Origin of the sequence: uncultured Nonlabens sp. (assembly GCF_947495285.1) — a bacterium.
GTDB lineage: Bacteria > Bacteroidota > Bacteroidia > Flavobacteriales > Flavobacteriaceae > Nonlabens.
In genome coordinates, this window is record NZ_CANLXZ010000005.1 from 1 (window position 1) to 115,343 (window position 115,343).

Genomic DNA, 115,343 nt, shown 5'->3' on the forward strand with positions numbered 1-115,343 from the left:
TGATATCTAAATATGCTGTTCTTCCCATACATAAATATACAAAAAATAAATGACATTATATAACTATATTGGTATTACCATTGCTTTGCTCTCCCGTTTTATGGCAATATGTCTCTTGATAATCCATATTCTCCCACTTATTCCATTCATAATAAGCCTCTTTAGACATAGGTTGAGTAGGATTAAAATATAACTTTTCTCCAGTTCTAATGCAGTAGCCATATTCTTGATCATTGTTATCTTCTTCAATAATTTGATCGCTCTCTTCCTATGCTAACTGCTTTCTCCTTCTTTCTAAATTAAAGGCTGGGCTTTTGACGCTCATATTTTCTATTCCTTCAAATTCAGATATGGACACCTTTTTATAATCTCTATCAGTAACACTAAATTCATCAGTAATATCATGCAAAATTTTAGACCCATTAAAATCTTTTGCCAATCCAAAGAGCTTCTTCTTAAATATTGGTCTTTGGATAAAAAGACAATGTGATTCCTGAATAATTTTTTCAAATGAATTGTAACAGTCTAGAAAAGATTCATTGTTTCCTATCATTGCTTTTTTTAAATGAACTCCTGCCTCGACGTTATTTATGGCAGAATAATCATATAAGTTCATTGATGTAATCACTGCTTCTGAATAATTCATATAACATTTTGCATGAAGGTTAGGTTCATACAAAATCGAGATATTTGTATGTGATTTAAAATAATCTAAGTCCTCTCTTGATATGCTACGATAAATATTGTCTTCATTCTTTCCTATTAACAATCTTACATGCACATCATGATCCTCAATTGCTTTATCAAGAACTTTTTTATAATGGTCATCTAATTTAATAAAAGGAGATACAATGGTAATCTCCTTTTTTGCTCTATAGAAAACATCTTCTATTAAATCATTTAATTTGTCTCCCGTATAGAAGTCACTCATAATTCTATTCCTATCTATTCCTTTTAAAATTCTCTGCCTGATCTAATATTTCTTTGTAAACTTCATTACGTTCTATCGGCGGATATCCATTCTCATCTAAGAGGATTATAATTCCTGCAAAAAGTGATGCTTGTATAGCTGTATTGTTTTTCCAGTCCGGAAAGTCCGTTTCTTTATCGACAAGATTTTTCACTTTTTTAGCTAGTTCAATAAGTTGATCTTCTGGATAACTGAAATCATATTTTACACAAAGTGATTTTAAAATATCATAAAAAGCTTTTTCTTGAAAACTGATTCCTAGGTCATCGCCAGAATCAAACTCTTCTTTTACTTTCCAAATCAAATCTGTTACCTCTTGACTAAAATCTTTGTAAGTCTCAGCTTCCCATTTATCTGCTTCACGCTCGTTATAACGTTTTACCAGCCCTTCCATTTTTTTACTGAAATCTACACCAGCTACCTTGTTATTCTTCTTCAACTCACCTATAGCTTTTTTAAGAAGTTGTTGTAATAATTTGATTTTGGTATTGGGCAGTTTTATTTTATCAATTTTTGCCATATAATCTTCATCAAAGAGATCATATTCTACGGCATCTTCTTCTCCTATTTTAAAAATCTCGGTAACTCCATCACTTTCTAGTGCTTCTTTAATCATGTCACGTACTTTTGCATTCATTTGGGCGGTATCAGGAGCGTCTCCTTTAGTGAGTTTAAAAACAATACTTCTTACAGCTAGATAATAATGTACTTGATCTCTTTCTAACTGTTTAATATTTTCACTACCAGAACAGATATCATAAGACGCTTTTAAACGTTTTACCATATCCATAAAACGCTTCTCATGTGGTTCTTCTTGCATCACAAATTCAGACGCCATCTTGAGATTGAGCAACTGCTGCATTGCGATTCCTATAAAATATGGCGTACTATCAAACTTATGAAACATACGATTCAGTAAATCCAGCATGTCACGCATTACTCCTACTGACTTCTCCACCTCTTCCATGTTCTCCTCTTCGCCTTCTCCATATTTTTTTAAGGCGATATTCATGCGCTTTTTAATACCTATATAATCGACTATTAATCCCTTTTTCTTGCCAGCAAATTTTCTGTTAACTCGAGAAATAGTCTGTATAAGATTGTGTTCTTGTAATGGTTTATCAATATAAATTGTGTCTAAAAATGGCACGTCAAAACCTGTTAGCCACATGTCTACCACAATGGCTATTTTAAAATTAGATTTTCCATTTTTAAACTGTCTATCCAGCTCTTTACGATAATCTTTTGTGCCTAGCATATCATAAAGCTTCTTATCGTCGTCCTTATTTCTGGTCATGATCAGCTTCACACGTTGCATAGGTTTGATTACCTTCATTTCCTGTTCAGAAAGTTCTACTCCTTCTTCAGCAACCTTAACCTCTGCCCATTCTGGACGCAGTAAAATCAAATGTTTATAAAGTTCGTACGCTATTTCACGACTGCTACTCACAAACATTGCTTTACCTTTTACCGTAGCACCTTCATTCACTCTAGTTTCATAATGCTTTACAAAATCCTCTGCAATAGCTTTTAAACGATCTGGATCGCCTAGAATAGCATTCATACTAGCGCTTTGCTCCTTACTGCGCTCTACTTGATAAGTATTTGCTCCAGCTTCTTCTACCTCATTATAGTATTGCTCTATTTCTTTGAGCTTGCTGTTTTTAAGGTTCACTAGTGCTGCTCTACCTTCATAAACTAATCGTACCGTGATTTCATCTCGTACAGATTCTGTCATGGTATAGATATCTACCACTTTTCCAAAAACATCTAGTGTAGCATCAATAGGTGTTCCTGTAAAACCTACATAAGTAGCTTGAGGTAGAGATTTATGCAAGTAATGAGCAAATCCATAACTTTTCTTCACTCCTTTTTCAGTGACCTTAATTTTTTGATCTAGATTGGTCTGACTCCTATGTGCTTCATCACTAATACAAATCACATTATTTCTATCAGTTAGTACTTTGGTATCTTCTGTGAATTTGTGAATGGTAGTCAAATAAACACCACCACTTTCTATACCTTGCAATCGCTCTCTTAAATCTTTACGACTTGTGACGCTTATGATATTTTCATCACCTAAAAAGGCCTTAGCATTAGTAAAGCTCTCTGATAATTGATCATCTAGATCTGTGCGATCTGTTATAAGAATGATTGTAGGATTATTAAAGTAGACACTCTTCATTAATAACCTAGCTAAATATAACATAGTAAAACTCTTACCACATCCTGTAGCGCCAAAATAAGTACCACCTTTACCATTACCATCTGGTCGTTGTGCTAACTTAACCTGATTGTACAAAGCTCTTGCAGCATAGTATTGTGGATAGCGACATACTATCTTCATGTCCTTTTTACTGCTATCTGGCATGTAGATAAAGTTGCGCACAATATCACGTACTCTATTCTTGTGCAACATTCCTTGTACTAGAGTAAACATGCTATCTATTCCATCCACATCTGCAGCGAGACCAGATACACGACGCCAGGAATAATAAAAATCATAAGAGGCATAAAAAGAACCTGCTTTATTATTTACTCCATCACTTATCACACAAAAGGCATTGTATTTAAAAAGAGAAGGAATATCACGACCGTATCGTTCGTTTATTTGTTTATAGGCATTATGAATGGTGCAATCTTCTTTTATCGCTGTCTTAAATTCAAAAACCACAAGCGGTAATCCATTCACATAAAGAATCCCATCAGGTATGCGGCCTTCTGGATGGTTTTCTACTATTTTCATTTGTGTGACAAAACGGTAAATGTTCTTGTCTTTATTGGTATAAGCTGTATCAGGTTCTGGCTCTGCAACAACATGATCTACGCTCATACTATTTACTTGTTCTTCTAGACCAGAATAATCTATTAGATAAGCATGAAAGTCCTTTTGAGTATAATCCTCACGTTCTAGTATAAAACCATCACGCAATCGCTGCATGATTTTTTTATTCGTTTCATAGAGGTCAGACGCTGGTAATTTCTTCAAATCTTGAATAATGACTTGAATCTCTGCTTCTGTTATTCCTTTATCTGCATATTTACTAGCTAGATAGTTTTTTAAATCATCTTCTATGAGTACATCTTCTGTAGACCTGTTCAGATGTTCTCCATAAGTATGAGGATAACCTTCCTGAACAAGTAACTCTGTAAATGTTTCTTCTAACTGTGCTTCTGTAAATTTTTGCATGTACTTACTTTTTGTTTCGCTTTCGCGAAAGCTTAATCAAATGATTTATAGTGTTTCGTAATAGGCTCTTATTTTCAAAGCCATCATCTTCCTGCGTTCTACTAAGAAATCCTTGAAATTCTCATGTGTGTAGTTCACTAATTCTTTTGGAATATCGTTTGCCATCAAGTTTTCTTCAAGAATTGCTTGACTGTCTATCGTTGAGATTTTAATTTCTTTATTATCGATTTCTTTTTTCACCAAATCTAGATACACATTAGGTGGCATTTTCCCTACTTTAATATTTGTCGCTTGTTCTGTATAAACATAGTTAGCTACTTGATTATACTGACGCAATATGAAACCGTTATCAGATAAGTATTTCTTAGGGAAAATGTGATGCAAGTCTCCACGCTGTTCTATCAGGCTACTTATTTTCATGCTTTTAGAAAGAAATGCCACGCTTTGTGCATTACATTGTGCTGCGAGATACACGTTGTAAGCATTATTATTGACACTCGTACTTTCTAAATCTGAGATGATCCCAAAATCCCAAAAACCATCTCCTAAATGTGTTCGCTCCATTTGAGATAGGTATTCTTGAATTCCTTTTTCATTGATTTGTTTGATATCTTCATCAATAGTTGATTCTGAAGAGCCAGAATAACGACCTATTAACAAGGACATCACTAACCATTTCTTTACATAAAACTGCGTCTCATTTTCGCCCATTCCTTCATTGCGCAATTTTAAATACAAGGCATAAGAAAAGTTCAAGGCATTTTTTGATGCAATTAACTTGTTACTTATAAATCCAGCAGACTTTACGATCATTAAGAATCTCTGGTAGTAACTTTTGTTTACCACATCTAGCAGTCCATCACTTAGCTTTTTATAACTCTGCTCTGCGATTTCACTTTCATACGTACGTAATTCAAAATTCCTACCTGAAAGTAAGGCTACTAAATCACTAAATTTTCCACGGCTGAATCTATTGGTAAATGCTACACGCAATACATCCATGTAATTAGGTACGTACAAATCATCATGACCTTGTGCCATCCATGATAAAGCTTTGTAATAATCACTTGAGACAAATTCTTTGTCGTTATCAAGTATGTGTTTATTAAAGTCTTTATCTACGATCAAACGACAGAAATAATCAACGAGCTTGCGCAGCTTATTACCACCATACTGCCCATCTGATGCGATTTTAGACATGACAAAGTCTGCATTGCTTAATACGACACCTTTTTGATTGATACGTATAAAAATCTCTGTTACCGTATCAATGTCAAGCGTGCTGTCTAGTTCTATAATACCAACTTGCTTATTCTTAATGCGTTTTAAGTTCTCTATGCGATCTTCTACCAGATCTTCATTCGCTTCAGGATTTAATTCTAAGTACTTTCTTATGGCTTTTGTGATAGAAATCTCATCATTGACAATAGGATTGATATTATTGATCCATTCTGGACTTTTTTCATAAGCTTTGTTCAATACCTCAAAACGCTCTGATAGCGGATTAAAAGCAATGCGTATAGAAATTTCTTTATAGTTTTTATTCAATACACGTTGGCCTACTATAGCCGCTGTTAATGCCGTTATACGTTGCTGTCCATCAATTAATACTTTTTTACCAGCTGAGAGCTCTCCATTTTTAAGCTTCACGTCTGGATTGCGCCAGGTGATGATATAACCTACTGGATAGCCTTGATATAAAGAGTCTATAAGGTCACGTACCTTTTTAGGTTTCCATACAAAGGGACGTTGTATCTCTGGAATTGCGATCTCACCAGACTTGATCCAGCTTAATAAAGTATCTACAGGTTGTTGATGTACGGAGTATTTTGCCATTATTTTATAATTTTATTCTTCTTTTAAATTTTAAAAATCACTGGCTTTTGTAGCATCAGGAACCCAATATAAAAATTGTTCAGCTAGTTGTCTAAAGGAATTGCTATCTCTATCACTATAGCTTTCTAAATTTTTGGGTTTTTCAATATCTTCAAAAACTTCATTTATCTTAACCCATATTAATCTACGGTTTACCAAATCGGTTATTGCCTTATAATTTTCTTTACGTATCATTCCTCTTATTTCACCGTTCCAAAAATTGACAAATAACTTTAAAAAATGACCTATTTGCTCCTCTGTATTAAGTCTCTGGCTTAAATAATCATAAAATTCATCCTTCTCAGAGTTTCGCCAGTATTGATGAAAGTAATAAGGATTTGAACTCAATAACTCAAAATAAGCTTGTTCTTCAAAACTTATAATTCTAATTTTAATTATTTCAAAGCATTTTGCTGCCTCATCTTCACTAATACTACTGGCTATCAATGAACCAATAGATAAAGATGTATTTAGGTTTGTATTTATACAAAGTCTTTTTAAAATCTCGAGGTGTTTCTTATGATCTGTTGTAATTCCAGCAACTAGCTCTGGAGTAATGGCTTCAATACTTATATTCATATCACCATCCAAAGCGCAATCTTCTTTATAATGTTCAAGAAAATTCAATAAGGCTACAGGAACAACTCCAATTTCATTTGGTTGTCTCATTGATTCGATGAGCATTCTTAGAATTCGAATATCATCTGCTTTTTCTTTGAGTTTATCAAAAGTCAACACAGCAGCTTCCATTTGATTCTCATTAATTGATAATATCAATTGATTTAACCATAAAAACGAAACTTTCCGCTCTGTATGATAAGAGAAATACTTTTCGTAATGATCTGCATGAGAAATACGCTTTTCTCTATTTATTTTAGTTTCAGGCTCTTGTTTAGCATTAGAAAGATAAGCTGTCGTCCCTCTATTGTCGACTGGAAATAGCATGTTTATAATTCTTTTATCTGCATCGAATCGTTTCATTAATTTATCTCGATTTGTATCTCCAGCAGAGGTTAGGTCATTTCGATTATTAAGAATAACTCTATTTTCAAAAAAGAGATTAGTTCGTAATGATAACCCATAGTCTTTTAGCTCTTTATACAATCTGAAGTTTTTTATTTTAATATATTCTATCCAAAATAAATCATGAACATTCACCTCATCACCGATAGCAAACAAACTGTAAGTAAATGAATTAGTAACTCTTATAGCTTCTCGAGGATTATTGAATTCAACTAAATGTAAACTTTGAAGTAATTGGTTCTTTTCAGCTAAATCGACAAACTGATATTGATCAAAGGTTTTGTTTAAAAGTTTCACTAAAAACTCTTTTCTATCAATGTCCTCAATAAGTGGAAGTGAAATCGGCACATTAATGATTTTTTCTAAAAACTTTTTACCATCTTCCTTATCATTTCCATATCGTTGATAAATTGATTTTGAAATCATTTCACTGTCAAGACATACTACAAACACCACATGGTTGAAGTCCGCAGTTAGTTTAATCATCTTTAATATCGTAAATAATTCATCCTTATCAAGTCTGTCCAAATCATCTATAAAAACTACCAATTTTATATCTGATTCTTCCAAAAGCTTATTAATATTTTCTTTTAAATCAATAAGTCCTTCATCTGCTTTGATTAATTCCCCACCTATTTCTCTCAAAATTTTCTCAGGCTCTACACTAACACCTATCGATGCAATTTCACTCAATCCAATTTTTCCAGAAATCTTTACAGACTTTAAATATTTAGAATATTTCAAAATCCCTTTCCCTATTTTCTTAGCATTTGTTTCTGAACGATAAAATGATTTTTTCATTTCATTGAGAAAATCAAATAACATTTCATCTGTTCCAGAATACATCCATGGATTGTAGCGCATTTTGATGATGCGTCTATCAGTATTTCCTTTTGAAAACATCTCGAGATGTTTAAATACCATATTACTAAATGTAGACTTACCACTTCCCCATTCTCCATCAATACCAATTACAATACTTTCTGATGTATTAGAAAGTCCTCTTATGATATTTTGAACTTTTTGAGCATAAGGTTTGAAGTTTAATAGATCTTCTTTAGCTGGTTGAAATGAAGTATTTAATCTCGGTATTGACATTATAAAGTATTATTTGCTTATTTCGTTATTCAAAAAATCATTCATCACTCTAGTAATAAATTCATTTTGATTTTCTGTTTTGGCTGTTCTCACTAAAATACTGCCAGCTGTATGTTGGTTTGCAAAGTGAGCATGAGTTACTTTACTTACGGTTAGAATGATAATGCCAGAATCATTGTCTTCGTTAAATTCAATGATTCCATTTAATGGATTTTGTAATTCTCGAAAAAATGTAGTGTCTGTAGTATTTTCACTTTGATCATCTGCAATTATCAGTAATAAGTAAGTCTGGTTAAACCCTAATTTCCGATAACCTTTTAATTGTTTCCAAGCTTTTTTGATATTCCTGCGTTTATTCCATTTAGAAATTATTCCATTTTGGTTGACGTGTTTGATCCACTTGCATTCAATTCCAATCACATTATCAGGCTCTTGAAAAGCTATTATATCAATATCACCAGGTTTAGTTTTACTATGTTTTTCTAAGATTGGCTCTTTTACTTCCGTTGTAAAATAGACAGGCATGGTTTTATCTTTAAACAAATCTTCAAAAACCATTTCATGATGATTCAGTTTTATTATTTTTTCTAAAACATTACCTTCATCTAACCCATTAAAAAAATCACTTTCGACAGGTAGGTGATCTGATTGAGTTAAGGAATAAGTTGTCGAGCCATCAGGATTTACAGTTTTATTCTCCTCGCTTAATAAAGATGCTATTCGAATCCTTTTTCTTCCACCAAGAGTCACTTCACGACATTCATGTATTATTTTATCGCCTGGTTGAAGACCATCTTTCTGTAAATAAACTTTTTTAAGTTCCATAAATTTTTTCTTACCACAAATTCAAAACCACAAACCCCAACAAAGTCAAAACGGTAGTCAAGATCAATCCCAAATAAATAACAGCTCTTTTACGTTCTTGTTTCTTCTCAAATTTGTTAGCCTTTTTTTGTTGCTTTTCTCTTTCCTCTTGAGTTTTAAAAGGCATGTTTTGATATAGCGTAATCCATTTTACTTGTAAAATACTTTCGCATCGCAATACGTACAGATTCACAAAAGCAAGAACGAGCAAGAATAATGTTGAACCTAATAAAAATCCAGTTCCTATGTTAAATTCACCAGCCGACTTATACAATTCATAATTTGCATACAACCCAAAACCTGTAAATACTAAACTTACCACATCATAGCGACGTGTGCTGTACTTAAGGTTATCCATAAATAAGCTTTTCAATTCTTCTGTTTCTCTTAAACGGTATTCATATTCATCCATTTCTATACTTTTTAATTCACTAACTCTTTCCCATCCACTACCGTTGCCATTTTTGAGAGGAGTAAATCACTTAATTCACGATGTTTAATGTTCTCTATTTGCGCATTTAAAATATTTGAATAAATAGGTTCCAATAAGTGATTAAACTTCTGTTTTACATTTAGTGATGGTTTTAAAATCATTGTACTTTCAAAATCTTTTGTGACCAAGGCACTAAAAACCGCACCTACGGCTTGTCTTTTCAAATTATCAATTGCAAATTTCGCTGATTGATGGCCATAATATTGTAAATTATCTTTGTCAATAAAAGCATAACAGCTCTGATTCATCGCCATGTCTCTACCAGATATTGAAATAGCTCCTACTGTTCCTCTCGCTGTTATGAAAATGGTGTTTTGATTATATAATTTGCTGCTACAGTTTTCTAATCCTTCCTCTGTCAAATATTTTTCTGTATTTATTGTAAAGAAAGATTTGCCTACATCTTTAGGTGTAAAAAACGGTATTGAACCGTTCCAAAAATCAGGATTTGTTGTTTTAGGAGTTCCACCACCGTTTATATTTAGTTCATCCAAAAAACTTACCACTTCCCATCCCAAAGGAATCTCCATATCCAATTCCTCATTATACACCATAGCGCCACCGCTGGATTTGTACCCTAGCCTCTCCTCAGTCCTCTCCAGCGGAGAGGAAGTAATCGTGCTAGAATTGGCATATTTTACTGGAAACTGAAAGTCCACAAACCAGTGTTTATACAACGCCTGCGCAGTTTCTTCTAGTGCGGTGTTGAGCTGTTCATTAATGCGTATGCGGTCTTGTACGGCATTATAATCAGCTACTATTTCTTGTTGCTTTTCTAGGGATGGAACTGGTAATTCTACTTCAGACATTTCATCATAATCAAAAAACTCATGCGCTGATCCGTGCGATCTAAATCTAGCATATCGATCAAAAGCTGGCCTCTTAAACCACATCTCTAGATATTCAGAATTCAATAAAGTTTCATCCTTAATTTTGAAAATTCGATAAGATGGGGAAACAACACAATCTTCTCCTTTTCGTCTAGCTATCGAAATTTTCTCGCCATTTCTAGTTGTAGCTCTATTAAAGGCAAACTCATTAGTTCTAACTATTCGATAGGTTTCTAATTTAATACCTACCGTATTTGTTTTAGCTTTTTGAAAATGCTTATTATTACTAATACCTTGCAATAGTGTAATTTCATTTTCTGAATTTTTTGGCCCAGTTTCTACGATTAAATCACCTAAACGACTATAATTAGATTCCATAGCCTAATTTTTTAAAAACTGCTATTAGTGCGCTATCATTCTGCTCTTTTTCTTGCATCAGTGACTTAACGGTAATTTGCAATTCTTCCATTTTAACATGGTAATCGATTTGTTCATCACGGTTCACGAATTCTATGTATTTGCTAGGAACAAGTGAGAAATCTTTCTTTGCAATCTCCTCATTGGTTACACTGGCACAAAACTCTGGTACGTCTTTATAGTCGCCATCGACTTGTTGCCAGTTGTGATAGGCATTGGTAATTTCAGTAATATTCTCATCACTAAACTGGATGAACTTTTTTTCAAACGGAATACCTCGCTGTCTCAGGTCTAGGAATAGAACTTCACTTTCGCGAAAGCGGTATTTTCTTTCTACATCGCCTATAGTACGAGTATGTGCTTTTTTATTTTTATTAATGATCCAAAGCGAAACACTTATATCTGTGGTGTAAAACATCTTTCCTGGCAAGATCACAATCGCTTCTACCAGATTATTCTCTATAAGTTTTTTACGTATTTTATATTCCTCGCCGCCACCACTTAGTGCACCGTTTGCGAGTATAAAACCAGCGACTCCTTGATCAGAGAGTTTTGCGACCATGTTAAGAATCCACGCATAGTTTGCATTAGACTTAGGTGGTGTTTCATAGCCTTGCCATCTGGGATCGTCTGTGAGTTCATTTGCGGCGCGCCAGTCCTTTTGATTAAAAGGTGGATTTGCCATAATATAGTCGGCCTTGAGATCAGGATGCTGGTCTCGTGCAAAAGTGTCTGCCGCTACAGCGCCTAGATTACCGGCTATACCACGTATGGCGAGGTTCATTTTGGCCAATTTATAGGTCGTGTTGGTATACTCCTGACCGTAAATAGAGATATTTTTCTTGTTACCGTTGTGGTTTTCTATAAACTTAATGGACTGTACAAACATACCACCAGAGCCACAGGCAGGATCATAGATAATCCCTTCATAGGGTTCTATCATCTCTGCAATGAGATTTACAATACTCTTAGGCGTGTAGAATTCTCCTTTTCCTTTTCCCTCGGCTAGTGCAAACTTGCTCAAGAAATATTCATAGACGCGTCCTACAATATCAGTCGCCTCATCTTTTTGCGTGTCTATTTTATTAATGGTATCGAGTAAGGCACCTAGCTTGCTTTTATCTAGTTGGAGTCTCGAGAAATAATTATCTGGCAGCGCACCTTTAAGACTTGGGTTTGCTTTTTCAATCTGGTGTAAAGCGGTATCTATTTTAATAGCAATATCATCTTGCTTTGCATTATCGATAATAAAACTCCATCTCGAACTCGGTTCTAGAAAAAAGACATTCTTCTCGTTATAAAAAGCTGCCATTTCTAGGTACTTTTCTTTCCCTTCTTCTATGAGTTCTGCACGACGTACTTCAAATTTATCGCTGGCAAATTTGAGGAATATGAGTCCTAGTACGACATGTTTATATTCGGCACTTTCTACGCTACCACGCAGTTTGTTTGCGCTTTGCCATAGGGCTTCTTCTATAGATTTTTCTTTCTCTTGTTTCTTTTTGGCCATTTGGGGTTATGGATATTATTGTTACCGCTTTCGCGAAAGCGAAACACTTAAAATTAAAAACCCTAAAACGCACTTATCCAGTATTATAGGAGTAAGTATGTTTTAGGGGACTGTGAAGATAAGAATTTATAGTATAAATCCTTTTCTGTAGATCTATAAAACGTAAACTTGCAGGAGGTGTTGTGATTAGAAATATACCATGGTTTTTAAACTCTTGTTTTTTAAAGAGTTTAAAATTTAAATATCTGGTTGTTGTTTTGTTTTACACAACACTCCATCTTTCTTAGGTATTAAAATCCTATCTGTGTAGCGGTCGCTACCATCTGTTACACTGCATAGACTTAATGAAATACCTTCTATTGCTACATAGTGTGCCGTAACGCGGTATTTGAAAGCGTCTTTTATAGTCGTCACTATATGTGTTGCGGGCTTTAGTAATGGTAATTAAAGGTTTTTTTACCATCTATAGTATGGTTTTCTAGGTTTTTGTGAATGGTAAAAAGGTTATAAAATGACTGGTTTCTATGGTATCACCAGGGTACTGGTTATTTAAAAAATAACGCCGTCGCTTCTCTAAATATAAGCGTTATATGTATCTATAACTCTACCTTCATGATCTCCAGCGGTGTTCTATTTAATTGGGTTGACGTTTTTTTTTCGTGGTTCTTAATAGAGATGATTCCATGTTCCCTTTTTATCCATGCTATCTAATTATTAAGTCATCTCGCCGTGCTATTTATCTCTTCTAGAGCGATAGGTAAACTCCATACTCGATAAACGGTATACTTTTTTCTATCTCAATTTTATGGATGGCCTACTGCTAGTTTACAAGTAATCACATAAAACATAACGGTTTAAAGAGCAAAAAAACATATTATGTATTCCTCAACCCTACTGATGACTCTTTATTTTACAACAGATTTTAAATTATTCAGTTCGTAAGTTTATGAACTAACATTACCTTTGTATGGTAACTTAACAGTACTTAAAATTTGAAATTAGGGGATTTTATATTTAGAACCTATAAGTTACTATTTAAAATCGGTGGTTTGAATAAAAGTAAGTTCTTAGGAGCTTCTTTTTTCTTACCACTTTTTATTTTTATAACACTTCTTCTAGCGGTTATTTAATGGTCTAGATAGATCTTTACAACTGCCTAAATAAAATAGCGATCTACCTTATTTAAAACCGTAACAGCTTTCTAGTTGTTTTATGGAAAAGAAATTAAGCAATTCCTTATTGTACTTAATGAGTATTTCTACCGGTCTAGTAGGTGTAAATCTTTATTATAATCAGCCTTTACTGCACAAGACATCTATAGAGTTAGATACAAGCCAGGCGTCGATAAGTAAGGTTGCGCTAGCGACGCAACTAGGCTATGCCGCTGGACTTTTCTTTATCATACCGTTAGGTTATAAAATACCTAATAAGCAAATTTTTAAATTTGACCTTGCTTTAATGATTCTTTCCTTAATCGCGGCTTCTGTTTCTAGTACACTGATTCTGTTAATTATAAGTAGTTTTTTTATAGGTTTTTCTAGTGCGCTACCTCAGCTGCTTGTACTTGGGGTATCGCCTTATCCATACGTATTACCGTGGTGCATCTTACATTTAGAAAAAAAATGTTGTAGTAAATTGCTTTATGATTAAGTTATAAGATTGAAAAATAGATGGATTAGGTATTCGCTTTTGCGAAAGCGGAACAAAAAACAGCCACTTACTTTAATGCTTTAAAAGATATAGTTCTTAAGGATTGAGCACGCTACTTGCCCAACTAGATGTATCTTAGCTTTTTTTAGAATAAAACGATTTTAATGTCAGAGCAAACTGAACAAGAATTACTCATTGAAAAATTAGGAATAAGTTTTCAAGATCTATTGAACCTATCTCCTCTAGCCTCGCGCATATATGCATTACTTATGTTATGCTCTTATGACGGTCTTACCTTTGAAGAAATAAGGATAATAATCAAAGCGAGTAAAAGCTCTATATCTGTAAACATCAACGTATTAACACAATTAAATTACATTACTTACCAGACTAAACTCGGTGATAGAAAACGCTACTTTAAACTGGCTCGATATTCCTCTATTAATTCATTAAATGCATACCATGTATCGATAGAAAAAGAAATTAAAATATTAAGTGAGGTAAACGCATTTAATAAAAGATACCATCCTGCAAAATTTAATAATGAAGAATCTCTAGGGATTATATATCAAGAATACCTTAAAGAAAAGCAGCAATTAGTAAAAAAAACAGCCGATAAAATAACTCGTTTTTTAGAAAATGAAAATTAAAGTCTTGTTTTAAACAGTTCTATCGTTACTACATAAATATGGAAGAGTTTATCATCACCTATAAATCTCAAATGATCTGGATACTATCTGTTATAGGTACAGTTGCCCTATTATATTTTTTAACCCAATTTTTATACCGCTGGTTACTAAAAAAAGAACGGGAACGTTTTCCAGGAGAGAAGCCTACTTCTATTAACCTGGTTAGGGTTATACTTAATGCCCTGTGGATCGTTCTAGGCGTTATTTCTATAGGTTTTGTTTTTGTAGATAAAGAAGATAATGACGCTATGGTCGCTGGTTTTAAACTAGCTCTTTACCTAGGACTTTTATCTGTCGCCACTATAGCCGTTGCAGCGACAGTGAACATGTGGTTTCTAGGTACGATAAGAAAAAAAATAAGACTTAATGAAGACCCTACCAGCTATAAATTTTTCAGGTATCTGGTGGTAATCATGATCTATTTTACTGGTACGCTCTTTGGTTTACTTGCCTTTCCTTCTTTAAGAGGTGTGGCACAAACAGCTCTAGGTGGTGCTGGTATTCTAGCACTGGTCGCTGGTATCGCATCACAAGAGGCACTCTCTAACCTTATAGGCGGTATTTTTATAATCTCTTTTAAACCTTTTAAAATAGGTGACATAATTAAGGTTACCGACACCATGGTAGGTACGGTTACCGATATTACTTTGAGGCACACCGTAATACGCAATTTTGAAAATAAAATGATCGTTATTCCTAACGCGATAATTAATAAAGAAAAGCTAATCAATTATGATCTAGGTGAGCACAAATGCTGTGAACATATAGAGATGGGAATTTCTTATGATAGTGATGTGCATGTTGCCAAAACTATTATGAGAGAAGTATGTGAGAACCACCCATTGAGCATCGATAACCGTACACAAGAACAAATTAAAGATAAGGTCCCTATGGTAAAAACCGCCATGACTAGAATTAATGATTCTACCTTAACTATAAGAGCCTGGACCTGGTGCAGCAATTTTCAAGATTCCTTTGACTTAAGATGTGATGTAAATGAAACGATTAAAGAAAAATTTGACGCAGCCGGTATAGACCTAGCCTACCCTACTCGTACAGTTATCTTAAATGATAGTGAATTAAGGATTAAAAATAATAACGTAGATGAACATAAAGATAAGTAGGAATTAGGCCGTGATTTTTAGGGATTTGAATAGAGTACAAATTATAAAAAAAAGAATATTTACCAGCCCAGCGACTATACTGTTATCTATCAAAAATATTTTCTAGATTCCGCTTTCTCCATAAAGACCACCAGAAACAGTTCTCAATCACTTAACCTCGCTTAAGAAAAACCTACCGATTTTATTATGAGGAGGCTGCACTTAACATACTTGAATTGAACTAATTAATGCAACTATAAGCAGAGTCATTATTTTAAATATATAGCAGTATAAGGAAGAGATTAAAAACACCTGGTTTTAATCCCTATCTCTGTGATAACCGCGCACTGGTTCCATACTCCTGCTGCTCAACGTATAATAAATGTGGTGGTACTTCTGTTATAAAATCTTAATCTAGCTCCTTAAAAGACCGTAATAATACCATGGCCTAAGCCCATAAAATTATAGTTTAAAAACAGCCTTCTAGAGAAACACATGACCCACTAAAATTTTACCGTTATCCAGATAATAGTACCTATACTGCCGGGCATTTTATCTCTAATAAACTTTTAAACCGCAATTACCTGAAAGATACCAGCAGTTAATAACGCAACTCGCTTACCTGTATGTGTACTCACTAAAAGAAGAATTACTTTTAGAAGACCATTTTATAGAAAACGAGATGTAGCATGTATTCTCTTATCATTATTTTTACGGTAGAAGGTCGGTACATTTTACCTAAAAAGAATAAATGTATTTGGTTATTTTCTCGCTTTCGCGAAAGCGGAATAACAACAAACTTTTAACTATTATTCTTTTCTCTTATTCTCTTATATAATTTAAATAGAAGCATTAAAATAACTGCAAAAACGAGAAGACCAACAAGTCCATATACCCAGTTTACCGCACTTTTTAAAATTACTAAAAAAACGACTGCAAACAGTATTAATGTCGCACCTTCATTATAAATACGCATACCATTTGAGGTCCATTTTACCACATCGTTTTGTAGTTCTTTCTGTATAAAATGAGATTTAATGTGATAGATAATAAGCAATACTACAAAACCTAATTTTACTTGCATCCAGGGTTGTTCTAAATAAACAGGTCTTAAAAAAAGTAAATAAACTGCAAAACTAATGGCTAGAATAGCGCTGGGCCAGGTTATGATAAACCACAACCTGCTGGTCATTATTTTTAATTGTTTGAGTAAAATACTTTTTTCAGGTTCTGGCATTGCTTGTGCTTCTATCTGATACACAAATAATCGCGGTATGTAGAACAAGCCAGCAAACCAGGTAATTACAAAGATGAGGTGCAATGACTTTATATAATCGTATTCCATAAACTAGGTTAAATGAGGCAAATTTAGGGTATTCATGAGTAAATCTAAGGCAGCTGTGCGGTTATTACGTGCCTGGTCAACACATTATTTGATCCTAATAAACAATCTAAAAATTAAAGATGAAAATTTAAATGTGACTTATAAACGGTTATATTGCGGCTGTAAAATTAATTTATGGAATTCGGTACAGAGACATTAGATTTAGTAGGTTATGCAGCGAGTGCTGTGGTATTAATCTCATTTTTTATGAAAAGCATAAAAACATTACGTATTGTGAATTCATTAGGTTGTGCGATATTTATACTTTATGGTTTTTTATTTGACAGCGTTAACCTTCCTATTATCATCACTAATTTAGGTATTTTACTAGTGAATGGATATTATTTATTTATTAAGAAGAACGACGAGATAACAGAAGTAAAAGAGTAAGAGAGTAAAATTATATGAAAATAGGTATTGCACTTTCTGGAGGTGGTGTAAGAGGTATCGCCCATGCTGGTGTGATAAAAGCACTGCAGGAGCATGATATTACTGTCCATCATGTAACTGGTACGAGTGCTGGTGCACTGGTCGGTGCTTTATATGCCATGGGAATAGATGTAGATCATATTTTTAATTTCTTTGAGCAGTCTAATCTTTTTCACCCTAGAAAATTTGCTTTCAGACAGGCAGGATTTATTAACTCTTCTGTATTTATAGAGAATTTATCTCCATACATTCCAGAGAACAATTTTAAATGCCTTAAAACACCATTATCAGTTACTGCCACAGACCTGAATACAGGTAAGCTTAAAGTATTTAAAGAAGGTGAATTATATAAAGCGATTCTAGCCAGTGCTGCTTTTCCTGGTATTTTTACACCTATAGAAATAGATGGTAATCTCTATGTGGATGGTGGCGTTATCAATAATTTTCCCATCGATTTATTAGACGATTGTGATCTTAAAATAGGAAGTTATGTAAATAAAGTAGATCAAAAGAGTCGTAAATTAAAGCACTCTTATGACGTGGCTAGTAGAGCTTATGCGATTAATCAATACCATCAAGACAAAATAAAATTCACACAGTGCGATCTTCTTATAGAACCAGATGAACTAGGTAACTATGGCTTATTTAATTTTAAAGCGTTGCGAGAAATATTTGAGATAGGTTATAAAACTGCCTCTCGAGAACTAGAAAAAACAGATGTATTTGATTCATAAAAAAGCGTCTTTTACGTGATGTAAAAGACGCTTTTTAATATCAAAACAAAGTAGTATTCTATTTATAAAAAATCTACTGCTCCTGTAGCAACGTTGTACATTGCGCCTACTATTTTTATATCACCATCATCTTCCATTTCTTTAAGAACGGGACTCTCTTTACGTATTCTATTTATAGTAAGTTCTACATTTTTTGTAGAAACGGCATCTACAAATTTTAGATTCTTAGAATTACGTTCTTCTTCTTCCTTAGGTTCTTTTACGGCATATACTGCTGGCTCTATCTTTTCTATTAACTTAGTAAGATTGCCCAGCCTCGCATGATCGCAAGCTCCTTTAATCGCCCCACAGCTGGTATGTCCTAGAACGACTATTAATTTAGTACCGGCTAGTTTTGAAGCAAATTCCATACTTCCTAGAATGTCTTCATTTACAAAGTTACCTGCTATGCGTACACTAAAAATGTCTCCTAGACCTTGATCAAATACAAGCTCTGCAGACACTCTAGAATCGATACAACTTAATATAGTAGCAAAGGGAAATTGTCCCTCACTAGTATCATTAACTTGTTGTAACAAGTTGCGATTTGCTTTTAAATTATTTTGAAATCTCTCGTTACCTTCAGATAAAAACTGGACTGCTTTTTCTGGTGTCATGGTAGCTTGAGATTCTTTAGTATGTGCTTTCATCTTTTTATCTTTTAAATTTATCTTGAATAGGTCTTAATTTGAAAAACTCTAAGAAACTATCTGGATTCTCAATAATACCTCTTTCAGATATCAATTTAATGTTTATTTTTCGGTTTTTTGCCTTTTCTTTAAAGTCGTCCAGGATTTCTATAACATCATGGTCTAGATAATTAGTTTTTCTAACATCTAATTCTAGAAATGTATTTTGGGGTAAGTTATCTAACTCTTTTAAAATAGTTGCTTTATTAAAGAAAGTAACCTCTTCTGCAAGGACCATTTTCACTTCATTTCTACCATCTTCATTACTTTGTGTAGCATGAAGAAAGTGAGAGTTTTGAAAACTCTGATAAAGAGTGACTATAATTCCTATCGCAAGACCAACTCCTACGCCTAATAAGAAATTAAAATACAACAATACTACGGTAACAATAAATGGTATAAACTGTCTCCAACCGGCTTTCCACATGTGTTTAAATGTTACTGGCTTTGCTAGCTTGTATCCTACTACTAAGAGTATGGCCGCAAGAACAGACAAAGGTATTTTATTCATTAAAGTCGGAATCAAAATTACTGATGCCAGTAACAAGAAACCGTGTAAAATAGCACTCATCTTTGTTCTACCACCAGATTGAATATTTGCACTACTTCTAACAATAACTTGTGTTATAGGTAAACCACCGACTAGACCAGAGAGTATGTTACCAGTTCCTTGTGCTATCAACTCTCTATTAGTAGGTGTTACTCTCTTACGCGGATCTAATTTATCAGTCGCCTCAACACATAATAAGGTTTCTAATGATGCAACCAGTGCTATAGTAAAACCTACAATAATTACATCTACTCGTCCAGCCTGAGAAAAATCTGGAAATGTAAACTGCCCTACAAAAGAATCAAAATCTTCTGGCACAGGAACTTTTACTAAATGATCTGTAGATATACTCCAGAAACCAGCATCTCTAGTTATTACGTAATACACGATACCTATTACTACAGCCACTAGAGGTCCTTGAATGATCTCAAATATCTTTGACTTACCATTCAATACGTTATTCCAAAGTAATAGTATCGCTAGACCTATTAAGCCTACAAGGGTTGCTCCTGGACTTATGTACTCACCGATATTTATGATTTCGCTGAAAGTAGTCTCACCATCTACTTGAATAAAATCCCAACCACCCATAGGATTCTTATCTAGACCGAAGAAATGAGGTATTTGTTTTGATATAATAATAACTCCTATTCCTACTAACATCCCTTTAATAACAGAAGATGGAAAGTAATAACCTATGATTCCTGCCTTTAATAACCCTAAAGCGATCTGTATCAATCCACTTATAACTACTGCAACCAAGAAAATCTCGAACCCTCCATTTTCTAGACCACCAAAATCTTTGATCGCAATAGCAACTATAGCGGCTAGTCCAGCAGCTGGACCACTGACTCCTATATTAGAGCCACTTATAGAACCTACTACTACTCCACCTATAATACCAGCTATGAGTCCTGCAAATGGTGGCGCACCACTGGCTAGTGCTATACCTAGACATAAAGGTAAAGCTACAAAAAAGACCACGACACTTGCTGGGATATCGTTTTTAAAATTTTTAAAAGGATTTGAATATTGCATAATACTTGTATTGTCCCTCATAAATATAGGAACTTTTAAAATGGATTAAACTGTAAAACAGATTCATTGATAAATATAAAATTTAAGAGATGATCTTTACGCAGGTTATGCGATCATCCCTTTGGGCGGTGGCCTATGTATTTCTTGAGAATAACTTTCCATTACTAACTCTAATAGATTATTTAAAACGATTTGATTCAGGACCTCATCATTAAAACCTATGAAATGGAAATCATTAAATACTTTAAGGCTTTGAGCATCTTTTTTAAAACTCTCCTCTGCGTCAATATCGCTGTCTACATCTGTATCGATATGGGTAATACTACTATCCATTTTTACAAACAGTTCTACCACAGGCTGGCTCAAAATCAAAGCATTTATCATTATCATGCACGCAAACATGAAAAAATTAAATCTCTTTTTAAGTATAGACATATATTATTTACAGGCACCTGTTGTATAGACCAGGGTAATGCTGCTCTTGACCTATATTTAATAACGTTAAGTTTTTTAACATATTCTTGCTAAAATACCAAAAAAAAAGTCACTCCGTTAGAAGTGACTTTTAAATATTACTATGTAAGTCTTAGTTAGACGGCATAGGGATACCTAATTCTCTGGCTACATCCTGACTTATGTTAGTTTCTTCTGTTGCAAAAGCGATAGAGTTAATGTCTACTATTACTTTATAACCTTTGTCAAGAGCTACTTTTTTAATAGCCTCATTTAACTTAACGGTAAGTGGAGTAATTAACTTGTTTTGTTTCTCGCCTAGTCTTTGCTCTGCGATTCTTTTACTGTTAACTAGCTCGCTCTCGATAGCAGCTGCTTGTGTCTTGTACACTTCTACTTCTTTATTAAAAGTAGCCTCATCTGTTGCTGTTTTAGAAAGCTCTTGTACTTTTTGTTGCAATTCTGCCATTCTAGTTCTGGCATTATTTTCTGCTTTTACATCATCTGCTTTTATAGACTCTGCATATTTAGTGATTTCTTGTTGTGCTGTTTGAAATTCTGGCATAGATTGAAGAAGAGCCTCAGATGCTACATAACCAGTTTGTGCCATTGCTGTTCCAGCGGCTAAAAATAATACTAAAAGTAATTTTTTCATTTTATTTAAATTAAGGTGTGCAAGATAGTTAAGTCCTCTTACACTTTTGGACATATTCTACCATCACTTTTCAACTATTAGACCACTTTTAGGTCTTTTAGTGTTAATTAGTGTTATGGTTGTTGAGGTTCCGCTTTCGCGAAAGCGAACTTATCATAAGAATCACTTTTTTATTCCAGCAACAAATTGACAAACCAGCTTAACGTTTTACTGCAAAGAATCCCTTTTTTAACAAGGTATTTCCATTATACGTATATTCAAAACTATACCAATAACTAGAAGAAGGCAACGCGTTATTGTTATAAGTAGCGTCCCAACCTAGGCCGTCGATGGAAAGTTGCTTGAGTAATTTACCGTACCTATCAAAAATATAGATATTACTAAATTGAACGGACGGTTCAAAAACCTCTATTTGCCAGTAATCGTGATAGCCATCATTATTAGGTGTCATGTAATCTGGCACATGAAACAACTCTACCTCTGGTTCTGGGATAATTACATCTTCTGTTATTACCAGATTAAAACTAACCTGATCCCTACAGCCTGACGCATTTACGTCATAGGCATAAATTGTAACTGGATAACTAACAAACTCTATTATGTCTATTACATCACCAGCATTATAAGCTGTTCCTAAACCGTCTGGCTGTGTAAAGAACATCTCATTACCGCTCAAATGAACACCTGTAATAGGAGGAAATGTAAATGTGGTGGTGCTATTTTGATTATCTATTACATCTATAACTGGCACATCGATTACATTAATTGTTATGGTAGAAGTTGCCGTATTATTAGTCGTTAATCCACTATCTGCCACGGTGCATTCATAAGTGGTATTTACTAATGGCGTTACCGTTAATGTATTACTTGTAGATAAAACGGCTGTTGTGCCTTGCTCTACCCATTGATAAGTGTACGTTCCTTGCGCCATAGCAGGATTAGGTGTGGCAGTTAAATTTGTTATTTCTCCGACACAAAAATCATTTGCGGTAGCGTTTATAGAAACCGTTAATGGTAAAGGGATATCAAAGTTGAGTAAAAAACTTTCTTGATCCTCACATGCACCGTTAGTGTCATACATATAAAGTGTCACCGGTAGCAATGTGAAATCTGACGCATTAACAATATCACCTGCATCATATGCAGTTCCCATACCATTAGGTTGTGTATAATAACGTTGCGCAGCGGTTAATCCTGTTCCATTAATAACTGGGAAAGTAAATGTAGATGTCGCAGTCTGATCAGTAATAGCTGTTATATCTACAGGTGTCAAGACATTAAAATCTGTCATATCAAATCCCATATCTGCACCGTTTTCTACACCAGAGTCATTTACAGTTAGCGCTACCGTGGTATCTACTGTTGCCGTAAAAACTATAGAATCTGTGTTAGGGTAAACCGTGTTTTGGTAATCGGTCCAGTTATAAGTGTACGTTCCATATGCTATTGCAGGAGCAGCTGTGGCTGTTAAAGTTACCGTTTCTCCAGCACAAATATCTTGTATACCGCCCGGCGTTATTGTTAATTGTACGTTTACAAATTCTAGATCAAACTGTCCTGTTATTTCACAACCGTTAGTCTCATCTCCATAAATGTATAAAGTGACCGGATTAGTTATAAAATCAAATTCAGTAACTATGTCTCCTATATTATATTGTGTTCCTGTTCCATTAGGACCTGTATAATAGGCACTGTTAGCTGGCACGTTAGTACCGGTAATTCCAGGTAGTGTGTAGTTAGAGTTTGCATAAATATTACCTAGCGGCATCCATGACGACGTAGAATCTACATTTATAGTAATCACATCTACAGCAAAGTTATCTGGTGGTGCAATACCACTATCTGTTATCGTACATTCATAAACAGTAGTCGTATTAATGTTTATAGGTAATGTGCTGTTAGTTCCTATAATGGTAGTACTACCTTGCTCTCGCCATTCATAAGAATAAGTTCCTAATGCTACAGCAGGATCTGCATTTGCGGTTAAAGTCGTAGTAGCCTGACTGCAGTAAGAAGTAGGGTCAGGACTCATGCGAGTGGTATCGATAATTTCTACATTGATAGGGCAAAGTATGTCTGATGTAACCTCTGCAGCCCCAAAAATATCTGAAGGCAAAAAGTTAGTGCAGTTATTTGTGGTATTACCGTTAGAAACGTCCACAAATTTAGTGGTACGTCCACCAGTGGCAACTAGTTCTATGGTAGGCGCAGCAGAGCATGGATTTGCTGTTATTATAGTCACTACACCAAAAACACTTCCAAAACCATTACTAGCCATACTACCTACTAAGAAAGATGCACTTGGGTTTGCTACATTAACCTGTACCAACTCACTATTTGCCGCACTTAAATAAAGATCTCCATTAAAGTAGGTTAAATCTCCTGCGCTATTGAAACCTGTTGCTCCTAAATTAGTAGCGGTAAGTGCGGCTACATCAATTCTAAAAAGTTCTCCTTGGCCATTTTTATTCACTCCTAGTAAAACACCATTTTGCTCTTTTACCAGCGAGTCTACCCTAAAGCTACCACTATGTCCTATGATGGTAAGACTACCTAATAAGGTAAAATTACCTGTATTAAGATCTATTAAATACAACTCTGTATCATATATTCCATAAAGAGTAGTAGCGCTATCACCTTGCGCTATGTCAAACATGGACTGACTATTTGTAGCTACTACCGTAGAACTACAAGAACTTAAATCTGCAAGAACCACATTTCCATTTCTCAAACACAAATAGGCCGTGTTTACCGCTTGTGCATTTACAAATGTTGCACTTAAAATTATGAAACAAAAAAATAATAGCTTCTTCAAATTTGTTTTTTTTGCAAAAATAAGATTTTCAGATGCTTAAATAAGTAGACACCTACATTAAGAAATTGTTACCAGCGTTGTGACGCTAGTTTAAAGATCAAAACACTTATGTTTAAAAAGAGCTTTAAATACAATTATTTTTTACGACGTCTATTTGCTCCTTTATCACCGCGCGTTTTAGGTTTTTTATATTTTGCTGCTATGATACGGCGGTAACTACCACCTTCATTAGTCTTAGAATTCTTCTCACTTTTTTCATGAAAAGCTGCTCCACGTTCCTCTTCTATTACTTTATGAGGGTTAAAAATCTCACGTACTACAGGTTTCTCTTCTGGTGTTTTTTGTTTTGAAATCTCAACTTCTTCAGGAAATTCTAATTCAGGAATTTTATAACTCATCAATTCCTCTATATTCTCCTTATCTTCTTTTTCTTTTTCTGTGTAGAATAAGATAGATCTACCCTTTTCTTCAGCACGACCTGTTCTACCTATACGGTGCATATAATTTTCAGGAAATGCAGGCACATTTAAGTTAATAACGTGCGATATTTTATCTAGATCTAGTCCGCGCGCCATAACGTCTGTAGAAACTAGAATACGACTCTCACCACTATCAAAGAGTTCAATAGAACGCAATCTGTAATTTTGTGTCTTATTAGAGTGTATTACAGATATTTCACCACCATAATGAGGACTAAGCACTTCTTGTAATCTATCTGCACTTTTCTTATTCCCTACAAAGACCAGTACTTTGTGAAACTTTTCCTTATCACTGACTAAGTGCATGAGTAGATTTGCTTTTGTGTAAAAATTTTCTACGGCATAAGCGGTCTGTTCTATATTCTCTAAACGTGTACCAGAGACAGCAATAGAAATCTTTTCAGGATTATAGAAATATTCCTTAATAAAACCTTCTATCTGGTCTGTCATCGTTGCAGAGAACATAATATTCTGACGCCTCTTAGGTAAGTGATCAAAGATATTAGTAAGTTGAAATCTAAAACCTAGATCCAGCATTACATCTACCTCATCTATTACTACCTTTTTACAGTTCTTTAAATTTACCGTTTGACTTATAATAAGATCATACAGTCTACCAGGTGTAGCAACTAGAATATCCACACCGTCGGCATATGCTTTTTTCTGTGTATTGATATTAGTCCCTCCATAAATCCCTAACACACGTAAGTTAAGATACTTTGAATATTGATTTATATTTTCAGTTACCTGTACTACCAGCTCTCTAGTAGGTACAAGAACTAATACTCTAGGGTCATTAACTTGAGCATATTTAAGTTCATGAAGTAATGGCAACATGTAACCTAGCGTTTTACCAGTACCTGTTTGCGCGATACCGATCATGTCTCGACCTGAAAGAATAACTGGAAAAGCCTCTTCTTGAATAGGCGTCATGGTCTCAAAACCTAATTCTTCTAATCCATTAATTAATGGTGTTTTAAGATTCAGATCTACAAAGGATTTCATACTGGTAATTTTTTTGCAAAGGTAGTTTATTAGGTTGAAGACAGCAGTATGAGAAACAGAGTTCCGTTTTTACATCATTTAAAAGGAGTCTGGTAATGTGTTTTATCTTCATTTAAAGAGAATGATACTAGAATAACTTTGAAGTACATAATAGGTAATAATATCCTACTTAAAGTATCTTTGCATCATGCATTTAAGAAACATACATAGATACGGTTACGACTTTAAAAAACTAACCGAATCACACCCAGAACTAGAACAACATATAATTGAAAGCCCTACGGGAGCAGCAACTATAGATTTTAGTGACGCTAGGGCCATACTAGAATTCAACACCGCTTTATTAAAACATCATTATAAAATTAAATACTGGAAACTACCAGAACAATCTTTGTATCCACCTATTCCAGGTCGTGCAGACTATATACACCACATAGCTGACCTTCTTGAAAAAGGAGATAGGACTGGTCTAGACATAGGCTGTGGCGCTAGTGCCATTTACCCTATTTTAGGTAATGCCATTTATGATTGGAATATGGTAGGTTGTGATGTAGATGACAACAGTATAGGATTTGCAAAAAAGAATACTTTAAAAAATGACGCCATAGAAATACGTCATCAAATTGATAAAGGAAATATCTTTAAAGGTGTCATTCTAGATGGAGAAAACTATGATTTCACGATGTGTAATCCACCTTTTTACACTAGTGAAGAAGAAGCCATAAAAGCAAATATAACTAAACAAAGAAAACTAGGTACACGAGAAGAGATACGCAACTTTGGCGGTCACTCTCACGAGCTTTGGTGCAATGGTGGTGAAGCACTTTTTATAAAGCGTATGATTAAAGAATCTGTAGCTTTTAAAAATCAGGTAGGATGGTTTACGTGTTTGCTTTCGCAAAAGCAAAACCTCATAAAACCCCTTAAACAACTTAAAAAACTCAAAGCAGACGTAAGAGTTGTAGAAATGACTACCGGTAAAAAAGAATCTCGCTTTGTTGCATGGAGATTTAAAAACTAAGAAATCCCCTTTTTAAAAATTTACTGAAGAAAATAAATGGACGATAAAACTATTCAGAATTTAAGAGAAGCACTCGAATTCTCTCCAGATAATATCCCATTAAGATTACACCTGGCCGAGTCGCTACGACTAGCTAACATGCTAGAAGAAGCTGAAGAAGAGTATGAAATTATTTTACAGTACAAGGCAGAGCCTAAGGCTAGAATAGGCCTCGCCCTTATTTCTTATAAACAGAAAAATTATTCTAAGGCCATCGTTATCTTAGAAAGCCTGATTCAAGAAGGCAATAAAGATCTAGATACTCATTTATTCTATACACGTGCATTAGTGAGGTCTAATGACACACAACAAGCAGTAGATGCATATCAAGATTTATTGAAATTCCATCCCGATTTTAGTGATGACGAGTTAGATAAACAATTAAGAATGCCATCTACAGCCGAAAATAATTATGAAGAAGATGACGCGTACGATGATGAGTACGACGATGGGTTTAATGAAGCAAGCGTCTTTATAGAAAAACCAGAAATAAGTTTTAAGGATGTAGGCGGTATGGAAAATGTAAAGCGCGAGATCGATTTAAAGATCGTACAGCCTTTATTACATCCAGAAATTTATAAAGCCTATGGTAAAAAAATAGGTGGTGGTATTTTACTTTACGGACCTCCAGGATGTGGTAAAACTTATATTGCCAAAGCTACCGCAGGCCAGATCAACGCAAAATTTATATCCTTAAGCCTTAATGACATTTTAGACATGTGGATAGGTAATTCTGAAAAAAACCTACACCGCATTTTTGAAGTAGCTAGAAATAATACGCCTTGTGTTTTATTTATTGATGAAATAGATGCTCTAGGTGCTAGTCGCAGTGACATGAAACAAAGCGCTGGTAAAAATTTAATCAACCAGTTTTTACAAGAGCTAGATGGAATATCAAATGATAATGAAGGTCTACTTATTTTAGGAGCGACTAACATGCCGTGGCATCTAGATACCGCTTTCAGACGTCCAGGAAGATTCGACCGCATACTTTTTGTACCGCCACCAGATGCTCCAGCACGAGAGGCTATTTTTGATCTTAAACTAGAAGAAAAACCTACTAAAGATATAGACACTAAAGCGCTCGCAAAAAAAGCTCCAGAATACTCTGGCGCAGACATAGAAGCGGTGATAGACATCGCAATAGAGAACAAACTAGAAGATGCTATAAAATTAGGAGCACCACAACCACTGGTCACAAAAGATCTTTTAAAATCTCTTAAACAGCATAAACCTAGTACAAAGGAATGGTTTACTACTGCAAAGAACTTTGCTGTTTATGCAAATGAATCTGGGCTTTATGACGACATACTGACTTATTTGAAGATTAAAAAGTAATGATAGAAGCCTTATATGAAAGAGCCTATTTACTTTTCCAGCAAAGACGCTATCCACAGGCAGAGCAGTTACTTAACCAGGCACTGACTCAAGATCCTAATAGTATTTCCTGCCTGCATCTACTGGCCGAAGTAAATCTAGCCCTAGACGACCCTAAAAAAGCAAATCATTTTATAGACATAGCTATAGGATTATCGCCATCTACCGATTTATTATACGCTACTAAGGCACGAATAATGCTAGACGTAGAACGTTATGATGAGGCAGAGGAATTACTAAAAAAAGCGATAAGTTTAAATCCTCAAGAGCCACAAAATTATGCGATGCTGGCTCATATATCGCTTTCGCGAAAGCGGTATAAAGAAGCAGAGCAACTAGCTGAAAAATCTTTATCTCTAGATCCAGCTAACTTGCTTGCCCTTAATGTAAAAAGTACCGCACAATTAAAACAAAATAAAAAAGCAGAGTCTGAAGAAACCTTAAAAGGGGCGCTGGGAGAAAATCCAGAGGATTCTTATACCCACACAAATTACGGCTGGAATAAGCTAGAAATGGGACAGCATAAAGATGCGCTGGAGCACTTTAAAGAAGCACTACGCTATGACCCAAATAATTCTTATGCTCAATCGGGAATGATGCAGGCATTACAGGCTAAGTATTTTGTGTATCGATGGTTTTTAAAATACCAGTTCTGGATAGGTAATATGGCTGCAAAGTATCAATGGTATTTTATCATAGGCTTTTATGCAGGGACTAGATTGTTGAGATATGTAGCAGACTCAGTACCTGCACTAGAGCCTTTTCTATCTCCTATTGTAATACTGCTAGCTCTAGTTGCTTTGAGCACATGGATTATAGGCCCTATTTCTAAATTACTTTTCAGCTTTAATAAATATGCAAAGTTCTTGTTAGGTAAGAAAGAAAAGCAGGCTGTGATTTTTACTGGTATTTGTGTATTGATTTCACTCAGTGGTGTTGCGGCTTATTTAACACTAGAAGACGGCAGGTTTTTAATGGTTGCTATAGCAGGACTTATATTAATGATTCCATGGAGCATGTTTTATATGGAGACTAAACCTAAATATATGATGCCACTCGCTGCCGGTATCATGACTATTATCGCTTCTATTGCATTATTTATAAGCTTTACTACTGGTAATGTGGACAACCCTTTTGTCATCGGTTTTTTAATAAGTTTCTTTGCTTTCCAGTGGTTTGCAAATGCTGTAAGTATTAAAAGAAGTAATATATAAAGCTCTATAAAATTAAGAAAGAATAGGAAATATCGATACATGATATTCTCACTGTTCTTTTTTAATTAGAAAATATGCTATAAAGTAGATTTAATACGAAAGGTATAAAAATCATCACGACTACTTTTCAAATTATGTATTATGTTTAAAATATTTAAAAAGAAAACAGAGTTAGAAAAACTGCAATCTGAGTATGAAAAACTCATGAAAGATTACCACTCGCTTTCTAAATCAGATCGCGCGGCGAGCGATAAGGCTTATGCAGAGGCTGACGAGATTCTCAAAAAAATGGACGCGTTACAGTAATCTAAAAACGCTGAGGAATCATCTTATCATTAAAAAACATGAATTATAACAAATGTTATGAGCTGTTTTATGATCCTAAAGACCTTTTTATAGTAAAGTAATATACATTCTACCCTTATAATCATTTGACTACTTGAGTTTTAAATAAAGAAAAAGCTTCTTATTAATTCATAATAAATTAATAAGAAGCCCTACTATATTAGAAACATAAACTCGTTTTATTTTACATTTGTTCAGGGACTTCTATTCCCATAAGATGACAGGCGCTTTTTACGACAACTGCTGTTTTAAAACATAATAACAAACGGAATTGCTTCATGTGTGCATTATTTTCTTCTACTATCTTAGGTACGTTTTGATAGAAAGAATTGAATTCTTTTACTAGTTCATACACATAATTTGCAATTAAAGCTGGACTGTATTTATCTGCTGCAGTTTGTATCATGTTAGGATATTGCTGTAATGACATAATCACTGCCGTATCCTTATCTGTCAACTCTAAATTTGTGGCAGTCATTAATTTGTTATGATCAAATCCTGACTTCTTTAATATCGACTTAATACGAGCATGTGTATATTGAATAAAAGGACCTGTATTGCCTTGAAAGTCTACCGATTCTGCCGGATCAAACATCATGTTTTTCTTAGGATCTACTTTTAACATAAAGTATTTTAAAGCCCCTAAGCCTATCATATTATACAGACGTTCTTTCTCATCTTCAGAAAGACCTTCTAATTTTCCTTGCTCTTGTGCAATGGTTTTTGCAGTTGAGGTCATTTCTTCCATCAACTCGTCAGCATCTACCACAGTACCTTCACGAGATTTCATTTTACCAGAAGGAAGCTCTACCATACCATAACTTAAGTGGTATAAATTCTCTGCCCAGTTAAAACCTAGTTTCTTAAGTATTAAGAAAAGTACTTTAAAGTGATAATCTTGTTCATTACCTACGGTATACACCATAGAATTAATGTTATGATCTTTTACTCTCTGGATAGCTGTTCCTATATCTTGAGTCATGTAAACTGCAGTTCCATTACTACGTAGAACTATTTTTCTATCTAATCCATCTTCTGTAAGATCTATCCATACAGAACCATCAGGATCTTTTTCAAAAACACCTTTATCAAGGCCTTGTTGTACGACATCTTTACCTAGCAAGTACGTATTACTTTCATAATACAAACTATCAAAGTTTACTCCTAGATTTCTATAGGTAGTTTCAAAACCGTCATATACCCATCCATTCATCTTTTCCCACAGCGCGACTACACCAGCATCGCCTTTCTCCCATTTTTGAAGCATTTCTTGAGCTGCTAGAATAGATGGAGCTTCTTTCTTTGCCTCTTCTTCGGTTTTACCTTGAGCGATAAGAGTTGCTATTTCCTTTTTATATTCTTGATCAAATTTTACATAGTAGTTACCTACTAATTTATCTCCTTTTAAGCCTGTAGATTCTGGAGTCTCGCCTTCTCCATATTGCTTCCACGCTAGCATGGATTTACAGATATGAATCCCTCGATCGTTTATAATTTGCGTCTTATTTACTGTGCGTCCTGTGGCCTCTATAATATTTGCTACAGAAAATCCTAATAAATTATTTCTAACATGCCCTAGGTGAAGCGGTTTATTTGTGTTAGGAGAACTGTATTCTACCATAACACCAGGTTGGGTAGTGTCTTGACTTTTTATACCGTAATTCTTATCACTAAGAATACGGTTAAAGTCTTTTAAGAACGCGGTTGCAGCTACTGTTATGTTTAAAAAACCTTTTATGACTTCTATATCGGTGACTAAATCTGTATGCTCTTTAAGATACTCCCCTATTTGCTGTCCTATCGCTGCTGGATTACCTTTAATATGACGTAACATAGGAAATACCATGATGGTAAAGTCTCCGTTTTGATCCTTTCGCGTAAGCGTAATTTCTACATTATCTAATTCTATAGAAAAAATTGATTTTACAGCTTCTTTTGATGCGTTCTCCAGTTGTTGAAAAAGTGTCATAATAAAAATTTAAGCCCGCAAAGATAAGGATTATGAAAGGCTTAGGGTATTACTACTACTAAGAATGTAACTTTACGATATGCTACATAATGTCTCTTACAATAATCCTAAAATAGAACGCGCTATTTCTAGCGAGGTAGGTGCTATTCTCTCTTTAAAAGAAAGGTGGAAATTAAAAGGATCTGGTTCTCCTAAGCTTTTAATTACAGCCTGCAGTATACAAATTCATAATCTATTAGTACTAGATAATAACATCAATTCTTGCAACATCGAATTGAGAAAAAATGGTGTCATTTTAAGATTTAGATCTTTATTAGAAACCTATGCCCTGCCTATTCCCTATTATAAACTGGTTATTTATAAAGGAAAAGCCCAGGAGTACAGCATACATAGGGATAACTATTTTATTAAAGTAAAGGCAGATCATAAGAAAATTCATAAGTTTTTTGAAAAACTAGCCCAATTAAAAACTGATCAAGGATTTGAATACATAGATGATTTATAATAAGCGTATTTTTAAGTAAAAACTGTAACGTATCGCATGAAGGAGACACTAACGCTTTAAATAAAAAAATCAATCGCATGATTCTCAGTTTAAAGAATGTTTCTAAAACATATAGTAATGGTGTAAAAGCACTAGATAATGTAACGATAGATATCAAGGCTGGTATGTTCGGTTTACTAGGTCCTAACGGTGCTGGTAAGTCTTCTTTAATGAGAACCATTGCTACCTTACAATCTCCAGATTCTGGAAGTGTGCATCTCGATGGACTAGATATATTAAATAATAAAATTGAATTTAGAAAAACACTGGGTTATTTACCACAAGAATTTGGTGTGTATCCTAAAATGAGTGCTCATGATTTGCTGCATTACTTTGCAACTCTTAAAGGTGTTTCTAGCAAATCAGATAGAAGACTTATCGTAGAAAAAGCGCTAGAAATCACTAATCTTACTGAGGTACAACACAAGCACGTAGCTGGATATTCTGGCGGTATGAAACAACGTTTTGGAATCGCTCAATTACTACTTAACGACCCTAAGTTAATTATTGTAGATGAACCTACAGCTGGACTGGACCCTGCAGAAAGAAGACGCTTTTTAAATGTTCTTAGAGAAATAGGAACTAATCATATTGTTATTTTCTCCACTCACATTGTGGATGACGTTAAAGAGCTTTGTACCGACATGGCGATTCTTAATGGTGGTAAAATACTCGCTCAATCAACTCCTAAAGAAATGGTTGCAGCATTAAATGGTAAGGTGTTTACTAGATCTATTGAAAGAGAAGAATTAGAGCGTTATGAATCTGAATACAATGTTATTTCTACTAGTTTTAATGAAAATAGTGATTTAATGATACGTGTTTTCAGTAAAGATTTATTGGATTCCGCTTTCGCGAAAGCGAGCCCAACACTAGAAGATGTATACTTTACTACATTGCGCCAAGATCAAGGTGTAACTGAACTTTCAAATGCATAATAATGTTTAGTACGATTTATTTACACGAGATAAAGACCTGGTTTAAGAAACCAGCTCCTTATATATTTGCTGCTATTTTATGGATTCTTGCATTGTTATTAAGTGCTCTTGCATCAGGAGTATTTGATTTTACAGGTGCAACTGTAGTTTCTACTGCCAAAGTAAATAGTGCTCTTTCTATCTATGGTATGCTAGGTATATTCATGATACTTCTTTATTTCTTATTACCTACATTAATAGGAGGAACGTTACAACGAGATTATCGAAATAATATGCATAATGTTTTGTATAGTTATCCAATTACTAAAGTCAGTTATCTAGCATCAAAATTTTTAGCTGGGTTTACGATTACTTTAATTATTGTTTTAGGCTGTATTGTATTTATTACTATAGGTTTTTATTTACCTGGTGCAAACGAGGAAAACTTAGGACCTTTCAAATTGATTAATTACCTACAACCATTCTTAGTTTACACCATCCCTAATACATTCTTTTACAGCGCTATTATTTTTGCGATCACTGCCTTTTTCAGAAATTTAAATGCTGCATTTATTTTTGTATTGATCTTATTCATTGTCCAAATTGCAACTGGAATAGCTGGTCAAGAAATGGAAGACACTACCTGGTTACAATTACTAGAACCTACTGGAGACACGGCTCTTGCAGAAACCATCAAATATTGGACTCCAGATGAGCAAAGTAATCAATTGATACCTATTAAAGGAAATATATTGTATAATAGATTGATATGGTTAACTATATCTCTTATCGTTTTTATAAGTACTATTTTTAGGTTTAATTTCTCTCAAAACCCTTCAAGTATTTCATTAAGGAAACCTAAGAAAAAGAGAATGACCAAAAGCAACTTTGGAGTAATTCAAAGAGTTGAAATGCCTAGGGTAAAAAGGGATTTCAGCTATACAAACCAGCTTAAATCTTTATGGACTATGGCTTTTACTGATTTTAAATATATCGTAAAAAGTTGGCCGTTTATCATCATTACTTTGTTTGCATTTCTATTTGCATTTTTAAGTATGATAGAAATTAACAGCGTTTTTGGAACATCTTCTTTACCTAAAACATGGAGTATGCTATCAAATGCTTCTGGATCATTTAGAGTTTTTGGTGTGATTCTTATCGCTCTTTATGGAGGTTTTTTGATGAATAGAGCAAGACTTGCTCATATGGGACAGATACTAGATGTAACACCAGTAAGCAATACTTCTATGTTGATCTCAAAGGCTTTAGCTTTATTTTTAATGATTGCATTGTATCAATCTTTTATAATGCTTACCGGTATGACGGTTCAAACGGCAAGAGGTTTTTATGAATATGAAATAGGGCTTTACCTAAAGGACTTATTCTTAGTTGGGATTTGGTGGTTCATTCCTTGGATAGGATTATCACTTATTGTTCATACGCTCATTAAAAATAGATGGGTAGGATTTATTCTTTTACTATTTGCACTCCTATTTATACCATTAATTTTGGATGGAATAGGTATAGAACAAGCACAATTTAAATTTAATCAAGGCGGTAGCAGTTTAAGCGCCAGCGACATGAATGGTTATGGTTTTATCAATAAATTTATCGCTTACAGAGTCTATTGGATATTCTTAGGTATTGCAAGTATCGTAACCGCAATTACTTTGTACAGAAGAGGTGTAGGTGTAAAAGCTGTAGAACGCTTATACATAGCTAAAAAAAGATTTAAACCTGCAATGTTAGGTGTATTATTTATATCTCTAATAGGATTCTTTACCACAGGTACTATGATCTGGAGGTCTAATAATGTGGAACGCGAGATCACTTCATCGAAAGAAAGAGAACAATTAAGAGTCAACTATGAAAAAGACCTTTCTCAATATTTAGACATACCTCAACCTAGAATAATTTCAGTGAAAGCAAATGTTGACATCTATCCTTACGATGGGGATTACAATGCCAAAGCGGTAATGACTATGGTTAACAAATCTAGTGTAGCAATCGACAGTTTACATGTTAATAGTGCTATGGATAGTCTTGTTAATATTCAATTAAGCCGTGAAGCAGATATCGTTTATGAGAATAAAGATTATGATTATACCATCTATAAATTTCAAGAAGCGCTGCAACCCAATGACACATTAATTTTTACGGTTGATAAGCATAATAGAAAAACTTCTTTGCTTAACAACTTCTCTCCTATCGTTCAAAATGGTACATTCCTTAACAGCGGTATTTTCCCTACCTTAGGATATAGCGATGGTTTTGAAATAAGAAATACCAAATTACGTGAGAAATACGACCTACCTCCTAAGGACAGACTGCCATCTCCATTAGCTCCTGGAGCAACAAATAATAATTATATAGGTGGAAATAGCGACTGGATAGACTTTGAAGCAACCGTAAGCACGAGTAATGATCAAATAGCCATTGCACCTGGTTACCTCACTAAAGAATGGGAAGAAAATGATCGCAAATACTTTCATTATAAAATGGATAGTAAAATACTTAACTTTTATAACTTCATGAGTGGTAAATATGATGTATTAAGAGATGAACATGATGGTGTAAAACTTGAAATTTACTATCATCCAGATCATGATTATAATATTAATAGAATGATGAGTGGTCTTAAAGATGGTCTAGATTACTATAATGATAATTATACACCATACCAGCATAGACAAGCACGTATCATTGAGTTCCCGAGAACTGGTGGTGGATTTGCACAAGCTTTTCCTAACACAATACCTTTTAGTGAAGCCATAGGTTTCATTGCAGATGTTGATGAGGATGACCAAAACGGTGTCGATGTTCCTTATAGTGTTACTGCTCACGAGCTTGCGCATCAATGGTGGGCGCATCAAGTTATAGGTGCTAAAGCAAAAGGAATGACTCTACTTTCTGAAAGTCTATCAGAATACAGTTCTTTAAAAGTGTTGGAAACAGGAAGTGGTAAAACCCAAATGCGTAAATTCTTGAAGAACGCTATGGATCGATATTTACTAGGTAGAACAGTAGAATCTATAGGTGAGAATCCGTTGATGTTTAATGAAAATCAACAGTACATTCATTATCAAAAAGGATCTCTCGTGTTGTATGCGATGAGTGATTATCTAGGTGAAAAGAAATTCAATGATGTAATAAAAAGATTTGCAAAGAAATATCAATTCAAAGAAGCTCCTTATCCTACGTCTATAGAATTTGTGGAAAGTATAAGAGCTGTAACACCAGACTCATTGCAGTATCTAGTTACCGATATGTTTGAAACCATAACCTTATATGATAATAAAGTTAAAAAAGCTACTTACACAGAACTTCCTGATGGTAGATATCTTGTCAACATAAATGCTTTGACAAGTAAATACAGATCTGATAAAAAAGGTAAATCTGTTTACAAAAACATCGCAGGTGACAGCATTTCATTTACTCCTGAAGGAAAGAAAAGAGCCATAAAATCGTTACCACTTGCTGATTATATAGAGGTAGGAGTTTTTGGAGAAGAAGACAAAGAAACAGGAGAAGAAAGGGTGCTCTACCTTAAAAAGGTTAAGATCTCTGAGATTTCTAATTCCTTTGACATTGTTGTAGACTCAAAACCTATTGAAGCAGGAATTGATCCTTTCAATATTCTGATTGATAGAAACAGTGATGATAATCGCATGTTGTTGAGCAAATCTGACAATAAAAAAGAAGAATAAAATACTTTTACAATAGTCTTAAAACGCCATCCTTACCAGATGGCGTTTTTGTTTTAACAAACTATTTCCCGCAGTACCTACTTAGTGTAGTATCTTTAAGACATGAAAATATTACTTACAGGTGCAAATGGTTATATAGGAGTTCGTTTATTATATGAGCTTCTTAAAGCAGATCATGAAGTGATTTGTGCTGTGCGCAATGCCACTAGATTATCTGTCCCACAGGAGATACTTGATCAAATTGAAGTTATAGAACTAGATTTTCTTAAGATAGAATTAAATCAAAATTTACCTCAAAATATTGATGCTGCTTTTTATTTGATTCACTCTATGACATCAAGTACAGAGGATTTTGATCAACTAGAAGCACAAAGCGCACAAAACTTTGTGAAACTAATTAGAAAAACAGAATGTAAACAAGTTATTTATCTCTCTGGCATAGTAAACGAGGATAAATTGAGTAAGCATTTGCTTTCGCGAAAGCGAGTTGAAGACATACTATATACAGGAGATTATCATCTCACGGTATTAAGAGCTGGAATAATTGTGGGTAGTGGTAGTTCTTCTTTTGAAATAGTAAGAGATCTCTGTGAAAAATTACCGGTCATGATTACTCCTAAATGGGTGAATACTAAAACGCACCCTATAGCCATACGTAATGTGATGAGCTTTTTAATAGGTGTGTTAGGTAGAGAAGATTGTTATGGTAAAAGTTTTGATATAGGTGGTAAGAGTATTTTAACCTACAAGGAAATGATGCAAGGTTATGCTAAAAACAGAAACTTAAAGCTAGCCATAATTACAGTACCTGTGATGACACCTAAATTGAGTAGTTACTGGCTATACTTTGTAACCAGTACGAGTTATAAACTTGCTCAAAATCTAGTAAACAGCATGGCTATAGAAGTGATCGCATCTAAGAACGATCTTGCTCAAAAGCTAGGAATAGAATTATACGATTATCAAGAGGCACTTACTATGGCATTTGCAAAAATAGAGCAAAATCAGGTAGTAAGCAGCTGGAAAGATTCTATGGTGAGCGGTAGGTTTAAATACAGTCTCAATAAATATAAACAAGTACCTAGTTATGGATGTCTTAAGGATGCTCAAAAACTAGCTACTAGAGATGCTGATGCAGCGCTGGAGAGAATATGGTCTATAGGTGGTAAAAACGGTTACTATTATGCCACATTTTTATGGAAAATAAGAGGCTACATAGATAAGCTTTTAGGTGGTGTAGGCTTGCGACGTGGCCGTACTAATTCTACAACTATTTATGCTGGAGATGCCTTAGATTTTTGGCGTGTTCTTGTTGCAGATCGGGAAGGGAAAAGATTGTTACTCTTTGCTGAAATGCGTGTCCCAGGAGAAGCCTGGTTAGAATTTGAAATCGATGAGAATAATGTCGTACATCAAACAGCAACCTTTAGACCCAAAGGTATATGGGGTAGACTGTATTGGTTCTCTATGTTACCTTTTCACTATTTTATTTTTGCTGGTATGTTGAGGCATATTGCAACTGGGAAATAGATGCTTCTTAAAATCTCAAATCTAAATGTTGATTGTTAAAAATCAAAGTCCGGTTCATAATCAAAACTAGAACTCGTTATGATATTATCAAAAACATTATAGCTATCGTCCATAAAAATTTCTAACCAACTATAATCATCTAAAATCTCATTTTTCATTGAAGAAGTGTTAGATTCTAATCTTGAATAGTTTTTAAGTAGAGAAAAGTCCATATGCTCTAATAAAAATACATTACTTCCTAACTCTTGGACCATGTCATATACTCGTGATTTATTGTTTATTAAATCGTCTTTAATAGTAGTATCTATTTCATTTAAACGATTTTTCAACTGTTTACCTCTTGTCTTGCCATTAACCTTGCGATAAACATAACTAAAAATATAAAAGAAGTAATTAAGATTGAAATATGGAGATAAATCACCACTTTTTATAACCTTAGTAGAGAAATCATACCTAGAATGAATATTTGAATAGACTGTTCTTAAAAACGATATCAAAATAAAATAAGAATCTTCATTTACTTTATCTATAAAGTAAGATTCAAAGGTGTTAGGCTTATAACTTGAGAAGTTTACTCCAGTTTCAACAACCGTATAGACTCTGTAATATTTATCTCTAGGGTTTAACTTTTTCTCTTCTTTCTTTACAGTTAAAACCTGTTTATGCATTAAATCAAAAAGAGCCGCCTTCATTAAAGAAAGAAGTGAAGGATTAGATTCTATCAATAAAAGTGTTGACGCAGGGTTTAGACCTTTGAATATTGAATCTTTCACTTTCATAGTTTAAAGTATTATCAATTTATAGATACGGACTTATGTCCATATCTATAAATTGAGTGTAATTAAACCCTCGGCAAAAACACCTCAGCCATCATACATCTTACTGAGCCGCCACCTAATGTCTCAATAGTAGAAATAGATGGATGTAAAATCTCATTGTATTTTTCTAATTTTTCTATTTGCACAGCAGTTAACGAGTTATAAGCCTGGTCACTCATGACTAGAATGCGCTCACCTTTATTATTATGTACTTGCATCATATTACCAGCAAAGGCATTTACTTGAGCTTCGGTAATCTTTATTACTTCTTTGCCATCTTCTTTAAGATGATTAAGAACGTTTTTAGCTTCTTTCTTATCATCAATGGAGTCTAAGCAAATTACTGCATAATCTTCTCCTAGAGCCATCATTACGTTAGTATGATAAATAGATAGACGCTCTTCTCCTACTGTTTGATAAGCTTTAAAGATAACAGGTGTGTATTCAAAATCTTCACAAAACTCGATCATGAGTTCTTCGTCTGCTCGAGCAGATAAACTACAGTATGCCTTGCGATTTACACGATCTAATAATAAACTACCAGTTCCTTCTAGAAAGATACCTTCGTCTTCAGCACTGGTGTAATCTATAACGCTACTGATCTGGAAACCTTCTGCCTCCATTAATTCCATCGCGTCTGGTCTTCTCTCTCTACGTCTATTCTCGGCAAACATAGGGTATAATGCTACATCACCATTCTCATGAGTAGAAATCCAGTTATTAGGAAATATAGAATCTGGAGTATCAAATTCTATGCGATCTTGTACTATTAATACATGAATTCCTTTTTCTTGTAATGCTATTACAAAAGCGTCAAATTCATCTTGGGCTTTCTTGTTTTGATCAATGATCTTTACGCCTTCATCTTGATAGTAATTATTTATGGAAGTTTCTTCATTTAAACGAAACTGTATAGGGCGCACCATAAATATGGTATCAGTAATTTGTCTCATTAATCTCTAATTAAGGGTAAGGTAGAACATCTTAAAAGACCTTCTTGTTTTGATATTTCTGCATATGGCACTTCTTCTACAGTGATACCATGACTGCGCAACCATGTATTTAATCGAGTAAAATTCTTTTCTGATACTACCACGTCTGGAGCGATAGAAAAGATATTTGAATTCATGTTATACATTTCTTCTTGAGAGATTTCAAAACAGTTCTCACGTCCAAAGAAATCTATTAAATACTGGTATTCTTCTTCTTGTAAAAATCCATTCTTATGTATAATACATTTATCATTTCCTACTGGCTGGAAACAACAATCTAAGTGAAGTGCATTATTATAAGGATCTAGATTATCTTTTCTTAAATTAAAAGAGATTACTTTCTTATTAGGAAATGTTTCTTTTAACCATTCTACTCCTTCCACGTTAGTACGAGCAATTATATAATCTGCATAGTCCTCACCACGATAGGTACCTACAAAGATATGATCGTTATATAGCATGACATCACCACCTTCTATATGCACCTCTTTTGGAGGTCTTACTACATTATCAGGATTAATTAGGTCTATAACGTATTGTATAGCCTCTATTTCTTCTTCACGATCTGGGAGAATGTTTGCTTTTACAAAAACATTATCGATTACAAAACCTATATCACGTGTAAAAATCTGGTTACAGTCTTCTATTAGTTCTGGTCTAAATGTCTTTACATTATATTTTTCAAAAACAGCAGCGACTGCTTCCATCTCTAGTATCATGTCTTCATTCTTAGGGTAATTCCCTTCTAGAATATGCTTTCTAGACTTTGGGTCATAAGCATCTTCTAGGTCTGGCACTGGGCCATTACTTCTAGCTGTACCTAAAATTACCGACCTTAACTTTGAAGTCTCGTTGTTAACATGAAGATTAATTTTTTCCATAATGCGAATTTAATAATTATCTCTAGTCTTTTCTAATAACACAACAAGGCTTTTATTAACTCCTTAAATTATAATGAGTTTTAAATCAATTTATAAAATGCTTAAAATTTAAAAAACTCCCAAAAGTAATTACTTATGGGAGTTTTAAACATCTTATTTAAAGGAGATTATCGATCAGATACTTCTTTAAATGATCTTAAGTTTTCACCAGTATATACCTGACGTGGTCTACCGATAGGTTCTTTATTTTCTCTCATTTCTTTCCATTGAGCGATCCACCCTGGAAGACGTCCTAATGCAAACATTACTGTAAACATTTCAACAGGAATTCCCATAGCACGGTAAATGATACCAGAATAGAAGTCTACGTTAGGATATAACTTACGATCTATAAAGTAAGGATCGTTAAGAGCTTCTTGCTCTAGACCTTTGGCTATGGCTAAAATAGGATCTTCTACACCTAAAGCTTCAAGAACATCGTCTGCGGCTACTTTTATGATCTTAGCACGTGGATCAAAGTTTTTATAAACTCTGTGTCCGAATCCCATTAAACGGAATGGATCTTCTTTATCTTTAGCCTTGGCCATGTACTTTTTAGTATCTCCACCATCTTCTTTGATTGCTTCTAGCATTTCAAGAACTGCCTGGTTAGCACCACCATGAAGTGGTCCCCAAAGTGCAGATATACCAGCACTTAAACTAGCAAAAAGACCTGCATGCGAGGAACCTACTATACGCACCGTACTTGTAGAACAGTTTTGCTCATGGTCAGCATGAAGGATTAATAATTTATCTAGTGCATTAGATACAATAGGATCTACTTTATATTCAGAGTTAGGTTTTTTAAACATCATTTTAAGGATGTTATCTACATAACCTAAACCGTCATCACCATAATCAAGTGGCTGTCCTGTACGTTTTCTCAAAGCCCATGCTACTAGAACTGGGAATTTACCCATAATATTCACGATAGCCTTGTACATATCTTCTTCACTATCTACATTTACTGAAGATGGGTTAAATGCAATAAGTGCACTTGTTAAAGAAGAAAGCACTCCCATAGGGTGAGCCGTTTTAGGAAAACCGTCTAAAATTTTCTTTACGTCTTCATCCACATGTGATTGTGCTTTAATGTCGTTGTGAAACTTCTCTAATTGAGCAGTTGTAGGCAACTCACCAAAAATTAATAAATAGGCAACTTCAAGGAAATCAGCTTTATCTGCAAGGTCTTCTATAGAGTAACCTCTATATCTAAGGATTCCTTCTTCACCATTTAAGAATGTTATCGCACTAGTACAACTACCGGTATTTTTATAACCTGGATCGATAGTGGTAAGCCCACCTGTTGCACCTCTAAGTGTTTTTATGTCTATTGCCTTTTCATCTTCTGAGCCAGTAATAACAGGAAACTCGTATTTCTTGCCTTCAAACTCTAATATCGCCTTGTCTGCCATTTTTATTTTTGGATTTTCTGTCTACGAAAATACGTCACAACCTTTAATTTTCATACAATATAGAAGTGAAGTTTAATTATTTAATAAATATTTAATCTTTATTATACCTATTTAGGGTAATGTCTTAGAATATTCTACAAATATGGAATTTTTTAAATTGAATTACGCTTTCGCGAAAGCGAAACTATAACCATTTTAAAAACAAAACGACGACCAAAAAAGGCCGCCGTAATGCAATTTGTAGTCCCAAAAACTAACAAAATTTATTTTACTATAAGTTGTATCGTAACAGCATCTCTATCTGTTTCTACTTTTAAGATATACATTCCAGTACTTAAAATGGTTGATGGTTTTATCGATTGAGAACCATTGAAGTCATTTGTATGAGTATAAATACTTTGACCTAAAGTATTATACAATGTCATAGTCACTTCTTTACCAGTTAAATAATTACTATTTACTTGAAAAGAGTTATCTATTACTGGATTAGGAAACACGTCTAGGTCGTTTTCTAATAATGACTGCTCGAGTGATAGTATCGATGCCTCATACTCTATCCTAAATCTATCGCTACTACTAGCTGCGTTTACACTAAAGTTAACAGCGTTTACACCGTTTTGTAATACTGTGCGTGTTCCTATTTCATTATCTACTAGAATAGCTATTACACCACTGTTTAAATTAAGGTCTAATTCCATCACATAGTTATTTATTCTATAATTAGAAATATGTAGTGGTGTTATATCTCCTGCCTGTGGATGTTGTGTTTTTTCTACACTTAGAATATCACCATCATTTGATATAGCAAGTGTTTCATCTAAGTTGTTAAACTTTAATGCATCACTGTTATCTACCTGGTCGTTATATGAATTATTAAAACGCATCACAGCTTGATCTAAAATAGTCCTAGTTGCAGCGTCTTTTAAACCGATGATTATGTTATTATCTAATTCATAAGCTCCAAAAACTTGAGTCAGAGGCTGGCTAACTGCTTTTTGAGATTCTTTAAATGTTAAAGCACTAACACCGCTAGTAGACACAAATAGGGACTGTCCTGGTTGCAAGAACTTATTTGCTGTACTCGAAAAAGGTACAGCATCACCATTTTCAGTTCCTAAATCTACTGTAGCATAACCGCCACGTACATTTAAATTAGGATCCCAAACATAAACAAAGTTTGCGTTCACACCACTAGTTGTTGCATCTAATAAGACGCTTTTAAAATCTACGACTGCCTGGTATGGGTTTGCTATCATTGCAAACTCTCCATTACTAGTTGCATAAGATGCCGCATAATCTCCTGTATGTAATACACCACTAGATCTTAGTGTAGTATTAGAAGGTGTTGCTGCATTATTTGTTAAATCTGTATTACGATCACCTCTTACTAACATTCTCATAGGTGTACCTATAACTAATTGTTCTATGTTAGTATTAGGAACTGCGTTCCATAAAAAATTGTCATTATCAAATGTAAATAGAGAATAAGCTCCTGTAGAGGTAACATCAAAACCGTTTGCAGCGCTAGGTCCTGTAATATGCGTACCTAATCCTGTTGCAACATTTCCATCCTCTTGCCAGTTTTCTCTTATACTCGCGGTAGAGTTTACTGAAGAACTAAGGAATCTAAAAGCTCGTTTTGCTGGTATGTAACGCTCTACTTTTACACTACCGTTAATAGTTGCTAGACTAGCATTATCTAGTTGACCTGTTGCGGTTGCATTACTCTTAAATACAATATTATTATTGGCATTTATAACAGATGACTGAGGTCTTAAGACATTATAAATATTTGTAACAGCATCAAAGGTCACTCCAGCTGTGTTGTTAACCTCTAGAATATCTAAGTCCATAGATCCAGTACCAGTTACTGTCTGACTAGATGCTCCACTTATTTCTAGAACACCATCTGTTGCATCTACTAGACCATCTACAGTCAGATTTCCTTTTAAAGCAAGTGTTGCATTAATATCTAGCGTACTCATAGCACCTGATATTTCCATATTATTAATTACTGAATGAACTGCAATAGGCGCTACTCCACTTAATACTAGAGCATCTAAATCTCCTGTTTCTGCATGAGGAGCAAAAGGTGACCATGCACCTGCATCATATACAAGGGTAGGATCTTCTATGGCTATAGTAAATACATCACCTAATAGGATAGTTTCTGAATTACCTAAAATTGTATATTCAAATGAGTCTTCACTCACCAGCTCTATAGAGTCATGTACATATTGAATATTACTACTATCTATATCTCCTTGAGTAAATGAATCTCCTACGTTAAGATCTACACCGTTTAATTGAATCTGTCCATAATCTACATCGTTAGTTACTACATAAGTAAGGTTTGCATTAGTAAATCCTGTTTGAACCGATCTTAATAATGTATTATCGATGATGCTAGTTGCATTAAAAGCACTTGTTAATCCTAAGTTTCTATTATTATCTATATCATTTACATATTGTAATCTACCACAAACGGTAACTGAAAACTCATTGAATGTCCCACCTGTACCAGCAGTTCTATCTGTAGCTAGTAATGTCCACTCTCCAAGAGCACTGGCATTATTAAATCTTGTAAATGCCTGCCCTGGTCTTTGATTACCTATTAAAGCACCTGTATAACCAGGATTACAACCAAAATTTTGTGTTCCTTGATCACTAACGGTAAGATCAAAATTTACACCAGCAGCACACTCACGATTATACACCTCTGCAAATCTTCCTGTAGGAGCGCTTAATTGCATTTTAATATGACCTGTATCTCCATGAGTAGCTCTCATATAAAAGCTGAGATTAGTTACTTGAATATCATCAGTAACGATTACTTTGGCAGCAACTGCATTTACACTAGTATTCCATACGTTTTGGTTTGAAGCATTTTGAGCCGTGTTCTCATAGGTCTCGTTATCATAAGTAATACAAACATCTTGTGCCGTTTGAAAAGAACTTATAGAATTAACAGTTCCTGCGATACAATCACTAGAAGGCGTTACTTTCCAATAATAGATTTTCCCTGCTTCTAATCCAGTAGGCTGGTATGAATTCACAAAAGAAACCATCCCAGATTCTGCAATTGTAGAAAAACTAGGACTTTCTGATATTTCAATAAAATAATTAGAAGCACTAGCTAGATCCTCCCATTCTAATAATGGGTTTGCTACTTGATTTCCTGCACCATTTACCGGTGCTATTTGAATAACATCTCCTATACTATTATCAAATAATTTAAAAGTAAAATCTTTGACTATAGTTGCTGTAGAAGATTGTGCCTCTACAATAAAATCGTACTGATTTGCATCTACCGCAGATGTTCCTGAAATAACAACATCTACCATAGCATCTACACTAGTAGTGTTAGGATTAAAGCTTGCTGTTAATCCTGCTGGTAAACCTACTGCGCTAAATGTAACCGTTTCATTAAAACCAGGCGCAGCGTTGTATTGAAAAGAAGTTGTACCGTTTCCAGGTTTACAAACTGAAAAATCTTCTGTTACTGCGGTTAATTCAAAAGTTCCTTCTTTTATTTTAAAATTCCCATTATTTACATTGTAAAAGTAATTCCCAACAGCTTCCACAATAATTCTAGCAGTAGTCGTTTTTGTTCCAATAGGTATAGTCACATCTCTAGAACCTGTATTACTAACATTACTTGCTAGAATGAAGGGAAATGTATACCCACCATCTAATGATAATTTTACATTTACTTGCTCGGCTAATAGAGGCTGGTTAGTATTTGCAACGTCCCATGTTACGGTTCTCACTTCTCCTTCATGCCATATATCTGTTTCCCCAGGAGTGTTTACAACAAAAGGTCCTGCAGCTGTGTTGGGTTTCACAACAACTTCTGCCTGATCTGTCTGACCACCATTAATATTATTATCATAAATAGTAGAAACAAATGTCATTTCTCTTGTTGCAGTAGAAAGTGTTTCCCATATATCGTCAACTCCATTCAATACTTCTTCCTGATTAGGAAAGTATCTTGTAGGATTAGTAGTAGCAAACTTTGACCTGAACATAGGTCCTCTAGTACTAGAACCTATAGGTGGTTGAGTAGCACCAGTATTAGCAGCTGCACCAGTATCTAACTGATCCCAACGATACGTATAAATTTCTCCTGTATCAGGCGCTTGAGAAGAAATTGCTGTTAATTTAAATGGAGTACCTATAGGCATAAATTTCTCTGCTAAATCTTGCGCATTTGGAGCTGTAGGATTATTAGATGCTAAGGACAGCTCATTATCACAAGTATCTGACGCAATAGTAGAATGCATTTGTTGCAAACTTCTTGCATGAAAATAGGCATCAGAATTATCTTGAACATTAGGAGCACAAATCCCAGCATATCCCATTATAGTAGAAGCACTTCCAGTTTCATAAGGCTGAGAAGAAGGACTTAATCCAAAACAGCCATTATAAAAAGTATGACTTGCACCAAATTGATGGCCTAGCTCATGTGCAACATAATCAATGTCAAAAGGATCAAACTCTGGAGTAACTATTCCGGTAACACCTCTAGCTTTAGAACTTGTTCTACCACCACATCGTATAGCACTCGCTAGACCACCACCGCCGGTTGAGAACACATGCCCTACATCATATAAAGCCGCTCCAGCAGATCTAGCCGTATCATTTGTTCCACCACCGAAAACTTCATTTATATTATTAGTATTTATACCTATTTGCTGACTAGGACTATAATTATCATAAGGATCATTATTAGGGTCAGTGTAGATAATACTTCCATTATTACCTACTAGCGAAAATCTAATAGACATTTCTTTTTCAAAAATAGAATTTACCCTAGTTATGGTAGTAACTATTCCGGCAATCGCGTCATCCACCGAACCTCCATTACCTGCATCTCCATCATCATGGTAAGCAGTATATTCTGCAGTAGCTGCTACTGCTAATCTATACGTTCTGAATGCTCTATCTCTAAAAGTCTTAATATCCACATCTACGTGAGATTTACTTAAAAGATCTAAATTACCTTCTACGACCTCGCACGCAAAATTATCATCACTAGCACGGTTAAGATCTTTTCTATTATAGATCATAATAGACTCGGGAGATACTTTAGAATATGGATCCATATAAAGAATCTTCTCTCCAGTTATTAAACCATGAAAACCTTTAGGTGTTATGGTAAAATATATTTTATTTAAAAGGTTTGTTTTACTTTGACCTACATAAGACTGAATCTGTGGGTATTGAGCATGGAGCTCTTTAGAAACAGTACCAGAAGTGTAGACATTAAATGTTTCAAATTTATCATTACCTAGTGGGAAGTCTACTTCTATAGCTGTGCCTCCATCAAATCTATCGACTGCTCCATCTAACTTGATAGAAAGTGCCTCTACATTAATGTCAAAAATATCAAACTTATTAGGTTGTATAGGTCTTAATTCTTTGGAGACTTTACCTATAATAGACATATCCGGACTTTTCCAAATAGTTTGTGAATAGGTTAAGAACGGTAAGTGAATTAAGAATGCAAAAAATAAAATTTTGTTCATTTGTTATGAATTTTTGGGTTATTAAATATCCAACATTTTACCTTGATATTCACCATTTCATCAATAAAACAAATTTTTTACAGGGTTTTAACGCGCTTTATCGATCAAAAGACTTTAAAAACAAATATTTGTCAATAAAAAAACCACCTATATTCTAGGTGGCTTGTGTTTTTCCGCTTTCGCGAAAGCGGAAAATATCTATTAATTTAAAACTGAAAAGCTTTTCTACCTGGATAATAAGCAGCGTCACCTAACTCTTCTTCTATACGGATGAGCTGGTTATACTTTGCCATACGGTCTGAACGTGAAGCAGAACCAGTTTTAATCTGTCCCGTAGATAAGGCTACAGCAAGGTCTGCAATAGTATTATCTTCAGTCTCTCCGCTACGGTGTGACATTACAGATGTATATCCTGCTTTGTGAGCCATAGTAACAGCTGCAATAGTTTCTGTAAGTGTACCGATTTGATTTACTTTAATTAAAATAGAGTTTGCAATATCATTTTCGATACCTCTAGAAAGTCTTTCTACATTTGTTACAAATAAATCATCACCTACCAGCTGTACTTTATGACCTGCTTTTTCTGTCAGAAACTTCCAACCATCCCAGTCGTTTTCATCCATCCCATCTTCTATGGAAATAATAGGATATTTATCTGCTAAATCAGCAAGGTAACTAGCCTGTTCTTCTGATGTTCTAATAACCCCAGAGTCACCTTCAAACTTAGTGTAATCATACTTATCGTCTACAAAAAACTCTGCTGCAGCACAATCAAGTGCAATCATCACTTGAGTTCCTGGCTCATAACCTGCATTTTTAATGGCTAATAAAATAGTATCCAAAGCATCTTCAGTCCCATCTAATTTAGGAGCAAAACCACCTTCATCTCCTACGGCAGTGCTTAAACCTCTATCTTTGAGGACCTTCTTTAAATGATGGAATATCTCCGTACCCATTTGCAGAGCATGAGAAAAACTCTCAGCTTCTACCGGCATTACCATAAATTCTTGAAACGCAATAGGAGCATCACTATGCGATCCACCATTAATAATATTCATCATAGGAACAGGAAGAGTACTTGCACTCATACCACCTATATATTTATATAAAGGCTGGTTAAGCTCACTAGCGGCGGCCTTTGCACAAGCTAACGAAACACCTAATATGGCATTTGCACCTAGATTTGCCTTATTAGGCGTACCGTCTAATTCTATCATTAATTGATCAATGTATGCCTGTTCAAATACTGAGGTTCCTAAAAGCTCTTCACCAATGATGGTGTTCACATTTTTAACTGCTTTACTTACACCTTTACCCATATAAGCCTTACCTCCATCACGCAATTCTACAGCTTCATGCTCACCAGTAGAAGCGCCAGATGGTACTGCTGCTCTACCCATAATTCCATTTGATGTAACCACATCTACCTCTACAGTAGGATTACCTCGTGAATCAAAGATTTGTCTTGCGTGAACTTCTATTATTGTACTCATATTGTTACTTCTTTTGTTGAATTAATAAGATTTATAAATTTATCAAATAAATAAGTAGCGTCATTAGGGCCAGGGCCCGCTTCTGGATGATATTGCACAGAAAAACAAGGTTTACTATTGTGCTTTATACCTGCCACAGTATTATCATTAAGATGGTAATGTGTGATTAAAATATCTGAATTATTTTCTGTATGTTCTCTATTAATAGCAAAACCATGATTCTGAGAAGTGATTTCTCCTTTACCTGTTTCAACATTCATCACAGGATGATTAATACCACGATGACCGTTATGCATTTTAAAAGTGGAAATACCATTAGCAAGAGCAATAACTTGATGACCTAAACAAATACCGAATAAGGGCTTCTCTTCCTTTAATATTTCCTTAGCCGTAAGAATAGCCTGAGTTAAAGGTTCTGGATCTCCTGGTCCGTTAGATAAGAAATAACCATCTGGGTGAAAAGATTTCATTTCTTCATAAGTAGAATTAAAAGGAAAAACTTTTATGTAAGCTCCACGACTCGCTAAGTTTTGTAATATATTTTTTTTAATTCCTAGATCTAAAGCTGAAATTCGAATTTCAGCATTTTCATTTCCGTAAAAATAAGGTTCTCTACAAGAAACTTTAGAAGCTAACTCTAAACCTTTCATAGACGGAACAGAGGAAAGTTGCTTTTTAAGTTTTGATAAATCATCTATTTCGGAAGAAATAATAGCATTTTGAGCACCATTATCTCTAATGTAAGAAACCAACGCTCGAGTATCCACGTCTGATAAAATAACTAGATCTTTCTTCTCTAAATAAGACAACAGATCGCCTTGAGCCGATTCTCTCGAAAAGACGTCAGAGAAGTTTTTACATATAAGGCCCGCGATTTTAACAGAATCTGACTCCTCGTCCACATCGCTAACGCCGTAATTACCTATGTGCGCATTTGTTGTAACCATGATTTGCCCGAAATAAGAAGGATCTGTAAAGATCTCCTGATAACCGGTAGTACCAGTATTAAAACAAATTTCTCCGGTGGACGTTCCACCTTTACCTACCGCCTTACCGTGAAAAATGGTTCCATCTTCCAGCAAAATAATGGCGTCTTTTTTCTCTAAATATCCCATAGTGAGTTTAATTTCAAAAATAATCTAAAAAAAATGCAAAAAAAAAGGATCAATGAAATAATCATTGATCCTTTTACTATATAATGTAAAGAAATTTATTCTTCTTCATTTGACTTTGTATCAGCAACAGGTGCAACAGAAGATGATTTACTTCTTCTTCTACGACGCGTAGATGTTTTCTTAGCACCAGCTTCTATCTTATAAAGTTCATTATAATCAACAAGCTCAATCATAGCCATGTCTGCGTTATCACCAAGTCTATTACCTAATTTGATAATTCTAGTATAACCACCTGGACGGTCACCTATCTTTGCAGCTACATCTCTAAAAAGCTCCGTTACCGCATCCTTACTTCTAAGTTTTGCAAATACCAACCTTCTATTATGAGTTGTATCTTGTTTAGACTTTGTAATCAATGGCTCTACGAACTGTTTTAGAGCTTTAGCCTTTGCCACAGTAGTATTAATACGTTTATGCTCAATAAGAGAGCAACTCATATTTGATAACAACGCCTTACGGTGAGCTGTCTTTCTACTTAAATGGTTTACTTTTTTTCCGTGTCTCATTTTGTATTATATTCTTGAACTAGGATAAGCCTAGTCACGGTCTAATTTATATTTTGCTAGATCCATACCAAAGTTTAAACCCTTGACATTTACTAATTCTTCCAACTCAGTTAATGACTTCTTACCAAAGTTTCTGAATTTCATTAAATCATTCTTGTTGAAAGAAACAAGATCACCTAATGTATCTACTTCAGCAGCTTTCAAACAATTTAATGCTCTTACCGAAAGCTCCATGTCTACTAACTTAGTTTTAAGCAACTGACGCATGTGAAGACTTTCTTCATCATAAGTTTCAGTTTGAGCTATTTCATCTGCCTCTAACGTAATTCTCTCATCAGAAAACAACATAAAGTGATGAATCAAAGTCTTAGCCGCTTCAGTTAACGCATGCTTTGGATGAATACTACCATCTGTAATAATTTCAAAAACTAACTTTTCAAAATCAGTTTTTTGTTCTACACGGTAGTTTTCAATGCTATACTTTACATTCTTAATAGGCGTAAAGATAGAATCTATTGCTATAGTACCAATTGCAGCATTTACGTTTTTGTTTTCTTCTGCAGGAACATAACCACGACCTTTTTCAATAGTAAGTTCTAAATTAAGACTAACACTGCTTTCAGTGTTACAAATAACCATGTCCGGATTCAATACTTGAAATCCTGAAATATGCTTTTGTAAATCTCCAGCAGTGAACTGGTTCTTACCTGAAAAAGATACATTAACAACTTCACTATCCACTTCGTCAATTTGTCTTCTAAAACGAACCTGTTTAAAATTAAGGATGATTTCAGTAACATCTTCAACTACACCTTCGATTGTTGAAAACTCATGATCTACACCTTCAATACGAATTGAAGTTATTGCAAAACCCTGTAAAGAAGATAAAAGTACTCTTCTAAGTGCATTACCAACGGTAAGTCCATAACCTGGTTCTAGCGGTCTGAATTCGAATTTTCCTTCGAAATCAGTAGAATCAATCATGATTACTTTATCCGGCTTTTGGAAATTTAATATTGCCATAAGATTACTTAATGAATTGGTTATTATTTAGAGTACAATTCTACTATCAGCTGCTCCTTAACATTTTCAGGAATCTGAACACGTTCTGGAACGCTAACAAAAGTACCTGATAAGGAGGATTTATTGAAAGTTAAAAAATCATAAACGCGATCATTACTTGATAAAGAATCATCAATGACAGCTAAAGATTTAGACTTTTCGCGAACCGCCACAACATCACCTGGCTTTAATTGAAAAGAAGGAATATTAACCAATTGACCGTTAACCGTCATATGTCTGTGAGAAACAAGCTGTCTAGCACCTCTTCTAGTTCTAGCGATACCCATACGGTAAACAACATTATCTAACCTTGACTCACAAAGTTGAAGCAATACTTCACCAGTAATACCAGTACTACGAACAGCCTTATCAAACATAAGTCTAAATTGCTTTTCTAAAATACCATAAGTATATTTAGCTTTTTGCTTTTCTTTGAGCTGAACAGCGTATTCAGACTCTTTACCACGGCGCCTTGCGTTACCGTGCATTCCTGGAGGATAGTTTTTCTTCTCCAAAGCTTTACTAGGGCCAAAAATTGGTTCTCTAAATCTACGAGCTATTTTTGCCTTAGGACCTCTATATCTTGCCATTATTATAAATTTTGTGAGAGATGTATCTTGAATTCAGGTCTATATCCTTCAATGATCTTATAATCCCTCGATATTAAAATTAAATTAAACTCTTCTTCTTTTCGGAGGACGACAACCGTTGTGTGGTAATGGAGTAACATCAATAATTTCAGTTACCTCTATACCAGCGTTGTGTATGGAACGTACCGCGCTTTCACGACCATTACCAGGACCCTTTACATACGCTTTTACTTTACGTAATCCTGCTTCGTGAGCAACTTTTGAACAATCTTCAGCTGCAAGTTGTGCAGCATAAGGAGTATTCTTTTTTGAACCACGAAAACCCATTTTTCCAGCTGATGACCAGGAGATCACTTCACCCTTTTTATTAGTTAAGGATATCAATATATTATTGAAAGAAGATGAAATGTGAACTTCACCAACACTATCCACTATAACTTTACGTTTTTTAGCTACCGCTTTAGACTTTGCCATATCAGTTACTTATTATTTAGTTGCTTTCTTTTTATTAGCAACAGTCTTACGTTTTCCTTTACGTGTACGAGAATTATTCTTTGTGCGCTGTCCTCTCAATGGAAGACCAGATCTATGACGAATACCTCTATAACATCCTATATCCATAAGACGCTTTATATTCAGCTGCGTTTCAGATCTCAATTCACCTTCAATGGTAAACTCTCCTATAGCAGCACGAATCTTACTAATCTCATCATCGTTCCAATCGTTAACCTTTTTGTCAACACCCACACCAGTAGACATAAGAACTTCTTTAGCACGATTTCTACCTACACCGTAAATGTAAGTTAATGCAATCTCTCCACGTTTATTTTTAGGTACATCTACCCCTGCAATTCTAGCCATAGCTTACCCTTGTCTTTGTTTAAATTTAGGATTCTTTTTGTTAATGACGTATAATCTGCCTTTACGACGAACTATCTTACAGTCAGCACTTCTCTTTTTAATTGACGCTCTTACTTTCATTTTAGTATCTATAAGTTATCCTTGCTTTCGAGAGATCGTAAGGACTCATTTCTAATTTTACTTTATCACCAGGTAATAATTTGATATAGTGCATACGCATCTTACCTGAAATGTGCGCAGTCACCACGTGACCATTTTCTAATTCAACTCTGAACATTGCATTAGAAAGTGCTTCTATAATAGAACCATCTTGTTCTATCGCTGATTGTTTTGCCATTACGCTACTGCTTTTCTATTCTTACCTGTCTTAATCAAGCCATCATAATGACGATTCAGAAGGTAAGAGTTAATTTGTTGCATCGTATCTATCGCCACACCTACCATAATCAACAACGATGTACCACCATAAAACAATGCCCAAGATTGAGTAACACCGATCAATGATATAATAGCTGGAAAGATAGCTATCGCAGCTAAAAACAATGAACCAGGCAAAGTGATTTGAGACATAATGCGGTCTAAATATTCAGAAGTTTCCGTACCAGGTCTAATTCCTGGTATGAAACCGCTATTTCTTTTCAAATCATCAGCCATCTTATTAGTAGGTACAGTTATCGCGGTGTAAAAATAAGTAAAAACTATGATTAATAAGGCAAAAGTTAAATTATACCAGAAACCAAAAATATCGCCAAAAGCAACACCAATAGACTTAGCCCAAGAAGCCTCCATCTGACCAATAGCCGAAGGGACAAACATAATAGCCTGGGCAAAAATTATCGGCATAACGCCAGAAGCATTAAGTTTAAGTGGAATATACTGTCGAGAACCAAAAACATTCTTCTCATAACCGCCAGTTGCTGATCTTCTAGCATATTGAACAGGTATCTTTCTAACACCCATTACAAGCATTATACATGCAGCAATAACAACTAACCAAATTATAACTTCCACTATAATCAAGAACCATCCACCTACTCCATCTACTCTCGAACCTATTTCTTGAATAAAAGCTTGAGGCAATGTAGCAATAATACCGACCATGATCAATAACGAAATACCGTTACCAATACCTTTATCCGTTATTTTTTCACCAAGCCACATAGCAAAAACACATCCAGTAACTAAAATTATAGTACTTATAACTAAAAATAAAGTTTGCTGATCCTGCATCATAAATGCTGATTCAGGAACACCCAAAGAACCAAGAGACAACATATAGCTAGGAGCCTGAATTAAACAAATACCGATAGTTAACCATCTAGTTATCTGATTAATCTTTCTTCTACCAGATTCACCTTCTTTTTGAAGTTTCTGTAAATAAGGAATAGCTATTCCCATTAGCTGAACGACAATACTAGCCGATATATAAGGCATGATACCTAATGCAAAAACTGAAGCTTTAGCAAATGCACCACCTGTAAAAGCGTTCAGGATTCCACCAATACCATCCTTAAAATTTGAAGCCAAACCTACTAATTGAGTAGAATCAACACCAGGTAAGGTAATCTGTGCACCAAATCTAAAAACAAGAAGTAAACTAAAGGTCATTAAAATACGATCCCTTAACTCTTGTATACGCCAAACATTCTTTAAATTTTCAATTAACTTCATTTAGTAAAATTAAACTGTTTGTGTCTTTCCACCTACTGCTTCAATAGCAGACTTTGCAGTAGAAGTAAATTTATGTGCAGTAATATTAACTGAAGCTTTCAATTCCCCACGACCAAGTACTTTTACTAAATCATTTTTAGAAACTAACCTCTCCGCTATCAAATCTTCAATAGTGATAGTGTCCGAGAATCTACCTGCATCATGATAGGCCTGAATAACGTCTAAATTAACTCCAGCATATTCTTTACGATTGATGTTTGTGAATCCAAACTTAGGAACACGACGTTGAAGAGGCATTTGACCACCCTCAAATCCTACCTTCTTAGAGTAACCTGAGCGAGACTTAGCCCCTTTGTGACCACGAGTTGCAGTACCACCTTTACCAGATCCCTGACCACGACCAATAATTTTGGAAGATCGTTTCACAGAACCTTCAGCTGGTTTTAAATTATGTAATCCCATTATAAATATTTTTATGCTTCTTCTACAGAAACCAAATGTTGAACTTTTGCAATCATTCCTTGTATCACCGAATTATCTTCATGTTCTACAACTTGATTCATCTTTCTTAAACCAAGGGACTCAAGAGTCCTCTTTTGTCTAGCAGTCCTGTTGATAGCACTACGTATTTTTTTTACTTTTAACTTAGCCATAATAGAAATTATCCGTTAAATACCTTATCCATTGAAATTCCTCTTTGCTTCGCAACTGTCTCCGCACTTCTCAACTGTAACAAGGCATCAAATGTAGCTTTAACAACATTGTGAGGATTAGAAGAACCTTGATTTTTACTAAGTACATCATGAACACCTACAGCCTCAAGAACTGCTCGAATAGCGCCACCGGCAATTACACCAGTACCAGTTGATGCAGGCATCAATAAAACCCTAGCACCACCAAATTTACCTTTTTGTTCGTGAGGAATTGTCCCCTTTAATAGCGGTATACGTACTAAATTCTTTTTAGCATCTTCAACAGATTTAGAAATAGCTTCGGCAACCTCCTTAGATTTTCCTAAACCATGACCAACAACTCCATTTTCGTCTCCTACAACAACAATTGCAGAAAATCCAAATGCACGACCACCTTTAGTTACTTTAGTAACACGTTGAACACCTACTAAACGATCCTTGAGCTCAAGTCCACCTGGCTTAACCGTTTCTACGTTTTTATATTTTTGGTACATTATATTAAATGTTTCAAATTAAAATTTAAGACCACCTTCACGAGCACCTTCTGCAAGTGAAAGTACACGTCCATGGTACAAATATCCACCACGATCAAAAGAAACAGATTCAATACCAGCAGCTTTAGCCTTAGCGGCTACTGCAATACCTACTTCTTTAGCAACCTCCACTTTTCCAGCGGTCGATTTTAATTCACGTGATGAAGCTGATGCGATGGTCACTCCATCCACATCATTAATTACTTGAGCATAAATCTCCTTATTGCTTCTAAAAACAGATAATCTTGGACGCGCTGCGGAACCAATAACTGTTTTACGAATACGTTTACGAATCTTTATCCTTCTTGCTGACTTTGAAAATGCCATAATATCTTTAAATTATGCTGATTTACCAGCTTTTCTTCTAATAATTTCTCCAACGAACTTAACACCTTTACCCTTATATGGCTCTGGCGGGCGGAAACCACGAATTTTTGCAGCTACCTGACCTACCAATTGTTTGTCAAAAGATGTAAGCTTAACACGAGGGTTCTTACCCTTTTCTGAAACCGTTTCTACAGTAACCTCAGAAGCTATATTCAAAACAATATTATGAGAAAAACCTAAAGACAAATCTAATTTTTGCCCTTGATTTGATGCTCTATAACCAACACCAACCAATTCTAATTCCTTAGACCAACCGGTTGACACACCATGAATCATATTACTTATTAATGATCTATATAAACCATGCTTAGCTCTATGATCTTTAGCGTCAGAAGGCCTTGTTACAACTACATCCTCTGCACCGACCTCAATAGACACATCTGAAAAAGGTTGAACTAATTTTCCTAACTTTCCTTCAACAATTATTTCGTTGTTTTCAACTCTTACTGTTACACCAGCAGGTATAGTTACTGGATTTTTTCCTATTCTAGACATAGCTGTATATTAATAAACGTAACAAAGAACTTCACCTCCTACGTTTTCTGAACGAGCCTGCTTGTCAGTCATAACACCCTTAGAAGTGGAAATGATTGCAATTCCAAGACCATTAAGAACACGTGGTAAATCATTAGCCCCAGAATACTTACGTAAACCTGGCTTTGATAAGCGTTGTAAATCTTTAATTACTGATTCTTTTGTATCTCTATCGTATTTTAAAGCGATTTTGATATTTTGTTGAGTTGAATTATCCTCAAATTTATAACTTAAAATATAACCTTGATCAAATAATATTTTAGTAATCTCCTTTTTCAATTTTGAAGCTGGGACATCCACTACTCTGTGATTTGCTCTTACAGCATTTCTAATTCTTGTTAGATAATCTGCGATTGGATCTGTATTCATAAATATATCTTTAAGCGATTACCAACTAGCTTTTTTAACGCCTGGGATTAAACCTTGATTTGCCATTTGTCTGAACATTACACGAGAAATACCGAATTGTCTCATATACCCCTTAGGTCTTCCAGTTAATTTACAACGATTGTGTAATCTAACAGGAGATGCATTTTTAGGTAACTTTTGTAACTCTTCATAGTTTCCAGCTTCCTTTAGTGCCTTTCTCTTAGCAGAATACTTATCCACTAATGCTTGACGCTTGCGCTCACGCGCTTTCATTGATTCTTTTGCCATCTCTTATTAGTTCTTTTTAAATGGTAAACCTAATTCCGTAAGTAATGATTTTGCCTCTTTATCAGTGTTAGCACTAGTAACGAAGGTTATATCCATTCCTGAAATTTTATTAACCTTATCTATGTTAATCTCTGGAAAAATAATCTGTTCAGTTATACCTAAGTTATAATTCCCTCTACCATCAAAACCATCAGCTTTGATGCCTTGAAAATCTCTAACTCTAGGTAATGCAACCGTCACAAAACGATCCAAAAATTCATACATACGTTCGCCACGTAAAGTAACCTTTACACCGATAGGCATACCTTTACGTAATTTAAATGCCGCAACATCTTTTTTAGATAATGTAGCAACCGCCTTTTGTCCGGTAATAGTTGTTAGCTCTTCTAAAGCATAATCGATAAGTTTTTTATCTGCTACTGCAGCACCAACACCACGACTTAATACTATCTTCTGGAGCTTTGGAATCTCCATTACATTTTTGTAAGCAAATTCCTTCTGTAAAACATCAGCAATACGCTCCTTATATTCTCCTTTTAATCTTGGTAAATATGACATGATTATATTACTTCTTTAGTTGTTTTTGCAAAACGAACGTTCTTACCATCCTTAGATTCATATCCAACTCTAGTATTCTTACCATTCTTATCTATTAAAGAAAGATTAGAAACGTGTAAAGCCGCTTCTTTCTCCTTTATACCTCCTTGTGGGTTAGTAGCGCTTGGTTTTTCATGCTTTGAAACCATGTTAACACCCTCTACGATAGCTCTATTCTTCTGAATAAAAACTCTTAAGACTTTACCTTCAGCACCTTTATGCTCACCAGCAGTTACCCTAACTGTATCTCCGGTTTTAATTTTTAATTTTGCCATAATAATTATTATAGTACTTCTGGAGCAAGTGAAACAATTTTCATGAACTGTTTGTCACGTAATTCACGTGCAACCGGTCCAAAAACACGAGTTCCTCTCATGTCCGATGTTGGATTTAACAAAACACAGGCATTGTCGTCAAAACGGATATAAGAACCATCTGGTCTTCTTACCTCCTTTTTAGTACGAACTACTACAGCAGTAGAAACAGCACCTTTTTTTATATTACCATTAGGAGTTGATTCTTTTACAGAAACAACAATTTTATCACCTACCGAAGCATATCTTCTTTTAGTACCACCAAGAACACGTATACAAAGAACTTCCTTTGCACCTGTATTATCAGCGACTCTTAATCTGGATTCCTGTTGTACCATTACTTAGCTCTTTCTATTATTTCTACTAATCTCCAATTTTTAGACTTACTCAAAGGACGAGTTTCCATAATACGTACCGTATCCCCTTCATTGCAGTCATTGTTTTCGTCGTGAGCAACATATTTCTTTGTTTTCAAAACGAATTTACCATACATAGGATGCTTCTGTCTTTTAACTTCAGCAACGACAATACTTTTGTCCATTTTGTTGCTCTTTACAACACCTACACGTTCTTTTCTTAAATTTCTAGTCTCCATTATCGTACTATTTATTGTTTATAGCAGTCTTAATTCTCGCAATAGTCTTACGCAACTTTGTAATCTGTGAAGGATTATCCAATGGCGACATACTATGAGTCCTCTTCAAATCTCCGTAGGCAACCTGTGATTCTACAAGTTTATCCTTTAACTCTTCTTGAGAGTATCCTTTTACTTCTGATTGTTTCATAACTCAAATCTATTCTTGATAATCGCGAGCGACTATGAATTTAGTTTTAACTGGTAATTTTTGAGCAGCAAGCCTTAACGCTTCTTGTGCAACTGCTTGAGGAACACCAGAGATTTCAAAAAGAATTCTACCTGGTTTCACAACCGCAGCCCAATACTCAACATTACCCTTACCTTTACCCATACGAACCTCGAGTGGTTTTTTAGTAATAGGCTTATCTGGAAATATTTTAATCCATAAAGAACCCTCTCTTTTCATAAATCTAGTCGCCGCTATACGCGCCGCTTCAATTTGTCTTGAGTTAATGAAATTAGAATCTAAAGATTTAATTCCAAAAGTCCCATAGGCTAGTTGGTTACCGCGTCCTGAATCACCTTTCATGCGACCCTTCTGCTGTTTTCTAAACTTTGTTTTTCTAGGTTGTAACATTTCTAGCTATTATTATTTTCTACGACGACGGTTGCCTCCACGATTGTTTGCACCACCACCTTTATTACCTTGTTGTTTCTTTGCTAATCCTGCCAAAGGAGATAAATCTCTTTTACCATATACCTCACCTTTCATAATCCATACCTTAACCCCTATTCTACCATATGTAGTATGTGATTCTACTAAAGCATAATCTATGTCGGCACGGAAAGTAGACAGAGGAATACGACCATCTTTATAAGATTCAGAACGAGCCATCTCTGCACCATTCAACCTACCTGAAATCTGTACCTTAATACCTTCAGAGTTCATTCTCATAGCAGCTGCGATAGCCATTTTAATAGCACGTCTATAAGAAATTCTATTCTCAATTTGTCTAGCTATACTAGAACCAACTAAATGCGCATCTAACTCAGGTCTCTTAATTTCATGAATGTTGATTTGAACATCCTTTCCAGATATTTTTTTCAACTCTTCCTTTAAACGATCTACCTCAGTACCACCCTTACCTATAATAATTCCAGGTCTAGCAGTGGTTATTGTTACCGTAACTAATTTTAAAGTACGTTCTATAATAATACGTGAAACGCTAGCCTTAGATAAACGAGCATGAATATACTTACGTATCTTATCATCTTCTGCAAGCTTATCGCCATAGTCATTTCCACCGTACCAATTAGATTCCCATCCTCTGATGATACCTAAACGATTTCCTATTGGATTTGTTTTCTGTCCCATACCTTTACTAGTTAACCTCTTTATTATTAGCCTGACCTAACACAAGAGTAACGTGGTTTGATCTTTTTCTTATTCTATGCGCTCTACCCTGAGGGGCTGGACGCAATCTTTTCAACATAGCACCACCATCAACTCTAATCTCTTTGATAAAAAGTCCTGCTTCTGCTACATCAGCATCCTCATTCTTAGCTTGCCAATTTGCAATAGCACTAAGAACAAGTTTATCTAATCTTCTTGCCGCTTCTTTCGAAGAAAACTTAAGGATATTTAAAGCATCCTCAACCTTCTTACCTCTAATAATATCAGCAACCAGTCTCATTTTTCTCGGTGAGGTAGGACAATTGTTTAATTTAGCAAACGCAATCTTACTTCTCTCTTCCTTTAGCCTTTCAGCCATTTGTCTTTTACGAACTCCCATAGCTTAGATTATTTTTTACCCTTGTTCTTAGCACCACCATGACCTCTATAAGATCTAGTAGGTGAAAATTCACCAAGTTTATGTCCTACCATGTTTTCAGTAACGTAAACAGGTATGAATTGACGTCCATTATGAACAGCAATTGTCTGACCAACAAAGTCTGGTGTGATCATAGAAGCACGAGACCATGTTTTTATTACAGTTTTTTTACCAGACTCAACATTTTGAGCCACCTTAGATTCAAGTTTATGAAATACGTAAGGTCCTTTTTTAAGTGAACGAGCCATAATTTATTTCTTTCTACGTTCTATTATATATTGAGTACTAGCTTTATTCTTGTCACGTGTACGATATCCTTTTGCAGGTATACCATTACGAGACCTTGGATGACCTCCTGAAGATTTACCTTCACCACCACCCATTGGGTGATCAACTGGATTCATCACAACAGGCCTAGTTCTAGGTCTTCTACCCAACCATCTCGATCTACCAGCTTTACCACCAACAACTAGTTGATGATCACTGTTAGACACAGCACCGATAGTAGCTAGACACTCCTGTAAAATCAATCTAGTTTCACCAGAAGGCATCTTAACAGTCGCATACTTTCCATCTCTCGCCATTAACTGAGCAAAAGAACCAGCACTACGAGCTATAACAGCCCCTTGACCAGGACGCAACTCTATACAACTAATGATTGAACCTAGAGGGATTTGAGACAATTTCATAGCGTTACCAACATCTGGCGTTGCAGATTCGCCAGAAACTATATTCTGACCAACTTTCATCCCATTCTGCGCTATAACATAACGCTTTTCACCATCTTGATAATTAACTAAAGCTATAAAAGCGGTACGATTCGGATCATACTCTATAGAAGCTACAGTCGCTGGAACACCATGACGATCTCTTTTAAAATCAATGATACGGTAGCGCCTTTTATGACCACCACCAATGTAACGCATAGTCATACGACCACTAGCATTACGACCACCTGAACGTTTTTTCGGAGCGAGTAAACTCTTCTCCGGCTTATCAGTTGTGATAGCGTCGTAGCCATTCACAACTCTAAATCGCTGTCCAGGAGTTACAGGTTTTAATTTTCTTACTGACATTATTGTCTTTTAATTATAGATTACTATAAAGATCAATGGTTTCACCATCTTTAAGTTGTACAAATGCTTTCTTACGAGCACTAGTTTTACCAACTTGAATCCCTGATTTAGTATATTTAGTATTACGATCAATACGAGTGTTCATAGTTCTAACTTTAAGAACAGTAACACCATACGTCGTCTCAACTTCTTTCTTTATTTGCACTTTATTAGCCTTAGAGGAAACCTCAAAACCATAACGATTTAGAAGCTCACTATCTCTAGTTGCCTTCTCGGTGATAATCGGTTTAATTAGAATGCTCATAGCTTATTTACTTAAATTTTCTTCTATTCCTTCTAACGAACTCTCCAAAAGAACAACCTTAGTTGCATTCAGGATTTTGTAAGTACTTAATTCTGAGCTAAGTACAACATCAGAACCCTTCAAATTTCGCGAAGACAAATATACATTATTATTTGATTCTCCCAAGACAATTAGAGATTTTTTATCCTCAAGACCTAAACCTTCTAAAACCTCGACAAAATCTTTAGTTCTTGGAGCATCTAAATTAAAATTCTCAACGATTAAAAGTGAACCTTCCGACATCTTTTGACTAAGCACACTTTTACGTGCCAATCTCTTCTGTCCTTTATTCAACTTGAATGAATAACTACGAGGTACAGGTCCAAAAATACGACCACCACCTCTAAACACCGGAGACTTAATAGAACCAGCACGAGCTGTACCTGTTCCTTTTTGCTTTTTAATCTTACGTGTACTACCAGCAATCTCTGCACGTTGCTTAGCTTTGTGCGTACCTTGACGTTGATTAGCAAGATATTGCTTTACATCAAGATAAATAGCGTGTTCACTAGGCTCAATACCGAAAATCTCTTCAGATAATTCTACCTGACGTCCAGTTTCTTTTCCTTTAATATCTAATACTGCTACCTTCATTATTTCTGTACGATTACATAAGAGTTTTTATGACCAGGCACACAACCTTTAACCACAAGAAGATTCTTGTCAGCAACAACCTTTAAAACTCTTAAATTTTGAACTTTTACTTTTTCATTCCCCATCTGTCCAGCCATGCGCATTCCCTTGAATACACGAGCAGGATAAGACGCAGCTCCTATAGAACCAGGAGCTCTCAAACGGTTATGTTGACCATGTGTAGCCTGACCAACACCACCAAAACCGTGACGTTTAACAACACCTTGAAAACCTTTACCTTTAGAGGTACCAGAAACATCAACAAATTCACCTTCAGTGAACATATCAACAGTAATTGAATCTCCTAATTTGTATTCCTCATCAAAACTTTTGAATTCGGCAACTTTTCTTTTGACAGCAGTTCCTGCTTTCTTAAAGTGCCCTTGAGCAGCTTTAGAAGCATTCTTGTCTGATTTGTCATCGAAACCTAATTGCAAAGCAGAGTAACCATCTACCTCCTCAGTTCTGACTTGGGTAACCACGCAAGGACCTAATTCTATAATGGTACAAGGTAAATTTTTACCATTCTCATCATAAATACTAGTCATTCCGACTTTTTTTCCTATTAACCCAGACATATTTATATTAATTAATAATTGTTATATATATTTTTAAAAAGAGTTCCGCCTTAAAAAGACGGAACCAAATATTGATTTAATAAATTAAAGTAATTACACTTTAATTTCAACTTCAACACCACTAGGAAGCTCCAGCTTCATAAGCGCATCAATAGTTTTAGAAGAAGAGCTGTATATGTCTAATAGCCTCTTATAAGAACTAAGTTGAAATTGCTCACGTGATTTTTTATTTACGTGAGGAGATCTTAATACAGTAAAAATCTTTTTGTGTGTAGGAAGTGGGATAGGCCCAGTTACAACAGCACCAGTGCTTTTTACAGTTTTAACGATTTTTTCAGCAGATTTATCTACCAGATTATAATCGTATGATTTGAGTTTAATTCTGATTTTTTGACTCATCGTTTGAAATATTAATTGTTACCTTTTGTTGCTGCTATTACCTCTTCACTAATGTTAGAAGGTGTTTCAGCATAGTGAGAGAATTCCATTGTAGATGTAGCGCGTCCTGAAGAAAGAGTACGTAAAGTTGTTACATAACCAAACATTTCAGAAAGAGGAACATCAGCTTTTACAACTTTTGCACCGTTACGGTCACCCATATCATTCACTTGACCACGACGTCGGTTAAGGTCACCAACTATATCACCCATATTTTCTTCAGGAGTGATAACTTCAAGTTTCATCATAGGTTCTAGTATTACAGCACCAGCAGATTTTGCTGAAGCCTTATAACCCATTCTTGCAGCTAATTCAAAAGAAAGAGCATCAGAATCTACAGGGTGGAAAGAACCATCTGTAAGAGTAACTTTCATACTATCCATTTCAAATCCAGCAAGAGGACCAGCCTTCATAGCCTCACGGAAACCTTTTTCAATCGCAGGTATAAATTCCTTAGGAACATTACCACCTTTAATTTTATTTACAAACTGAAGACCTTCTTCTACTTTACCTTCTTCATTTTCTTCAGCAGGCTCAATAGTAAATACAATATCTCCAAATTTACCACGACCACCAGACTGCTTCTTATAAGTTTCTCTATGATCAGCAGATCTTGTAATAGCTTCTTTGTACTCCACTTGAGGAGCACCTTGATTAAGCTCTACTTTAAATTCGCGACGCATACGGTCTACAATAATATCAAGATGAAGCTCACCCATACCAGATATAATAGTCTGACCAGAAGCTTCGTCAGTTCTAACCTGGAAAGTAGGATCCTCCTCAGCTAATTTTGCCAAAGCCATACCCATTTTATCCACATCAGCCTTAGTTTTAGGCTCAACTGCAATACCTATTACTGGATCTGGGAAATCCATAGATTCAAGGACAATAGGGTGCTTTTCATCAGACATTGTATCACCTGTCTTAATGTCTTTAAAACCTACTGCTGCACCTATATCACCAGCTTCTATATAATCAATAGCATTTTGCTTATTAGAATGCATTTGATAGATACGAGAAATACGTTCTTTTTTTCCAGAACGATTATTCAATATATAAGAACCAGCATCTAAACGACCTGAGTAAGCACGGAAAAACGCTAGACGACCCACAAAAGGATCTGTTGCAATTTTAAATGCAAGAGCAGCAAAAGGCTCCTTTACACTAGGCTTACGTAATTCCTGCTCTTCAGTATCAGGATTAGTTCCGACGATACCCTCCTTATCTGTAGGAGAAGGCAAATAACGACAAACAGCGTCCAGTAAAAACTGGACACCTTTATTCTTAAAGGCAGATCCACAGATCATAGGTATGATAGACATATCCATAACAGCAGCACGAAGAGCAGCATGCACTTCATCCTCTGAGATAGAATCTTCATCCTCCATGAACTTCTCAAGAAGGTTTTCATCATAAGCAGCAACCTCTTCGATTAGCAACCCACGATATTTCCTCGCCTCCTCTTTCATGTCTTCAGGAATATCAATAACATCAAAAGTAGAACCTTGAGTAGCATCATGCCATACTATCGCACGATTTTTTACAAGATCAACAACACCTTTGAATTCATCCTCGTCACCTATGTTTAATACAATTGGCACCGCATTAGACTTTAACATATCCTTTACTTGCTGACAAACAGCAAGAAAATTAGAACCTTGACGATCCATCTTATTTACAAAACCTATACGAGGCACCTTGTAATTATCTGCTAATCTCCAGTTAGTCTCTGATTGTGGTTCAACACCATCTACAGCACTAAACAAGAAAACCAATCCATCTAATACACGTAAAGATCTGTTAACCTCTACAGTAAAATCAACGTGACCTGGTGTGTCGATAATATTAAAGTGATAATCTTTTGTCTGAGGAGTAGTTTGAGCGTTTTCTAATGGAAATTTCCATGTACAAGTAGTAGCAGCAGACGTAATAGTAATACCACGTTCTTGCTCCTGCTCCATCCAGTCCATAGTAGCAGCACCATCATGCACCTCACCTATCTTATGAGAGACTCCTGTATAGTATAAGATACGCTCAGTAGTAGTTGTCTTTCCTGCATCAATGTGAGCAGCAATACCTATATTTCTAGTAAATTTTAAATCTCTTGACATTTCTTAGAATCTAAAGTGTGAGAATGCTTTATTTGCTTCAGCCATTTTGTGAGTATCTACCTTTTTCTTAACAGCAGCACCTTCTTCCTTAGCCGCAGCAAGGATTTCAGAAGCTAATCTTACAGAAAAAGATTTTTCGTTACGCTTGCGCGAGTAACTTATCAACCACTTCATTGCTGTAGATATTTTTCTATCCGGTCTGATTTGCATTGGAATTTGAAACGTAGCACCACCAACACGGCGTGAACGCACTTCAACGTGAGGCATAACGTTTGACAACGCTTCTTTCCACACTTCCAAAGAAGTTTTCTCTTCATCTTGATTTTTCTCTTCTACAATATCCATTGCATCATAGAAAAGTTTAAAAGCTGTCGACTTTTTTCCGTGTAACATCATCATGTTAACAAAACGTGTCACTAGCTGGTCGTTAAAACGTGGATCCGGAAGGATAGGACGTTTCTTGGCCTGTCTTTTTCTCATTTCTTCTTGTTGAAATTGTTAATTAAAAAATTCTAACAGAGTATTGTTGGAATTCTTAAAAATTGATTTACTTCTTTGGGCGTTTTGCTCCGTACTTAGATCTACGTTGTGTACGGTCTGCAACACCAGCGGTGTCCAGTGCCCCACGCACGATATGATATCTAACACCTGGCAAATCTTTTACCCTTCCACCTCTAACCAATACTATCGAGTGCTCTTGTAGATTATGTCCTTCTCCTGGGATGTAGGCATTTACTTCCTTACCGTTAGTAAGTCTAACCCTTGCTACCTTTCTCATTGCTGAGTTAGGCTTCTTAGGTGTAGTTGTGTAAACACGCGTACATACTCCACGACGTTGAGGACAAGAATCTAAAGCAGCCGATTTACTCTTCTTGGTTATTTTGGCTCTTCCTTTACGTACTAATTGTGAAATCGTTGGCATATTGTTTTACGCTAATAAATTAATTCCCTTTTTTAAGAGTCGGCAAAGGTATGAATAAAAAAGAGTTATTCAAACCTCAGTTTCAAATATTTAGAATATCTTTTCAAAACACATAAGAAACAAGAATAAAAAACCGTTTACAAGGTGCCTAAACAACCTACTGTTAATGAAAATCAAAACCTATACTGTCCTTATTATATATATACTAGCATGCCCTTTAGTGTTTTCACAAAATAAAGAAATCCTAATACACTATAAAAACAGCATAACTAAGCAAAGTGATTCCACAAAAATACTATCTATAAACAGACACACTGACCTACCCAAAATAACAGACAGCATAAAATCAGAATTAATAAATCAAGGGTATTTGAATATGCTTATTTCAAAACCACAGAAACCCTTAAAAACGAAAAAGACAATAATTATCACCTTAAATCATAAATACACACATATAAAATCTATTCTCCAGATTAAAAACAAACGAGATAGCTTGATTATGAATTCGCTTTCGCGAAAGCGAGAACAAATAACAGCCATTAAAGAACAAAGGCAATTTATTAAAGAATACAATGAGCAATTAAAAAAAGCAGGCTACCCATTTAGCGAAGTGAAATATGCAGATATAAAAATTGGGACTAATGACACCATACTTGCAAATTTAGATATTAAAATCACTCAAAAACGTTACATCGACCATATCGTACTAAAAGGATACTCTAAATTTCCTAAAGCACTTATAACAGCGTTTACGAACAAAAAAAGAATCTATAACAGCAATACGATTAAAGAATTAGACGAAATTATAAAAACTATCCCCTATGCTAAACAAATTAAAAGCAGCGAAGTGCTGTTTAAAAAAGACAGTACCCATATTTACATGTACCTAAAAAAAATAAAAACGAACACAGCACAAGGCTTAATAGGGTTTAACAACAAAGCAAATGGCAAACTAGAATTAAATGGATATATAGACCTGAAATTACAAAATAATCTAAATCGCGCTGAAACCTTTACTTTACAATACAGAAATGATAACGGAGAACAAAGCAATCTACAAACCAGCATCAACCTACCTTACATATGGAAAACACCGGTAGGCATAAATACCACGCTAAACATTCAGAGAAGAGATAGCACCTACCAAAGAACATCTTTTACAACCGGACTATTTTACAAACCCAACTGGAAAAGCAATATTGGATTAAATTATACATCTACAACGTCTACCGCAACTGTTACGGCCGCAAATCTGGAAAGCTACATTAAAAACGGAGTGGAGCTAACCTCTAGCTATCAAAAAAATGCGACTGACCCATTGATGCCAGAAAACCTCTTTATACAAGCAAATATCGGGATAACAAGAAGAGACGGACTACAAATAAGTGAAAAACAAATAAATCTAAACACAACGTTTATAAAGTTATGGCATTTATCACAGAAAAGTAAATTTTTAACTCATATATCTAGCTATTATTTAAATTCAAAAAACATACAATTTAACGAACTTTATCAATTCGGAGGACTGAGAAGCATACGAGGTTTTAACCAAAACAGCATAGACAGCTCCTTCTTTACAACACTAGCAACAGACTATAGATATCGATTAAATGAACAAATTTACCTCCACACTATTCTAGACATAGGCATATTTGAGAATTTTAACAATAAAACTCTTAATAATCTATACAGTTTTGGAGGCGGTATCGCAATTTTAACATCTGCTGGAATATTAAATATAAGTGTAGCAAACGGTAGATTTAAAGAGTCTAAAGTAAACATAACCAATACTATAGCTCACATAAACTTAAGGATAAAATTTTAACATGTTAACTTAATGTTACTAACATCTTAATAAATATAATAAATAGGACGCATAAAAGTTGTTTTATAAGCTTCTTTTTTTGATTTTTGGAGCTGGCTAATTCAAATAAATCTAAACATGAAAACAAAATTAAATGGAATTTTGACGCTTTTACTAGCGTTAGTTGTGCAAGTAGCTTTTGCCCAGCAAACTGTTACCGGAAAGGTAACTGATGCCGATGGTGGACTACTAGGAGCGGTTGTATCAGTAAAAGGAGGCAGCGCTAACGCGACTACTGACTTTGATGGAAACTATACGATCCTAGCTGGACCAGAGGACACGCTTACGTTTACTTACTCGGGATATGAAACAGTTTCTTTACTTGTTGGAAATCAAACAGTTATCAACACAACGATGCAAGCAAGTCTAGACACAGTTGTGTTAATAGGGTATAGAAATTCTACTAAACCTAGAAGTAACATTGCATCTACCACAGTAGATAGCAAAGAAATAGTAGATAGGCCCAACGCCTCTGTAATACAACGACTACAAGGTCAAGTTTCAGGATTAACAGTGCAAACAAGCACGGGACAACCTGGAGCAAACTCTCTAATTCAATTAAGAGGTATTAGTTCTATTAACGGAAACACAGAGCCTCTTATTTTAGTAGATGGTGTACCGGTTGATGAAGATGCTTTCGCTACTTTTAACCCTAATGATGTTGAAAACATGACCGTATTAAAAGATGCAGCAGGAACTGCTATATATGGTAACAGGGGTGCAAATGGTGTGATACTTATAACGACCAAAAGAGGGGAATTTGACAGCCCATTATCTGTAAGCTATACTGGTACGACATCATTCACTGAATTCATAGATACAGATTACAACTTATATGACTCTAGAGGTTTATTATCCCTAGAAAACAGAAGAGGTGCTGGATTTGGTAATACTTTAACTGAAGCAGAAATAGCTGCTTACGATATTCAAACAGATTGGAATGATGTATTTTTCAGAACAGGAGTTAATCAATCTCATAATTTATCGCTATCTTCTGGAGGAAAAAAATCTAGACAATTTACTTCTATAAATTACACAAGGCAAGAAGGAACACTTCTAGCGACCGACTTACAGAGGTTTAATATAAGAACTAACATATCTGGTAAATCAGATAATGATAGATTTACGTACAGCACTACAGCTTCTTTAGGTTATTCTCAAAGTAATTCTCAAACTGAGACTCAAAACAATAGAAACGGATTGTTTTTCTTTAGTTCTATATTAGGTGCAAATAGAGGTTTGCCATATGTAGATATCAATGAATATTCACCAGAACTCTTAACTGGTATTAGCGCCTTTACAGCGCGAAATGCTCCTTTTGTGACATTTGACAACATACAATTCAATAGAAACAGAGAAGATGAATTAAAATTAATATTAGGTGGTAATTTTGAGTATAAACTTAATAAAGACTTTACACTAGCATATAACATGGGTGCAGATTATGGCCAAACGGTGGGATTAAGAGTCGTTGATCCAAGATCAGCACTAGCGAGAATTAGAGCTTCTTTCATTAGTCCTACAGCAGTTGAAGGTTCACAAAGAGAAGAATACCTACGTGACTTTAGGTTTAACTCTAATTTAAGTTTGAGATTCAAAAGGTCTTATGGTGAAAAGGACCAACATACTGTTATAGCAAATGGATATGTAGAATATGTAAAAGGACATTACAAAGATTTTAGATATGTACAAACTGGTCTCAACCCAAGAACCTTTAGCCCAGGCAACAATGGCGGAGCTTTTATAGGTGATACAGCAAACGATGATAACAACGTGCCATTTGTAACTTCTAATAAAGCAAGTACTGGACTATTCTCTTATTTTGGAGAATTTGATTATGATTATGATGACAAGTATGGATTTCAGGCTACGCTAAGAAGAGATGCATCTTCCCGATTTACAGCTGACAATGCTTGGGGTACATTCTACTCTGTTGCTGGAAGATGGAACTTACATCAAGAAGCTTTCTTATCTGAAGTAAACTGGTTAAACACCTTGAAATTGAGAGCATCATATGGGACAACTGGTAACGACCGTATTAATGAACTAGATGGTATAGGTGGATACTATGGAGCACTAAACAGTACTAGAACTTTATTCAATACAGAGCAAAGTTATAACGACCAACAAACATTTACAAGAGATCAAATAGGAAATGAGGATTTAAGATGGGAAACCATTAAGACAGTCAACATCGGTATTGATTTTGAAATGTTTGATAACAGATTACGTGGGGCAATAGATGCATACGAAAGAAAAACAGAAGATTTATTCTTTAGTAGATCTACTTCTTTAATTACTGGAGTATCGCAAATAGATGCTAACCTAGGAGATATTTCTAACACAGGAATTGAACTAACTGCATCCTACGATTTATTCAGAGCTAACAATAGTGATGAAGTAAATCTAAGAATCTTTGGAAATATTGCATATAACAGAAATCAGGCGGATTTTATAGATTTACCTGACGGTTTAAGAGATGATATAAATGACGGAACAGTTATCCAAGAGGGACAAAGAATTAATGAGTTCTTTGTAGTACCTTACAGAGGTGTAAATCCTGCTACCGGTAACTTACTATACGAAGATATTAATGGGGAATTAACTGAGAATCCTACACTTGAAGACAGAAGACTTACTGGAACTAGCTCAATTCCTGATTTCTTTGGAGGATTTGGTTTCAACGCTTCTTATAAAAATTTCTTTCTAGAAACACAGTTTAGTTACATGACAGGATTACAAAGATTTGACAATAACTTATTCAACTACTTAAACCCAGCAGAAATAGGTCAATTACAATTATCTAGCGATCTAGACCGAGCATGGACTATAGATAATCGTGTAACTGATATCCCTTCATTAGACGCAAATAATATAAGCCCAGGTGTAAGCAGTGACAGATTCTTAGTAGATTCTGACTTCTTAAGATTACGTTTCTTACAAATAGGTTACAATTTTAACCAAGAGATGTTAGACAGAACATTCTTAAAATCGGCGAGAGTATATGCTAATGGAGAAAATCTTGCTACATGGACAGGATGGTTAGGTAGTGATCCAGAAAGTTCAAGATCGGTGGAAGAAAACAGATTCCCAACTCCACGTATTATTTCAGTTGGACTTGATTTAACATTTTAAAAAAAAAGCGATGAAAAAAATAATATTAACAATTACAGCAGCTGCTTTTCTATTGTACAGCTGTGAGGACGCCCAAGAAATCGTTCAACCTAGTGAATTTAACTTTGCTGCAGCTTTTCAAAACATAGACGATTTAAAGACCTCTACCATTGCGGTATATGGCGCTGCAGATAATCAAGATGAGATCCAATTCACTTCACATTTCACAGATGAATGTGCACTAGGAAACTCAGCTGCATCTGGATCAGCAGCAGCTAGACTACAATTAAATGTAGGTGATTTTTTTGCTGAAGAAATATGGGCTAATAATTATTTAACTATTCTAAATGCAAATATTGTTTTATTAGGATCTAATGAAATTACTCCAGCAGATGCAACAGAGCAAGCTTTATTTGATGAATCGATAGGAGAAGCTTATGCTTTAAGAGCATATGCACACCTAAAACTATTAGCATACTTTGGTGAAGATTTATCAGACAGAAACTCTGCGGGAATAATTAATGTTGATTTTGTTCCATCCATTGAGGACGTTTTACCACGTAATACTGTTGGTGAAAGCATAGATTTTATTAATGATGATCTTGATGAAGCAGAACGTTTATTAACCAATGCAGGAACAGGGTACTCTCCGATTTTTGTATCAGTAGACTTTGTGAGAGCTCTTAGAGCTAGAGCAAATGCATATGTAGGTAACTACGGTGCGGCGGTAACGGCAGCAAACAATGTTTTATCAAATTTTTCTCTACCTACGGCTGCAGATAGTGACTCCTATGGAAATCTTTGGGAAGATGTTTATACCTTAACTTCAACAAACCAAGAAGTTATATTCAGATTCAATGCAACTGAAAATAACGGTAATAGTATAGGTCAGATTTACAATACAAACGCAAGTACAGCTGCTGGAGCACCTCTTTATGAGATGAGTCGCAATCTTTTTAATCAATTAGAGTTAAACGAAGCAAACTTTGGTGATATAAGAAGACAAATTTATATCGACCCTACTTCTATTATAGCAGCAGACTACCCTTCAACTACAGATCCTAGAGAAGACGATCTACTAGTTGTAGATAAGTATCCTGGTGATGTTTCTATACCTAGTTTAGTAGGTGGTTATACTAATGACCAAAAAGTGATTAGAACTGTAGAAATGCACTTTATTCTTGCTGAAGCAGCTATAGTAAATGGTGATTTAATGGAAGCAGCAGCTCAAATCAAAACTATAAGAGATGCAAGATATACTATTCAACAGCCTGCACCAGTTTATAGTAGTGCAATTGACGCATGGCAAGATGTCCTAGCAGAGCGTAAAATAGAGTTATTTGCAGAAGGTCACAGATACATAGATATTAAACGTTTAGGAAGCCTTGCTAATACTGGATATGATAGAAATGAGACTGACTGTTCTTTTGTACAAGGTAATGAATGTGATCTTTCATTTAGTGACTTTAGAGCTAGAGCACTTCCTATCCCAGCTGAAGAAATTAGAGCTAATGCTGGTATCCAACAAAACCCTGGTTACTAATTAAAACAAAAACAAAATGAAAAACTATTTTAAAATATTAGGAATTAGCTTGGCAGCAATTTTGATATCTTGTGACCCTGATTCACAAGAGCAGTTTGATAATGTGAACGGACAGACTGCTGTAGCATTTGCTCAAACAAGTATTGAAACATCAGTACCAACAGAAGGAAAAACAATTACCTTGCCCGTAACTGTTACTACTATTTCTACAGAGAGCAGAAGTTTCAACGTCTCTGTTTCTGAAGCTGATGATGCAAATGCAATCACTTTAGGAAATGTGGTAATACCTGCTAATACTTATGAAGGAACTATTGATATCAGTATAGATTTTGATCAAATAGGTGGAAATGATGGTGACGTAAGAACCGCATTAATACAAATTACTCCTTCTGAAGGTGCAACAGCATATAATGAAATAGCTACAGTATCATATTTCCGTGAAATTGTATGTAACGACGTAATACTTACTATCAATACAGATAGTTTTGCATCAGAAACTGGATTTCAAATTCTAGATGATATGCAAAACGTAGTGTATGAATTAGTTGCAGGCCAGTTAGCAGATGGTGTTCAAACAGTTACAGAAGATATTTTCTTAGAAGATGGTTGCTATACTGCAGTTATCACTGATACATTTGGTGATGGTCAAGTAGACCAAAATGTAACTGGAGATTTTACAATTACTTGTTCCATTATTACTTATGCCACAGGTGGTGGTGCATTCGGCCCAAGGCAAGAAGTACCTTTCTGTGTGAATCAATAATTATTGATACACTTTATTATTTTAGAAACCCAAGCTTAAGGCTTGGGTTTTTTTATGCAATAAACTCAAATAATTACTACTACCTTTGCAGCATGGAAAAGACTACATACATTTACGGGATAAGAGCAATTATAGAAGCCATAGAGAGTAATAAAGAAATCTCTAAACTATACCTTCTTAAAGAAGCTGACGGTGTTCTCATGCACCAGCTGCAAAACACCGCACGTAAAAACAACATTACCGTATCCTATGTCCCGTCTGAAAAACTAGATCACCTCTCAAAGGGTGGCAATCATCAAGGTGCCGCTGCAAGTATATCACCAGTTGACTTTCATGATTTAGAAACCTTATTAGAAGGAACAGATATGGCTAGTAAACCATTGTTCTTATTATTAGATGGAGTAACAGATGTTAGAAATTTTGGCGCCATTATACGCACAGCAGCGTGTACTGGAGTAAACGCGATTATAGTATCAGAAAAAGGAAGCGCACCTGTAAATGCAGCTACCGTAAAAACAAGTGCTGGTGCGGTATTTAATATGCCTATTTGTAAGGTAAACCATATAAAAGATGCGGTATTTTTATTACAAGCCTATGGAGTAAAAACTGCTGGAGCAAATGAGAAAACTACAGATTTAATTTATGATGTGGATCTTAACATACCACTGGCCATAGTAATGGGTAGTGAAGACAGAGGTATAAATCCTTCTACCTTAAAAGTTCTAGATCACGTAGTAAAATTACCTATGCAAGGAGACATAGCCTCATTAAACGTATCTGTAGCATGCGGTGCCATGTTATATGAAGTAGTAAGACAGAAGCTATAAGCGTGCAGCCCTACTCTTCTTCTTGAGAGATGTCAATGAAGTTTCCGTTTTCATCAAAATGACGCATAAAAGGATCTTCATCTTCATTATAATGTTCTAACTCCCACAAATACTTTTTCTTTTGTGGGAGTTTATTTTTTGTAAAAATTGCAAGGACTATTCCAGAGATGGCTCCACTCATATGACCTTCCCAAGAGATGCCTTGCTCTATAGGTAAAACATACCACACCATACTTCCATAGAAAAAAGCGACTAAAAAACTTAATGCCAACAGTTTATAATGTCCCGTAAACAATCCCTTAAAAAACAAAAAAGCTGTTAACATATATACCACTCCACTCGCACCTATATGATAAGATGGTCTACCTATTAACCAGGTAAGAATACCGGTTAAAAGAAGTCCTATTATCAAAACAAATAAGCTAATTCTTCTATAGAAAAAGAACAAAGCTGTTATAAGTACAAGACTAGGTAAAGAATTGCTCCATAAATGTTTAAGACCTGAATGAATAAACGGACCGAATAGAATACCTTGCAATCCCGAGACCACTTGTGGTTGTATACCATATCTGTTAAACCGAAAGTTAAATTTAATTTCTAACCAATACACCGTCCACATAATAAGCACAAATAGTAATGCCGGAAATACGGTTACTATGTCAAATTTAAAATAATCAGAATCTTCCATTAAAACAAATCTATCAATATAGAAGCCAAATCTCAATCTACCAACAATGTCATGACATAAAGGACAAAACTATTGTTAATCCAATTGTATGCACAGGATAGAAACTTTAAATTAGCCCCATGCAAAACACACCTCTAGCAGAACGTATACGTCCTACTAATCTTAATCAATACCTAAGCCAGCAACATCTAGTAGGTGATAAAGGAACTTTAAGGCAACACATTATCAATGGGACGACACCTTCATTAATTTTATGGGGTCCACCAGGTACTGGAAAAACTACGCTTGCACAGATTATAGCTGCAGAGAGTAAACGACCATTTTATATACTAAGCGCTATAAATAGTGGTGTAAAGGATATAAGAGAGGTAATAGAAAAGGCAAAGAATTCTGGTGGGCTTTTTACCGCAAAAAACCCAATATTATTCATAGACGAGATACACCGTTTCAGTAAATCGCAGCAAGACTCCTTATTAGGTGCTGTAGAAAAGGGTTGGGTTACACTTATAGGTGCTACCACAGAAAACCCAAGTTTTGAAGTCATACCGGCGCTTTTATCTCGCTGTCAGGTTTATGTTTTAGACGCTTTCGCGAAAGCGGACTTAGAAAATCTACTAACCAGAGCTATAAAAATCGATGACGTATTATCAAAAAAAAATATCAAAATAGCACAAACCGATGCTTTGATAAGAATAAGCGGTGGCGATGCCAGAAAGCTGCTTAATGTTTTTGAATTAGTAATTAATGCACAAACTGAGGATACTATTATAATCACTAATAAAATGGTACTGTCCCAAGTACAGGCTAATCCTGCTAGGTATGACAAAACTGGTGAGCAACATTATGATATCATAAGTGCTTTTATAAAATCTATAAGAGGCAGCGATCCTAACGCAGCTGTTTACTGGCTAGCGAGAATGATAGAAGGTGGAGAGGATTTAAAATTTATAGCGCGCAGGATGCTTATTCTATCGTCTGAAGATATAGGTAATGCAAATCCTACTGCCTTAATCATGGCAAATAACACTTTTCAGGCAGTATCTACCATAGGTTATCCAGAATCACGTATTATATTGAGTCAGTGTGCCATTTATCTAGCCACCTCACTGAAAAGCAATGCGAGTTACATGGCGATAGGAAACGCTCAACGTGCCGTAAAAGAAACTGGCGATTTATCTGTACCATTAGGACTGAGAAACGCACCCACAAAACTTATGAAGGAATTAGGTTATGGTGAAGAATATAAATATGCACATGACCATCCAGGTAATTTTGCCACTTATGATTTTCTACCTACTGCGATAAGCAAAACAAAATTCTATGAACCTGGCAATAACCCTAGGGAACAATCACAAAGAGATTTTTTACAAAAACGCTGGAAAGATCATTATGATTACAACAGTAAAGAATAAATATCTTTAAGGTGATGTACTACTACTTCTCCTTCTTTTATTTCTTCATTTGTAACATGAAACCATATAGTAGGAAGACCGATATTTTGAGCTCCTTTAATATCTGCTTCTAGACTGTCACCTATCATAATGCTGTTTTCTATCGTGGCGCCGGCCATTTCTAGTGCTTTATGAAAGATTTGTGGCGCTGGTTTTTTTACTCCTGCTGTCTCGCCGGTAAGAACCACCTTAAAATATTTAGATAATCCAGAATTCTTTATTTTATCTTGTTGTACACCATTAAATCCATTAGTGATTACATGCAATTGATACTTATCATACAAGGCATCTAAAAGTTCTATACAACCGTCAAATAAATGATTATGATGGGGCAGGTATTTTATATATAAATCTGCAAAGAGATGTATTTGCGCATCTTTTAATGGATAATCACACGCATCAAAAGCGGTTTTAAGCCGTTGAAAACGTAAATCTTCTTTAGAGATTTTGTTTTCCCTAAACATGCGCCAAAACTGTAAATTAAGTGGCTCATAAATACTTATGAATTTATCTAAATTTAGATCAATATGATGCTCTTTAAAAATTTGCTTATAGGTTAATTTACTATTGAGATTAAAATCCCAAAGGGTATGATCTAGATCAAAAAAAACGTGTTCTATATTATGAAACTTCATTATCGTATATATATTCTAATGTGGTAGTCGCGTGAGTTTTTAATCCTTTCTCAAATTGTGCGTAATTAAACATAACAATAAAATGCCCTGACACTTCTTCTACCCTACGTTTTAATTGTTGGACTACTTGCTTTTGTCCATTGAGCATATTACCAGAAATACTTTTATAATGCAAAGCATATGGGTATATTAAAAGAGGAGTTTGCACTTCATAATCTAAATCATAGAAGTAAAAAGGATGACTGGTACTAGCTCTAAAACCAGGCATAGATTCATACCCCATGCTATAATCTTCTAGTTTTTCTATGTCTACTAACTGTTTATAATGACCAGGTGTTGCAATTTTAGAGTATGCTGCCATAGTTTTGTGCAAAGATCTGTTAGATATTTCTTCAAACTTCCTGCCTTGTTGTAACACCTCCTTATCCTTACAATAAAATGAAAATCGCAAACCTATATCTAGATAATCACCTATTTGTTTAATAGCCTCGCGGTACTTTCTAGAGGTATAATTAATACCATTATCGACGCGGTTATAGCTGCCTAAATGAAAAAAGAAAATCATGTTATGTGCTGCATTAGTAGATTTCTTACCGTATTTCCATTTCTTTCTTATAGTCGCGATTAACTCTTCATAGTTTTTAAAAGGATCTACCTTAAAACCAGTGAGTACTAAAATCTGTTTAAAAAAGGGTCTTATTTTAAATTTTCTAAAGTGATTATAAAGCATCAAATAATTTTCAAGAGCTCCTCTACCTCGATATTTAAAAAAAGAAGACACCTCTATGGCAACAGTGGTCTTAAGTTTCTGTTTTCTTGTTAATGAGACGTCAAAGTTTCTATTCAATATATCTAGAAGTTTTCTTACCCATAAATCAACTAATGGAATAAGAATAAAACAACCTTGCACAGCTGCACTTTCCTTAGCACTATACCTACCTAAATCGTCCTTTACTTGTGGTAAATACTCTTCGTATCGAGTAATTAAATAAAACGCAGCTGAAAATATATCAAAAGGAACATCACTTCTTACTGGTGCTTTAAAAAATATGGGCAACTCGTCCCATTTATAGAACTCGATCTCGTGATCATCTATACCGGTTTCATCTAGTAGGCCTTGAGACCATATAAAAAGCTCATCTCCTAGTGGTTTAACTCCATAACTTAATTTCACACCAGAGTGACTTACAAATTCACTTACCTGTGATGTGAATTTAAATTCTTGCATCATCATTCTACGGAAAATATGCTTAAAAATATACTCCTTTCTAGGTGTTATGTGAGAACAGTAGACTAATATCATTACATCAGGCCTTCGTCTGCAAAACTATAAAAGCCCTGCTGTGTTATAATTAAATGATCTAAAACTTTAATATCTAATAACTTACCTGCTTCTACCAGTTTCATAGTAAGGGCTTTATCTTGATGACTAGGTTTTAAATTACCACTAGGGTGATTATGAGACAACACCATAGCGACAGCACCTGCTTCTATGGCTTTTTTAAAAACTAGCCTTGTGTCTACTAGAGTACCAGTTATACCACCTATACTTACGTTTTTTTTCTCTAAAACTTTATGACTATTATCTAACAGTAAGATCCAGAATTCTTCATGTGGTAATTCACCTAAGATAGGCTGCAATATTTTAAAAGCGTCGTTACTGGATGTAATCTTAGGTAATTTTATAGGCATTTCCATAGCACGACGTTTACCTAATTCCATAGCGGCTGCGATGGTAATGGCCTTAGCCTCACCTATTCCCTTATACTTCATAAGTTCTTTAAGGCTTTTTTTACCTAAGATATCTAATGAGTTTTGAGCATCATTAACTATTATGCGACTTAATTCTACGGCACTCATTTTACGTGTACCGCTACCTATTAAAATAGCAATTAACTCTGCCTCAGAAAGTGATGAACTACCTTTATGTAATAATTTTTCTCGAGGCCTATCGTTGAGCGACCAGTCTTTAATAGAAAAATGAACTTTTTCTTCTTCCATGAAATAAAGATAGAACTTATCTCACAAAAACTGGCTCGTTTTCTTTAAGGGTTTCTTGCTCAGAGTATTTATAATCATCCATTGCAAATGACTGAATACCTTTTAAGGTATCGATCTTATTTTCTACTAGATATCTTGCCATTGTACCTCTAGCTCTTTTTGCAAAGAAAGATATGATTTTTAATTTACCGTTTTTAAAGTCCTTAAAAACAGGAGAAATTAAAGTACCCTGCTGTTGTTTTTTATCTATAGCCTTAAAGTACTCATTACTAGCTAGATTAACTAATAACTCTCCTTCTTTAATTTCTTTATTTAATGCTGGCGTGATTTTATCTTTCCAGAATTCATAGAGGTTCTTATTATTTTCTATAGGTAAAGAAGTACCCATTTCTAAGCGATAAGGTTGTAATAAATCTAATGGTCTCAAGTAACCGTACATTCCAGATAGAATACGTATGTTCTCTTGTGCATAATCTAAATGTTGAGTATCTAGATCATAAGCATTAAAACCAGTATACACATCTCCAGAAAAGGCATAAATCGCTGGACGCGCATTTTTTGTATTAAAATCTGACTCAAAACTTTTGTAGCGCTGGTAATTCAGGTCTGCTAGCTTATCAGATATATGCATTAATTCACCTACTTCACCTTTACTCATGCGTTCTAACTTTGCATTTATCTTAATGGCATCTTCTACAAATAAAGGCTGTGTAGCTCTGTTAGTAGGCAAATCTGTTTTATAATCAAGTGATTTTGCTGGAGAAAGTAAGATTTTCATGACTTGTATTTTGAGTGGTAAAAATACTATGGGTATTGGGATTAAGCACTCAAAATAAAGTTAAGTTCTTGATACGTGAATAAGTAATGACTATGATTTATGTGTTTATCATAGTTTAATATTATGTCTTAATTATAACCACAGCACTAGGTGAGAAACTATCCCGCTTTCGCGAAAGCGAGACAACCATCCTTCATTTACATATCTTTTGAGTTAGTAGCATATACACGCCATTTATCGATACACTCTACCATGTCAGAAGGAACCTCGCTTGTAAAACTCATCCACTCCTTAGTATGTGGGTGCTCAAAACCTAGTGTTCTAGCATGTAATGCCTGACGCGGTAATACTTTAAAACAATTATCTACAAACTGTTTGTACTTAGTAAAGTTAGTTCCTTTAAGAATTTTATCACCTCCATAACGCTCGTCATTAAATAGGGTGTGTCCTATAAATTTCATGTGTACACGTATTTGATGTGTACGACCGGTTTCTAGACGACAGCTTATAACGCTTACATAACCTAAATCTTCTGTCACCTCATAGTGTGTAACTGCGACCTTACCTTTATAAGCATCTTCACCTAACCATACAGTGTTTTGTAAACGGTTTTTAGGGTGGCGTCCTATGTTACCTTCTACGGTTCCTTTAGGCTCTGTAAAGTTACCCCATACTATCGCGATATATTCTCTCTCACTGGTCTTTGCCGCAAATTGAGCAGATAGATGCGCCATGGCTTCTTCTGTTTTTGCAACGACTAGTAAACCACTGGTATCTTTATCTATTCTATGTACCAGCCCTGGTCTATTACTGGTATTATTAGGTAAATTATCAAAATGGTGAATCAGAGCATTAATTAAAGTACCTGAATAATTTCCATGTCCTGGGTGCACTACCATGCCAGCAGGCTTATTAACGACTACTAAGTGGTCATCTTCATAAACGACATTTAATGGAATATCTTCAGCCACAAGAAGTGATTCATGCGGCGGATGGTCAAATAAAACTCTTATATCATCATAAGGTTTTACTTTATAATTAGATTTTACAACCTCTCCATTTACGGTAACTGCGCCTTCTTTTATCCCTTGTTGAATTTTAGAACGTGTTGCGTTCTCTATAAAATTCATTAAGTATTTATCGATACGTAAAGGATCTTGCCCACTACCTGCCGTAAAATGGTGATGTTCGTGTTTCTTTTTCTCTCCTAATGCGTCTTTTCCTAACTCGTTATTCATTAATTGCTAGATTCTAGAGTTGTTGAAGGGTTGCGACCGTCCGCTAAGACTAGGTCTATAGTAGAGGTTTTATTTAATTGTGTTCCTGGCTCAAGTTTCTTACCCTTATAGCGCATTTCTAGGACGGTATTTTCTGCAATGTTGGGCTTATAAGTAATATCGCCTATTTTAAATCCTAACGCTTCTAAGGTAGGTATAGCCTGCCTTTTAGTTTTATATATCAAATTAGGAACAGTAACTTTTCCATAACCAGACGCATTTAATTTAATATACACCTGTCTATTCTCTTTTACTAACTTACCTGCTAGTGGATCTTGTTCTATTACCGTTCTAGGTGCATAAGCAGGATTAAAACTAGAACTATCGATAATCTTGCGACGCAGGTTAAACTGTTCTAGTTGCTGGTCTACTTGAGTAAGTGTCAGTTTTTCTAGGTTAGGTACTTTAATTTCCTGATCGTGATTAGTGTACCAGTCCAGCCAGAATAAATAAGCAAAACATAATAAAACAGTCACCAGCCCAGCAATAACTACTTGGATCCAAAAGGCTTTAGTAAAAATGAATCTGAAGAAATTCATAAGGATAAAATGATTTTATAGGCTCGAAAAGATGTATTTTTCTAAAACCGTTAATAAAAGAACAAAGATAAGGATAGAAAACGTTCTTAGAACGACATCTTTTTTAACTTTGTTGTTTAAGCTTGTTTAATAAATTAAATAAATGAAAAACATCGCAGTTTTAATGGGCGGCTATTCTCATGAGTGGGAAATCTCTATGAAGAGTGGTGCTGTCATTACTCAAAACTTAGACTCTACCTTATATAATGTATATCCAGTTGCTATTTTAAAAGACAGCTGGCATTATAAAGATGCGGCTGGTAAGTGTCATGAAATAGATAAAAATGATTTTAGTCTTACCGTAAATGGGGACAAAGTCTACTTTGACTGTTGTTATAACACTATTCATGGTACTCCAGGAGAAGATGGAAAAATACAAGCCATGTTAGAGCTTTTAAATATTTCACAAACATCTTGTGACTCTTATCAAAGTGCTATTACCTTTAATAAAAGAGATTGTATCGCTATACTCAAACCATGGAATATCACGACTGGAAATCACATGTACTTAAACCATGGTGATCAAATAGATGCTGAAATTATAGCACGTAATATAGGTCTACCTTGCTTTGTAAAAGCAAATCGCAGCGGCAGCAGTTTTGGTGTAACAAAGGTTTACAAAACAAAGGACATGGATGCCGCACTAGAGATAGCGTTTAAAGTAGACGATGAGATTATTATAGAGTCCTTTCTAGATGGTGTAGAAGTATCTGTAGGCGCCTATCAAATAGATAATGAGATAAAGGTCCTACTGCCTACAGAAATTGTTAGTGAAAATGACTTCTTTGATTATGAAGCAAAGTATCAAGGGAAATCTAAAGAAATAACACCTGCACGCATTACTGACACTAACACACGTGTAGTCCAAGAAACAACTAGACGTATTTACCAAGTATTAAAACTTAAGGGCCTAGCACGTGCAGACTTTATTTTTCACAACGGCACACCTCATTTTATTGAGATTAATACTAATCCTGGAATGAGTGAAGAAAGTATTATACCACAGCAAATAAGAGCGTCTGGAGATACTATGAAAAATGTATTTACAGAGATTATTGAAAACACCATTAAGCACCACAACTAATGAAAAGAGCCGTTTTTCCAGGAAGTTTTGACCCTATAACATTAGGTCACTATGATATTATAGAGAGAGGTCTAGGCCTTTTTGACGAGATAATTATCGCTATAGGAGTTAATGCCGATAAAAAATACATGTTCTCCTTAGAGCAGCGCAAGCGTTTTATAGAAGAATCTTTTAAACATGAAACAAAGATAAAGGTAATGACCTACTCTGGACTTACCATAGATTTTTGTAAACAACAACAGTCTGCATTTATATTAAGAGGACTGCGCAATCCGGCCGATTTTGAATTTGAAAAAGCCATCGCTCACACAAACAGAAAACTATCTGATATAGAAACCGTGTTTTTACTTACCAGTTCTGGAAAAAGTTACATCTCTTCTTCTATAGTAAGAGATGTCATTAGAAATAATGGTGATTACACTAGTTTAGTTCCAGACACAGTTAGAAAATAATATGAAAAAACTTATAGTACTACTTACCGCAGCACTGCTACTCCACTCTTGTAATGAGAATAACCCCATAGAAGCACTACAAGAAACCAAAGAATACCCAACTGCATTTGAACTAGGTAACGGTAATCAAACCGCTACCTATAAAGAAGTTATTAAATTTTACAAAGAACTCTCTACCGACTTTTCTAACATCGAGATGGAAGAAATAGGACAGACCGACAGCGGGAAACCTTTACATTTAGTAAGCTTTTCTAATAGTAAGATCAACTGGAATAGCGCTCATGAAGATAAAATTAAAATATTAATAAATAATGGAATCCACCCAGGAGAAAGTGACGGTATAGATGCCACCATGATGCTCATGAGAGATCTTGCAACAGGCGCCATAGAAGCTCCAGAGAATTTAATCTTCAGTACCATTGCCATTTATAATGTAGGCGGCTCTTTAAATCGCAATTCTTCTACACGTACAAATCAAAATGGCCCAGAAGAATATGGTTTTAGAGGTAACGCACGTAATTATGATCTTAATAGGGATTTTATAAAGGCAGACTCTCGCAATGCACTAGCTTTTTATGATGTCTATCATAAAATAAATCCTGACATTTTTATAGATAACCATGTAAGTAATGGTGCAGACTATCAATATACCCTAACTCACCTTTTTACACAGCACAATAAATTAGCTGGTGCTGCAGGCGATTATTTACACACACAACTACAACCACAGTTAGAAAAGAGACTTGCGCAACGTGATCTTCCTATTACACCTTATGTGAACGTTCACAACGCATCTCCAGTAATGGGATTTTCTCAATTCATGGATTACCCAAGATACTCAACTGGATACACTAGCCTGTGGAATACCCTAGGCATGATGGTAGAAACACATATGTTAAAACCATATAAGGATAGAGTATTAGGTACAAAAGCTATCATGGAAGAGATGATTGCTATAGGATCTGAAAATGTAGACCTTATAAAGAAAGTGCGTAAAAAATCGTTTAATAGGTTTGAAAAATCAACGTATTACGTGCTTAATTACTCTATCGATAAAACGCAAGCAGACACATTAGACTTTCTAGGCTATGAAGCAATAATAAGAAAGAGCGACGTTACAGGAAACGATTTACTTACTTATGATAGAAGTAAACCCTTAAATAAAAAAACCGTTTACCATAACTACTATAAGGCCACCGACAGTGTAACCATACCAGACTATTATGTAGTACCACAAAGTCAATGGAAGGTAATCGAATTAATGCGTCGCAATAATATACAATATGAATTTTTAACTAAAGACACTACACTTACAGTCAGTAAATACCGTATAGCAAATTTTAAAACTGCACAAACCGCTTATGAGGGTCACTACCCACATCACGATATTAATGTGAAAGAAGATGTTGTTGAGTTACGCTTTCGCGAAAGCGACATCATCATCCCAACTCATCAACCTGGTATGAGGTATATAATTGAAACGCTAGAACCTACTGCACCAGATTCTTTCTTTAAGTGGAATTACTTTGACACCATTCTACAACAAAAAGAAGGGTTTTCTACCTATGTTTTTGAAGCAACGGCGCGCCAGCTATTGAAAAAAAATAAAGCTTTAAAAAGAGAATTTGACTCTTTAAAAAAGATAGATAGAAAATTTAAACAAAATAATTACCTACAACTAGACTGGATTCATAAACGTAGTTTAAATTATGAACCTGCTCATCTTAATTATCCTATCTATAAATGGAACAAATAGTAGACAAAATAGTTTTAATTCTATTTTGTGCAATTTTATTATCTTGTAATGAATCACAAAAATCTGAATTAAAAAAATCAAAAACAAAAGATCCTATAACTAGAGAATTATCTCATGAAATCTTAAATAAAAAGATAGATTGCGATACGATTTCATACGATTATTCTATTCCTAATTTTAATTCAAATACAGGTGCTCACCTTGTTTTAAATCATGAAATTACTAGCTTAATTACCCAAGATTTCATAGACGTTACCTACATGAAAGGTACACCTTTAAAATCGCTTTTTGAGACATTTATCTTAAGAAGAAAACGCATTTTATGTAAGGATAAAAAAAATGAAGGATTCACTCACTTAGAAACACTATTTATAACTGACCTTACTCTATTTACTAGTTATGAAGTAGTGTACAGCAAAGCAAATAGCAAAGGAAGGGTCTTAAAAACTTATTTAAAACCAGAACTTAAAGAAATATTTATAAAAGATCTTATTCTAGAAGAAAACAGAAAGGATGTAAAAAAGATCTTTGACGCAAAGCTGCAGCAAGCAGTTGCTAGCCTAGCACTAGAATTACCTGAAGGAGAAGTACAGAAAAGGTTTACAGACCATCTATTAAAAACCACCTACCATTTTGAAACTGCTTCTTTTGAAAACACAGGCCTATCTCTTAACTTTAAAAATAAAGGTTCTAAAAAAATAAGAGTATCTAAAACAGTAGAACTACCTAAAGAATTTGAGTTTTTAAACAACACGATAGTAATAGAGATAAACGCTGCTCAGTTGAAACATTACTTAGACCTTTCTCGCGTCATCAACTAACATATCATCAGGAAAAAGCTCTCTTATGTTAGCATAAGAATCCTTTAAAGCTATGGTTGCCATTTCTTTATTAAGCCAGACTGCTTTATCTATGCCCTCTTTCTTTTGAGGTTTTAATTTTTTTACAGAGTCCGTTTCCATAATAAACCAGTGGGTAAGTTTTAATCTAAGCTTGCCCTTTCTAGAAAAGATATGGTACGTATGACCTAGATAATTAGTAATCCCTAAATTTTTAACACCAGTTTCTTCTTCAACTTCTCTTATAGAAGTCTCTTCGATAGTCTCTCCTTCTTCTGCCTTACCTTTAGGGAGGTCCCATTTTCCATTACGGTGTATAAAAAGGAAATCGTTATCCTGATTTAACACCAGCCCTCCACCAGCAATAACTAGAGGTAACAGTTTATGGAGCCTTTTTAAAAGTTTAGATTCATTTTTTGAATACAAAACGACATTTTTAAGCTCCTTATTTTCAATTTGCTCTATAAGCTTATGAAAATCAACTTTTTTAATATTAAAAGTATTGTAACCTTTAAAACTTGCTTTATTTGAAGTGACGATTATAGCCACCTCTTTCACAAAAACTTTATACATTTGTGCCATGGTTAGAGATAAGGATATAGCAATAAAAACTGCTGAGTTATTGTTGCAAATTAAGGCAATTAAACTGCAACCGCAAACACCATTCACTTGGGCCAGCGGATGGAGTTCACCCATTTACTGTGATAATAGAGTAACTCTCTCCTATCCAGAAATTAGAAAATTCTTAAAAGAACATCTTGCTGCACGTATAATTGAATTATACGGTAAGCCCGATGTCATTGCAGGAGTTGCTACAGGAGCAATAGGAATAGGCATGCTGGTAGCAGATTATATGAACCTACCTTTTATCTATGTGAGACCAGAGGCAAAAAAACATGGTCGTAAAAATCAAATAGAAGGACATCTAGAAAAAGAGCAAAAAGTTGTAGTAATAGAAGATTTAATAAGCACAGGTAAAAGTAGCTTAAATGCAGTTGAAGCACTAAAAGAAGATGGCGCTGACGTTAAGGGAATGGTAGCACTTTTCTCTTATGGTTTTGATTTTGCAGTAGAGAATTTTAAAAAAGCTAACATAGAGCTAACTACTTTAAGTGATTACAACCATCTTATAGAGCAAGCTACACAAGCAGGGCATTTTAAAGATGAAGAAATAGAATTATTAAAAAGCTGGAGAAAAGATCCCAGTAACTGGAACGCATAACTAAACAAGATGAATTTACAAAGCCGCATTGCAAATACACAAAAGAGCACACAAGAACTATATAACTTTTTAACTAAAGTTGAAAACTTTAAGGAGTTGATGCCCGAGGACACTAAATTTGAATTAAGAGGAGATGACAAATTCTTATTCGGTCTTAAAGGCATGCCAGAAATAGCTCTAGGTCTAAAAGAAAAAACACCTTATTCCACGGTGGTATTAGGGTCTACTAGTGATAAACTTGCATTTACATTAACCTGTAATATTAGTGAAGCAGCAACAGGCGCAGAGGCACAACTTAATTTTGACGGAGACTTTAATGCTATGATGGCCATGATGATTAAGAGTCCAATTAAAAAGTTTTTAGAACAACTGGCAAACGGTATTGAAAAGATTTAATAGATCCATTTCAATTCTTTAAGATCGTAAGCATTTAACAGGTCACCCACTTTTAAAATTAGTTTACCATCTTTATCTGTACCTTCTACCCTAGCGTCAAAAATGGAATCACTAGTCTCAAATCTAGTTATTTGACGGTATTTAAATAAATGTTTATGATAATCCTGCGCGACCTTTAAAGGGTCGCGCAAATTGCTTTTAAGTATATTTAAAAAACCTATTAATAATTCTTCCAGCTCAAATTCTTTTCCTGTTATATTTTTTAAAGAAATAGCCTTGGGTAATCCTTGAAAATCATTTTGATTTACATTAATCCCTACACCTACCACGCTGCTTAACAAAACATTGCCCGAATAGCTATTCTCTATAAGAATACCAGCTAATTTATGATTAACTGACAGTATGTCGTTAGGCCATTTTATTTTTGACTGAATCTGCAAATCTTTTTTTAACCACTCAACAATACTGACAGATACAACTTGATTAATTAAAAAAGGTGTAAGACTTGCAATGCGCTCAGTGAGTAAAACGCTAAATGTTAGGTTTTTACCCTCTTCAGCAACCCACTGAGCACCTAGCTGCCCTTTACCACTAGTTTGCTTTAAACTATAGATAACCGTGAGATGCGGTAGTACGCTTTCGCGAAAGCGAGATTTCAACTCATCATTAGTAGATGTAGTGGCATGTAATTTGACTATATGCAAAATGAAAATTTATTTACGAGTTTATGGGATATTTAGCAAATCCAGCTCAAAAAAAGAATAAATTTGTGAATACAAAAAATATTTAATGACTAAACAAGAAGTTTCTACAGATGCCCTTATCGCACAAATAGTTGCAGGAATAGAGGATGTAAAGGGAAATAATATAATATTACTTGATTTAAAAGAGCTAGAAAACACGGTTACTAGTTATTTTATAATATGCAATGGTAATTCTAACACTCAAGTAAATGCAATAGTAAACTCTATTCAAAGAAGAGTACGTAAAGAACTTCATGAAAATGCATGGCACGTTGAGGGTACTGATCAAGGAGAATGGGTTTTAATGGATTATGTTAACGTAGTAGTTCACGTATTTCAAAAACAAATTAGAGAATATTACGACCTTGAAGAACTTTGGGGCGATGCAAAATCTACAGTTATAGAAAGTACTTATTAATTAAGACCACACCACGTAATGTCAGAAAATCAAAAGAAAGATTCAGATAAAAAACGTCCTAACTTAATGCCTGGACAAGGAAAACCTAAATACAGTATATGGTGGGTAGTAGTACCTATCGCTCTACTTTTTATAGGGTACAATATATTTAACAGCACGTTTAATCAAACTGAAAAACTAAATTACTTAGAGTTTTTTAAATCTATAGATGCAAAACAGGTGGATAGTATCGTTGTTGTTAGCAACAGAGGTATTGCGCAGGTATATCTTACTAAAGAAGCTTTAAAACTAGAAGAACATAAAGCTACTAAAAAAGATAAATCATTAGGAGGTATTAAACTACCCAACTATACGGTAGAATTTGGTGACGCAAAGGCATTTGAAGAAAAATTAATTCTTGAAATAAATGAGTCTAGCCCAGAAACCAAACTAGTTTTTGATCGTGAAGATGAAGGTATTATCGATCTATTGATTTCATTTTTACCGTTTATATTTATCATAGCCATCTGGTTATTTTTAATGAGGCGCATGAGTGGCGGCGGTTCTGGCGGTGCTGGTGGTCAGATTTTTAATATAGGGAAATCTAAAGCCAAATTGTTTGATCAAAAAACTGATATTAAAACAACATTTAAAGATGTTGCGGGACTAGAAGGAGCTAAAGAAGAAGTGCAGGAGATAGTAGATTTCCTTAAAAACCCAGAGAAGTATACTTCTTTAGGCGGTAAAATACCTAAAGGGGCTTTACTTGTAGGGTCACCAGGTACTGGTAAAACATTACTTGCTAAGGCTGTGGCCGGAGAAGCAAAGGTGCCTTTCTTTTCTTTAAGTGGTTCGGATTTTGTAGAAATGTTTGTAGGTGTAGGTGCAAGTCGTGTGCGTGATTTATTTAAACAAGCTAAAGAAAAATCACCTGCGATCATTTTTATAGATGAAATAGATGCTATAGGACGCGCTCGTGGTAAATCAAACATGTCTGGGTCTAACGATGAAAGAGAAAACACATTAAATCAACTACTCACAGAAATGGACGGATTCGGCACTAATACAAATGTAATTGTACTAGCAGCTACTAACCGTGCAGACATTTTAGATAAAGCCCTGATGCGTGCTGGACGATTTGACAGACAGATCTATGTAGACCTTCCTGATGTGAGAGAGCGTGAGCAAATATTTGAAGTACACCTAAGACCTCTTAAAAAAGTAGAAAATGAACTAGACACAGCATTTTTAGCAAAGCAGACACCTGGTTTCTCAGGCGCTGATATTGCAAATGTGTGTAATGAAGCTGCTCTAATTGCAGCGAGAAATGGTAAAAAGGCAGTAGGAAAACAAGATTTCTTAGACGCTGTAGACCGTATCGTGGGTGGACTAGAAAAGAAAAACAAATTAATTACACCATCAGAGAAAAAAACTATTGCATACCATGAAGCTGGTCACGCAACCGTAAGCTGGATGACAGAGCACGCTGCACCACTTATTAAGGTAACGATAGTACCACGAGGACAGTCACTAGGTGCTGCATGGTACTTACCTGAAGAAAGACAAATTGTACGTCCTGAACAAATGCTAGATGAGATGTGTGCGACTATGGGAGGTCGTGCTGCAGAGAAGGTGATTTTTAATAATATTTCTACCGGTGCACTAAGTGATCTTGAAAAAGTAACTAAACAAGCTAGGGCTATGGTTACCATTTATGGTCTTAACGACAAAGTAGGGAACATTACCTACTATGACTCTAGCGGCCAGCAAGAATACTCTATGACAAAACCATACAGTGAACAAACTGCTGTGGTTATAGACCAAGAGATCTCTAAAATAATAGAAGAGCAATATCAAAGAGCCATCAAAATTCTTGATGATAACAAAGACAAGTTAACTGAGCTCGCCGAAATACTGTTAGAAAAAGAAGTTATTTTTAAAGATGATCTAGAGAAAATATTTGGAAAACGACCATTTATAAAAGAAGAAGCGATCTCTCTAAAATCGTCTAATAGATCTATTTTAAGGAGCACTAACTCTGTGGATGAAGAAGAATAGTTTGCCAGCATAACTAATAGTAACTATATTTACATTTCATCTATAAATTAATGCTGTCATAGGCAATGAGTATATTTAAAAGGCTTTTTAAGAAATCCATTGAATCTAAACCTGTTGAAGGTTCTGGACTTGAACGCTCTAAATATATGCCCGAAGAAAAACCGCCTCTGGATGAGGAGTTTATTCATAATTTCCAACATCAAGGCGGTAGATTTCTTTATGCTATAGACGAAAAAGAAATTCAACAACATTTTGAGGATATTCTTGTAGAGCATGATTATTTTGAGAAAAATGTTTTATGCTTTGACCAAGAGTTAAGTAAACGTTTTCAGGGATTCAACTTAAATTACTCCTCTACAAACCTAGATGGCGAATTTTTTCTAGGAACTTGTGAAAATGTTATAGCAAATAATGGCGCCATACTTTTTTCTTCTAGACAGATAAAAGAAACTAAGCCAGCAGAGTTGCCTGATACTTATGTAATTCTAGCTAGTACAAGCCAGATAGTTGAGTCTATAGGTGAAGGATTACGAGGTATTAAACATAATAGTAAAGCTCATATACCTACAAACATTACAACACTTAAAAATTTTAAAGAAAAAGATTTTAAGCAAGAAAAAGATTTAATGGATTACGGTACACCTAATAAAAGAGTTTATCTTTTACTTTTAGAAGACTTGTAAATGAGAGAACTTATAACTCGTTCCATATCAGGAATCGTTTATGTCTCATTAGTGGTACTAAGTGCCTTATTTTCTAGGGATGTCTTTATCGCTTTATTTTGTGCATTTGCATTTATCTGCCTATTAGAGTTAATGCCTATGATTAGGTTAAAACAATGGTTTATATACCCTATTTTACCAGTCTCTTATTATTTTATAGTTTGGAAAAGCATATCGACAGAATTTATTTATGTTCTACTAGGCGCGACATTATTAGTAAATATTTACTTGATAAGAGATCTAGTTCTAGTAGATAGAATTGCTCTTTTTAACACAAAAAAACACATCATCGCCTTGTTATACCTCATAGGTAGTAGCTTATTTCTAGCGCTTATACCTGATGTTGTGGTACAACTAGACCTTGTAACACCTAGTTACCAGCCAGAATTATTAATTGGTATCTTTGCTATTATTTGGACTAATGATAGTTTTGCTTATCTGTTCGGTAAAAACTTTGGCAAGCACAAATTAATGAAGCGCATATCTCCCAAAAAAACAATTGAAGGTTTCTTAGGTGGTCTAGTTATGGCTATTGCAGCAGGTGCTGGCCTGTACTACTACCTGCATTACATAGGTATTATTAACTACACTGTATGGGACTGGATGATTATCGCTTTTGTAGTAGCCTTTTTTGGTACTATAGGAGATTTAATACAAAGTAAAATTAAAAGACAGGCCGAGGTAAAGGACAGCGGTAGTATAATGCCTGGACATGGCGGTATCTTTGACCGTATGGATAGTATTATATTTGCAGCACCATTTGCTTACGCAACATTTATAATAATCAATCATGTTTCATAAAGAAGGAAGTAAAATAATCTTAATTGCATTTATATTAACCATCGTAGTAATGAGTGCTATATGGCTGGTAGGCATACCACAGTGGTTGCAAATAGGCTTATCTACAGTTACAATTGGATTCTTATTTATAATTCTACAATTTTTTAGAAATCCTAAAAGAAACACTGAATTGAACGATAAAACTGTAGTTTCTCCAGTAGATGGAAAAGTGGTTGTTATAGAAAAGGTTACCGATAAGGAGTACTTTAAAGGGGAAAGATTAATGATATCTGTCTTTATGTCGCCTATAAATGTTCACGTTACCAGATACCCTATTTCTGGTCAGGTAGCGTACAGTAAATACCACCCTGGTAAATATCTAGTGGCATGGCATCCTAAGGCAAGTGAAGAAAACGAGAGAACCACTGTGGTTATAAATCACAAAAATCAAATACAAGTAATGTACCGACAGATAGCTGGTGCACTAGCAAAGCGTATTGTAAATTACGCCCAAGAAAATGAGCAAATAGTTCAAGGAAGTGATAGTGGTTTTATAAAATTCGGTAGTCGCGTTGATGTTTATTTACCTATAGACACTCCAGTCACGGTAAAACTGAATGAAAAAGTAAAAGGAGGAGAAACTGTACTGGCTACATTTTAAATGACAGAAAAAGATTTAAACATAGCTTTTAAAGAGGCGTTTAACAAGGCATGCGCTGAAGAGCAATCTCTGGTGCCACCAGACCTTCAATTACATTTATATGCTTACTATAAGCGTGCTATAGATGAGCCTTATAACAATAGTCGCAGCTTTGAATCTAACGATCTAAGAAGCGCATTTAAGATGAACGCTCTTATACAAGTACAATCTCTTACAAAAACCGAAGCTAAAAAAAAATATATAGAAATAATTGAAAAATTATACCCTAAACCTTGGTAAACATATTACTATTTTCAACACACAGAATGAACTAAAAAAACCCTCAAAAGAATAATTTCTTTTGAGGGTTTTTTAATTAAATCAGGTGTACGGTAATTATTCTTTTTTTCTAAGAATATAAATAGCAAGTATTGTTAAACATAATACTGCCGCACCTAGAACAACAACTATAGTTACAAATGGATTCATTAATTATTTTCTTTTATTGAGTAAATATGTCATATACCTCATTACTATTACCACTAGTATAATAACAATAAGTATAGCACCACCTAGTATAAATAAAGCTTTGGTATCTACCGTATTCATATAAATTATTTTAAGGCATTCATACTCGCCTCGATCGTCTCGATTTTAGCAAGAGTATCTGCTTCTTTTTTCTTCTCTATAGCAACCACTTGCTCAGGAGCACTACTTACAAAACGCTCATTACCTAACTTCTTTTGTACACCTATTAAAAAACCTTTGGCTCTTTTAAGCTCTCCTTCCAGTTTAACTAATTCTGCAGCAACGTCTATGTTTCCATCTAATGGTATAAAGTATTCATTTGATTTTACTCTATAACTTGCCGCACCAGGCAACTGCTCTGTAATCACCTCAACACTAGAAACATTACCCATTTTTTGAATCAATGGATTATAAACTGTGTCAAGATTTTCGTTATTAATTGTTTTTAATTCAATTTCATTTTTAAAGGCAATTTGCTTCTCTTTACGTACAGTTCTAATACCAGAAATCACATCTTGCACCAGTACAAAGTCAGATAACAAAGCGGCATCCACATCACCACCTGCAGGCCATGTATTAATACATAAGGCATCTTCTACTTTACGATCTGAAATAGTTTGCCATATTTCTTCTGTAATAAAAGGAGTAAAAGGATGCATTAATCTCAAGTTATCTTCAAAAAGCTCAATAACCTCAGCAAGGGTTTTTGCATCAATAGGTTGTTGATATTCTGGTTTAATGATCTCTAATAACCATCCACAAAAATCATCATAGATTAATTTATACGATGTCATTAACACATCGCTAATTCTATACTTAGAGTAATGATCTTCTATTAAAGCTAGAGTTTGATTAAAACGACTTTTATACCATGCTATTGCTTGTGCACTATGCGCTGGTTGTGCAATTGAGTTATCAACTTCCCACATTTGGGTAAGTTTAAATGCATTCCACATTTTATTTACAAAACCTTTTCCTTGCTGACAAAGATCTTCATCAAACATGATGTCATTACCTGCAGCTGCACTTAAAAGCAACCCTACACGCACACCATCTGCACCATATTGTTCTAGTAACCCTAATGCGTCAGGAGAATTACCTAAAGATTTAGACATCTTGCGACGTTGTTTATCCCTAACTAATCCTGTTAAATACACTTTATCAAATGGCTTCTCATCTCTTAATTCATAACCAGCAACTATCATTCTAGCTACCCAAAAGAATAGAATATCTGGACCAGTTACTAGATCACGAGTAGGATAATAATAATTAATCTCCTCATTTTCTGGCTCAAGAACACCATTAAACACACTTATAGGCCATAACCAGCTAGAGAACCACGTGTCGAGAACGTCGTTTTCCTGACGTAGATCTTCTGCTTTCAGGTTATCGTTATTAGTTCGCTTTCGCGAAAGCGTAACAGCCTCTTCTAAACTACTTGCTACAACAAAGTCCTCTTTCCCATCTCCATAATAATAAGCAGGAATGCGTTGTCCCCACATTAACTGTCTAGAGATATTCCAGTCGCGCACATTCTCCATCCAGTGGAAATAGGTACTCTTAAATTTAGGAGGCAATAATTCTACTATATCTTCCTTAACTGCTTTTATAGCTGGTTGTGCCAGGTCTTCCATTTTAAGGAACCACTGGTCTGACAGACGTGGTTCTACAACTGCCTTTGTACGCTCGCTAGTACCTACTTTATGAACGTGGTCTTCTTTCTTAATTAAGAAACCTTTTTCTTCTAGCTCCGTAGAGATTTCTTTGCGCACTACAAAACGATCTTTACCTTCATAATGAAGGCCAAAACTATTTAAAGTAGCGTCTGCATTAAAGATGTCTATTACTTCTAGATGATGCGTCTCTCCTATTTTCTTATCATTTTCATCATGCGCAGGAGTGATCTTTAACGCTCCTGTACCGAATTCCATATCTACATAAGAGTCTGCAATAACTGGTATCTCACGATTTACGATAGGTACAATAACAGTTTTACCTATAAGATCAGTATAACGCTCATCTTCTGGATGCACACAAATAGCTGCATCTCCTAAAATAGTTTCAGGACGTGTAGTTGCAATACTTACAAAATCTTCACTTCCTTTAATTAGGTATTTTAAATGATACAAGTGTCCGTTACGTTCTTCGTAAATAACCTCTTCATCACTTAGGGTTGTTTTTGCTTCTGGATCCCAGTTCACCATGCGGTAACCACGATATATCAGACCTTTATTATAAAGATCAATAAAAACCTTAATTACAGATGCCGACATGTCGTCATCTAGAGTAAACTTAGTACGAGACCAGTCACAGCTAGCACCCAGTTTCTTAAGTTGCTCTAGGATAATACCTCCATATTCATCTGTCCAGTCCCAAGCGTGTTTTAAAAACTCTTCTCTAGACAGGTCATTTTTATCAATTCCTTGTTCTTTAAGTTTTTTAACTACCTTAGCCTCTGTTGCGATAGAAGCATGATCTGTTCCTGGAACCCAACATGCATTGTATCCTTTTAAACGAGCACGACGTATTAATACATCTTGAATAGTATTATTCAACATGTGCCCCATGTGCAAGACTCCTGTCACATTAGGTGGTGGGATTACGATGGTGTAACTTTCTCTCTCGTCTGGAACAGATTTAAAGAAATCGTTATCCATCCAGTATTTATACCACTTCTCTTCAGTAGTTTTAGAATCGTATTTAGATGCTAAGGACATGTTTGGCTTAGTTTTTGAATTTACAACGACAAAAGTACTATTAATGTAAAAATTACACGGCATTAACGGCCACTTTAAGCTCGATAGTTTACTTTTATTAACTTAAATAAATAATGATGAAAAATTTACTACTTATTTTCTTGTTTACAGGACTCATTTCTACAAGTATGCAAGCACAAGATAGTACAACTTTAGACCCTATGACAACCGTAGAATTTGAAACTTCTACTATTGATTATGGAAAAGTTGAAAAAGGAAGCGATGGTGTAAGAACTTTTACTTTTAAAAATACTGGTGAGAATCCATTAAAGATATATAAAATATATTCTTCATGCAGCTGTGACATTTTATCAAAACCAGAAGAACCTGTTACACAAGGTATGACAGGAGAAATAGTTGTAAAATACGACACTAAAAAAGTGGGACCGATTGTTAAAACTATTACGGCTTATGCTAATATTGAGAAGAAATTAATTCCTTTACGGTTAAAAGGTGAAGTATTACCAGCTAAGGATGGAGAATAGTTCATTCAATTAACGAATTAATGGAATATTGATAATCTTTACATTAAATACCGTTTCTCCTCTTTTTAATTTCATTTTCAGTTTCTGATAAGGATTTTTAAAAAACAGCTCACTGACATTATTTAAAGTGAGCTGTTTTTTTTTGCGGCCATTAACAGAAATGATTTGATCTCCTACTTGAATACCAGCTTTATGAGCAGGAGAACCTTCTCGTAAATAGTCCACGTATATTTTAGGCACATACTTATAAGTCATTCTAGTTTTAGAAGTAAGCGTTATCTGACTACTAGAACCATCTACATTCCTGTTGGTAAAATCTCTATCTAAAAGTGTGAATAATTCTAACTCACCTTTCTTAACACCTAGACCTGTCATGTTATAATAAAAACCTTCTTTAAAACTTTTATTAGGTTTCATAATAATTTTACTGCGAGGGTAATCTATCACCACGTGAAATCTTCTTAACACCTCTCCTCCTATACTACCGTCGTGTGAAACATATGCGTGTTCTGTATTTTGATACTTTTTAAAAGGGTAAGAAACAGCTACATTTCTTAAAGTAGAATTAAATAAATGAACCGCATCCACCTTTGTCCTTAATCCAAAAATATCTCCATTAATACCAAAACCTAAATAATCTTCAAAGCTATTTTCAATGGTCCTAGTATCATCTATGTCATCAAAAATCCATAAGGCATCTCCACTTCCAGAATCCAGAAGTAATTTAAAATCATCTTTTACTAATCTATTATCTAACCCAATATTAACAAACATCCTACTGTTATAAATAGTGATAGGAAACTGCTTTGCTTTTTTCAATGAAGAAGGTAGATCTTCTAAGTTCTCATAGACCTTTAAAAAACTACTTCTATAGTCTATATGAGTAACAAAATTCTCAAGAAAATCAACTCCCAGAATTCCGTGTATTTCTATATCTAACTTAGGTGATATATCGATCTCGCTATCACTAAGCACAAGAACATCTGCATGCGTATCGCTTATAAAATCCCCTACTTCTATTTTATTGCCTGTAGAATAATAAGCACTTAACGCATCGTTACTGCCATAACCATTTACCGAGATATACTTACCTTCCTTAATACTAAGAGAGTCTATGCCTTTTAAATTAAATATAATAGTTCTAGCTGCTCCAGTGTCTAGCATAAAGTTAAACTCTACATCATTAACCGTTACTGGTAGTACGATTAAATTAGAATATTGATCAAAAGCAATCTTATCCTTATTTATACCTTTATTAAATACAAAACCTTCTTGAGCAGTTGCACTACACAAACATAAAATCAATGAGAATAAAAGAATCGCATTTTTCATGAACAATAAATATAAGGTTTAGTCAAAGTCTTTTGAGCATCCTTACTCAAGTAGTACATTTGTAATCATAAAATTAAGTTATGCCAAAGATTTCTGAAAAAGGGCTTAAAATGCCTTCTTCACCTGTTAGAAAATTAGTTCCCTATGCCGAAGCTGCAAAAGCTAGAGGTATTCACATCTATCAACTTAACATAGGTCAACCAGATATTAAAACACCAGCACAAGCTATTAAGGCTGTTAAGGCTACAGACATGACTGTCCTTGCTTATAGTCATAGTGCAGGAAATCAATCCTACAGAGATAAACTCGCGGCACATTACAATAAAATAGGCATGAATCTAACTGATGAAAACATAATAGTCTCTACTGGTGGTAGTGAGGCGTTAATGTTTGCCATGGGTAGTATTTGTGATAATGGGGACGAGGTTATTATACCTGAGCCATTTTATGCAAATTACAACGGTTTTGCAACAGCAAGCGGTGTTACTGTAAAACCTATCTCAACAACCATTGAAAACAACTTTGCATTACCTGCAATAAGCGAGTTTGAAAAACTGATTACCGATAAAACTAAAGCTATTCTTATATGTAACCCAGGGAATCCAACTGGTTATTTATACACGCAAGAAGAGATGGATCAATTAACTGCTCTAGTTAAAAAACACGATCTTTTCCTTTTATCTGACGAGGTTTATAGAGAATTTGCCTACGACGGCCGCAAACATCTATCAGTAATGAACATAGCTGGTCTAGAAGATCATGCTATCATGATAGATTCTGTATCAAAAAGATACAGTATGTGTGGCGCACGTATAGGCTGCATGGTCTCAAAAAATAAAGAAGTAATGGCTACTGCTATGAAATTTGCACAAGCTAGATTAAGCCCTCCTACCTTTGCACAAATAGCTGCAGAGGCTGCTTTAGAAACAAAAGAAGAATACTTTGACCAGGTAATAGGAGAATATATAGAACGACGCGACATTCTTATCGCTGGACTTAAGAAAATAGAAGGTGTAAAAGTAGCAAATCCTGGCGGTGCATTTTACTGTGTGGCACAATTACCTGTAGAGGACACAGACGTTTTTGCACAATGGATGTTAGAAAACTTTGAACTAGATGGCGAGACCATTATGGTAGCACCAGCAGCTGGTTTTTACAGCTCACCAGGTATGGGAAAAAACCAGATAAGAATAGCCTACGTTCTAGAAAAAGATTCTCTAGAAAAAGCCGTACGTATTTTAGACCATGCCTTGAAAGCTTATAAAGCATGATAGAAATTAAGCATCATTTTTCTTTAAAAAATTACAATACTTTTGGAATATCCGCTTTCGCGAAAGCGTATACAGCAACAACCACAACGCAACAATTAAAAGAGTCTCTAGGTTACTATGTAGATCAAGATGTCTTTTTATTGGGCGGCGGTAGTAATATGCTACTTATAAACGATATTCAAAAGCCAGTAATTCATGTTCTATTAAAAGGAATAGAAGTTACTAATCGGGAAGAAAATAATGTATTTCTTAAAGTCATGGCAGGAGAAAACTGGCATGACTTTATACTTCATTGTATAGAAAATAATCTAGCAGGTGTTGAGAATCTATCCCTCATACCTGGTAACGTGGGCACATCTCCTATTCAGAACATAGGAGCTTATGGTGTAGAACTTAAAGATGTTTTTCATAGTTGTGACGTAATTGATTTAAAATCTCTAGAAGAAAAAACTCTCACCCTAGCCGACTGTAAATTAGGATACAGAGATTCTATATTTAAAAACGATGCCGCAGGTAAATATGTAATCACATCGGTAACTTTTAAATTAAAAGACCTTAACCAGACTACAGATTATGATTTTAAAATAAGCTATGGTGCTATTAAAGAAGAGTTAGACCGTCTACAAGGAGATCTTTCTATTCAAAAAATATCACAAGCTGTAATAAACATAAGAAGCAGCAAATTACCAGATCCCAAAGTATTAGGTAATAGTGGTAGTTTTTTCAAAAATCCAGTTATTAAAAAAACTGTTTATGAAGACCTTATAAGAACACATCCAGAAATGCCCTCTTATCCTGTAAATGAGAATCATGTAAAAATTCCTGCAGGCTGGCTTATAGACCAGTCTGGTTTTAAAGGAAAAAGATATGGTGACGCTGGTGTGCATGAAAAGCAAGCGTTAGTTCTAGTAAATTATGGAAATGCTACTGGAAAAGAAATACTAGATGTAGCTCATAAAATACAACGACATGTCCTGAATCGATACGGCATTAAAATTAACACCGAAGTAAACCTGATCGATCAATAATCCATTAGAATAACTAATAATTGTATTTATAATTAAACTATAGTTCTCCTTAGAGACCTATGACCATACCTTATCTTTGCATTATGAATTTGAAACTCGTACTTATAACGTTTGTATTATTAGCTCTAGGATTTGCAGGAATAGCAATAAAAATATGGGGTAAAAAGAATGGTAAATTTGCTGGAACTTGTGCCAGTCAGAGCCCTTTTCTTAATAAAGATGGTGAAGCATGCAGCATGTGTGGTAAACTACCAGAAGAGCAAGATTGCAAAAAAGAAGAGCTAACAGCTTAGGACTTTCTTAATGGAAATAGGTTTATTCTTCTATGTGTTGACAGGCATTGTCCTAATCAACATAACTTATTATTTATTCTTTTTAAAAGCAGGATATGGTAAAACGTCGCAACCACAGGGACATTTAAAAAAAGCTGTTTCAGTAATCGTATGTTCTAAAAATGAACAAAAAAACCTTAAAAAACTAGTTCCAAAACTATTAGAACAAGATCATCCTAATTTTGAGTTGATATTAATTAACGATGCCAGCTATGACAATACTAAGGACGTTATTGAGGGTTTTATGTCTCAAGATGCTCGAGTTAAAATGGTAGATGTTGTTAATAATGAAAGTTTTTGGGGAAATAAAAAATATGCCCTTACCCTAGGTATTAAAAAAGCCGTAAACGATCACTTGATATTTATCGATGCAGACTGTACTCCTAATAGTAAGCAATGGCTTTCTTTAATGGCAATGCATTTATCTGAGGAGAAAAAAATCGTATTAGGTTATGGTGGTTACCAAAAGATCAAAAAATCATTACTCAACGCACTCATAAGATATGAAACTGGACTAACCGCTATTCAATATTTTAGTTATGCGATGAATGGAAACCCATATATGGGCGTAGGACGCAACCTTGCTTATACTGCATCTCAGTTTTATGAGGTAAGTGGTTTTATAAGTCATATTAAAATTATGGGTGGAGATGACGATCTTTTTGTAAATCAAGCAGCAACAAAACAGAATACCGCCGTTTCCTTAAACCCAAATTCTTTTACTACTAGTAAAGCAAAAAAGACATGGTCCAGCTGGTGGAAACAAAAAAAACGACACATCAACACCGCAAGTCACTATAAGAGGTCTCACAAATTTCTATTAGGCTTATTTTACATATCTCAAATAGGATTTATAACCTCGGCTATTTTAGGATTTATATTTGGTATGAACTGGATGATCATCTTAGGAGTGGTACTTTTAAGATACTTTATATTTTGGATAGTAATGGGTAAAGGATTATCCCGCTTTCGCGAAAGCGATATCATCATCCTACTACCTTTTTTAGAATTATTATTAATTTTTAGTCAGCTAGCACTATTTGTTTCAAATATGGTTAATAAACCTAAACAATGGAACTAGTCAGGTATTCTTTTACATACGACTACTTAATCACTAACTTTGTATTATGGAATCAGTAAAAACATCTGTAGCACCACCTAAAGGAAAAGGCAAACCAAAATGGTTGCGCGTTAAGTTACCAGTAGGTCAAAAGTATAAAGAATTAAGAAGCACCGTAGAGAAGTATGATTTACATACCATCTGTACGTCTGGTAGCTGCCCTAATATGGGAGAATGCTGGACAGAAGGAACGGCAACTTTTATGATTCTAGGTAATACCTGTACACGTTCTTGTGGTTTTTGTGGTGTAAAAACAGGACGCCCTGACACTGTGGACTGGGCAGAGCCTGAGAAAGTAGCACGTAGTATTAAACTTATGGGGATTAAACACGGTGTTATTACCAGTGTAGATCGTGACGATTTAAAAGATATGGGTTCTATCATATGGAAAGAAACCGTTGCTGCCATAAGACGTATGAATCCTGAAACGACACTAGAAACTCTTATTCCAGATTTTCAAGGCAACACGCGTAATCTAGATCGCATCGTAGAGGCAAATCCAGAGGTGGTTTCTCACAACATGGAAACGGTAAGAAGATTAACTCGTGAGGTACGCATACAGGCTAAGTATGACACCAGCCTAGAAGTCCTAAGATATCTAAAACAACAAGGTATTAACAGAACTAAATCTGGTATCATGTTAGGTCTAGGAGAACTCGAGGAAGAGGTCATCCAGACTATGAGAGACCTGAGAGATAATAACGTAGATGTAGTCACTATAGGTCAGTACCTGCAGCCTTCTAAAAAGCATTTACCTGTAAAAGAATTTATCACACCAGAGCAGTTTAAGAAATATGAGACTATAGGTCTAGAAATGGGTTTCAGACATGTAGAGAGTGGCGCGCTAGTGAGAAGTTCATATAAGGCGCACAAGCATATTTTGTAAACATTACGCAGTTTGCATTAAAACATAAGGAACCTTATTAAAGATTCCTTCTATTGTAATGGAATTATCTTTAATAGGTTACACTATCTCAATTTAAAATTTCTGATAGTCATTCTGGTTTATTTTAATTTCAGGATTTGCAGTATTCATAATTTTAACTCCTACTACTAGGAGGTTAAATAATAAAATAAGTTTATCAAATGATTAAAGTAGCCATCAATGGATTCGGTCGTATAGGACGTACTTTTTTAAGGACGGTTTTTAACGATCCACAAATTGAAGTAGTTGCTATTAATGATCTCGCGTCTACAGAAGTTATGGCGCATCTTTTAAAATATGATTCTATTCATGGTGTACTGGATGCTCAAATAACCTTTGACGCAAATTCTATTACCGTAAACGATCGTAGAATCGCCTTTACGCACCACCGCAATTTAGAAGATTTAAACTGGGGTGATATAGACACTGTACTAGAATCTACAGGTAAATTTAAAACTAGAGTAGAATTACAAAAGCACATTAATGCCGGTGCATGCCAGGTAATACTGAGCGCACCACCTATAGAAGACGATATTAAAACAGTGGTTCTAGGCGTTAACGAGCATATACTGAATAAAGAAGACCTTATTTTCTCAAATGCTAGCTGTACTACAAATAACGCTGCGCCACTCATTAAAGTAATGAATGAGCTTTGCGGCATAGAACAGGCTTATATAACTACAGTGCATAGCTATACAACAGACCAGAGTCTGCACGACCAGCCTCATAGAGATTTACGTAGAGCACGAGCAGCTGGGCAGTCCATTGTGCCTACAACTACTGGCGCTGCAAAAGCGCTAACTAGAATATTCCCAGATTTAAATGATGTTATAGGTGGTTGCGGTATCAGAGTACCTGTTCCTAACGGCAGCCTTACCGACCTTACTATTAATGTAAAACGTGACACTTCTATAGAAGAGATTAATGATGCTTTTTCCGCTTTCGCGAAAGCGAACCCCAAAACATTCTCCTTTACCGATGTTCCATTAGTATCCATAGATATATCAGGAAGTCCATACTCTTGTATATATGACTCATTGATGACCAGTGTAATAGGAAAAATGGTAAAGATTATAGGATGGTACGATAATGAAAGTGGATATTCTAATCGATTAAGGGACATGATAGTTTATGCAGAGAGAATAAAGCGAGAGTGAAACATTACCGTAAAAACATCGTTTAATGGTTTATATCATAAGATTGTAATCGTTTTTTATTTGAATAGAATCAAGTCCGTTATATTTACCCAATTAATTAATAGGTGTGTCTTCTAGAGTTTTATATTTCATTGTCTGGTGTTTATTCACTATTAGTTTTTTTCAAAAAGCTAATGGTCAAGAAAATTATATATCAAAATCTAATCAACAACTAGCAGTTGATTTAATGCTAGAAAAAGCACAAATAGCTCTACAACAAGCAAATTATATTGAGGCAGATAATTTTATTACCAGTGCGACTTACATAGCAAAAGATTCTTCCATTTATGCACAAACTCAATTATTAAAAATTTCTTATTTAAATAAAACCGGACAATTAGATAATGCTATCGAGGTCATTAAAAATATAACCCCTTATTTTGATAAATCTTCTTTGAATAGTGCGCAATTATTGCTTTTAAAATCAGACGTACTTATAAACGCTAACCGGTTAGTAGATGCCCAAGAAGCGATTACAAATGCACAGTTAATACTAGCACAAACTAAAAACGAGAACCTCCATGCGATTCTAAAATTAAGAAGAGCACAATTAAATATAAGAGTTGATAAAATAGACAAGGCTAGAGAATCATTTATAGCACTTTTACCACATCTTAAAAATAATAAACAGTACTACCTTACTGCACAAGTTAATCTAGAACTAGCTCAAATAGCTGCTGGAAAAGGAGAATTAAATCTAGCCAAAGAATACATAGAAAACAGCATAACTCTAGCTGATAGGTATGAATTTTATGATATTTTAAAAAATAATTTTTATCTATACTCTCAATTGTTAGAACAACAAGGTGATTATAAAAATAGCGTCTTTTATCTACAGAAATACACAAAACTAACTAGAAAAGATAAAAATTCTATAGCCTCAAATGTTGAATTACTAGAATTTAATAAACTCAAGAAGGAGTACGAAGCTCTAGTTGTATCTAACAATGAAAAAGCAAAGGAATTAAAAGGCAAAGACACATCTTACATATTGCTATGTGTTTTTATCACACTACTCTCTTTACTAACCTTATCTTTATTTAAGAATAATAAATTGAGAGCAAAAAGTAATCACGTGCTAGAAGGCAAAAATTCTGCTCTTATAGATGAAAGAGATAGAGCGCAAGATGCTGCAAAAATCAAAGCAGATTTTTTATCTACCATAACCCATGAGTTGAGAACACCTATGTATGCTGTCACAGGTCTCACCCACTTATTACTAGAAACAGACCCAAGAACAGATCAAAAAGAGCACTTAGAAACGTTAAAATCCTCAGGAGAGTATTTACTATCGCTTATTGATAATATTCTCGATTTCAATAAACTAGAAGCTAACAAAGTTAAACTCGAGGCCATATCATTTGATCTAAATAAAAGGGTAAATGATATAAGTCTATCCTTAAAAGGCCAGGCTAAAGATCAAAGAAACAATCTACACATTGAGTATGATGATAACATCCCATCAAGGTTACAAGGTGACCCTGTTAAAATATCACAAATCTTAATTAACCTTATGGGTAATGCTATCAAATTTACCAAAGATGGAGATGTCTGGTTAAGAGCACATAAGACAAACACTATAAAGGATAAATGTCTAATAAGATTTGAAGTAGAAGATAACGGTAAAGGAATATCTAAGGAGAAACAACAAGCCATTTTTGAGAATTTTACACAAGAAGGGTCTAGTACAAATAGAGAATATGGAGGCACAGGTTTAGGTCTAGCTATCGTAAAGAATCTAGTAGAATTAATGGGCGGCACTGTTCAACTAGAAAGTGAAGTAGGTATAGGTAGTAAATTTACTTTTGAAATATGGTTTGAATTACCAGACTCCAATAAGTTTTTTAATGAGAATCACTATCCTGAGATCAATAAAATGTCCCATTCTACAGCAACTACCACTGTTCATATTAAAGATAAAAAAGAAATAATTCTACCTAATATTCAATTAAATATTCCTGAAAACAACCTAAACAACAACACAGAAGACCAAAAACCAGAAAACCCCAAGCAGGAAATAATAAGCTCTAAACCTGCAACTTCTACTCAATTATTAAACAAACGTATATTAATAGTAGAAGATAATAAAATCAATCAAATGATTACAAAAAAAATTCTTGAAGGAAAGAATTTTATATGCGAGGTAGCAAATAATGGTGAAGAAGCGGTAATAGCAGCAAAAAACAAAAAGTATGACCTGATTCTTATGGATGTACACATGCCCATAAAAGACGGAAAAGAAGCCACTAGAGCTATCAGGATTTTTAATAAAGAAATACCCATATTAGCACTTACAGCAGTTACATTAAACGAGTCCGAAAAAGAATTCTATGAAATAGGCTTTGATGATATCATTCCTAAACCATTTAAAATGGATGAGTTTTTTGAAAAGATTCAAAAAGCATTCTCTAATCTTGAAATTCTATAAACTAGGTTCTTCCCCTATGAACTTCGTCTGTATAGGTAAATACATTACATTAGGTAAATCAAGATTTTTAAGCCTCACGTAATCCTTTTCGGTAGTAATTACTATTTCTTTACTCCTAATAACCTCTACTTCTTCATTTGTAAAATTATGATGATCTGTATATTTAAGATGATCTACAGTTATAAACTTCTTCAAATATTTTATAAAAGGTACAGGGTTTGCAATACCAGTCACAACAGTTACTTCACGTCCTTTAAAGTCATTTAGATTTTTCCTAGCAGTAGCTCCATAAACAAAATCATCATAAGCAATGTAAGAGAAACACAATTGCTGAGATGGCAACAATTGTAGTTTTTGTTTAATTATTAAAGCTTCATCTACACTAATAGATGCAGGACATTTAGTAACTACAACAGTTTGTGCACGATTTGCACCACTACGAGACTCCCTTAAATTACCAGCAGGTAACAAATAATCATCTTTATATAAATTACCATAGCTAGTCAATAAAACATAATGACTTGCCTTTACATGTCTGTGCTGGTATGCATCATCTAATAAAATAAGATCTAAATCATGATTATTTAATAAATTATGGATTCCATCTACACGCTTTTCACAAACAGCACTCACGATCAAATCTTTAAACTTAAGTTTAATTTGTAAAGGCTCATCCCCTACTTTATGAACCGTGTCATTGAGATCTATCTCGATATAACCAGAGGTCTTCCTACCATAACCACGACTTAGAACACCAATTTTTAAACCTTTATTTTTCTTTATAAAATACTCGATCATAGGTGTTTTACCAGTCCCACCAGTACTTAAATTACCTACAGCTATTATAGGTATTTCAAATTCATGTTGTTCTAAAACACCTTTGTCAAAAGCATAATTACGCAATGAAGTAACACCATTGTAAAGTATAGAAAATGGATATAATAAAAGTCTTAAATTTTGCATGAGATCAAAAGTAGGTTAATTTTACAACAGACATAAATAGTACCATTATGAAAATTAAAGATGTTATTTCACATCTAGAACAACTTGCTCCTAGACACTATGCCGAAGATTTTGATAACACAGGATTATTAACCGGTGATAAAAACACCGCTCTATCAGGAATCCTAGTAACTCTAGACTGTTTAGAAAACGTTGTAGATGAGGCTATTGAAAAAAATTGTAATCTAATTGTGAGTTTTCATCCCATTATATTTTCTGGATTAAAACATTTACAACCTAGCGATTATGTGCGCAGCACAGTTGTTAAGGCTATCAAAAACGACATAGCCATATATGCTACTCATACAGCTCTAGACGTCACAAAAGGTGGTGTAAGCTATAGAATGGCTCAGGAAATGGGACTCAACAACGTAAAAACACTCCTTCCTAAATCTCAATTAATAAAAAAAATGGTTACCTATATACCTTCCCACTCCTTTGAAGAGGTTAAGGAAGCCTTATTTAATGCCGGCGCAGGCTCCTTAGGTAATTATACAGAATGTAGTTTTTCTGTTTCGGGCACAGGCACATTTAAAGGAAATGAAGATAGTAATCCTAAAATCGGAGAAAAATTAAATCGAGAAAACGTAAAAGAAAAAATGCTCTCCATCACGTTTTTACCTCATCTAGAAAGCGCTATAAAAACCGCATTAATCCATAGTCATCCATATGAAGAGGTATCTTTTGAGATTTCAACGCTAGAAAACAACTACCAAAACATAGGAATGGGGACCATCGGTGAGCTGCCAGAAAGCTTGAGCCCAGAAGAATTTTTACAAAAAACAAAGACCGTATTTAATACTGGGGTTGTTAGAAGCTCGCTTTCGCGAAAGCGGAACATTAAAAAAGTCGCTCTACTAGGAGGCTCTGGAGCATTTGCAATAAAAAACGCGATTCAATCTGGTGCTGACGCATACATCACAGCAGATCTCAAGTATCATGATTTCTTTCACGGCCAAGACATCCTATTATGTGATGTGGGACATTATGAAAGCGAGCAGTTTACAAAAAACCTTTTACATGAATATCTTACAGAAAAATTTAGTAGTTTTGCAGTCCTTTGTGCACAAGCGCGAACAAACCCAGTTAATTATTTTTAAAAGATGGCAAAAAAGACCGAGGCTACTGTAGAAGATAAGTTAAGAGAACTTTACAATCTACAATTAATCGACTCTAGAATAGATGAGATACGCAATGTGCGTGGTGAATTACCTCTAGAAGTACAAGATCTTGAAGATGAAGTAGAAGGATTAAAAACTCGACTGTCTAAATTAGACGCACATTCTGATGAACTTAGTGAAAACATTAAGTCCAAAAAGAATTTAATTGAAGAGGCTAAAGCCCTGATTACAAAATATACAGATCAACAAAAAAACGTACGTAACAACCGCGAGTTCAATTCTCTTTCTAAAGAAATGGAATTTCAAGAACTAGAAATAGAACTTGCCGAAAAACACATACGTGAGTTCAAAGCGCAAATAGAGCAACAAAAAGAGGTTATCGATAAAAGTAAGAAGCGTCTTACTGATAAAACTGACCACTTAAAGCACAAAAAATCTGAACTAGAAGAGATCCTTAAGGAAACTCAAAAGGAAGAAGAAAATCTATTAAACATGAGTGATGAGCATGCAAAATCAATCGAAGAAAGATTGATCAAAGCATACACTCGTATAAGGACTAGTGTAAAAAATGGTCTTGCTGTTGTACCCATTGAAAGAGGTGCTTCTGGTGGTTCTTACTTTACCATACCACCACAGGTACAAGTAGAAATCGCAAGCCGCAAGAAGATCATCACAGACGAGCACTCTGGTAGAATTCTTGTAGATGCTGCTCTTGCCTATGAACAGGTTGAAAAAATGAATAAAGTTTTTTCTAAATTGCAGTAAAATTTTCACGCATAATAATCATCCCTTTATTTAAAAATAAAGGGATTTTTTTTTATTTAACCCTTTTTTAATACACTACTTAGATAGCTAATCCTATTTTTATTATCTAAATAACATGAGATATGAAAATAATATCAATTTTAATTATAATGTTTCTTGCATCTAATTGTAGTGAACAAAATAAAAATACCGCACAAACAGCTGTGAACACTGACCCAATTGAGGTCCCTGTACAACAAGGTCTAGAAAGAGCTTATTTTGCGAGTGGATGTTTCTGGTGTGTAGAAGAAGTCTATGAAGGCGTAATAGGTGTTAGTGAATCCGTTTCTGGCTACTCTGGTGGCCATACTAAAAACCCTACTTATGAAGACAGTAATACTGGTAAAACTGGACATGCTGAAACTAATGAAATTATATACGACCCAAGCGTCGTTTCTTTTAAAACACTAGTAGACGTTTACTTTGCTTCTCAAAACATAGAACAAGTTAACGGTCAGGGTCCAGATCATGGCTCTCAATATAGAAGTATTATCTTTTATCAAAATGATAATCAGAAAAAAATTATTGAAGACAAAATAACTAAATTAACAGAAGAAGGTTACCATGTAGGAGCCCAAGTAAAACCCTTTCAAAAATTCTGGATTGCAGAGGACTACCATCAAGACTACGCAAAACTGCACCCTACCCACAGTTATATAAGAGGAGTATCTATCCCTCGATTCAAAAAGTTTGCTCAAAAAATGCCGCAAGTTATTAAGCCAGAAGCTCAACATTAAAAGTAAAACAAATTATTTATCTTAAGAGAAACTTGCTCCTTTCAAGATTTTAATTACATTTGTATATATGTCATTAAATAATAATATCAGAATTAATAATAATTTTCTACAAAGGTAGGAAGTAGAATCTGGTATTTTAATATATTCAAAAGGTCTACTTAACAGTAGACCTTTTTTCATTTAAAAAATAAATTATGTGTGGAATTGTAGGAATGTTTCAGTTGAAAAAAGACAGCCAGGAGCAAAGAGAAAAAGTATTAGAATTATCTAAAAAGTTAAGACATCGTGGACCAGACTGGTCTGGAATCTATTGTGGTGATAACGCCATACTAGCACACGAGAGGTTAACCATAGTAGATCCACAGTCTGGAGGGCAGCCACTTTATAGTCCTGATGGAAATGTAGTGCTAGCAGTTAACGGTGAGATATACAACCACCAGAGCTTGAGAGATAACTACAGTGATTATAAATTTAAAACAAAATCTGACTGCGAGGTAATCCTTGCCCTATATCAAGATAAAGGCGTCAACTTCATGGATGACCTTACTGGTATGTACGGATTTGCTTTATACGATAGTGAAAAAGATGTTTTCTTGTGCGCTAGAGATCATCAAGGTATCATACCTCTTTATTATGGTTATGACGAGTTAGGACAATTCTATGTAGCAAGCGAACTTAAAGCACTAGAAGGAACTTGCAATGAGATAGCTCCATTCCCACCTGGACATTACTACTATAGTGAAACTGGTGAGTTTGTAAAATGGTACCACAGAGAATGGAAAGATTATGATACAGTAAAAGAAAACACTAGCTCTGTAACAGATCTTAAGCAAGCCATGGAAGACTCTGTACATAGACATTTAATGAGTGATGTCCCTTATGGAGTTTTATTATCTGGTGGACTAGATAGCTCTATAGTAAGTGCTGTTGCAAAAAAATACGCTGCAAAACGTATAGAATCAGGTGATAATAAAGACGCTTGGTGGCCTCAATTGCATTCATTTGCCATAGGTCTAGAAGGAAGTCCCGATCTAGCAGCTGCGCAAGAAGTGGCAGACCATATAGGTACCGTTCATCACAGCGTTAATTTCACAATTCAAGAAGGCCTAGACGCAATAAAAGACGTTGTGTATTTCCTAGAAACCTATGATGTCACTACCATTAGAGCGTCCACACCTATGTATCTTCTTGCACGCGTTATAAAATCCATGGGAATTAAAATGGTTCTATCTGGAGAAGGTAGTGATGAGATATTCGGAGGTTACTTATATTTTCACAAAGCACCTAGTGCAGAAGAATTTCATAAAGAAACCGTGCGTAAACTAGATACCCTACATCTATATGATAACCTAAGAGCAAATAAATCTCTTGCAGCATGGGGAATTGAAGGTCGCGTACCATTCTTAGATAAAGAATTTATGGACGTTGCTATGAGACTCAATCCTAAAGATAAAATGTGTGGAAATGGAAAAATGGAAAAACATATTTTAAGAGAAGCATTTGAAGACTACCTACCTAAAAGTGTTGCCTGGAGACAGAAGGAACAATTCAGCGATGGCGTGGGATACAGCTGGATCGATACGTTAAAAGAAGTCGTAGAAGGTGTGGTCACTGATGAGATGATGGAGGCAGCTGCCTTTAAATTTAAGATCAATCCGCCACAGAATAAAGAAGAATATTATTACCGTAGTATTTTCTCAGAACACTTCCCTAGCGACGCTGCAGCGAGTTGTGTACCTTCTTTAAAATCAGTCGCTTGTTCTACTCCAGTAGCATTAGAATGGGACGAGGCTTTTAAAAATATGAATGACCCATCAGGACGTGCGGTAAGCGGTGTTCATGATGAAGGGTATTAAAAAAATGTAAAAAAGTTGTACTTTTCAAATAGCGTCACTACATTTGACACATAATGAAAATAACTAATCATACATGGTGGTGGAATTATACAGCTCAACAGCCGTAAAGTCGCCATTATGTTTATTTATAAATGAGAAAGGTCTACTTAACGGTAGACCTTTTTTTATTTAAATGAATAAGTAAAATATATCTAATGAACTCAGTTCTGAAATTACATAAAGCAAACACAACTCACAAAGTCATACTAGCAGACACGCTTACACCAGTTGCTATGTACATGAGGTTGAGGGATAAATACCCAAACAGCATTCTTTTAGAAAGTAATGAGTACGGACAGCGCAGTAATAGTTATTCTTTTATTTGCTGTAACCCAGTTGCTACTTTTGAGGTAAATGACAAGGAGGTAAAATCTACTTTTCCAGATAACTCTATCAACACACAAGACTTCAGTTCTACCTTTGACCTTACTACAGGTTTAAATGAATTTAAGAACTCTTTTGAAAAAGTAATAGATAACTTCCCATTCCCAACTAACGGACTTTTCGGATATCTTAGTTATGATGCTGTTCAATTATTTGAAGATTTAGAGTTTCGCTTTCGCGAAAGCGATACCAACAACATACCTCTTGCCTACTATCAAGTATTTCAAAATGTAATCGTTTTTGATCATTACCATAATCAACTTTATGTATTTGATCATCAATATTCAAATTTTGAATCAAAACTAGATGAAATAGTAGCAGTAATTAATCATCGTGATGTTGCAAACTATAGTTTTAAATGTACAGAAGAGGAGTCTTCTGAAATGACAGATAATGATTTCAAAAAGCTTGTAGAAAAAGGTAAGGAACACTGCCGTAGAGGTGATGTTTTTCAAATCGTTCTATCTAGAAAATTTGAACAACCCTTTAAAGGTGACGACTTTAATGTATACAGACAGTTAAGAGCTATAAATCCTAGTCCTTATTTATTTTATTTTGATTATGGGAATTTTAGAATATTCGGTTCTTCTCCAGAGGCACAGTTATTAATATCAGATACTAAAGCTAGTATTCAACCTATTGCCGGCACTTATAAAAGAACCGGAAACGATATTGCAGATTTAAAGGCCGCCGAAGAATTAAAAAAAGACCCTAAAGAAACTGCAGAGCATATCATGCTGGTAGACCTCGCTAGAAATGACCTGAGTCGTCATGCTAGAAACGTAAAGGTAGAAGATTATCAAAACATACATTTCTATTCTCATGTCATACATATGGTAAGTAAAGTAAGCGGTACCATTAATGAAAGTGATAAAATTAAACTGATAGGAGATACATTCCCTGCAGGTACACTAAGTGGCGCTCCTAAATATAGAGCAATGCAACTCATTGATCAGTACGAAAGCTCTTCTAGAGAATTTTATGGTGGTGCTATAGGTTACCTAGGTTTTGACGGTAATTTTAATCACGCCATAATCATTAGAAGTATATTATCACGCAATAATAAGTTATTATTTAGAGCAGGTGCTGGCGTGGTCGTAGAAAGTAATTTAGAAAACGAGATGCAAGAAGTTTACAATAAGACTAACGCACTACGCAGTGCTATAAATAAAGCAAATCAATATTAATCATGAAATTAAGATATTTATCAATCGCTCTTCTTTCTTTTAATTTTCTATTATTCTCGTGTCAGGATAGTAAGAAAGAAGACTTGATCGACATTAAAATAGTTAAAAAAGATGGTAAGCTTGTTTTCCAGTACCTACCTAATTTAACGTTTAATAATGCAGTCGATAGTGCTGCAACATTGTTCGACAATAAAGATTTTTACAGAATAATGTCTAGCGAGATCAAAGTAGCCCCACCTATTTATCAAAATGAAGCTTTTAAAGTCAGAGTTTTTAATAGAAGTTATTTTTCAGAAAACAGTTA

At 34.8% G+C, this 115,343-nt stretch carries 113 protein-coding genes (1 of these 113 running past the window's edge); 45 read left to right on the forward strand and 68 right to left on the reverse strand.

The genetic code is table 11. The features are described from left to right. Positions 1-268: 268 nt before the first annotated feature. From Q0838_RS02720 to Q0838_RS02760, 9 genes are all read right to left on the reverse strand, one after another. Positions 269-931, reverse strand: a complete 663-nt coding sequence (locus tag Q0838_RS02720; RefSeq protein WP_298950936.1) for a phospholipase D family protein — start codon at positions 929-931, stop codon at positions 269-271. Positions 932-941: 10 nt separating this feature from the next. Continuing rightward, complete coding sequence (locus tag Q0838_RS02725; RefSeq protein WP_298950938.1) at positions 942-4,160, reverse strand: HsdR family type I site-specific deoxyribonuclease; 3,219 nt, start codon at positions 4,158-4,160, stop codon at positions 942-944. A gap of 45 nt (positions 4,161-4,205) precedes the next feature. Further along, entirely contained in the window at positions 4,206-5,996 is a 1,791-nt protein-coding gene (locus Q0838_RS02730; RefSeq protein ID WP_298950940.1) for a DUF262 domain-containing protein, read from the reverse strand. A gap of 30 nt (positions 5,997-6,026) precedes the next feature. Then, on the reverse strand, positions 6,027-8,156 hold the full coding sequence (locus Q0838_RS02735) for a P-loop NTPase fold protein (protein WP_298950942.1): 2,130 nt from the start codon (positions 8,154-8,156) through the stop codon (positions 6,027-6,029). 9 nt (positions 8,157-8,165) lie between these two features. After that, positions 8,166-8,981 carry a hypothetical protein gene (locus Q0838_RS02740; RefSeq protein WP_298950944.1) on the reverse strand — a complete coding sequence of 272 codons (816 nt, stop codon included), beginning with the start codon at positions 8,979-8,981 and terminating at the stop codon, positions 8,166-8,168. A 10-nt stretch (positions 8,982-8,991) separates the two neighbouring features. Beyond that, entirely contained in the window at positions 8,992-9,432 is a 441-nt protein-coding gene (locus tag Q0838_RS02745; protein WP_298950946.1) for a hypothetical protein, read from the reverse strand. Between the two features lie 11 nt (positions 9,433-9,443). After that, entirely contained in the window at positions 9,444-10,721 is a 1,278-nt protein-coding gene (locus Q0838_RS02750; RefSeq protein WP_298950948.1) for a restriction endonuclease subunit S, read from the reverse strand. Next, positions 10,711-12,270: a class I SAM-dependent DNA methyltransferase gene (locus tag Q0838_RS02755; RefSeq protein ID WP_298950950.1), complete on the reverse strand. Its 1,560-nt coding sequence runs from the start codon at positions 12,268-12,270 to the stop codon at positions 10,711-10,713. The genes Q0838_RS02750 and Q0838_RS02755 overlap by 11 nt, the downstream gene beginning before the upstream one ends. 237 nt (positions 12,271-12,507) lie before the next feature. Further along, on the reverse strand, positions 12,508-12,684 hold the full coding sequence (locus tag Q0838_RS02760) for a hypothetical protein (protein WP_298950951.1): 177 nt from the start codon (positions 12,682-12,684) through the stop codon (positions 12,508-12,510). A gap of 798 nt (positions 12,685-13,482) precedes the next feature. Between Q0838_RS02760 and Q0838_RS02765 the strand changes: the two genes are divergently transcribed. The 3 genes from Q0838_RS02765 to Q0838_RS02775 all read left to right on the forward strand — a co-directional run bounded on the left by Q0838_RS02765 (position 13,483) and on the right by Q0838_RS02775 (position 15,733). Continuing rightward, entirely contained in the window at positions 13,483-13,920 is a 438-nt protein-coding gene (locus tag Q0838_RS02765) for a hypothetical protein (RefSeq protein ID WP_298950952.1), read from the forward strand. Positions 13,921-14,084: 164 nt separating this feature from the next. Continuing rightward, on the forward strand, positions 14,085-14,570 hold the full coding sequence (locus Q0838_RS02770) for a transcriptional regulator (protein WP_298950954.1): 486 nt from the start codon (positions 14,085-14,087) through the stop codon (positions 14,568-14,570). Positions 14,571-14,608: 38 nt separating this feature from the next. Then, positions 14,609-15,733: a mechanosensitive ion channel family protein gene (locus Q0838_RS02775; RefSeq protein WP_298950956.1), complete on the forward strand. Its 1,125-nt coding sequence runs from the start codon at positions 14,609-14,611 to the stop codon at positions 15,731-15,733. Positions 15,734-16,514: 781 nt separating this feature from the next. Here Q0838_RS02775 and Q0838_RS02780 read toward each other — a convergent pair. After that, positions 16,515-17,057, reverse strand: a complete 543-nt coding sequence (locus Q0838_RS02780; protein WP_298950958.1) for a CopD family protein — start codon at positions 17,055-17,057, stop codon at positions 16,515-16,517. Between the two features lie 174 nt (positions 17,058-17,231). Between Q0838_RS02780 and Q0838_RS02785 the strand changes: the two genes are divergently transcribed. Both Q0838_RS02785 and Q0838_RS02790 read left to right on the forward strand, forming a co-directional pair. Then, complete coding sequence (locus Q0838_RS02785) at positions 17,232-17,486, forward strand: uroporphyrinogen decarboxylase (RefSeq protein ID WP_298950959.1); 255 nt, start codon at positions 17,232-17,234, stop codon at positions 17,484-17,486. Between the two features lie 14 nt (positions 17,487-17,500). Next, on the forward strand, positions 17,501-18,259 hold the full coding sequence (locus tag Q0838_RS02790; RefSeq protein WP_298950961.1) for a patatin-like phospholipase family protein: 759 nt from the start codon (positions 17,501-17,503) through the stop codon (positions 18,257-18,259). Between the two features lie 62 nt (positions 18,260-18,321). Here Q0838_RS02790 and Q0838_RS02795 read toward each other — a convergent pair whose 3' ends face one another. From Q0838_RS02795 to Q0838_RS02820, 6 genes are all read right to left on the reverse strand, one after another. After that, positions 18,322-18,948 carry a carbonic anhydrase family protein gene (locus Q0838_RS02795; RefSeq protein ID WP_298950962.1) on the reverse strand — a complete coding sequence of 209 codons (627 nt, stop codon included), beginning with the start codon at positions 18,946-18,948 and terminating at the stop codon, positions 18,322-18,324. 4 nt (positions 18,949-18,952) lie between these two features. Continuing rightward, entirely contained in the window at positions 18,953-20,575 is a 1,623-nt protein-coding gene (locus Q0838_RS02800; protein ID WP_298950964.1) for a SulP family inorganic anion transporter, read from the reverse strand. Positions 20,576-20,680: 105 nt separating this feature from the next. Continuing rightward, the gene (locus Q0838_RS02805; RefSeq protein ID WP_298950966.1) at positions 20,681-20,965 is read right to left on the reverse strand and encodes a hypothetical protein; all 285 of its coding nucleotides are present in this window, start codon (positions 20,963-20,965) and stop codon (positions 20,681-20,683) included. A 196-nt stretch (positions 20,966-21,161) separates the two neighbouring features. Further along, the gene (locus Q0838_RS02810) at positions 21,162-21,683 is read right to left on the reverse strand and encodes an OmpH family outer membrane protein (protein ID WP_298950968.1); all 522 of its coding nucleotides are present in this window, start codon (positions 21,681-21,683) and stop codon (positions 21,162-21,164) included. Between the two features lie 199 nt (positions 21,684-21,882). Continuing rightward, positions 21,883-24,498 carry a T9SS type B sorting domain-containing protein gene (locus tag Q0838_RS02815; protein WP_298950970.1) on the reverse strand — a complete coding sequence of 872 codons (2,616 nt, stop codon included), beginning with the start codon at positions 24,496-24,498 and terminating at the stop codon, positions 21,883-21,885. A gap of 134 nt (positions 24,499-24,632) precedes the next feature. Beyond that, on the reverse strand, positions 24,633-25,982 hold the full coding sequence (locus Q0838_RS02820) for a DEAD/DEAH box helicase (RefSeq protein WP_298950972.1): 1,350 nt from the start codon (positions 25,980-25,982) through the stop codon (positions 24,633-24,635). A 187-nt stretch (positions 25,983-26,169) separates the two neighbouring features. On the opposite strand from Q0838_RS02820, the gene rlmF reads away from it, so the two are divergent. The 4 genes from rlmF to Q0838_RS02840 all read left to right on the forward strand — a co-directional run bounded on the left by rlmF (position 26,170) and on the right by Q0838_RS02840 (position 29,939). Continuing rightward, the gene (gene rlmF, locus Q0838_RS02825; protein ID WP_298950973.1) at positions 26,170-27,003 is read left to right on the forward strand and encodes a 23S rRNA (adenine(1618)-N(6))-methyltransferase RlmF; all 834 of its coding nucleotides are present in this window, start codon (positions 26,170-26,172) and stop codon (positions 27,001-27,003) included. A 36-nt stretch (positions 27,004-27,039) separates the two neighbouring features. After that, the gene (locus Q0838_RS02830; RefSeq protein WP_298950975.1) at positions 27,040-28,380 is read left to right on the forward strand and encodes an AAA family ATPase; all 1,341 of its coding nucleotides are present in this window, start codon (positions 27,040-27,042) and stop codon (positions 28,378-28,380) included. Then, positions 28,380-29,633: a tetratricopeptide repeat protein gene (locus Q0838_RS02835; RefSeq protein WP_298950978.1), complete on the forward strand. Its 1,254-nt coding sequence runs from the start codon at positions 28,380-28,382 to the stop codon at positions 29,631-29,633. Before Q0838_RS02830 ends, Q0838_RS02835 begins: the two co-directional genes overlap by 1 nt. Before the next feature lie 141 nt (positions 29,634-29,774). Next, entirely contained in the window at positions 29,775-29,939 is a 165-nt protein-coding gene (locus tag Q0838_RS02840) for a Lacal_2735 family protein (RefSeq protein ID WP_298950980.1), read from the forward strand. A gap of 223 nt (positions 29,940-30,162) precedes the next feature. Here Q0838_RS02840 and argS read toward each other — a convergent pair whose 3' ends face one another. Continuing rightward, complete coding sequence (argS, locus tag Q0838_RS02845; RefSeq protein WP_298950982.1) at positions 30,163-31,947, reverse strand: arginine--tRNA ligase; 1,785 nt, start codon at positions 31,945-31,947, stop codon at positions 30,163-30,165. Positions 31,948-32,026: 79 nt separating this feature from the next. Here argS and Q0838_RS02850 point away from each other — a divergent pair, with 79 nt between their 5' ends. From Q0838_RS02850 to Q0838_RS02865, 4 genes are all read left to right on the forward strand, one after another. Next, the gene (locus tag Q0838_RS02850) at positions 32,027-32,452 is read left to right on the forward strand and encodes a hypothetical protein (RefSeq protein WP_298950984.1); all 426 of its coding nucleotides are present in this window, start codon (positions 32,027-32,029) and stop codon (positions 32,450-32,452) included. Positions 32,453-32,529: 77 nt separating this feature from the next. Continuing rightward, positions 32,530-33,429 (forward strand): ABC transporter ATP-binding protein, encoded by a 900-nt coding sequence (locus tag Q0838_RS02855; RefSeq protein ID WP_298950985.1) that lies wholly within the window; start codon positions 32,530-32,532, stop codon positions 33,427-33,429. A 2-nt stretch (positions 33,430-33,431) separates the two neighbouring features. Next, positions 33,432-37,115 carry a M1 family aminopeptidase gene (locus tag Q0838_RS02860; protein ID WP_298950987.1) on the forward strand — a complete coding sequence of 1,228 codons (3,684 nt, stop codon included), beginning with the start codon at positions 33,432-33,434 and terminating at the stop codon, positions 37,113-37,115. A gap of 102 nt (positions 37,116-37,217) precedes the next feature. Beyond that, positions 37,218-38,645 carry an SDR family oxidoreductase gene (locus Q0838_RS02865; protein ID WP_298950989.1) on the forward strand — a complete coding sequence of 476 codons (1,428 nt, stop codon included), beginning with the start codon at positions 37,218-37,220 and terminating at the stop codon, positions 38,643-38,645. 35 nt (positions 38,646-38,680) lie between these two features. Here the strand turns inward: Q0838_RS02865 and Q0838_RS02870 are convergent, their stop codons facing one another. The 39 genes from Q0838_RS02870 to rpsL form a co-directional block, all read right to left on the reverse strand. Further along, complete coding sequence (locus tag Q0838_RS02870) at positions 38,681-39,418, reverse strand: hypothetical protein (RefSeq protein ID WP_298950992.1); 738 nt, start codon at positions 39,416-39,418, stop codon at positions 38,681-38,683. A 68-nt stretch (positions 39,419-39,486) separates the two neighbouring features. Then, positions 39,487-40,416 (reverse strand): citrulline utilization hydrolase CtlX, encoded by a 930-nt coding sequence (ctlX, locus tag Q0838_RS02875; RefSeq protein WP_298950995.1) that lies wholly within the window; start codon positions 40,414-40,416, stop codon positions 39,487-39,489. Continuing rightward, the gene (locus Q0838_RS02880) at positions 40,416-41,336 is read right to left on the reverse strand and encodes a dimethylarginine dimethylaminohydrolase family protein (RefSeq protein ID WP_298950997.1); all 921 of its coding nucleotides are present in this window, start codon (positions 41,334-41,336) and stop codon (positions 40,416-40,418) included. Before Q0838_RS02880 ends, ctlX begins: the two co-directional genes overlap by 1 nt. A gap of 167 nt (positions 41,337-41,503) precedes the next feature. After that, entirely contained in the window at positions 41,504-42,790 is a 1,287-nt protein-coding gene (locus tag Q0838_RS02885; RefSeq protein WP_298950998.1) for a citrate synthase, read from the reverse strand. Between the two features lie 263 nt (positions 42,791-43,053). Next, complete coding sequence (locus tag Q0838_RS02890; protein WP_298951001.1) at positions 43,054-48,318, reverse strand: reprolysin-like metallopeptidase; 5,265 nt, start codon at positions 48,316-48,318, stop codon at positions 43,054-43,056. A gap of 206 nt (positions 48,319-48,524) precedes the next feature. Beyond that, the gene (gene eno, locus Q0838_RS02895) at positions 48,525-49,811 is read right to left on the reverse strand and encodes a phosphopyruvate hydratase (protein WP_298951002.1); all 1,287 of its coding nucleotides are present in this window, start codon (positions 49,809-49,811) and stop codon (positions 48,525-48,527) included. Continuing rightward, positions 49,808-50,926: a glutamine-hydrolyzing carbamoyl-phosphate synthase small subunit gene (gene carA / locus Q0838_RS02900; RefSeq protein ID WP_298951004.1), complete on the reverse strand. Its 1,119-nt coding sequence runs from the start codon at positions 50,924-50,926 to the stop codon at positions 49,808-49,810. The genes eno and carA overlap by 4 nt, the downstream gene beginning before the upstream one ends. Before the next feature lie 95 nt (positions 50,927-51,021). Further along, positions 51,022-51,492, reverse strand: coding sequence for a 50S ribosomal protein L17 (gene rplQ / locus Q0838_RS02905; RefSeq protein WP_298951005.1), 471 nt, complete (start codon positions 51,490-51,492; stop codon positions 51,022-51,024). A gap of 30 nt (positions 51,493-51,522) precedes the next feature. Further along, complete coding sequence (locus tag Q0838_RS02910) at positions 51,523-52,515, reverse strand: DNA-directed RNA polymerase subunit alpha (RefSeq protein ID WP_298951007.1); 993 nt, start codon at positions 52,513-52,515, stop codon at positions 51,523-51,525. 23 nt (positions 52,516-52,538) lie between these two features. Further along, positions 52,539-53,144, reverse strand: a complete 606-nt coding sequence (gene rpsD / locus Q0838_RS02915) for a 30S ribosomal protein S4 (protein ID WP_298951009.1) — start codon at positions 53,142-53,144, stop codon at positions 52,539-52,541. Positions 53,145-53,228: 84 nt separating this feature from the next. Next, entirely contained in the window at positions 53,229-53,618 is a 390-nt protein-coding gene (rpsK, locus tag Q0838_RS02920) for a 30S ribosomal protein S11 (RefSeq protein ID WP_104515642.1), read from the reverse strand. A gap of 12 nt (positions 53,619-53,630) precedes the next feature. After that, positions 53,631-54,005 (reverse strand): 30S ribosomal protein S13, encoded by a 375-nt coding sequence (gene rpsM / locus Q0838_RS02925; protein WP_298951014.1) that lies wholly within the window; start codon positions 54,003-54,005, stop codon positions 53,631-53,633. Positions 54,006-54,008: 3 nt separating this feature from the next. Continuing rightward, a complete protein-coding gene (ykgO, locus tag Q0838_RS02930) occupies positions 54,009-54,125 on the reverse strand; it encodes a type B 50S ribosomal protein L36 (RefSeq protein ID WP_015361145.1) in 117 nt (38 codons plus the stop codon). 1 nt (position 54,126) lies between these two features. Beyond that, positions 54,127-54,342, reverse strand: coding sequence for a translation initiation factor IF-1 (gene infA / locus Q0838_RS02935; protein ID WP_013549436.1), 216 nt, complete (start codon positions 54,340-54,342; stop codon positions 54,127-54,129). Continuing rightward, the gene (secY, locus tag Q0838_RS02940; RefSeq protein ID WP_298951046.1) at positions 54,342-55,676 is read right to left on the reverse strand and encodes a preprotein translocase subunit SecY; all 1,335 of its coding nucleotides are present in this window, start codon (positions 55,674-55,676) and stop codon (positions 54,342-54,344) included. Before secY ends, infA begins: the two co-directional genes overlap by 1 nt. Positions 55,677-55,685: 9 nt before the next feature. After that, positions 55,686-56,138, reverse strand: a complete 453-nt coding sequence (gene rplO / locus Q0838_RS02945) for a 50S ribosomal protein L15 (RefSeq protein WP_298951050.1) — start codon at positions 56,136-56,138, stop codon at positions 55,686-55,688. A gap of 11 nt (positions 56,139-56,149) precedes the next feature. After that, the gene (gene rpmD, locus Q0838_RS02950) at positions 56,150-56,329 is read right to left on the reverse strand and encodes a 50S ribosomal protein L30 (protein ID WP_298951052.1); all 180 of its coding nucleotides are present in this window, start codon (positions 56,327-56,329) and stop codon (positions 56,150-56,152) included. Positions 56,330-56,337: 8 nt separating this feature from the next. Next, the gene (gene rpsE, locus Q0838_RS02955; protein WP_298951054.1) at positions 56,338-56,862 is read right to left on the reverse strand and encodes a 30S ribosomal protein S5; all 525 of its coding nucleotides are present in this window, start codon (positions 56,860-56,862) and stop codon (positions 56,338-56,340) included. An 18-nt stretch (positions 56,863-56,880) separates the two neighbouring features. Continuing rightward, positions 56,881-57,228 (reverse strand): 50S ribosomal protein L18, encoded by a 348-nt coding sequence (gene rplR, locus Q0838_RS02960; RefSeq protein WP_298951056.1) that lies wholly within the window; start codon positions 57,226-57,228, stop codon positions 56,881-56,883. 12 nt (positions 57,229-57,240) lie between these two features. Then, positions 57,241-57,783 carry a 50S ribosomal protein L6 gene (gene rplF, locus Q0838_RS02965; RefSeq protein ID WP_298951057.1) on the reverse strand — a complete coding sequence of 181 codons (543 nt, stop codon included), beginning with the start codon at positions 57,781-57,783 and terminating at the stop codon, positions 57,241-57,243. Positions 57,784-57,792: 9 nt separating this feature from the next. Then, positions 57,793-58,191 carry a 30S ribosomal protein S8 gene (gene rpsH, locus Q0838_RS02970; protein WP_298951059.1) on the reverse strand — a complete coding sequence of 133 codons (399 nt, stop codon included), beginning with the start codon at positions 58,189-58,191 and terminating at the stop codon, positions 57,793-57,795. 18 nt (positions 58,192-58,209) lie between these two features. Next, the gene (gene rpsN / locus Q0838_RS02975; protein WP_298951061.1) at positions 58,210-58,479 is read right to left on the reverse strand and encodes a 30S ribosomal protein S14; all 270 of its coding nucleotides are present in this window, start codon (positions 58,477-58,479) and stop codon (positions 58,210-58,212) included. A 6-nt stretch (positions 58,480-58,485) separates the two neighbouring features. Continuing rightward, positions 58,486-59,037: a 50S ribosomal protein L5 gene (rplE, locus tag Q0838_RS02980; protein WP_298951065.1), complete on the reverse strand. Its 552-nt coding sequence runs from the start codon at positions 59,035-59,037 to the stop codon at positions 58,486-58,488. A gap of 2 nt (positions 59,038-59,039) precedes the next feature. Beyond that, positions 59,040-59,351, reverse strand: coding sequence for a 50S ribosomal protein L24 (gene rplX / locus Q0838_RS02985; protein WP_298951068.1), 312 nt, complete (start codon positions 59,349-59,351; stop codon positions 59,040-59,042). A gap of 8 nt (positions 59,352-59,359) precedes the next feature. After that, the gene (gene rplN, locus Q0838_RS02990) at positions 59,360-59,728 is read right to left on the reverse strand and encodes a 50S ribosomal protein L14 (protein WP_298951070.1); all 369 of its coding nucleotides are present in this window, start codon (positions 59,726-59,728) and stop codon (positions 59,360-59,362) included. After that, positions 59,728-59,985: a 30S ribosomal protein S17 gene (gene rpsQ, locus Q0838_RS02995; RefSeq protein WP_104515655.1), complete on the reverse strand. Its 258-nt coding sequence runs from the start codon at positions 59,983-59,985 to the stop codon at positions 59,728-59,730. The genes rplN and rpsQ overlap by 1 nt, the downstream gene beginning before the upstream one ends. 7 nt (positions 59,986-59,992) lie before the next feature. Beyond that, on the reverse strand, positions 59,993-60,175 hold the full coding sequence (gene rpmC, locus Q0838_RS03000; RefSeq protein ID WP_101013347.1) for a 50S ribosomal protein L29: 183 nt from the start codon (positions 60,173-60,175) through the stop codon (positions 59,993-59,995). Positions 60,176-60,184: 9 nt separating this feature from the next. Then, on the reverse strand, positions 60,185-60,604 hold the full coding sequence (gene rplP / locus Q0838_RS03005) for a 50S ribosomal protein L16 (RefSeq protein ID WP_015361160.1): 420 nt from the start codon (positions 60,602-60,604) through the stop codon (positions 60,185-60,187). A 12-nt stretch (positions 60,605-60,616) separates the two neighbouring features. After that, positions 60,617-61,342 carry a 30S ribosomal protein S3 gene (gene rpsC, locus Q0838_RS03010; RefSeq protein ID WP_104515658.1) on the reverse strand — a complete coding sequence of 242 codons (726 nt, stop codon included), beginning with the start codon at positions 61,340-61,342 and terminating at the stop codon, positions 60,617-60,619. A gap of 7 nt (positions 61,343-61,349) precedes the next feature. Continuing rightward, entirely contained in the window at positions 61,350-61,760 is a 411-nt protein-coding gene (rplV, locus tag Q0838_RS03015) for a 50S ribosomal protein L22 (protein WP_298951089.1), read from the reverse strand. Between the two features lie 8 nt (positions 61,761-61,768). Then, the gene (gene rpsS, locus Q0838_RS03020; protein ID WP_104515660.1) at positions 61,769-62,047 is read right to left on the reverse strand and encodes a 30S ribosomal protein S19; all 279 of its coding nucleotides are present in this window, start codon (positions 62,045-62,047) and stop codon (positions 61,769-61,771) included. 3 nt (positions 62,048-62,050) lie between these two features. After that, complete coding sequence (gene rplB / locus Q0838_RS03025) at positions 62,051-62,875, reverse strand: 50S ribosomal protein L2 (RefSeq protein WP_298951095.1); 825 nt, start codon at positions 62,873-62,875, stop codon at positions 62,051-62,053. Positions 62,876-62,888: 13 nt separating this feature from the next. After that, positions 62,889-63,179 carry a 50S ribosomal protein L23 gene (gene rplW / locus Q0838_RS03030; protein ID WP_298951098.1) on the reverse strand — a complete coding sequence of 97 codons (291 nt, stop codon included), beginning with the start codon at positions 63,177-63,179 and terminating at the stop codon, positions 62,889-62,891. Positions 63,180-63,182: 3 nt separating this feature from the next. Beyond that, positions 63,183-63,812 (reverse strand): 50S ribosomal protein L4, encoded by a 630-nt coding sequence (rplD, locus tag Q0838_RS03035; protein WP_298951101.1) that lies wholly within the window; start codon positions 63,810-63,812, stop codon positions 63,183-63,185. Then, positions 63,812-64,429 carry a 50S ribosomal protein L3 gene (gene rplC, locus Q0838_RS03040; protein ID WP_298951103.1) on the reverse strand — a complete coding sequence of 206 codons (618 nt, stop codon included), beginning with the start codon at positions 64,427-64,429 and terminating at the stop codon, positions 63,812-63,814. The genes rplD and rplC overlap by 1 nt, the downstream gene beginning before the upstream one ends. A gap of 93 nt (positions 64,430-64,522) precedes the next feature. Continuing rightward, positions 64,523-64,828, reverse strand: a complete 306-nt coding sequence (gene rpsJ, locus Q0838_RS03045) for a 30S ribosomal protein S10 (protein WP_008992279.1) — start codon at positions 64,826-64,828, stop codon at positions 64,523-64,525. Between the two features lie 11 nt (positions 64,829-64,839). Then, positions 64,840-66,978 (reverse strand): elongation factor G, encoded by a 2,139-nt coding sequence (gene fusA, locus Q0838_RS03050; RefSeq protein WP_298951115.1) that lies wholly within the window; start codon positions 66,976-66,978, stop codon positions 64,840-64,842. A gap of 3 nt (positions 66,979-66,981) precedes the next feature. Continuing rightward, complete coding sequence (rpsG, locus tag Q0838_RS03055) at positions 66,982-67,458, reverse strand: 30S ribosomal protein S7 (protein WP_298951117.1); 477 nt, start codon at positions 67,456-67,458, stop codon at positions 66,982-66,984. Positions 67,459-67,525: 67 nt separating this feature from the next. Further along, complete coding sequence (gene rpsL / locus Q0838_RS03060) at positions 67,526-67,900, reverse strand: 30S ribosomal protein S12 (RefSeq protein ID WP_015361172.1); 375 nt, start codon at positions 67,898-67,900, stop codon at positions 67,526-67,528. Between the two features lie 499 nt (positions 67,901-68,399). On the opposite strand from rpsL, the gene Q0838_RS03065 reads away from it, so the two are divergent. The 5 genes from Q0838_RS03065 (at position 68,400) to rlmB (ending at position 76,011) form a co-directional block, all read left to right on the forward strand. After that, positions 68,400-69,725: a BamA/TamA family outer membrane protein gene (locus Q0838_RS03065; RefSeq protein ID WP_298951291.1), complete on the forward strand. Its 1,326-nt coding sequence runs from the start codon at positions 68,400-68,402 to the stop codon at positions 69,723-69,725. Between the two features lie 117 nt (positions 69,726-69,842). Beyond that, positions 69,843-72,899 (forward strand): SusC/RagA family TonB-linked outer membrane protein, encoded by a 3,057-nt coding sequence (locus Q0838_RS03070; protein WP_298951123.1) that lies wholly within the window; start codon positions 69,843-69,845, stop codon positions 72,897-72,899. Positions 72,900-72,909: 10 nt separating this feature from the next. Next, positions 72,910-74,421: a RagB/SusD family nutrient uptake outer membrane protein gene (locus Q0838_RS03075; RefSeq protein WP_298951126.1), complete on the forward strand. Its 1,512-nt coding sequence runs from the start codon at positions 72,910-72,912 to the stop codon at positions 74,419-74,421. A 16-nt stretch (positions 74,422-74,437) separates the two neighbouring features. Continuing rightward, positions 74,438-75,184, forward strand: coding sequence for a hypothetical protein (locus Q0838_RS03080; protein ID WP_298951128.1), 747 nt, complete (start codon positions 74,438-74,440; stop codon positions 75,182-75,184). A 92-nt stretch (positions 75,185-75,276) separates the two neighbouring features. Continuing rightward, complete coding sequence (rlmB, locus tag Q0838_RS03085; RefSeq protein WP_298951131.1) at positions 75,277-76,011, forward strand: 23S rRNA (guanosine(2251)-2'-O)-methyltransferase RlmB; 735 nt, start codon at positions 75,277-75,279, stop codon at positions 76,009-76,011. A 10-nt stretch (positions 76,012-76,021) separates the two neighbouring features. Here the strand turns inward: rlmB and Q0838_RS03090 are convergent, their stop codons facing one another. Next, positions 76,022-76,699: a rhomboid family intramembrane serine protease gene (locus Q0838_RS03090; protein WP_298951134.1), complete on the reverse strand. Its 678-nt coding sequence runs from the start codon at positions 76,697-76,699 to the stop codon at positions 76,022-76,024. 119 nt (positions 76,700-76,818) lie between these two features. Here Q0838_RS03090 and Q0838_RS03095 point away from each other — a divergent pair, with 119 nt between their 5' ends. Next, positions 76,819-78,111, forward strand: coding sequence for a replication-associated recombination protein A (locus Q0838_RS03095; RefSeq protein ID WP_298951137.1), 1,293 nt, complete (start codon positions 76,819-76,821; stop codon positions 78,109-78,111). Here the strand turns inward: Q0838_RS03095 and Q0838_RS03100 are convergent. The 6 genes from Q0838_RS03100 to Q0838_RS03125 all read right to left on the reverse strand — a co-directional run bounded on the left by Q0838_RS03100 (position 78,093) and on the right by Q0838_RS03125 (position 83,380). Beyond that, on the reverse strand, positions 78,093-78,785 hold the full coding sequence (locus Q0838_RS03100; RefSeq protein ID WP_298951140.1) for a YjjG family noncanonical pyrimidine nucleotidase: 693 nt from the start codon (positions 78,783-78,785) through the stop codon (positions 78,093-78,095). The genes Q0838_RS03095 and Q0838_RS03100 overlap by 19 nt on opposite strands. Next, on the reverse strand, positions 78,772-80,088 hold the full coding sequence (locus Q0838_RS03105) for a hypothetical protein (protein WP_298951143.1): 1,317 nt from the start codon (positions 80,086-80,088) through the stop codon (positions 78,772-78,774). Before Q0838_RS03105 ends, Q0838_RS03100 begins: the two co-directional genes overlap by 14 nt. Beyond that, the gene (gene radC, locus Q0838_RS03110; RefSeq protein WP_298951146.1) at positions 80,088-80,786 is read right to left on the reverse strand and encodes a DNA repair protein RadC; all 699 of its coding nucleotides are present in this window, start codon (positions 80,784-80,786) and stop codon (positions 80,088-80,090) included. The genes Q0838_RS03105 and radC overlap by 1 nt, the downstream gene beginning before the upstream one ends. Positions 80,787-80,802: 16 nt before the next feature. Beyond that, positions 80,803-81,564, reverse strand: a complete 762-nt coding sequence (gene yaaA, locus Q0838_RS03115) for a peroxide stress protein YaaA (RefSeq protein ID WP_298951149.1) — start codon at positions 81,562-81,564, stop codon at positions 80,803-80,805. Positions 81,565-81,761: 197 nt separating this feature from the next. Further along, positions 81,762-82,802, reverse strand: a complete 1,041-nt coding sequence (locus Q0838_RS03120) for an RluA family pseudouridine synthase (protein WP_298951151.1) — start codon at positions 82,800-82,802, stop codon at positions 81,762-81,764. Further along, on the reverse strand, positions 82,802-83,380 hold the full coding sequence (locus Q0838_RS03125) for a PASTA domain-containing protein (protein WP_298951154.1): 579 nt from the start codon (positions 83,378-83,380) through the stop codon (positions 82,802-82,804). Before Q0838_RS03125 ends, Q0838_RS03120 begins: the two co-directional genes overlap by 1 nt. Positions 83,381-83,522: 142 nt before the next feature. On the opposite strand from Q0838_RS03125, the gene Q0838_RS03130 reads away from it, so the two are divergent. From Q0838_RS03130 to Q0838_RS03145, 4 genes are read left to right on the forward strand one after another with little or no spacing between them, the layout of a single operon-like run. Continuing rightward, positions 83,523-84,503: a D-alanine--D-alanine ligase gene (locus tag Q0838_RS03130; RefSeq protein WP_298951156.1), complete on the forward strand. Its 981-nt coding sequence runs from the start codon at positions 83,523-83,525 to the stop codon at positions 84,501-84,503. Next, a complete protein-coding gene (coaD, locus tag Q0838_RS03135; RefSeq protein WP_298951159.1) occupies positions 84,503-84,955 on the forward strand; it encodes a pantetheine-phosphate adenylyltransferase in 453 nt (150 codons plus the stop codon). The genes Q0838_RS03130 and coaD overlap by 1 nt, the downstream gene beginning before the upstream one ends. Before the next feature lies 1 nt (position 84,956). Then, positions 84,957-86,711 (forward strand): M14 family metallopeptidase, encoded by a 1,755-nt coding sequence (locus tag Q0838_RS03140; RefSeq protein WP_298951162.1) that lies wholly within the window; start codon positions 84,957-84,959, stop codon positions 86,709-86,711. Then, entirely contained in the window at positions 86,699-87,532 is an 834-nt protein-coding gene (locus tag Q0838_RS03145; protein WP_298951165.1) for a hypothetical protein, read from the forward strand. The genes Q0838_RS03140 and Q0838_RS03145 overlap by 13 nt, the downstream gene beginning before the upstream one ends. Here Q0838_RS03145 and Q0838_RS03150 read toward each other — a convergent pair. Next, the gene (locus Q0838_RS03150; protein WP_298951168.1) at positions 87,506-88,123 is read right to left on the reverse strand and encodes an NUDIX domain-containing protein; all 618 of its coding nucleotides are present in this window, start codon (positions 88,121-88,123) and stop codon (positions 87,506-87,508) included. The genes Q0838_RS03145 and Q0838_RS03150 overlap by 27 nt on opposite strands. A gap of 7 nt (positions 88,124-88,130) precedes the next feature. On the opposite strand from Q0838_RS03150, the gene pyrE reads away from it, so the two are divergent. Both pyrE and Q0838_RS03160 read left to right on the forward strand, forming a co-directional pair. Then, entirely contained in the window at positions 88,131-88,772 is a 642-nt protein-coding gene (gene pyrE, locus Q0838_RS03155) for an orotate phosphoribosyltransferase (protein ID WP_298951171.1), read from the forward strand. Between the two features lie 9 nt (positions 88,773-88,781). Then, complete coding sequence (locus Q0838_RS03160) at positions 88,782-89,168, forward strand: SRPBCC family protein (protein WP_298951174.1); 387 nt, start codon at positions 88,782-88,784, stop codon at positions 89,166-89,168. Here Q0838_RS03160 and Q0838_RS03165 read toward each other — a convergent pair. After that, on the reverse strand, positions 89,165-89,872 hold the full coding sequence (locus tag Q0838_RS03165; RefSeq protein ID WP_298951177.1) for a biotin--[acetyl-CoA-carboxylase] ligase: 708 nt from the start codon (positions 89,870-89,872) through the stop codon (positions 89,165-89,167). The two genes, Q0838_RS03160 and Q0838_RS03165, sit on opposite strands and share 4 nt — an antisense overlap. A gap of 85 nt (positions 89,873-89,957) precedes the next feature. Between Q0838_RS03165 and rsfS the strand changes: the two genes are divergently transcribed. The 6 genes from rsfS (at position 89,958) to Q0838_RS03195 (ending at position 94,808) form a co-directional block, all read left to right on the forward strand. After that, positions 89,958-90,329, forward strand: a complete 372-nt coding sequence (gene rsfS, locus Q0838_RS03170; protein WP_298951179.1) for a ribosome silencing factor — start codon at positions 89,958-89,960, stop codon at positions 90,327-90,329. A 66-nt stretch (positions 90,330-90,395) separates the two neighbouring features. After that, the gene (ftsH, locus tag Q0838_RS03175; RefSeq protein ID WP_298951293.1) at positions 90,396-92,366 is read left to right on the forward strand and encodes an ATP-dependent zinc metalloprotease FtsH; all 1,971 of its coding nucleotides are present in this window, start codon (positions 90,396-90,398) and stop codon (positions 92,364-92,366) included. A 65-nt stretch (positions 92,367-92,431) separates the two neighbouring features. Further along, entirely contained in the window at positions 92,432-93,049 is a 618-nt protein-coding gene (locus tag Q0838_RS03180; protein WP_298951181.1) for a lactate utilization protein B/C, read from the forward strand. Then, positions 93,050-93,889 carry a phosphatidate cytidylyltransferase gene (locus Q0838_RS03185; RefSeq protein ID WP_298951183.1) on the forward strand — a complete coding sequence of 280 codons (840 nt, stop codon included), beginning with the start codon at positions 93,050-93,052 and terminating at the stop codon, positions 93,887-93,889. It begins immediately after the preceding gene. Then, the gene (locus Q0838_RS03190) at positions 93,879-94,529 is read left to right on the forward strand and encodes a phosphatidylserine decarboxylase family protein (protein ID WP_298951185.1); all 651 of its coding nucleotides are present in this window, start codon (positions 93,879-93,881) and stop codon (positions 94,527-94,529) included. Before Q0838_RS03185 ends, Q0838_RS03190 begins: the two co-directional genes overlap by 11 nt. Continuing rightward, on the forward strand, positions 94,530-94,808 hold the full coding sequence (locus tag Q0838_RS03195; protein ID WP_298951188.1) for an acyl-CoA-binding protein: 279 nt from the start codon (positions 94,530-94,532) through the stop codon (positions 94,806-94,808). 314 nt (positions 94,809-95,122) lie between these two features. Here Q0838_RS03195 and Q0838_RS03200 read toward each other — a convergent pair whose 3' ends face one another. Next, positions 95,123-97,753 (reverse strand): valine--tRNA ligase, encoded by a 2,631-nt coding sequence (locus tag Q0838_RS03200; RefSeq protein WP_298951190.1) that lies wholly within the window; start codon positions 97,751-97,753, stop codon positions 95,123-95,125. A gap of 116 nt (positions 97,754-97,869) precedes the next feature. On the opposite strand from Q0838_RS03200, the gene Q0838_RS03205 reads away from it, so the two are divergent. Beyond that, on the forward strand, positions 97,870-98,277 hold the full coding sequence (locus Q0838_RS03205; protein ID WP_366942003.1) for a DUF1573 domain-containing protein: 408 nt from the start codon (positions 97,870-97,872) through the stop codon (positions 98,275-98,277). A gap of 9 nt (positions 98,278-98,286) precedes the next feature. On the opposite strand, the gene Q0838_RS03210 is transcribed toward Q0838_RS03205, so the two are convergent. After that, the gene (locus Q0838_RS03210) at positions 98,287-99,609 is read right to left on the reverse strand and encodes an aspartyl protease family protein (RefSeq protein WP_298951195.1); all 1,323 of its coding nucleotides are present in this window, start codon (positions 99,607-99,609) and stop codon (positions 98,287-98,289) included. Between the two features lie 80 nt (positions 99,610-99,689). Between Q0838_RS03210 and Q0838_RS03215 the strand changes: the two genes are divergently transcribed. From Q0838_RS03215 to Q0838_RS03245, 7 genes are all read left to right on the forward strand, one after another. Then, positions 99,690-100,880, forward strand: coding sequence for a pyridoxal phosphate-dependent aminotransferase (locus Q0838_RS03215; RefSeq protein WP_298951197.1), 1,191 nt, complete (start codon positions 99,690-99,692; stop codon positions 100,878-100,880). Then, a complete protein-coding gene (gene murB / locus Q0838_RS03220; RefSeq protein WP_298951199.1) occupies positions 100,877-101,908 on the forward strand; it encodes a UDP-N-acetylmuramate dehydrogenase in 1,032 nt (343 codons plus the stop codon). The genes Q0838_RS03215 and murB overlap by 4 nt, the downstream gene beginning before the upstream one ends. Positions 101,909-101,997: 89 nt before the next feature. Then, a complete protein-coding gene (locus Q0838_RS03225; protein ID WP_298951295.1) occupies positions 101,998-102,201 on the forward strand; it encodes a membrane or secreted protein in 204 nt (67 codons plus the stop codon). Between the two features lie 10 nt (positions 102,202-102,211). Next, positions 102,212-103,321 (forward strand): glycosyltransferase, encoded by a 1,110-nt coding sequence (locus Q0838_RS03230; RefSeq protein WP_298951202.1) that lies wholly within the window; start codon positions 102,212-102,214, stop codon positions 103,319-103,321. 46 nt (positions 103,322-103,367) lie between these two features. Further along, on the forward strand, positions 103,368-104,246 hold the full coding sequence (gene lipA / locus Q0838_RS03235) for a lipoyl synthase (protein WP_298951205.1): 879 nt from the start codon (positions 103,368-103,370) through the stop codon (positions 104,244-104,246). A 200-nt stretch (positions 104,247-104,446) separates the two neighbouring features. Then, positions 104,447-105,442 carry a type I glyceraldehyde-3-phosphate dehydrogenase gene (gene gap / locus Q0838_RS03240; RefSeq protein WP_298951208.1) on the forward strand — a complete coding sequence of 332 codons (996 nt, stop codon included), beginning with the start codon at positions 104,447-104,449 and terminating at the stop codon, positions 105,440-105,442. Between the two features lie 106 nt (positions 105,443-105,548). Further along, on the forward strand, positions 105,549-107,909 hold the full coding sequence (locus tag Q0838_RS03245) for an ATP-binding protein (RefSeq protein WP_298951211.1): 2,361 nt from the start codon (positions 105,549-105,551) through the stop codon (positions 107,907-107,909). Here Q0838_RS03245 and lpxK read toward each other — a convergent pair. Further along, a complete protein-coding gene (lpxK, locus tag Q0838_RS03250; protein ID WP_298951214.1) occupies positions 107,904-108,872 on the reverse strand; it encodes a tetraacyldisaccharide 4'-kinase in 969 nt (322 codons plus the stop codon). The genes Q0838_RS03245 and lpxK overlap by 6 nt on opposite strands. Before the next feature lie 47 nt (positions 108,873-108,919). On the opposite strand from lpxK, the gene Q0838_RS03255 reads away from it, so the two are divergent. From Q0838_RS03255 to Q0838_RS03280, 6 genes are all read left to right on the forward strand, one after another. Next, on the forward strand, positions 108,920-110,011 hold the full coding sequence (locus tag Q0838_RS03255) for a Nif3-like dinuclear metal center hexameric protein (RefSeq protein WP_298951217.1): 1,092 nt from the start codon (positions 108,920-108,922) through the stop codon (positions 110,009-110,011). 3 nt (positions 110,012-110,014) lie between these two features. After that, positions 110,015-110,797 (forward strand): C4-type zinc ribbon domain-containing protein, encoded by a 783-nt coding sequence (locus Q0838_RS03260; protein ID WP_298951220.1) that lies wholly within the window; start codon positions 110,015-110,017, stop codon positions 110,795-110,797. 122 nt (positions 110,798-110,919) lie between these two features. Beyond that, positions 110,920-111,573, forward strand: coding sequence for a peptide-methionine (S)-S-oxide reductase MsrA (gene msrA / locus Q0838_RS03265; protein WP_298951223.1), 654 nt, complete (start codon positions 110,920-110,922; stop codon positions 111,571-111,573). A gap of 194 nt (positions 111,574-111,767) precedes the next feature. After that, entirely contained in the window at positions 111,768-113,429 is a 1,662-nt protein-coding gene (gene asnB, locus Q0838_RS03270; protein ID WP_298951225.1) for an asparagine synthase B, read from the forward strand. Between the two features lie 194 nt (positions 113,430-113,623). After that, entirely contained in the window at positions 113,624-115,039 is a 1,416-nt protein-coding gene (locus tag Q0838_RS03275; RefSeq protein ID WP_298951227.1) for an anthranilate synthase component I family protein, read from the forward strand. Positions 115,040-115,041: 2 nt separating this feature from the next. Then, a protein-coding gene (locus Q0838_RS03280; protein ID WP_298951230.1) for a hypothetical protein crosses the window boundary here: on the forward strand, positions 115,042-115,343 show its 5' portion. It continues 202 nt past the right edge of the window; only the first 302 of its 504 coding nucleotides appear in the window; the start codon lies at positions 115,042-115,044; its stop codon lies off the right edge, out of view.

Excerpts from the sequence above, each read along its gene's own strand:
- Q0838_RS02720 (WP_298950936.1), bottom strand. The coding sequence starts at position 931 with ATGAGTGACTTCTATACGGGAGACAAATTAAATGATTTAATAGAAGAT.
- Q0838_RS02725 (WP_298950938.1), bottom strand. The coding sequence starts at position 4,160 with ATGCAAAAATTTACAGAAGCACAGTTAGAAGAAACATTTACAGAGTTA.
- Q0838_RS02730 (WP_298950940.1), bottom strand. The coding sequence starts at position 5,996 with ATGGCAAAATACTCCGTACATCAACAACCTGTAGATACTTTATTAAGC.
- Q0838_RS02735 (WP_298950942.1), bottom strand. The coding sequence starts at position 8,156 with ATGTCAATACCGAGATTAAATACTTCATTTCAACCAGCTAAAGAAGAT.
- Q0838_RS02740 (WP_298950944.1), bottom strand. The coding sequence starts at position 8,981 with ATGGAACTTAAAAAAGTTTATTTACAGAAAGATGGTCTTCAACCAGGC.
- Q0838_RS02745 (WP_298950946.1), bottom strand. The coding sequence starts at position 9,432 with ATGGATGAATATGAATACCGTTTAAGAGAAACAGAAGAATTGAAAAGC.
- Q0838_RS02750 (WP_298950948.1), bottom strand. The coding sequence starts at position 10,721 with ATGGAATCTAATTATAGTCGTTTAGGTGATTTAATCGTAGAAACTGGG.
- Q0838_RS02755 (WP_298950950.1), bottom strand. The coding sequence starts at position 12,270 with ATGGCCAAAAAGAAACAAGAGAAAGAAAAATCTATAGAAGAAGCCCTA.
- Q0838_RS02765 (WP_298950952.1), top strand. The coding sequence starts at position 13,483 with ATGGAAAAGAAATTAAGCAATTCCTTATTGTACTTAATGAGTATTTCT.
- Q0838_RS02770 (WP_298950954.1), top strand. The coding sequence starts at position 14,085 with ATGTCAGAGCAAACTGAACAAGAATTACTCATTGAAAAATTAGGAATA.
- Q0838_RS02775 (WP_298950956.1), top strand. The coding sequence starts at position 14,609 with ATGGAAGAGTTTATCATCACCTATAAATCTCAAATGATCTGGATACTA.
- Q0838_RS02780 (WP_298950958.1), bottom strand. The coding sequence starts at position 17,057 with ATGGAATACGATTATATAAAGTCATTGCACCTCATCTTTGTAATTACC.
- Q0838_RS02785 (WP_298950959.1), top strand. The coding sequence starts at position 17,232 with ATGGAATTCGGTACAGAGACATTAGATTTAGTAGGTTATGCAGCGAGT.
- Q0838_RS02790 (WP_298950961.1), top strand. The coding sequence starts at position 17,501 with ATGAAAATAGGTATTGCACTTTCTGGAGGTGGTGTAAGAGGTATCGCC.
- Q0838_RS02795 (WP_298950962.1), bottom strand. The coding sequence starts at position 18,948 with ATGAAAGCACATACTAAAGAATCTCAAGCTACCATGACACCAGAAAAA.
- Q0838_RS02800 (WP_298950964.1), bottom strand. The coding sequence starts at position 20,575 with ATGCAATATTCAAATCCTTTTAAAAATTTTAAAAACGATATCCCAGCA.
- Q0838_RS02805 (WP_298950966.1), bottom strand. The coding sequence starts at position 20,965 with ATGATAATGATAAATGCTTTGATTTTGAGCCAGCCTGTGGTAGAACTG.
- Q0838_RS02810 (WP_298950968.1), bottom strand. The coding sequence starts at position 21,683 with ATGAAAAAATTACTTTTAGTATTATTTTTAGCCGCTGGAACAGCAATG.
- Q0838_RS02820 (WP_298950972.1), bottom strand. The coding sequence starts at position 25,982 with ATGAAATCCTTTGTAGATCTGAATCTTAAAACACCATTAATTAATGGA.
- rlmF (WP_298950973.1), top strand. The coding sequence starts at position 26,170 with ATGCATTTAAGAAACATACATAGATACGGTTACGACTTTAAAAAACTA.
- Q0838_RS02830 (WP_298950975.1), top strand. The coding sequence starts at position 27,040 with ATGGACGATAAAACTATTCAGAATTTAAGAGAAGCACTCGAATTCTCT.
- Q0838_RS02835 (WP_298950978.1), top strand. The coding sequence starts at position 28,380 with ATGATAGAAGCCTTATATGAAAGAGCCTATTTACTTTTCCAGCAAAGA.
- Q0838_RS02840 (WP_298950980.1), top strand. The coding sequence starts at position 29,775 with ATGTTTAAAATATTTAAAAAGAAAACAGAGTTAGAAAAACTGCAATCT.
- argS (WP_298950982.1), bottom strand. The coding sequence starts at position 31,947 with ATGACACTTTTTCAACAACTGGAGAACGCATCAAAAGAAGCTGTAAAA.
- Q0838_RS02850 (WP_298950984.1), top strand. The coding sequence starts at position 32,027 with ATGCTACATAATGTCTCTTACAATAATCCTAAAATAGAACGCGCTATT.
- Q0838_RS02855 (WP_298950985.1), top strand. The coding sequence starts at position 32,530 with ATGATTCTCAGTTTAAAGAATGTTTCTAAAACATATAGTAATGGTGTA.
- Q0838_RS02860 (WP_298950987.1), top strand. The coding sequence starts at position 33,432 with ATGTTTAGTACGATTTATTTACACGAGATAAAGACCTGGTTTAAGAAA.
- Q0838_RS02865 (WP_298950989.1), top strand. The coding sequence starts at position 37,218 with ATGAAAATATTACTTACAGGTGCAAATGGTTATATAGGAGTTCGTTTA.
- ctlX (WP_298950995.1), bottom strand. The coding sequence starts at position 40,416 with ATGAGACAAATTACTGATACCATATTTATGGTGCGCCCTATACAGTTT.
- Q0838_RS02880 (WP_298950997.1), bottom strand. The coding sequence starts at position 41,336 with ATGGAAAAAATTAATCTTCATGTTAACAACGAGACTTCAAAGTTAAGG.
- Q0838_RS02885 (WP_298950998.1), bottom strand. The coding sequence starts at position 42,790 with ATGGCAGACAAGGCGATATTAGAGTTTGAAGGCAAGAAATACGAGTTT.
- Q0838_RS02890 (WP_298951001.1), bottom strand. The coding sequence starts at position 48,318 with ATGAACAAAATTTTATTTTTTGCATTCTTAATTCACTTACCGTTCTTA.
- eno (WP_298951002.1), bottom strand. The coding sequence starts at position 49,811 with ATGAGTACAATAATAGAAGTTCACGCAAGACAAATCTTTGATTCACGA.
- carA (WP_298951004.1), bottom strand. The coding sequence starts at position 50,926 with ATGGGATATTTAGAGAAAAAAGACGCCATTATTTTGCTGGAAGATGGA.
- rplQ (WP_298951005.1), bottom strand. The coding sequence starts at position 51,492 with ATGAGACACGGAAAAAAAGTAAACCATTTAAGTAGAAAGACAGCTCAC.
- Q0838_RS02910 (WP_298951007.1), bottom strand. The coding sequence starts at position 52,515 with ATGGCAATATTAAATTTCCAAAAGCCGGATAAAGTAATCATGATTGAT.
- rpsD (WP_298951009.1), bottom strand. The coding sequence starts at position 53,144 with ATGGCAAGATATAGAGGTCCTAAGGCAAAAATAGCTCGTAGATTTAGA.
- rpsK (WP_104515642.1), bottom strand. The coding sequence starts at position 53,618 with ATGGCAAAGTCTAAAGCGGTAGCTAAAAAACGTAAAGTTATAGTGGAT.
- rpsM (WP_298951014.1), bottom strand. The coding sequence starts at position 54,005 with ATGGCTAGAATTGCAGGGGTAGATGTACCTAAAAATAAACGTGGAGAG.
- ykgO (WP_015361145.1), bottom strand. The coding sequence starts at position 54,125 with ATGAAAGTAAGAGCGTCAATTAAAAAGAGAAGTGCTGACTGTAAGATA.
- infA (WP_013549436.1), bottom strand. The coding sequence starts at position 54,342 with ATGGCAAAACAATCAGCGATAGAACAAGATGGTTCTATTATAGAAGCA.
- secY (WP_298951046.1), bottom strand. The coding sequence starts at position 55,676 with ATGAAGTTAATTGAAAATTTAAAGAATGTTTGGCGTATACAAGAGTTA.
- rplO (WP_298951050.1), bottom strand. The coding sequence starts at position 56,138 with ATGGGATTACATAATTTAAAACCAGCTGAAGGTTCTGTGAAACGATCT.
- rpmD (WP_298951052.1), bottom strand. The coding sequence starts at position 56,329 with ATGGCTAAGTTAAAAGTAAAAAAAATACGTAGTGCTATCAACAGGACT.
- rpsE (WP_298951054.1), bottom strand. The coding sequence starts at position 56,862 with ATGTACCAAAAATATAAAAACGTAGAAACGGTTAAGCCAGGTGGACTT.
- rplR (WP_298951056.1), bottom strand. The coding sequence starts at position 57,228 with ATGGCATTTTCAAAGTCAGCAAGAAGGATAAAGATTCGTAAACGTATT.
- rplF (WP_298951057.1), bottom strand. The coding sequence starts at position 57,783 with ATGTCTAGAATAGGAAAAAATCCAGTAACTATACCTGCTGGTGTAACA.
- rpsH (WP_298951059.1), bottom strand. The coding sequence starts at position 58,191 with ATGAATACAGATCCAATCGCAGATTATCTAACAAGAATTAGAAATGCT.
- rpsN (WP_298951061.1), bottom strand. The coding sequence starts at position 58,479 with ATGGCAAAAGAATCAATGAAAGCGCGTGAGCGCAAGCGTCAAGCATTA.
- rplE (WP_298951065.1), bottom strand. The coding sequence starts at position 59,037 with ATGTCATATTTACCAAGATTAAAAGGAGAATATAAGGAGCGTATTGCT.
- rplX (WP_298951068.1), bottom strand. The coding sequence starts at position 59,351 with ATGGCAAAATTAAAAATTAAAACCGGAGATACAGTTAGGGTAACTGCT.
- rplN (WP_298951070.1), bottom strand. The coding sequence starts at position 59,728 with ATGGTACAACAGGAATCCAGATTAAGAGTCGCTGATAATACAGGTGCA.
- rpsQ (WP_104515655.1), bottom strand. The coding sequence starts at position 59,985 with ATGGAGACTAGAAATTTAAGAAAAGAACGTGTAGGTGTTGTAAAGAGC.
- rpmC (WP_101013347.1), bottom strand. The coding sequence starts at position 60,175 with ATGAAACAATCAGAAGTAAAAGGATACTCTCAAGAAGAGTTAAAGGAT.
- rplP (WP_015361160.1), bottom strand. The coding sequence starts at position 60,604 with ATGTTACAACCTAGAAAAACAAAGTTTAGAAAACAGCAGAAGGGTCGC.
- rpsC (WP_104515658.1), bottom strand. The coding sequence starts at position 61,342 with ATGGGACAGAAAACAAATCCAATAGGAAATCGTTTAGGTATCATCAGA.
- rplV (WP_298951089.1), bottom strand. The coding sequence starts at position 61,760 with ATGGGAGTTCGTAAAAGACAAATGGCTGAAAGGCTAAAGGAAGAGAGA.
- rpsS (WP_104515660.1), bottom strand. The coding sequence starts at position 62,047 with ATGGCTCGTTCACTTAAAAAAGGACCTTACGTATTTCATAAACTTGAA.
- rplB (WP_298951095.1), bottom strand. The coding sequence starts at position 62,875 with ATGTCAGTAAGAAAATTAAAACCTGTAACTCCTGGACAGCGATTTAGA.
- rplW (WP_298951098.1), bottom strand. The coding sequence starts at position 63,179 with ATGAGCATTCTAATTAAACCGATTATCACCGAGAAGGCAACTAGAGAT.
- rplD (WP_298951101.1), bottom strand. The coding sequence starts at position 63,812 with ATGAAGGTAGCAGTATTAGATATTAAAGGAAAAGAAACTGGACGTCAG.
- rplC (WP_298951103.1), bottom strand. The coding sequence starts at position 64,429 with ATGTCTGGGTTAATAGGAAAAAAAGTCGGAATGACTAGTATTTATGAT.
- rpsJ (WP_008992279.1), bottom strand. The coding sequence starts at position 64,828 with ATGAGTCAAAAAATCAGAATTAAACTCAAATCATACGATTATAATCTG.
- fusA (WP_298951115.1), bottom strand. The coding sequence starts at position 66,978 with ATGTCAAGAGATTTAAAATTTACTAGAAATATAGGTATTGCTGCTCAC.
- rpsG (WP_298951117.1), bottom strand. The coding sequence starts at position 67,458 with ATGAGAAAAAGACAGGCCAAGAAACGTCCTATCCTTCCGGATCCACGT.
- rpsL (WP_015361172.1), bottom strand. The coding sequence starts at position 67,900 with ATGCCAACGATTTCACAATTAGTACGTAAAGGAAGAGCCAAAATAACC.
- Q0838_RS03065 (WP_298951291.1), top strand. The coding sequence starts at position 68,400 with ATGAATTCGCTTTCGCGAAAGCGAGAACAAATAACAGCCATTAAAGAA.
- Q0838_RS03070 (WP_298951123.1), top strand. The coding sequence starts at position 69,843 with ATGAAAACAAAATTAAATGGAATTTTGACGCTTTTACTAGCGTTAGTT.
- Q0838_RS03075 (WP_298951126.1), top strand. The coding sequence starts at position 72,910 with ATGAAAAAAATAATATTAACAATTACAGCAGCTGCTTTTCTATTGTAC.
- Q0838_RS03080 (WP_298951128.1), top strand. The coding sequence starts at position 74,438 with ATGAAAAACTATTTTAAAATATTAGGAATTAGCTTGGCAGCAATTTTG.
- rlmB (WP_298951131.1), top strand. The coding sequence starts at position 75,277 with ATGGAAAAGACTACATACATTTACGGGATAAGAGCAATTATAGAAGCC.
- Q0838_RS03090 (WP_298951134.1), bottom strand. The coding sequence starts at position 76,699 with ATGGAAGATTCTGATTATTTTAAATTTGACATAGTAACCGTATTTCCG.
- Q0838_RS03095 (WP_298951137.1), top strand. The coding sequence starts at position 76,819 with ATGCAAAACACACCTCTAGCAGAACGTATACGTCCTACTAATCTTAAT.
- Q0838_RS03100 (WP_298951140.1), bottom strand. The coding sequence starts at position 78,785 with ATGAAGTTTCATAATATAGAACACGTTTTTTTTGATCTAGATCATACC.
- Q0838_RS03105 (WP_298951143.1), bottom strand. The coding sequence starts at position 80,088 with ATGATATTAGTCTACTGTTCTCACATAACACCTAGAAAGGAGTATATT.
- radC (WP_298951146.1), bottom strand. The coding sequence starts at position 80,786 with ATGGAAGAAGAAAAAGTTCATTTTTCTATTAAAGACTGGTCGCTCAAC.
- yaaA (WP_298951149.1), bottom strand. The coding sequence starts at position 81,564 with ATGAAAATCTTACTTTCTCCAGCAAAATCACTTGATTATAAAACAGAT.
- Q0838_RS03120 (WP_298951151.1), bottom strand. The coding sequence starts at position 82,802 with ATGAATAACGAGTTAGGAAAAGACGCATTAGGAGAGAAAAAGAAACAC.
- Q0838_RS03125 (WP_298951154.1), bottom strand. The coding sequence starts at position 83,380 with ATGAATTTCTTCAGATTCATTTTTACTAAAGCCTTTTGGATCCAAGTA.
- Q0838_RS03130 (WP_298951156.1), top strand. The coding sequence starts at position 83,523 with ATGAAAAACATCGCAGTTTTAATGGGCGGCTATTCTCATGAGTGGGAA.
- coaD (WP_298951159.1), top strand. The coding sequence starts at position 84,503 with ATGAAAAGAGCCGTTTTTCCAGGAAGTTTTGACCCTATAACATTAGGT.
- Q0838_RS03140 (WP_298951162.1), top strand. The coding sequence starts at position 84,957 with ATGAAAAAACTTATAGTACTACTTACCGCAGCACTGCTACTCCACTCT.
- Q0838_RS03145 (WP_298951165.1), top strand. The coding sequence starts at position 86,699 with ATGGAACAAATAGTAGACAAAATAGTTTTAATTCTATTTTGTGCAATT.
- Q0838_RS03150 (WP_298951168.1), bottom strand. The coding sequence starts at position 88,123 with ATGTATAAAGTTTTTGTGAAAGAGGTGGCTATAATCGTCACTTCAAAT.
- pyrE (WP_298951171.1), top strand. The coding sequence starts at position 88,131 with ATGGTTAGAGATAAGGATATAGCAATAAAAACTGCTGAGTTATTGTTG.
- Q0838_RS03160 (WP_298951174.1), top strand. The coding sequence starts at position 88,782 with ATGAATTTACAAAGCCGCATTGCAAATACACAAAAGAGCACACAAGAA.
- rsfS (WP_298951179.1), top strand. The coding sequence starts at position 89,958 with ATGACTAAACAAGAAGTTTCTACAGATGCCCTTATCGCACAAATAGTT.
- ftsH (WP_298951293.1), top strand. The coding sequence starts at position 90,396 with ATGCCTGGACAAGGAAAACCTAAATACAGTATATGGTGGGTAGTAGTA.
- Q0838_RS03180 (WP_298951181.1), top strand. The coding sequence starts at position 92,432 with ATGAGTATATTTAAAAGGCTTTTTAAGAAATCCATTGAATCTAAACCT.
- Q0838_RS03185 (WP_298951183.1), top strand. The coding sequence starts at position 93,050 with ATGAGAGAACTTATAACTCGTTCCATATCAGGAATCGTTTATGTCTCA.
- Q0838_RS03190 (WP_298951185.1), top strand. The coding sequence starts at position 93,879 with ATGTTTCATAAAGAAGGAAGTAAAATAATCTTAATTGCATTTATATTA.
- Q0838_RS03195 (WP_298951188.1), top strand. The coding sequence starts at position 94,530 with ATGACAGAAAAAGATTTAAACATAGCTTTTAAAGAGGCGTTTAACAAG.
- Q0838_RS03200 (WP_298951190.1), bottom strand. The coding sequence starts at position 97,753 with ATGTCCTTAGCATCTAAATACGATTCTAAAACTACTGAAGAGAAGTGG.
- Q0838_RS03205 (WP_366942003.1), top strand. The coding sequence starts at position 97,870 with ATGAAAAATTTACTACTTATTTTCTTGTTTACAGGACTCATTTCTACA.
- Q0838_RS03210 (WP_298951195.1), bottom strand. The coding sequence starts at position 99,609 with ATGAAAAATGCGATTCTTTTATTCTCATTGATTTTATGTTTGTGTAGT.
- Q0838_RS03215 (WP_298951197.1), top strand. The coding sequence starts at position 99,690 with ATGCCAAAGATTTCTGAAAAAGGGCTTAAAATGCCTTCTTCACCTGTT.
- murB (WP_298951199.1), top strand. The coding sequence starts at position 100,877 with ATGATAGAAATTAAGCATCATTTTTCTTTAAAAAATTACAATACTTTT.
- Q0838_RS03230 (WP_298951202.1), top strand. The coding sequence starts at position 102,212 with ATGGAAATAGGTTTATTCTTCTATGTGTTGACAGGCATTGTCCTAATC.
- lipA (WP_298951205.1), top strand. The coding sequence starts at position 103,368 with ATGGAATCAGTAAAAACATCTGTAGCACCACCTAAAGGAAAAGGCAAA.
- gap (WP_298951208.1), top strand. The coding sequence starts at position 104,447 with ATGATTAAAGTAGCCATCAATGGATTCGGTCGTATAGGACGTACTTTT.
- lpxK (WP_298951214.1), bottom strand. The coding sequence starts at position 108,872 with ATGCAAAATTTAAGACTTTTATTATATCCATTTTCTATACTTTACAAT.
- Q0838_RS03255 (WP_298951217.1), top strand. The coding sequence starts at position 108,920 with ATGAAAATTAAAGATGTTATTTCACATCTAGAACAACTTGCTCCTAGA.
- Q0838_RS03260 (WP_298951220.1), top strand. The coding sequence starts at position 110,015 with ATGGCAAAAAAGACCGAGGCTACTGTAGAAGATAAGTTAAGAGAACTT.
- msrA (WP_298951223.1), top strand. The coding sequence starts at position 110,920 with ATGAAAATAATATCAATTTTAATTATAATGTTTCTTGCATCTAATTGT.
- asnB (WP_298951225.1), top strand. The coding sequence starts at position 111,768 with ATGTGTGGAATTGTAGGAATGTTTCAGTTGAAAAAAGACAGCCAGGAG.
- Q0838_RS03275 (WP_298951227.1), top strand. The coding sequence starts at position 113,624 with ATGAACTCAGTTCTGAAATTACATAAAGCAAACACAACTCACAAAGTC.